The organism is Pseudonocardia sp. GCM10023141, from assembly GCF_042653605.1.
In genome coordinates this window covers 1-103131 of record NZ_JBHSIR010000072.1, presented here as the reverse complement: position 1 = coordinate 103131, position 103131 = coordinate 1, and the positions used below count along the sequence as shown (strand labels likewise).

The following is a 103131-nucleotide window of genomic DNA, read 5'->3' as shown; positions in this document are numbered from 1 at the left end:
TACCGCTCCGAACTCATCATCGCCGCGATCGTGTTATGGCTGCGCACCGGCTTACAGGACACGCCCTAGGCCGCGTTGACAAAGTCCTGATCGCGGCCTTCGCGCCCAGACCGCCCCTGGCGGCGTTGCCGCCCCGACCGGGTACGTCCAGTACAACGGCTCGGGGGCGGCGTCTTGCCAGCGACGATCTGGATCACGAAGGCCATCGACCATCCCTTTGTAAACACGACCTAGCACTCCTCCGGAGCGCGCGCGTAGCGGGAAGATGTGGCCGGGACGGCGGAGCTGCGCAGCGGTGGTATCCGGGTCGGCGAGTGCCCGGCAGGTGCGGGCGCGGGCGGAGGCCGCAACCCCTGTGCCGGTGTCGACGTGGTCGACCGAGACCGTGAAGGCTGTGCCGTGGGCGTCGCGGTTGTCGGCGACCATCGGCGGCAGACCGAGCAGGTCGGCACGCTCACCGGACATCGGGGCACACACGATGCCGGTGGTATGCGCCACCACGAACGCCATTTGTGTGGCTGTGACGGACTCCGCGGCGAGAACGAGGTCGCCCTCGTTCTCGCTGTTGTCGTCGACGATCACGACGACTATGCGACCGTCTGTCAGCGCTTCGATGGCGGCGTGCACGTTGTCCACGGGAGTCGTGCCTCGTGGCGCCGCGATGTGGGTGGGCATGAGAGCTCCTTTCGGGGAGGCGGAAGGCGACCGTCGCGGACCTGGGTGCTGGCCGTTCCTCGCCCGATGCGCCTAGCTGGTGGCCGGCTCAGACGTCGGCGAGGGTGCGGAACCTGCTGCTGTGAAAAGGCGCAGTCTCCGGTTGTGCCCGAAGAACATGGATACGGAATAGGGCGATCAAGTGGTCGCCTGCCGGGATCTCGCACTCCACCGTGCAGTCCATCCACAGGGTGGAACCGTTGACGTAGACGGCTTCGTCGGCGGTGGCGTCCCAGTCGACTCCGGAGAACCGGTCACTGTGCTTGGACGACAAGCTCCGGCAGGCCGCGTCGTGGCCCTCGGCCAGCTACGAGCAAACACCAGCCGCGAGTCAGGAGCACCGATCGTGATCACTCGCTCCGCACCCGCGGTGCTGGCCATCGCCGTGGCGAACAGGCCGAGCGGGCCGGCACCTTGGATCCTCACCTTCTCCCGGTTCTCGATCCTCCCGAGTCTCCCGAACGCCGTGACGACGGAGCGCGGATCTCCGCGGCCTGGGTGGCAATGGTGCGGCGGTCGATCATCGGGACCGAGGCGACGGCGCCCGGAGATCGCGACGACGAGCTGGATCAGGCCGGCCACGTCGGCCCACGACCGAGGTAGTGACGCCGTCGCTGTCACCGAGAAGGCACTGGCATTGCTGCACGGGGTGCGCGCCGACGTCGTGGTCGCGGTGGGCGGCGGATCGACGACCGGACTGGCCAAGGCGCTGGCCGTCCGCACCGGCGTCGACCAGGTCGTATTGCCGACCACCTACGCCGGATCCGAGGTGACCCCGGTACTCGGAGAGACAGTCGACGGCCGGAAGACGACACGCTCGGACCCGTCGATCCTGCCCGAAACGGTCCTCTACGACGTAGAGCTCTCCGGGAACTTCCGGTACTGATCTCGGTGACGAGCGCGGTGAATGCTCTCGCGCACGCAGTCGAGGCGCTCTACGGTCCGCAGACCAATCCCGTCGTCGACGGCTGGGCGAGCGACGCGATCAGGCACTTGGGACGCGGGATCCGCCGGGTCACCGGCGAGCCGGGCGATCTCGCCGTGCGCTCGGATCTGCTGCACGGCGCCTGGCTCGCCGGCACCTGTGTGGGCGCGGTCGGCATGGGCCTCCTGCATCACAAGCTCTGTCATGTGCTCGGCGGTTCGTTCGACCTCCCGCACGCGGCGACCCACGCCGTCGTGCGGGCGCACCTCATCGCCTACAACGCTCCGGCCGCTCTCCTTGCGATGGATCGGGTGGCCGCCGCACTCGGCGTGACGGACGCCGCCGCAGGGGTGTTCACGCTGGTGGCCGACACCGGCGTGCCGCATTCGCCGCGCGGGCTGGGGATGCGCGAGGAGGATCTCGAGGCGGCTGCCGCTCTCTCGTCGCGACGCCGTGCCCGAACCCCGAACGCTCGACCGAACGGCCGTTCTGGCGCTGCTCCACGACGCATGGTCCGGCGGTCCACCGACGGTCCAGCAATAGGGCGACGCATGTTCCTGACCGCCAGCTTCCGCCCGGCCTCGGGACCGTGGCAACGGCTACCGGATCACTCCGGCGGACCGCAGCTTCGCGATCTCCTCGGCGTCGCGGCCGAGCCCTTCGAGGACCTCGTCGGTGTGCTCGCCGAGCCGCGGGGCGGGGTCGTACCGGCCGGCGACGTACTCGCCGAAGTGGATCGGGAACCCCGGAACCCGCAGCGAACCCAGGTCGCGGTGCTCCGTGTCGACGATGTAGCCGTTGGCCAGAGCCTGTTCCTCGTCCAGCACGTCGAGGGTGTGATTGACGGGCGTGAACAGCAGGCCGTGGTCGGCGAAGATCCTCAGCCACTCGTTGCGGGGTCTCTTGAGGAGCTCCGCGTCGAGGACCTCGAACAGGCAGGCCAGGTTCTCGATCCGCGTCTCGCGCGTGGCGAACTCGGGAACCTCCAGCAGGTCCGGCCGCTCGATGGCATCGCAGAACTGATTCCAGAACTTGGTCTCGGGATGGTTCGTCCCCATGAGCCACTCGCCGTCGGCACACTCGTACGTCGTGCGCAGCGGCGGCTGGGTGGTCCGCACCCAGTTGTTGTCCAGCTCGAACCCGGCGATGCTCGCCGACAGCAGGTTCATGTGGGTCAGCCAGATCGCCGAGCCGTACAGCGACACGTGGACCTCCTGGCCGACACCGTCACGCTCCCTGCACAGCAGGGCGGTCGTAGCGGCGAAGGCCGCCGAGATCGCTGTGAGCTGATCCAGGATGATCCGCTGGGGCAACCGCGGCTCCTGGTCCTTGCCCGACAGGTAGAGCATGCCCGAGACGGCCTGGCCGAGCGGGTCGAAGCCACCGGACCCGGCCATGGGCCCGTTCGGGCCGAACCCCGACACGTTGAGGTAGACCACCCGCGCGTTGAGCGCCCTGATCGCGGCGTAGTCGATGTCCAGCTTCTTCTTGCTCGGCTCGCGGAGGTTGCTGCTGAACACGTCCGCCGCGCGCACCAGCTCCGCCAGGATCTGCCGGCCCTCGACGGTGGTGATGTCGAGGCACATGCCCCGCTTGTTGCGGTTCGAGAGCTCGTACAGAGCGGTCCAGTTGTCGAGATGCGGTCCCCCGTTATCGAACGCCCCGAAGTTGCCGTGATAGCGCTCCGGGTCCCCCTCCAGCGTCTCGACCTTGATCACCTCGGCGCCCAGGTCCGCCAGGATCGCCGCCGCGCCGGGTCCGGCGTGCCACACCCCCACCTCGACGATCCGGATGCCGTCCAGCGGCCGTCGGCCGGCCTCGTCCACGTTCACGACGTTGCTCCTCTCGGCGGGATCTACCCGGCGTCCGGGCGATCGACGACGGTGAACTGCGGAAGGCTCCAGCCCTCCTCCTGGTCGAGGAAGAAGACCTCAACCCTGTCGCCCACGCGCAGGTCAGCGGGGTCCCGGCCGACGATGTTGGACACGATGCGCACTCCCTCGTCGAGCTCAACCAGGCCGATCACGGCGGGCCCGGCGAAGCCCTGTACAGGCGGGTAGTGATGTACCGCGTAGCTGTAAACCGTGCCGCGGCCCGTCGACTCCAGGTGGTTGGTGTCGAAGCTGTGACAGGCCGGGCACGACGGGCCCGGTGGGTGGCGCAGCACCCCGCAGGCAGCGCACCGCTGGATGAGGAGCCGGTGCTCGTCGCAGCCCTTCCAGAAGAACGCGGTGTCCGGGCTCTGCCCGGGACGCAGGCGATCCCGGGTGGGGGCGTGGCCCCAGTCCGTGGTCATGATCCCGGCACCTCCGTGCTGGTGAGGACGAGGCCGCTGGTGGGGACGTGCGAGCCGGACGTCACCACGGCCACGCGGGTGTCCGCCACCTGGTTGACCGCCGTGCCGCGCAGCTGGCGGACCGCCTCGGCGATCCCGTTGAAACCGTGGATGTACGCCTCGCCGACTTGGCCGCCGTTGGTGTTGACGGGCAGAGACCCGCCGGGGTCCGTCTCGCCAGCGGCGACGAAGGCTGCCGCCTCGCCCGGCTTGCAGAAGCCCAGAGCCTCCAGCTGCATGAGCACGGCGAAGCTGAAGTGGTCGTAGATGATTCCCAGGTCGACGTCGGCGGGCTTCAGTCCCGACTGCGCCCAGAGCTGCTCCCCGACGATCGCCGTCTCCGGGGCGATCGTGAGGTCCGCGCGGTAGGGGGTCGCCATGCCCACCTGGTCGGCGCCGATGCCCTGCGCCGCGGCCGCGATGACGGCCGGGGGCCGGCGGAGGTCCTTGGCTCGCTCGGTCGAGGTCACCACCAGCGCGACCGCGCCGTCGCTCTCCTGGCAGCAGTCGAGGAGCCGCAGGGGATCGGTCACCAGGCGGGACGCCTGATGGTCCTCCAGCGTGATCGGGCGCTCGTGGAACCAGGCCTGCGGGTTCGTTGCCGCATACGCGCGGGACCCGACAGTGACGCGACCGAAGTCCTCGGAGGTGAGTCCGTACTCGACCATGTAGCGCCGGGCCACCAACGCCATCCAGCCCGCCGCTGTCGCGAGACCGTAGGGCAGCACCCACGACTGGTCGAGCTCGTGGGTCGTGGCCGGGCCACCGCCCCAGCCGGCACGCTTCGGCTGCCCGAACCGCTGCTGGGACCGTTCGTTCATCGCGCGGTAGCAGACCACGACCTCGGCCAGGCCGGTCGTCACGGCGGCGGCCGCCAAGGCGACCGTCGCGCAGCCTCCTCCGCCTCCTGCGGGCGTCAGCGGCATGAAGCTCAGCCGCGGGATGCCCAGGGTGCGGGCCACCGCGGTATGCGAGTTGTTGTCCATCGCGAACGTCGATAGGCCGTCGACCTCGTGCGGGGCGATCCCCGCGTCGTCCAGCGCCGCCGTGATCGCCTCGGCGGCCAGCCGGAGCTCGCTCCGGCCCGAGTCCTTGGAGAACTCCGTGGCTCCGATGCCGACTATCGCGGCCTCGTTGCTCAACGATCCCATGGTTGCGTGCGTCCTCTCGTGGTGGGGCGACGGTGGCTCAGCCCTGTGCCCGGAACTGCAGCAACGTCATCGTGGATCGGCCCACGGCCTCGTCGCGCTGGTTCACGAACGTGTCCCTCGCGGTGAGGAAGTGCCCCGGTCCGACGCGGGTTTGTTTGCCGCCGGAGCAGTTGACCAGTTCGTTGACGGAGGTGACCTGGTCGCCGGGACGCAGCGGGATGCCGAACTCGAGCAGCACCTCCTGGACCACGACGTCGGTCATGCCGGGCAGCAGCCGCAGCGAGGCGCGCTTGTGCGCCGGAACCGGCCACGGCGGCTGCTCGGGTAGGTGGACGTCGGGACGGTCGAGGTCGATCCCGACCTGGCTCCCGCGGTCCATGACCCAGACGATCAGGGAGGGCGGTGGCGCGATGATCCCGCCGGCGAGCGACGCGGCGGCGTAGCCCGGGTCGGTGTAGAGCGGGTTGGCGTCCCGCACCATCTCGGCGAAGTAGCCGATCTGCGCCTCACTCACGGGATAGGGGCCGGGCCGCAGCGACGTGACCCCGATCTGCTCGCGGGCCTCCTGCGGCATGGCGTCGGACAGGACGGTGGGCTCGGGCTCGCCGAGCGCACGGAAGCTCGCGTGCTCATCAGCCTCGGTCGGGAGCGCCAGCACCGTCCTGGACATGGCCGTGGCGCCCAGGCTGTTCGACGTCCGCAGCTCGAGTCGGACGAGCGCGTCGCCGTCGTCGGTGATCCACCGGTCGATGACAGTGCCGCTCACCACGGCCACGTCACCCGCGACCAGCTGGTTGGTCATCTTCAGCGACGCCGAACGGAACCGGGCGGTAGGGCCGGCCCAGTCGGTGGCGAAACGCCCGAATAGCCCCTGGTTGAACATGGTGTTGACGAACGCTCCACGCATCCCGATCGACTTCACGAACTCCTCGTCGTGGTGGTAGGGCATGAGGTCGCGGGTCCCCATGGCCGCCATCACGAGCGTCTTGAGCGTGATGGGGAACCGCAGGTCCGGCAGATCCTCGCCCACCTCGACGTCGCTCCACAGCCGGGCCGTCACCGCGGGCCGGCCCCGTCAGCCCTGTCGGCGAGGAGCTCCTGGAGGGCGTGGGTGTCGAGGTAGAACGCGTCCGCGCCGTCAACGAGACCGTCCCGCAACCGGTACAGCTCTAGGACCTTCGTGTTCAGGGAGCGACCGGACGATCGCGCCGTGAACGTGGCCTCCACCTCGACAAGCACGCCGTCGGCGCCCAGTGCGCTCGACCGGTTCCCAGTGACAGTGAGCGTGGCGCAGTCCGCGATCCGCGCCATCATCGCGGCGAACCCGTCGGCGCCCTTCCACTCCCCTGCCCAGGGCAGGGACGCGGCCTGTCGCCATACCGCGCCCGGGCTGGTCCGCTCGGCCAGCTCGGACCAGTTGCGGCTCCGGTAGCTGTCGTAGAACCCCTCGAGCACGCTCACGGCGCCGCGGCCGGTCACGACCGCACCGCCGCCGGACGCAGGTGCGGCAGCACCCGGTCGACGTACAGGCGCAGCCCGTCCCAGCCGATCTCCGGGTCGAGGCCCCCCATCATGGGGTGGAACTCCAGGACGTCGTTGTCGTCGAGCGACGACGCGTAGTCAATGGCCTCCACCGGATCCACGATCTTGTAGGTGCCCGATGCGCGCACCTCGGCGATCGAGGCCCGGGCCCGGTATGCCGAGATCCCGCGCCGGGACTTGCCGACCCACTGGGCGTAGGAGTTGGTCTCGTGCAGGGCGTGCGGCCCGATCTGTTCCCAGGCCTTCTCGACGTCCACGGCGATGTGCAGGAATCGCAGCCCGCCGACCGAGACCGGTCGAGCAGGCTCCGTCACGTCCTCACGACCGAGCCGGCGTCGCTCGAGCTCGTACGCCTCCGCGAGGGACTCGGTTGTCGGCTCGAAACCGTTCCCAAGGCGCGCCGCCCGACGGGCACCCGCGGCCGTGGTGCCCCCCAGCAGGATCTTCATCCCGGTCTGGGCCGGCCGGGGTGTCACCCGCGCCCGTCGTCCGTCGACCTCGAACGGCTCGCCGCTCCATGCCCGGCCGAGTACTTCGATCCCGGCCTCGAGGTCCTTGCCCCGGCGGTCGAGCTCCTTGCCGAACATCTCGAACTCGGGTGCGGAGTACCCGGCGCCCAGCACCACTTCCAGCCGTCCGCCGCAGATCAGGTCCGCCACCGCGACGTCCTCGGCGACCCGCAGGGGGTCGTGGAGCGGCAGCACCAGCACCGTGACGCGGACCTGGAGACGACGTGTCCGTGCTCCCACCGCGCCCGCCATGACCAGCGGCGAGGGCAGGTAGCCGTCTTCCGATCCGTGATGCTCGTTGAGCCGGACGTAGTTGAATCCGTGCACGTCGGCCCACTCGCAGATGTCGAGGGCCGCCCGGTACCGGTCGGCGTTGGATCCTTGTCCGGTCCACCGCATGTCGAAGCGCAGGCCTGTTCGAGGCACGTCGCGTCCCTTCGGGTCGTGCGCGCGGTGTCGCGTGCGCGGGAGTCGTGGGCGCCGGTCCGGGCCGGGGGCCCGGACTCGCCCGCCTACACCAGGCCGAGCTGTCTCGCCTTGATCTGGAGCGCCAGGATGCGGGAGTAGTACCGCACCATCTGGATGTTGCCGAGCATGATCCACAATCCCGGCACTGCGCTCGGCCGCCACACGGAGGTGAGCTCTCCCTCGTCGTCCAGCTCGTGGATCGACTCGATCCCGTCCGCCGCGGCACCGACCACATCCCGCACCGCATCCCGTATGGAGCCGTACCCGGTGGCGAACACGACCAGGTCGGCGGGGACCGTGTCGCCGTCGGCGAAAGTGAGGGAGTCGACGCCTGCGGACGCGATCGCTACGCCCTGCTTGACTCGGATCCTGCCGTCAGCGATCAGCCCCAGCGCCCCGACGTCGAGGTAGTAGCCGTTCACGCCGGTCAGGTAGCGGGCCATGATGCCGCCCCCGTACTCCACCTTGTAGTCCGTGCGCCCCAGGGCGTCGAGGAGCTCGGCATGGGCGTTGCGCCACGGCGTCTGGTCCGACGTCAGCTGGATGAGCAGGTTCCACGGCATGGAGTTCCATGCCATGTCCGCGTCAGCGAGGGGCGGGCCCGCCTCATCGAACTTGCCGACGTAGGCAAGGGCGGCGATGTCGCGGCTCACCGGCAGCGTGCCCGACCGCTGGACGAGCGTCACCTCGGCGCCCTGCTCGCACAGGTCCTGCGCGATGTCGTGGGCGCTGGTCCCGGCACCCACGACGACGGCCCGCTTGCCCTTCCACCCCTGACCGCCGGCGAACGTCGACGAGTGCGTGACGGTTCCGCCGAACCCGGCCATTCCCTCGATCTCCGGGATGTTCGGTGTCCCATTGAGACCGGTCGCGAGCACCACGTCTCGGGGAAACAGAACGCGCTCGACACCCCCGCGGATGGTCCGGACGGTCCACTCCCCCGCGGCAGAGCGGGAGATCTCCGTGTCAACGCATCCGGTCCACACGTTGAGGTCCAGGTTCTCGGCATAGGCCTCCAGCCAGGCCGCGAACTTGCTCCGTGGCATGAAGACGGGCCAGGTCTCGGGGTAGTCGAGGTAGGGAAGCCGGTTCGCCCAGATGGGATCATGCAGGGTGAGGCAGGGGTAGCGCTTGCGCCATCCGTCGCCGATGCGGTCGTGGGACTCGAGCACCAGGGTCGGCACGCCCAGCACCCTGAGCCGGGCAGCAACGGCCAACCCTGCCTGCCCCGCGCCGACGACGACGACCTCCGGGTCCGACTCGGCGAACTCGATCTCCGCGTCCCGGTGGGCGTCCCACCAGCACTCCCGGCCGTCCACGGCCACCGGTTCCAGCCCGCGGGGGCGGCGGGCGCCGACCTGCTCGTCGACCCCGCGAAGGCCGTCGACCTGGGTGAGCAGCGTCCACGCCTTCCACGTCCCGGAGCCGTCGTCGAGGAGCCGGACGAAGCCGCGCCCGTGGATCTCGGACGTACCGAAAGTGAAGAATCCGGCGACGACCGTCGTCCCGCTCTCGTCGGCGACGGTCACGTCGGACCCCGTGTCGACGGCGAACGCTGTCCAGCCGCTCGTATCGTGGGCGTCGAGGGCTGCCGCGACGGCGCCCCACCCGGCGAACGTCCGCACGTCCCAGCTCAGCGTCAGCATGTCCCGCCACCAGCCGGCCTCGACGAAGAGGGACTCCGCGGCGGTGGCTCCCGAGGCGCTCTCGGATACTCCGTCGGCAAAGCGCCGCAGCCAGCTTCCGAGCTCGGCACTCCCGTCCACAGACCGGTCCACCTCGACAGGCATCGTCGACGTCATCAGCAGCTCCTCCCACCCTTGGGCCAGCCCGGCGACTCGTCGGCACCGACGGCCCCGTGAGGGAAGCTATAACGAACTAGATTCGTACGCAATAGCCCTCGGCCCGCTCGCCCATTGGGGCACGGACACCGTCCTATGTAGCTTCCCGCCGTGGTGCAGGTCGCCCGCATCGGTACACCGGAACGAGAATCGGAGATCACCGTGGCCGATCCCCCACGAGTACGTGCTCGCCCTCAATCACATGCTCTTCTTGGACTGTCAGCCCGAGCAGGTGGCCACGATTGGTGTCGCGCGACATCAACGAGCACCTCCGCAGATTCCTGACCGGTCCCGACCTGACCTACCGACCCGGCGTGCTCGAGGAGCGCGAGATCGCGGAGCACGTGCGGGTGTACTTGATCCTTGGATCGATCCGTCCCGCCTGCCATCGGCACGCCGCGACCCTGCGGCAGGACGCCAACCTGGCCGGCCTGGACCGCAAGCTCACGGTGCGGGCGAGCGCCTGGGTGGATCCCTCCGGCTGGGTGATATCCGCTGGTCCTGGGAGCCGGTGGCTGATCAGCTCGAGGGCGGGGTCTTCGAACGGTGCGGACACTTCATCGTCGAGGAGCAGCCGGAGCTCGCCGCCGAGAGGATCGCCGAGTTCGTCGCCTCCTCGCAGGGGCGCACCGCCGCGGACCTGTCGGTCGGCCGGACACCACTCCGTAGCTCCCGGGTCACAACACCTCCTCTTCGCAGCGCGGACCCTCACGCGAGTAGGCGCCCCCGCCCCCGGCACGTCCCGCCCCGCCGACGCGGGGACGCATGATCACGTAGCGCTCGGGGGACGCGTCGGAGCCGTGGCCGGACCCAGCCCGCCGTACACTCACCGGCAGACTCGAGCGCAGGGTGGAACCGAGCCGCGACCCGGCACGCAGAGGCGAGAGCGAGACCGTGAATCCAGAGAGCCGCACCGACGCCCCGGCTGATGCAGGGGCCAGGCGGCGCGGCCGGAAGCGCGATGCCACGATCGACGGGCGGCTGATGCACGCCGCTCTCGCCTGCTACGCCCGCGACGGCTGGGCCGCCTTCAGCTTCGAGTCCGTCGCCCGGCAGGCGGAGGTCGGCAAGCCGGCCGTCTACCTGCGCTGGAGCTCGAAGGAGGAGCTGTTCGCCGCCTCCGTCGAGCAGCTAAGCCAGGAGTTCGTGGCGTCCGACCACGGCAGCTTCCGCGACGACCTCGACTTCTGGGCCCGGACGCTGTTCGCGTGGTGGGCGTCGGACGTCGGGGCGACCTACGCACGCCTGCAGGTCGAGGCACATTTCTACCCCGAGCTCGACGTCCTCTACCGGGAGCGCGTCGCCCGCCCCCTCTCCGGGGCGGCCCTGCGCATCGTGCGACGTGCGGTGGCACGCGGCGAGGTACCGGATTCGGTCAATGGGAGCCTGCTGCTCGAGGTCATCAACGGCGCCGTCTACACCCGCGCGATGTCCAATCCCGAACTCCTGCAGGACAGGGTCGCCCAGGAGGCGTTCATCCGTCCCCTTCTCGACCTCGTGGTCGCGGGCGCCGGCATGGACCTCACCGAAACCCACAAGGGTGCACCTCGCCGACGGCGGACCGCGCCCCGGAAGGCGAGCTCGCGGTAGCGACGGGTCGGGCAGTTCACCGGCGTCGTCCTCGCCGACCCGACATTGCGTACTTGATTAGTACGATATATGGTCCATCGAGCCTGATCGTCATGCCCGATCCCGCTCGACGATCGCCGCGCCGTGTGGTTCGCCGCCGGCGCCTGTGCCGGCGACCCGGCCGGATACGCCGCACCTCGGCCAGAAGAGGAGCCCATGACCCCGAGCCCCGACCCGACACCACGGGCCGCGCCACGAGCAGTGCTCGACGCCGTCGATGTCGCCAACGTGCCGACCCTCCTGATGGTGCTCGTGCAGCTGACCGGTGACCTGCGCTGGCTCGACGCGCCGTTCCGGCCCCGCCGGCCACCCGGGCTCAGCATCGACGACACCGGCGGGCTGCCCGACGAGGTGCAGCGGGAGGTGCGTGACGGGGCGAAGTCCGCCATCGCGGCGTGGTTCACCGGCACGCCGCCCGCACTCCCTGAGCCGTCCGCCGAGCTGATGACCCGGATGCTGAGCGTGTCCCTCGGCGAGGACGTGCCGCCCGAGTGCACTGCGCTGAGCGCGAGCATGCTGGTCGACGCCACCGCACAGTCCAGCGGCCCTGCCGCCCGACCATCGGCGTCACCACCTCCTGGCTTCCGGGCGATCGTCATCGGCGCGGGCGTGTCGGGGATCGCCGCGGGCGTGCAGCTGGACGCGCTCGGTGTCGACTACCGGATCTACGAACGCGACGCCGGGATCGGCGGCACCTGGCTGATCAACAGGTACCCGGGCTGCGGGGTGGACACCCCGAGCCACCTCTACTCCTACAGCTTCGCCCCCGCGGACTGGACGCGCTACTTCGCGCATCGCGACGAGGTCCTGGCGTACCTCGAGCACGTCGTCGACGACTTCGGCCTGCTCGACCGCATCTCCCTGCAGACCTCCGTGGAGCGCGCGGTCTGGGACGACACGTCGGGCACCTGGTCGCTCACGGTCCGCCATCCCGACGGCTCGACCACCGACGAGGTCTGCACGGTCCTCATCAGCGCCGTCGGAGCGTTCGGCACCCCGGTCGTCCCGGACATCCCGGGCCGCGACGGCTTCGAAGGCCGGATCGCGCACACGGCCCGCTGGCCCGAGGACATCGCGCTCGAGGGCAAGCGGGTTGCGGTGATCGGGAACGGCGCGAGCGCCATGCAGCTGGTGCCGGCGATCGCCGGCGTCGCCGCCCACGTGGACGTGTACCAGCGATCACCGCAGTGGACGACGCCGATCGAGCCCGGGTTCGCCGCCGAGGTCCCCGCGCCGGTTCGCCGGCTGCTGCAGACGGTTCCACTGTTCCGCGCCTGGCTGCGCATCCGCGAGGCCTGGATCTTCAACGACAAGGCGTATCCCACCCTGCAGATCGACCCGGCGTGGCCCGACTCCCGGCACTCACTCAATGCGGAGAGTGCGCGGATGCGCCGGTACCTGGAGCGCCACCTCCGCACCTCCCTCGGTGAGAGCGCGATGCTCGACCGCGTGGTCCCGGACTACCCGCCGTTCGGCAAGCGCATGCTGCTGGACCACGGCTGGTACTCGACGATCACCCGGGACGACGTGACGCTGCGGACCGACCCGATCGACCGCATCGACACCGACGCCGTGGTGACCGCGGACGGCTCCCATCCCGCCGACGTGATCGTCTTCGCCACCGGCTTCGACGTCGTGCGGTTCCTGGCCTCGGTGGAGATCGTCGGACGGTCCGGCACCTCACTGCGCGAGGCGTGGGACGACGACGACGCCCGCGCCTACCTGGGCACGTCGGTCAGCGGCTTCCCGAACCTCTTCGTCCTCTACGGCCCCAACACGCAGGCGGGCCACGGCGGCAGCCTGATGTTCGCCGTGGAGGCCCAGCTGACCTACGTCGTCGACCTGCTCCGGCAGATGTTCGAGGGGAACCTGCAGCGGGTCGAGGTCCGCAAGGACGTCTTCGACGAGTACAACGAACGCGTCGACGAGGCGCACGCGGGGATGGTCTGGGCGCACCCGGGGATGACCACGTACTACCGCAACGCCCGCGGGCGCGTGGTCGTGAACTCGCCGTGGCGCGTGGTCGACTTCTGGACGATGACCAGATCCGCCGACCTGGACGACTTCGAGACGGCGTGACGAGCGCACCGGAAGCGAGCCCCCCCCCCCCCCATGATCCGAGTGAAGGCTGCCTTCTTCAGCTTCACCGCACCCCCGCACGCCGGCCCGGACTACCTCCGGTGGCACCTGCTCGACCACCAGCCGGAGCAGTACCAGCTGCCCGGGATCCAGCTGGCGATGCGCTACATCGCCGACGGCGCCTACCCGGACGGCCGGCTCGTCACCGAGGGCCCGCTCGCGAGCGTCGGGGACGTGACCAACTACCTCGTCGGCGACCCGGTCCAGCAGACCCACGACGACTTCCTCGAGCTCGGCACCCGCCTGGCCGAGATGGGCCGGTACCCCCACCGTCTCGACCTGATCCAGCTGCGGATGCCCGCCCTCCTGTCGTGGCACGCGTCCCCGCAGGCGGTCGTCTCGGCCGAGGTCGTGCCGTGGCGGCCGCACCGCGGTGTCCTCGTCATCGTGGAGGAGCCGGTCGGCGACGAGGCGGAGGTCGCCTCGTGGTTGCAGTGGCTGCACCGTGAGCACCACCCGGCGCTGCTGGCCTGGCCGGGAACGGCGGGAGCGTGGTTGTACGGCTCGTCCGGGACCTGGGAGCAGAGCCCCCAGGTCAGCGGTGGTCCGCAGTACACGACGGTCGTGTACCTGGACGAGGACCCGCTGGCGACGACCGCGGCGTTGCGCCCGCTCGTCGAGCAGCGCTGGGCCTCGGGCGCGGTGCGACCGCTGTTCGCCGGGCCGCTCCGCACGATGATCGACTGGGAGTTCTGGCGCTGACCCGGCGCCCCTCCCCCGCTCCGACGCGACCGGGCGAACCGCCCGATGGAAGGACCACCCGCAATGGCCGACTTCACCAGCCTCCACGTCGACGTGGAGGGCGACCTCGTGACCGTGACCCTCGCCCGCCCACCGGTCAACGCGGTCGACATCGCCCTGTACCGCGAGATCCAGCAGGTCTTCCTGGGCATCGAGTCCCTCGCCCCGAAGGCGAAGGCCGCCATCCTCACCGGGGCCGGGAAGCACTTCTGCGGCGGCAACGAGCTCTCGGAGTTCCAGACCATGAACCCGGTGAACACCGGGGAGCGGATGTTCGAGGTGCGGTCGGCGTTCTTCGCCATCTCCGACTGCCCCATCCCGGTGGTCGCCGCGGTCGGGGGGTCCGCGGTGGGCACCGGGCTCGCGCTCGCCGCCTCGGCCGACGCGATCATCGCCGCCGAGGACGCGGTGTTCAGCCTCCCCGAGATCGGCGCGGGGGCGATGGGCGGGGCCCGCCACCTCGCCCGGCTCGTCCCCTTCCCCGTCGTGCGGAGCATGCACCTCACCGCCGACCGGGTCCCGGCGGCCGACCTCGCCCGGTACGGCGGCATCGCCCGCGTCGTGCCGCGGGAGGAGCTTATGGACGCCGCCCGCGAGTTCGCGGGCCGGATCACCCGGCACAGCCGGGTCGCCATCAAGCTCGCCAAGCGCAGCCTCAACCGGATCGAGTCGCTGCCGCTGAAGGAGGGCTACGAGTACGAGCAGTCGCTCACGGCGGAGCTCTCCGGCCATCCCGACTCGAAGGAGGCCGTCAACTCCTTCCTCGAGCGGCGTCCGCCGCGCTACGCGGACGTCTGAGCACAGTGGAGACTTCAGTGCAGAATCCGGCCCAGAACCCCGGCCCAGAATCCCGATCTCGGCGAGTACCGGGAGCGCGCCCGGGACTGGCTGCGCCGGGCCACCATCCCGACGGTGCCGCTGGACCTCGACGGCAGGTTCCGGGTGCTGCGTGAGTGGCAGCGCACGCTGCACGAGGCCGGCTGGGTCGGCATCACGTGGTCGCGCGACGCGGGCGGGCAGGCGCTCAGCCCCTGGCACCAGCTCGCGTTCTCCGAGGAGCTCACCCGCGCGGGAGCCCCGCAGCCGATCGGCCTGATCGGGCTCGACGTCGTGGGGCCCAGCATCGACAAGTTCGGCACCGACCACCAGCGCAGGACGCTCCTGCCCCGGCTGCTCTCCGGCGCGGACATCTGGTGCCAGGGCTTCTCCGAGCCGAACGCCGGCTCGGACCTGGCCGCCCTGTCCACCCGTGCGGTCCCGGACGGGGACGACTTCGTCGTCGACGGTCAGAAGGTGTGGACGAGCTGGGCGCCCTACGCCGAGTGGTGTGCGCTCCTGGTGCGCACCGGGGACGCCGCGTCCCGCCATCGCGGGATCAGCTATCTGCTCGTGGACATGAGCTCGCCGGGCATCAGCGTCCGCCCCCTGGTCCAGATGACCGGCGACACGGAGTTCGGCGAGGTCTTCTTCGACTCGGTGCGGGTGCCCCGCGCCAACCTCCTCGGCGAGGTCGACGGCGGGTGGCCGATCGCGCAGGACACGCTGAGCACCGAGCGCGGCTGGTACACCCTGCGCCGGCAGATCGAGTTCTCCGTGGGCGTCCAGGACGCCGCCGCCGAGCTGCGCGGGCACTACGAGCAGGCGGGTGCCGCCCCCTCGTCCCGGGTCGCGACCGGGCTGGGCCGGGCCGCCGTCGCCGCACGGGCCCTGGAGGCCCAGACGCGCCGGACGATCGACCGCCTCGTCACCTCCCCCGGGCCGAACCCGATGGACTCCGTGGACAAGCTGACCGTCAACGAGCTGGAGCAGCGCATCTTCGCCTCGCTGGTCGACCTCGTCGGCCCGGCGCGCACGACCACGGCGGCGATCCGCGGCCTCGAAACCTCCCGCTGGACCAAGGAGCACTACTACTCGCGAGCCGCCAGCATCTACGGCGGGACCTCGCAGATCCAGCGGACCATCATCGCCGAACGAATGCTGGGGCTCCCCCGTGACTGAGCACGAGACCACCGCCGTCGCGCTCGAGCTGCGCGACGCCGTCCGGCAGTTCCTCGACAAGCACGCGACCGACGACGACCAGGCGAGGCGCTTCGACTCGGCCGACCCTGCCGACTCCGCCGACCTCGTGCAGGGCCTGGCGGACCTGGGCGCGTTCGCGCTCTGCGCACCTGAGTCCGCCGACGGGCTGGGGCTCGGCCCCGCCGCCCTCGTGCCGCTCTTCACGCTGTTCGGCGAGCGGCTCGTGACCGGGCCGGTCCTCGAGCAGTGCCTGCTACCCGGGCTGTTGCTCGAGCAGCTCGCGGACGGACTCGACCCGCGTGCCGGCACGCTGCTGCGCGACGCCGTGGTGGGCGAGCGGCGCGTGGCCCTCGTCGACGGCGGGGCGTCGCTGGAGTGGCGTGATCTCTTGCAGGGCATCGAGATCGGCCCCTCCGGGATCGAGGGCACCGTCGGGATGGTGCGGTCCGCGGGCGAGGCCGACGTCCTCGTCCTCGTCGCGGAGGGCGCCGAGACCGCGGTCGCCCTGGTCGAGACGCCGACGCCGGGCCTGCGCGTGGACCCGATCGACATCCAGGCCAACGGCTCCCGCTTCGCCTCCGTGACCGTCGCCCCCGGCACCGCGCTCCTCCCGCTCGCGGAGGGCGAGGCCGCGCGGCGGCTGATCGCGCGGATCAGGGCGTGGACGCGGCTGCTGCTGGCCGCCGAGCTCGCGGGCCTCGCCCGGCGGGCGGTCGACGACTCGGTGGAGTACATCAAGGTGCGCAAGCAGTTCGGCAAGCCGGTGGGCACCTTCCAGGCCGTCAAGCACATCGCCGCGACCGCGACGGCTCGCACCGTTGTCGCCGAGAACGTGTGCCGGGCCGTCGCGGAGGACGCCGACGGGCTGTCCCTCGAGGAGTTCTCGGGCGCGGCGATGGCCGCGAAGGCGTACTGCTCGGAGTTCGGGCCCTCGGTCTGCGAGGACGCGATCCAGCTGCACGGCGGCATCGGGTTCACCAAGGAGCTGCGGCTGCACCGCTACTACATGCGGTCGCTCGCCCTGCGCAGCTGGTACGGGGACGAGACCGAGCTCTCCGAGGCACTCGGCCGGGCGCTCCTGGCCGCCGGAGAGGCCCACCCGTGAGTTACCGCCTGCACAACGGGGTGCGCTACGACATGCCGGTGGCGTTCGGCCCCTCGCCGGCCCGCGACGACGAGCTCGGCTACACCGTCCACGGCGCCGCCCTCGGCTTCGTGACCGAGCGCGAGGCGCTCGAACCGCTGGTCCCGCCGGGGCTCGAGGTCCCCGAGCGGCCGGTCGTGACGGTGTCCTTCCAGCAGTGCCGCAACATGACATGGATGGGCGGGCGCGGGTACAACCTGGTCTCCGTCTACGCGTCCGCGGTCTACCGCCGCGACGGGCACGCGGTCGCGGCCCCGCTCGGGCTGGTCATCTGGGAGTCCGACTGCGCGCCGATCATCGTCGGGCGCGAGTTCCTCGGCACCCCCAAGATCCACGGCCAGATCCCCGACGCGGACGTCTCCCGCGAGAGCTTCGGGTTCTCGTTGGCGGAGTACGGATCCCCGCTGCTGTCGGGCTCCTGCACGGCCATGGCACCGGCCTCCGAGCGCGCCTTCGAGCGGATCGCCGCCGCGGGCCGGGACATGGTGCGACTGCACTGGAAGTACATCCCCGGCGTCGGTGACGAGCCGGACGCCGACTACCCCGTCGCGATGCACGCCCGCACCGAGTACCAGCGCATCTGGACCGGCACCGGATCGCTCACCTTCGAGTCCCCCGACGAGATCGCCGCGCCGTACTCCTCGCGGGCCGCCCGCGCGCTCGGCCGGCTCCCCGTCGTCGAGACCCGACCGGCCGTGGCCCTGCACGCCACCGTCGACCTGCTGCGTAGCCGGACCACTCGCCTGGACCGGGACGACGCGGCACTCGCCGCACTCGCCGGGCCCGCCTGATGGCCACGACGACGACGCCGATCGACCGGCTCCGTGCCGCGCTGCTCCGCGGACGTCCCGGGCCCGGATCCCCACTGGCCGACCGCCGGGCGTCGCTGGAGGCGTCCGTCAGCGCGGAGCAGTCGGGTGTACGGATCGCCCCCGACCCCGACGGGGAGCGGGTCGTCCCCGACGAGCTCCGGACCGACCGGTTCGTCCTGCACGTGCACGGCGGCGGCTTCGTCATGGGCTCCCCGGCGACCGCACGGTCCATCACGGCCGGGCTGGCCCGGGCGTGCCACGCGGAGGTCCTGGCGGCCCGCTACCGACTCGCCCCCGAGCAACCCTTCCCCGCGGCGGTCGACGATCTCGTGGCGGTGTACCGGCGCGTCGTGTCGCGGTACCGACCGCACCGGCTCCTGGTCAGCGGCGACTCGGCCGGCGCCGGGCTCGTGCTGGCGACGCTCGCCGGGGCCCGGGACGCCGGTTTGCCGATGCCCGCGGGAGCGGTCCTGCTCTCCCCCTGGTCCGATCTCGGGTCGGTGGCCGGCTCGCCGCCGGCCGACTCCGACCTCGATCCGATGATCATGGCCTGGCAGCTGGCGGAGATGGTCGAGCTCTACCGGGCCGGCCGGCCGGCCGCCGAGGTCTCGCCCTCCGGACTCGACCTGCGCGGCCTGCCGCCGGTACTCGTGCAGTACGGCGACAGGGAGACACTCGCGCCCGACGCCGCGGCGCTGGCCGGCGCGCTGCGCGCACAGGGTGTCGAGGTTGCCGAGCGCAGATGGCCGGACGTCGTGCACGTCTGGCACGCCTTCACCCCCCGCCTCGAGGCCGCGACACTGGCGTTGGCCGAGGTGGGGGCATGGAGCGAGGACACGTGGAGCCGGTCCGGGAGTGGATCATGAATGCGGAGCCGTTGCCGACACCGTCGTCGAGGAGCACACGGAAATGACCTTCAGCCAGAGCGTCGCCCGTACGCCCGACAAGCCGGCGACGATCATCGGGGACACCGGCGAGCAGATCACCTACCGCGAGCTCGACGACGCGTCGATGCGCTTCGCGCAGGTGCTCCGCGCGGCGGGGTTGGGCGCGGGCGACACGGTCGCGGTCATGATGGAGACAGACCTGCGCTACCACCAGGTCGTCTGGGGGGTGCTGCGCAGCGGGATGTATCTCGTCCCGATCAACAAGTACTCCACGTACGACGAGCTGGCCTACCTACTCACCGACAGCGGGGCGCAGGGCCTGGTCGTCTCGTCCTCCATCGCCACCACGGTGGGGCTGGCGGAGGCGCCGCCGCCCCTGCGGCTGTTGCTGGCCGCGGGCGCACCGATGGAGGGCACAGCCGGTATCGACGACTTCGACGCCGCCCTCGCCGCCCAGCCCGCCCGCCCGGTCTCCGAGGACGAGCGCATGGGCGACTGGATGCTCTACTCGTCCGGCACCACCGGCCGCCCGCTCGGGATCCGCCGCCCCCTCCCGGACGCCCCCTTCGACTCCCCCCTCGCCGTGGACGCGTCCGCGCAGGCGATCTACGGCCTGGACCGGACCAGCGTCTTCCTCACCCCGGCGCCGCTCTACCACTCGGCGCCCCTCTGCTACACCAGCGCCACCCACTCGCTCGGTGGCACGGCCGTGCTGATGAGGAAGTTCGACGCGGAGCGCGCGCTCGCGCTCGTCGAGCAGCATGCGGTGACGACCGGCCAGTGGGTGCCGTCGATGTTCGTGCGCATGCTCAAGCTGCCCGAGGAGGTGCGGTCGAGGTACGACCTCTCCTCGCAGCGCACCGCGGTGCACGGCGCCGGGCCGGTCGCCACCAGCGTCAAGCGCGCCATGATCGACTGGTGGGGTCCGGTCCTCGTCGAGTACTACGGCGGCACCGAGTTCACCGGCCTGACGTGCTGCACGAGCGAGGAGTGGCTCGCCCACCCCGGCACCGTCGGCCGCTCGATCCTGGGCATTCCGCACATCTGCGACCCGGCCGACGGGCGCGAGCTGTCCCGCGGCGAGGCGGGCCTGATCTACTTCGAGCGCGACCACATGCCGTTCCGGTACCACAACAACCCGGAGCGCACGGAGGCGACGCGACACCCGGCGCATCCACTGTGGACGCAGAGCGGGGACATCGGCTACCTCGACGAGGACGGCTACGTCTACCTGCTCGACCGGCTCTCCTTCACCATCATCTCGGGCGGGGTGAACATCTACCCCCAGGAGATCGAGGACACGTTCATCCGGCATCCGGCCGTGGCGGACGTCGCGGTCTTCGGTGTGCCGGACGACGAGATGGGCGAACGCGTCCAGGCGGTGGTGCAGCCGGCGGGCGAGGCGGGCGAGGCGGACGAGGCCGCGTTGGCGCAGGAGCTCACGCGGTTCGCCCGCGAGACCCTGGCGGCGTACAAGGTCCCGCGCACCGTCGACTTCATGGACCAGCTGCCCCGGCAGGAGACCGGCAAGCTCTACAAGCGCGTCCTGCGGGATGCCTACCGCGAGCCGGAGACTCTCCCCTCGCTCGGCGTGCGCCGGCCCGCACGACCATGACCACGCGAACGGGCCCGGGGGATGGACACCCACCCCCCGGGCCCGTTCGCGACCAGGTCACACGGCGACGAACCGCCCACCGTCCTTTTTGGTCAGGCGTCCGACGACCGGCCCCGTGTAGTGCGAGCCGATCACTGTCACGTCCTTGTCGCCATAATCCTCCATGATCCACTCACGGGTGCGGATCGCCTCAGCGACGTCGTGGTCGGCCGCCTGGCCCCAGTCCCGCTCGGCCCACTGCACCGGATGGTGGCTGAGGTCTCCGGTCACGAGGGCACGCTCGCCCCCGGACTCGATCAGCACCGCCACGTGCCCGGTCGTGTGCCCAGGGGTGGAGAGCAGGCGGACCTCCGGGGTGAGCCGGTGGTCGACCGGGACCGCGTCCACCAGGCCCGCGTCGAGCACCGTGTCCAGCGCCTCTCGCCGACCGTGGGACGCGGTCTCCTCGGGATCGTGGGTCTGCCAGACCTCGAGGGCGGGCGCGCTGACGATGTAGCGCGCGTTCGGGAAGGTCGGAACCCACCGGTCGCCCTCGCGCATCGAGTGCCACCCGACGTGGTCCACATGCAGGTGCGTGCAGACGACGAGGTCCACGCCCTCCCGCTCGAAGCCCGCCGCAGCGATGTCGTCCAGGAACTTCGTACCGGGCACGGCTCCGATCGCGAAGTCCTCCGGGGGCTCGGGGCCGAAACAGGTATCCACCACGATCCTGGTACCCGCCGACTCCACCAGGAGCGACTGGATGTGCAGCAGCAGTTGCCCCTCGGCGTCGATGAAGTGCGGGAACAACCAGTCCTTGTGCGCCAGCACCTGCTCGACCGTGCGGCCGGGGAAGATGGCCTCGACGGGCATCGGGATGACGTTCTCCGTCACCTGGACCACCCGGACCTCACCGAACTTCCATTCGAGTCGCGACATTGCGTCCTCCTTCTCCTCACCGCCGCTCAGACGGCGCCGACCGTGCGCAGGTCATCGATCCGGGACGACTCGTATCCGAGGATCTCCCGGAGGACGTGGTCGGTGTCCTGCCCATAGCTCGGGCCGGACCTCCCGTAGGGCCCGCCCGCGTCGGCCGGCGTTGCGCCGAGCGCCACGGGCAGCTGCCGGATCGGCCAGGTGCCGATCGCGGACTGCGGCAGCTCCACCGTCCACTGCAGATGCCGCAGTTGCGGGTCGCTGTCATAGCGGTCCTCAACGGTCTGGCAGACCCCGGCGGGGACGCCCCGCTCCTGCAGGGCGTCCATCAACGCCCGCCCCTCCTGGTTCCGGACGGCAGCGGCGACCAGACCGTCGACCTCCTCGGCGGCAGCGAGCCGGCCGGCGAGGGTGGCGAAGCGCTCGTCCGCCAGGGCCGGCTCGCCGAGGACCTTTACCAGCCCGGCCCAGTGCTCCGGGGTGAACGCCGAGAGCGCGATCCAGCGGTCGGTGCCCCTGGTCCGGAAGACACCGTGGGGGGCGGCCGGCTTGTACGGCGAGGCGTTGCCGTAGCGCTGCCACCGCCGCCCGTTGACCGAATGGTCCAGGATCGCCGTGCCGGCCAGGTAGATGCCCATCTCGGTCTGTGAGGCGTCGATGTAGCACCCCTCCCCGGTCCGCCGCTGGCGGAAGATCCCGGAGAGGACGGCGTTGGCCATGTTGTACGCGCCGAACCAGTCCAGATAGGAGTACCCGATCCCGGCCGGGGGGAAGGGCTCCGGCAGACCGGACATCTCCGCGAGACCAGAGAACGCCTGAGCCGTGGGGCCGAAGGCGCGGGCCTGCCCATACGTGCCGTACTGGCCGAACCCGGACTGCTGCACGTAGACGATGCGGGGGTTGAGTTCCTTCAGTCGTGCGTAGCCGAAGCCCATCCGCTCCATCGTGCCGGGCGAGAAGCCCTCGACCAGGACGTCGGACGCCCGGACGAGGTCCTCGAGAACGGCGTGCGACCTCGGGTGCTTGAGGTCGAGGGACATCCCGAGCTTGCCCGAGTTGACCTCCATGAACATGCCGTTGCAGTCAGGTCCCGTCGGCTCGGGGATCGGGATCGCCTCGGTGGCGGCGTCGCGCTCCGCCCGGCCGCCGGGCGGAGCCATGCCCTGCCCGAACCGCACCGCGTCCCACCGGGACTCGTGCTCGACCTTAATCACCTCGGCGCCGAGCGCAGCGAGGAAGCGCCCGGAGCCCGCGCTCGCCAGCATCCAGCTGAGGTCCAGGACCCGGACCCCGGCCAGCGCGAACGGCGCGCCCGTGGCGCTGGTCGCGCGTGCGGTCGTGCGCGCCGGGCGCTCGACCGGTTCCGCCGCGGCGCGGGGCGCGGCCCACTCTGTCGCCACCTCGTCGGTGTGCTCGCCGATGCGCGGCGGCCTCGTCCCCACCACCCAGGGCACGTCCGGGCAGTACCACCTCGCGCCCACGTAGGCGTATGTCGCGTCGAGCTCCGGGTGCCGGACGTCGATGAAGGTGCCACGGGCACGCCAGTGCTCGTCGTCGGCGTTCTCCTCGGGCCGGCGGACGGGGGCCCATGGCAGCCCTTCGGCTTGGGCGTCCCGCCAGATGTCGGCGTCGTACAGCATCCTGCCGACGAAGGCGTCGAGCACCTGGTTGATCCGGGCGGCGTTGCGGGGGATGTAGCGGTAGTTCTCGTCCTGGAACTCGGGAGCGTCGAGGTCCGCCTGCATGCCGAACTTGCGCAGCACCCGCAGCTGTGCCTCCCAGTTCGCGGCGAAGCTCTTCAGATAGGTCCGGTAGGGCATCACATACCGGCCGTCCTTGGTGAGCGCCAAGGACGGCACCGAGGAGGCGGGCATGGAGTGCCGCCCGGTGAGCCTGTGGTGCTCCTGGCGCAGCATCACCCAGTCCGGGATGTCGGTCTCGGTGTTCGCGCTGACCGCCTGGTGCACGCTGACGTCGAGATGCTGGCCCGCTCCGGAGTCGAGGCGATGGGTCAGCGCGCCCAGGATCGCCATGACGGCCATCTCGCCGGCGATGTGGTACGACTGCCACATCTGCGGGGCGATCGGAGGGGTGTCGTACTCACCGGACGGCCCAGGGTCGTAGCCGCAGTTCATCACGACCCCGCCCAGGGCGAGGTGGACCAGGTCACCGCCCTCGTGGTCGGCCCACGGCCCGGTGTCCCCGAACGGGCTGATCCGGACGGTGACCAGCTCCGGCCGCGACGCACGCAGTCGGTCGGCCCCGAGTCCCCGCTCCTCCAGGTAGCCACGCCGGCGGGTGTCCACGACGACGTCCGCGACCTCGGCCAGCTCGCCGAAGCGCCGCCGGCCCTCGTCGGTGTCGAGGTCGAGCACGACGCTGCGCTTGCCGTGGTTGTAGTGCCAGAAGTGCAGGCTGCCCTCGACGTCCTCGACGTCGCCCCGGAAGGGCCCGTACCCACGGGTGACCTCACCACCGGGCGGTTCGACCTTGACCACGTCGGCACCGAGGCCGGCGAGCAGCTTGCCGCAGTACTCCCCCAGCTCGTCGGCGACCTCGAGAACCCGCAGCCCGCTGAGGAAGGAGTCTCCCGACGGTGCGGTCTCGGACAGTGTGGGCTCGGACAGTGCGGTCATCACCGCGTCCCTTCGTCGTTCACCAAGACCATGGCCTGGGAGTTGTAGAAGAACCCACCGATCGCGCACAGGGCGGTCCGTGCCCCCACCACCTGCCGCGGCCCGGCGGTCCCCCGCAGCTGGTGCACCGCGTCCCGGACGAAGCCCGCCCCCTGTGAACCCCCCTCGGAGAGCATCCCGCCCTGGCGGTTCACCGGGATCCGCCCGTCGATCAGCAACCGGCCCTGGTCGGGGACCCAGTGCTGGTCGAGGAAGCCCGACACCTCGCCGGGCCCGCACCAGCCGAGCTTCTGGAACCAGGACAGCGTGATGACCGTGAACCCGTCGTACACGTAGGCGAGGTCGACGTCGCCGAGCCCGCGCGCACTGCGCTTCCACAGCTGCTCGGACACGACGTCCTGCCCGTGCCGGGCCAGCGAAGGCAGCTGCTCCTCGTCCCCGGCGGTCTCCACCAGCCCCTGCACCGCGGCGTGGACCAGCACCGGCGGGTGCGGCATGTCCCGAGCGCGGTCCACCCGGGTCAAGACGAAGGCCTCCGCGCCGTCCACCGGCAGGTCCATGTCGTACATGCCCAGCGGCTCGCGGACGAGGCGGGCGTCGAGGTACTGCTCCATCGTCAACGGCACCCGCATCGCAGCGAGCGGGTTGTCAGCGGCGTTGGTGCGACTGTTGACCGCGATCCGGCCGAGCTGGGTGCGCTCGACGTGGTTCTCCTGCAGGAACCGGCCGGCCCACGCCGCGTACGCCACCGCGTTGCGGGGACGCTCGGGCGGCAGGTCGTCGTAGGCGCGCACCGCGCGCCGGAACGGATCCTCCGCCAGCGCCCGGGAGTTGAAGGGCGACCGGAAGTTGTAGTGGTACACCAGGACCGTGTCGCAGACGCCGGCATGGATGGCGTTCATCGCGTCGACGATCGGGCTGACCATCACCGGGGCGCCGTCGGCGAACCAGGTCACCCCGGGCAGGCGAAGCATCGCGACCATCTCCGCCGCCCCCGGCGGGCACAGCAGCCAGCTCCCCATGCCCGCCGAGGAGATGACGCCGTCGATGTCCTCCCGGGTCAGACCGGCGTCGGCGATCGCGGCCACCGCGGCCTCGGCGGCGAGCGCGCGGGCCGTCCGGCCGGTCCGCCGCGTGTAGCCGGTGGAACCCACCCCGGCCACCGCGACGACGTCCTGGATGTCGTTGTGCGTCAAGCGTTTCCCCCACTGGTCGTGCGGAAGGCCGGGAACGGTGCGCCCGCGCGGTCGATCCACACCAGCTCGACGGCCGAACCGATCACCACGGGGTCGGCGTCGCCGTCGACCACCGTGCTGGTGAACCGCAGGCCGGGCTGCTCCTCCAGCTCCACAGTGACGAGCGGGTAGGGATACTCGACCACGGGCGCGGGCGGACCCACGTGCAGCACCATCGACAGGTGGACGGTGCCCCGGCCGCTCAGCGGCGTGAACGTCAGGTCGTCCGACCAGCAGAAGGGGCACAGCGACCTGGGCGGGGTGTGCCAGCGGTTGCACCGCCTGCACCGGGGCAGCCGCAGCTCCCGGACCAGCCAGCCCTCGTAGAGGGCCACGCTGTCCTCGTCCATGGGGTGGTTGGGGTAGCGCTCCCAGGGTGGCGCATCGGTGGGTGCGGTCACACGGCCTCCTCGTGGGGCGCCGGGGTGGACGGGGTGCGGCGACGGCGGTCGAAGACGATGCCGATGACTCCGGAGATCACGAGCAGAACCGTGACGAGGATGAGCCCGATGCTCTCCGCGCCGGTCACGTCACGGAGCCAGCCGGTCAGGTACGGGCCCGCGAAACCGGCGGGGACGCCGATCGAGTTGACCAGCGCGATGGCGGTGGCCGAGCCCGGCCCGACGTAGAGGTTCGACACGAGGATCAGCGCGAGCGTGCCACCGGCGTAGATGCCGACGGCCATCAGGCAGATGAAGGCGATCAAGGTGTACGGGTCGCGGGCGAGCGTGGCACCGAGCCCGCCGACCAGGCCGAAGGCGCAGGCCGCGGCGATGTGGGCGCCGATGTGGCCGCGCCGGTCGGTGTGCCTGCCGAACCACAGCTGCGCGGCGCCACCGACGGCGAAGGGCACCGCGATCAGCAGCGCCCCCTGGATCTGCGTGAAGGACACGTTGAACTGGGCCTGGAAGCCGGAGACGATCGTGGGGAGGAAGAAGGTGAGCGTGTAGCCGCCGTAGACGAAGCTGAAGTTGCACAGGCCCAGGAGCCAAACCCGGCGATCCCGGAGCGCCTCCTTGACGCCGCCGGTGTTCACCTCGTGACCCTGTGTGTCCGCGAGCCGCGCGGCGATGTCGTCGCGCTCGGCGCGCGAGAGCCAGCGCGCCTTCTCCGGACCGTCGGCGAGGTAGAACCAGGTCACGACGCCGAGGATCACCGCGGGCACGCCGGTGACGAGGATCAGGAAGCGCCAGCCGCTCAGCCCGAACAGCTGGGCCGAGTTCCCGGCCGCGATCAGCCCGATCGCGAGCGGGGCACCGACGATGGACGCGGTGACCGGGGCGACGAGGAACCGGCTGAGCGCCCGGCCGCGGTAGGCACTGGAGAACCAGAGCGTCAGGTAGAGGATGACGCCCGGCGCGAACCCGCCCTCGGCGACGCCGAGGAGGAAGCGAAGCACGTACAGGATCTCGGCGTTGGGCGCGAACGCCATCGCCACCTGGACGACGCCCCAGCTGACGATGATCCGCGCCAGCCACCGACGGGCGCCGACCCGCTGCATGATGATGTTGCTGGGGATCTCCACCAGGAGGTAGCCGACGAAAAAGATCCCCGCCGCGAACCCGAACGCCGTCGACGTCAAGCCGAGCTCGGTGTTCATGCCCGCCGGCCCCGCGTACGACAGGGCGATCCGGTCCGTGTACGCCACGAAGAACAGCAGGAAGACGGAGGGGATGATCCTCAGCGCGACCCGACGATCGATCCGAGCGCTCTCCGCCGATCCTGCTCCCGGCGCGCTCACGGTCGCGCCCGGCGGAGGTGGGCCACGGGGACGGTTCGTCCGCAGACAGGTGTCATGGCGGGATTCCCTTCGGAACAACGGCGTTCGCTGCGGGTGTGATGCTGCGGGTGTGATACAGCGGGTGTGATACAGCCGTGCACCTCCGACAGAGGTGACGATCGGCGCGGCAGACGCGAGAGCAGGCCAGCGAGACCCTTTTGCTATCGCTGATAGGACAGTAGCATTCTCGCCAGGGCCGTCAAGCCCAGTTCCGAGAGCAGCCCGGCCGCGGTCCACCCGCGAGGTCCCGGACTCGGTCATCCACGATCGGGATCGCTCACGAGGGAACGAATGCCGGCGGCCAGGATCGCCAGGAAGTACTCGAAGCTCGTGTCCGGGTCCGCGACGTCCGAGATCGCGTCGTTGATCTCCTGATCGACGAACCCGTGGATGGAGGTGCGGAAGACCAGGTGGACGTGAACGACCTGAGCCTCCGTGAGCCCGTAAGTGCGGAGGACCCCTCGCACCGGCTCGGCGGCCGCCAGCCCCTGCTCCTGGAACTCGGGCGGCCAGGGTGCACGCTGCTGGAGCATGTAGAGCGCGGGGTGCTCCCGCACGTAACCCCGATAGGCCCGCGCCATCGCCACCAGCGCGACGTCGCCCGTCAGCCCTCGCACTGCCGCCCGGACCCGCCCACTGAGCTCAGCCACGCCCCTGATCGCAGCGAGGGAGCGGATCTCGTCAAGGCCGCTGACGTGACTGTAGAGCGTGGGCTGCGAGATCGAGAGCCGGCGAGCGATCTCGCGGGTGGTCAGGGAGTCCACCGACCCCTGAGCGAGGATCTCGACCGCCACGTCGACGATCCGCTCGACCGACACACCCTTGCGGCGAACCCGCCGAGCGGCCCCGCCCACGGCTTCCGCGATTGCGCCCTCCCCGGCCCCAGCACACTCCGACCGCCGGAGCGACGCCAGGTTACCGGCCCCGCCGGTACCGCGTCGCTTCCGACCTGAACGACCTATTACGTACCAGATTCGTCCGCTATTGTTCTGCCGTCGTCGGTCAGGGCGACGTGTCACGCAGATCGAGGGAGATCAGATGACGAGTCCAGAGGTGGCCGAGGAGATCGCCGGGAAGTGGGTGGAGCGTTTCGGGCATGCGGTCGCGGGGGCGACGGACCTGCTCGACACCCTCCTGCGACCCGACGGCTGGTGGCGAGATCTCCTCGCCTTCACCTGGGACATCCGGAGCTTCGTCGGTGTCGAGGCCGTCCGCACCGCCATGGAGGAACACGCAGCACAGACCCTGGCGACCGGACTCGACCTCTCCCCCGGATCGACCGTTCAAGTCGTCGCGGGAGATCCCGCGCAGATCCTCGCCTGGTTCGACTTCGACACCGCAGTGGGGTCGGGCCGCGGCTTCGTGCGCCTCTTGCCCGATGGCCCGGATGGCCCCTGGCGCGCCCTCGGAGTGCTCACGTCCCTGCAGGAGCTGCGTGGCCGGGAGGAGGCGGCGGGTTCGCGGAGGCCACTGGGCACCCAGCATCGCGAGGTCCCGGGCCGGGTCACCTGGGCGGAACAGCGCGGCGCGGAGGCCGATTTCGCCACGACCGACCCGGAGGTCGTCGTCGTCGGCGGCGGCCAGTGCGGGCTCGCCGTCGCGGCCCGGCTCGGCCGGCTCGGCGTGAGCACCCTGGTGGTCGAGCGCAATGCCCGCATCGGCGACAACTGGCGCTCCCGATACCCCAGTCTGACCCTGCACGACCCCGTCGGCATGGACCACCTTCCGTACCTACCCTTCCCGGAGAGCTGGCCGCAGTTCACCCCGAAGGACAAGTTCGCGGGATGGCTCGAGTTCTACGCGGAGGCTATGGAGCTCAACGTCTGGACCTCGTGCACTCTCACGCGCCTCGACCGGGACGAGACGGCCGGGACTTGGACGGTCACCGCGCTCCGCGCGGACGGCTCCGAGCGGGTCCTGCGGCCCCGACACGTGATCCTGGCCGGCGGGCTGAACGGGGCGCCCGCGATTCCCGCGCTCCCCGGCCGGGCGGAGTTCGCCGGCCAGGTCGTCCACTCGTCGGCGTTTGCAGGCGGCACGGAGTGGCGGGGACAGCGGGCCGTCGTGGTCGGGGCGGGCGTGAGCGGGCACGACGTCGCACAGAACCTGTACGAGCAGGGGGCCGACGTGACGCTCGTCCAGCGGTCCAGCACCTATGTCGTGCGATCGGACACCTGGTACTCGACCTTCCTGCCGTTCTACCTCGAGGACGGACCGTCGACCGCCGATGCCGATCTTCTGGCCTCCTCGGTGCCGTTCGGGGTCGCCCCGACCCTGGCCGTCGAACCGACCCGGCTCGCCGCGGAAGCAGACCGGGAGCTCCACGATGGACTCCGCCGCGCCGGCTTCGCTCTCGATTTCGGGCCGGACGGCCAGGGCCTCATGGCCAAGCACCTGCTGGGGATCGAGGGCTACTACATCGACGTCGGCGCGTCCGGGCTGATCGCCGCCGGCAAGATCGCCGTGCGGCAGGGGGCCGCGGTCGACCGATTCACCGCGGACGGGGTCGTCCTCGCGGACGGTATGACGCTGCCCGCCGACCTCGTCGTCCTGGCGACCGGGTACCACGGTGTCCTCGACTCGAGCCGGCAGCTTCTCGGGCCGATCGCCGACCGGTGCCTGCCGGTCTATGGCGTGGCTCCCGACGGGGAGATGAGCGGCGTATGGCGACACTCGGGGCAGGACGGCTTGTGGTTCATGGTCGGCCAGCTCCAGGCCGCCCGGATCTACTCGCACGTGCTGGCATTGCGCATTGCGGCGATCCAGGACGGGCTGATCGACGCCTCAAGCGGCTACCGGGGCGAGCCCGCAACGGAACGCGTCGCGGTGCAGGCCTGACGTTCCCGCCCCAGCCGCGATGAACGCGGCTGGGGCGGACCACCACCGGTCACCGGACCGCGGAGCGCACCAGCGGCAGGACGGCGCCGGCGAGCGCCTCGACCATCGCACGCCGCTCCTCTGGCGGGCAGGCCGGCTGCACGAGCACCCTGGTGGCCCCCGCCCCGGCGAACTCCACGAGTCGGGCGGCCACCTCCTGCGGCGTGCCGAGCGCCAGGTAGCGCTCCGCAAGCCCGGTGAAGTCCTGCCGGTACCCCTTGCTCACGGTCGCCGTCCCGACGCGCCGGGCCCGGTCGCCGTCCTCGTCCACACACGCCCACACGAAGAGGGCACCGGTCACGGAGGTATCGGGACGGCCGGCCGCGACCGCGTGCTCTCGGACCTCCGTGAGTGTCCTCCGCAGTGCCCCCGTATCGACCATGTACGGCATCCACACGTCGGCGTAACGACCCGCCCTGCGCATGGCGCCCGACTTGCGCCCACCGAGCCAGATCGGCGGCCCGCCAGGCTGCACCGGCGGCGGGTCGAGCTCGAGCCCGTCGACCGAGGCGAACTCGCCCGCGAACGTGGTTGGCCCACCGTCGAACAGGCTCCTGATCAGCCGCAGCCCCTCGTCGAGCCGGCGGAACCGGGACGCCGGATCGACGCCCGCGGCCGCGAACTCGGGCGGGAACTCCCCGCCAGCGCCGACCCCGAGCTCGAAGCGACCACCCGAGACGCGGTCCAGCGACGCGGACATCTTCGCGACCAGTGCAGCCGGGTAGAGCGGCAACAGCGCGACCGTGCTGACCAGGCGCACCCTCGATGTCACCGCCGCCGCGGCGGCCAGCTCGACGAACGGGTTCGGCGTCGGCGCCCCGAAGAACAGGTGTTCCCCGCAGCCCACGAGGTCGAACCCGAGCCGTTCGGCGGTGCGGGCCTCCTCGATCACGCGGTCGACGTCGGTCGCGGTGATCCCGATCTGCACGTGTCCTCCTCAGGCGTACCGGACCGGCCCCGTGGCACGGAGAACCACTCCCCGCACCGACTCCAATGCTCCGGCGACAGTTAGTTGCGTACCAGACTAGTACGATATACCGTCGCCTCGCTCGGACATCGGGACGGGAGCGTGCGACCCGTGTCCGGGCGCCGTCGCGCTCGCCCGTCGCCGCAACACCTGCCGTGCACCGTGATCGGAGCCGGCGTCGGCACGGACCACCCCTTTCATCGTCGCAAGGAGAGATCGTGACAGGACTAGCCGGCAAGGTCGCGTTCATCACCGGCGTCGCGAGGGGCCAGGGCCGCAGCCATGCCCTCCGCCTCGCCGAGGCCGGTGTCGACATCATCGGCGTCGACATCGCGGAGTCCATCGCCACCGTTCCCTATCCGCTGGCGACCAAGGACGACCTCGAGGAGACGGTTAGGGCGGTCGAGGCCGTGGGCGGCCAGATCCTGGCCCGTGCCGTCGACGTCCGCGACCTGGCGGGTCTGCAGACCGTGACCGACGACGGCGTCGCCCGCTTCGGTCGCCTCGACATCGTCATCGCCAACGCCGGCATCTCCGGCCCCGCAGCGACGCTGGAGATGTCCGAGCAGGTCTGGCAGGACATGATCGACGTCAACCTGACCGGGGTCTGGAAGACACTGCGGGCCGGTGTACCCCACATCGTGAAGGGTGGTCGGGGCGGCTCGGTCGTCCTCATCAGCTCGCTGGCAGCCGTGCGCGCGACCGAGAACACCGCGCACTACTCCGCCGCCAAGGCCGGGCTCGTCGGCCTGATGCGCGTGCTGGCCAAGGAGCTCGCGCCGCAAGGGATCCGGGTCAACACCGTCCACCCGACAACGGTCGCGACGGAAATGGTGCTCAACGACTCGGTCTACCGCCTCTTCCGGCCCGAACTCGAGAATCCCGGGCGAGCGGACTTCGAGGTGGCCGCCCGGACCATGAACCGCATGGACGTGCCCGCCATCGAGGTTGAGGACGTGACCGAGGTCGTCATGCTGCTCGTCTCCGACGGCGGGCGCTACATCACCGGCTCGACACAGCTTGTCGATGCCGGCGGTTCGCTCTAACCCGACCACAGAGGTCCCCACACTCAGCGCAGAGGAGCCGGTCCCGTCATGTCCACGACATACCCTCTCGTCTCGTCCTACGAAGTCGCCGTCCCCGAGAGCGACATCGCCGATCTCCGCGAGCGCCTCGCCCGGACGCGGTGGCCCGACCGGGAGACCGTCGACGACTGGTCACAGGGAATTCCGCTGGGCTACCTCCAGGAGGTCTGCGAGTACTGGAGGACGGAGTATGACTGGCGGCGGTTCGAGGCGCGGATCAACCGGTTCCCGCAGGGGCTAACCACCATCGACGGTGTGGACATCCACTTCGTCCACGCCCCGTCCCCGCACCCGGACGCCACACCACTGATCATCACGCACGGGTGGCCCGGCTCGGTCGCGGAGTACCTCGACGTCATCGAGCCGCTGCGGGACCCGACGAACCACGGCGGGGAGGCGTCGGACGCCTACCACGTCGTTGTGCCGTCCGTGCCCGGCTATGGGTTCGGCGGAAAGCCGACGCGGACCGGCTGGGGCGTCGACAAGATCGCCGAGACGTGGGTCGAGCTGATGGCGCGGCTCGGCTACGACAGGTTCCTCGCGCAGGGCGGCGACTGGGGCTCGCGCATCACGATGAGCTTGGGCATCCGGCACTCCCACGCGGTGCGAGGAATCCACCTGAATCTGGCGATCTGCGATCCGGCTGCGCTCCGGGCCCTCGGCGAGCCGACCGAACAGGAGCAGGCACAGCTCGGGCTCATCGACACGTACCAGAAGTGGGAGAGCGGGTATTCGGTCCAGCAGTCGACACGCCCTCAGACGCTCGGCTACGGGCTGACCGACTCCCCGGCCGGTCAGTGCGCCTGGATCCTCGAGAAGTTCCGGGTGTGGACCGACTGCGCGGGCCACCCGGAGAACGCCGTGAGCCGGGACCACCTCCTCGACAACATCAGCGTCTTCTGGTTCAACGCGTGCGCCACGTCCGCGGGCCGTCTGTACTGGGAGAGCTACGAGAGCGACTTCGGTGACTTCACACCGGTCGAGGTACCGACTGCTTACTCGGCGTTCCAGAAGGACGCGCTGGTCGCATCGCAGCGGTGGGCCCGGACCCGCTACCCGGACCTCAGGTACTTCACCGAGCCCTCGCCCGGCGGGCACTTCGCCGCGATGGAGCAGCCGGCGCTGTTCGTCGAGGAGGTCCGGGCCGGCCTACGTACGTTGACCGACGCGCCCGTTGCGGGACAACGCGGATGAGCGAGGTCGCCCACCGGGGTGGGACAGAGGTCCTCGGTCATCCCTTCGCCCTCACCAACCTCGTCTCCATCGAGACCTGGGAGCGGTTCTCCTTCTACGGGATGCAATCCCTCCTGACGATCTACCTCTACACGTCCGTCTCGGAGGGCGGCCTCGGCTACCCGACGTCCAGCGCGCTGAGCATCACCGGTGCCTACGTCGGGGCGGTCTACTTCTCGACGATCATCGGCGCCTGGCTCGCCGACCGGCTGCTCGGGTACGAGAAGGTCCTCTTCGGCAGCGCGGTCGTCGTGATGGTCGGGCATGCGGGGCTGGCCGTTCTGCCCGGACGAGCCGGTCTGCTCGTCGGCTGTGTCTGCGTCGCGCTGGGAGCGGGCGGGGTCAAGGCGACGTCGTCGGCCATCGTGGGCGAGCTGTACGCCGAGGACGACCCGCGCAAGGACGCGGGCTTCTCGATCTTCTACGCCGGGATCACGGTCGGGGCGGTCGTCGGCCCGATCGCCGTCGGCTGGCTGCAGTCCACGAAGGGGTTCCACTACGGCTTCGGCGCCGCCGCGGTCGGCATGGCCTTGGGGCTGGCCTACTACGTGGCGATGCGCCGGCGTATGCCCACGAGCGGTCCCCGCAACCCGCTGCCACCTTCCGGCCGCGCGCGGGCCGCGACGGTCTCGGCGGCGACCGTCGTCGTGGTGGTCGTCGTCGCCCTGACCGGCCTCGTCGATGGCGGCAACCTGTCGACGGTCCTCACGGTCCTGGGAGCGCTCGCCGCAGCCGGCTACTTCGCCATGATGCTCACGAGCAAGCGGGTGTCGCGCACCGAGCGGTCCCGAGTGATCGCGTTCATTCCGATCTGGTTCGCGTGCGCCGCAGCCTTCGCTCTCGCGGCCAACACCATCCTGGTCGTCTACGCGGATGTCCTCGCGCAACGCCGCGTCGGCGATTTCACGATGCCGACGCCCTGGGTCAAGTCCGCCCTCCCGTTGGCGGAAGTGGTGCTGTCGATCGCCTTCGCGGCACTCTGGTCGAGGAACAGGCTCACGATCCCCTCGGCGGTCAAGGCGCCGATCGGGTTCGCCGCGATCGCCCTGGCCCTGTTCAGCTTCCTCCCGTTCGTCGGCATGGCGCCAGGCACCGTTCCCCTCCTCTCCCTGCTCCCGTACGTCGTCGGGGCCGGTCTGGGGATCTTCCTGCTCTACCCCATGGGGCTCTCGACGGCGACCACCCTGGCTCCGGCCGCCTTCTCCGCGCAGATGGTGGCGGTGCTGTACCTCGCGGTCTCGGTCGGTAGCGCGCTCGGCGGCACCCTCGGCGCCAGCTTCTTCTCCGTCAACAACCGGGGCCCGTTCTTCACCGTCATGGGCTGCGTCGCGCTGGCACTCGCACTCGCGTACACCGCGCTCATCCCCGGCCTGCGCGCCCGGACGGGGGAACGGGCATGACCGCCATGCTCTCCTTCGAGCCCCCGTCGCCCGCGATCCTGCTACGGATGGCGGAGCTGGGCTGGAGCGGCCGTGGGCGCGGACCCGGACGAGCGGTTGGGGCGAGGTCGTCGCCGCCCACGTGACCCTCAAGGTGGGCGCCTCCGCAACCGAGGACGAGCTCCGCCGGCACGTCCGAGGGCGGCCGGCCCGCTTCAAGGCACCCAAGACCGTGGTCTTCGGCGACCTGCCCAAGACCTCCACCGAGAAGATCCAGGAGTTCGTGCTGCCCGACCGTGACCGGCTGGCACGGACCGACCAGTCACCTGACGCGACCCACGGGAAGGCACGACCCATTGAGCCTCAGCGGTGACTACGAGCCGAGCCCCCAACAGTTCGTGGAGGACCACGTCCGGCGGTACGAGGAGACGGGCGATCCGTACAGCGGCCCGTTCGACGGGCAGCCGTGCATCATCCTCACAACACGTGGCCGGAAGTCCGGCAAGCTGCGGAAGACCCCTCTGGTACGCATCGAGCGGGACGGCGACTACGCCGTGGTCGCCTCGACCGGGGGCGGCCCGAACCACCCGCAGTGGTACCTGAACCTGGTCGCCGATCCCGAGGTCCTCCTCCAGGACGGGCCGACGGTCATGGCGCTCCGCGCGCGGACCGCGACGCCGGAGGAGCGCGCCGGCTGGTGGCCGCTCGCGACCGCCGTCTGGCCGCAGTACGACGACTACGGCGAGCGGACCGACCGCTTGATCCCGCTGGTGCTGTTCGACCCCGGGAACCCAGAGCCATCGACCGTCACCGCCTCAGGGAGCGATCCGTCGCACTGAGCGGGCATTTTGAAACTGGTGCTACCAGTCTCCGGTGCGGGCGAGATGCCGGGACATCGTCATGATCATGGAAATGTGGACCATGACTTCGTGGTGTGTAGGGAGTGTCTCGTAGTCGCGGACGCAGCGGCGATGCTTGCTGATCCAGGCGAAGGTGCGTTCCACGACCCAGCGGCGGGGCAGCACGGCGAAGCCCTTGACGTCGTCGGTGCGTTTGACGACCTCGACGGTCAGGGCCAGCACCTTGCAGGCCCAGATGATCAGCCGACCCGCATAGCCGCCGTCGGCCCAGACGAGGCTGATCGTGGAGAACCGGGCACGCAGTTGGGTCAGCAGTCGGTGCGCGGCGTCGCGGTCTTGGATGCCGGCGACGGTGACCACGACCGCGAGCAGCAGCCCGTTGGTGTCCACAGCGATGTGGCGTTTGTGGCCGTTGACCTTCTTCCCGGCGTCATAGCCGCGGGTCGTGCGCGCCACGGTGTCCGCTGCGCGCACCGACTGGGAGTCGATGATCGCTGCGGTCGGCAGCGGGTCGCGTCCCTGATGCAGACCCACGAGATCGCGCAGGGCGTCGTGTATCTGCTGCCACACCCCGTGGCGTGCCCAGCTCCCGAACAGGCCGTACACGGTTTGCTGTGGCGGGAACTCGCGGGGCAGCACCGCCCAGGCGATACCGCCACGGACCAGGTAGAAGATCGCGTCCAGGATCAGGCGGCGCGGGTGCTTCTCCGGACGTCCGCCCCGGCCGGTGGTGTTGCCCGGCGGCGGCAGCAGCGGAGCAAGGATCACCCACTGGGCATCGGTGATCGACGAGGTCGGATACACCGAGCACGGCCTGGTGGGGACCCGATCGTGGGCCGGGCATGACAGGCAGGTGCAGACAAGCGAGGATGGCACACGAACTCCTGGTGGCCGGCTGGCGTAGACAACCGTCCGACTACCAGGAGTTCACTCATGCAGGGCCAGGCGCGCCCGGCCGACCCTCACGGCTGTGATCAACTCGAGTCCAAGATTCGAGTTCCAAGATGCCCTCTGCGACAGGTGTCGCCGACTCGGCAGATGTTTCGATGCCGAGCCCGAAGGTCGGGCTCGTCCTGCGTGCGATCGGGATCATCGTCGCGGCGGGTTCCACGACATCAATGGTCGCAAGGTCGACCCTCCTACCCCGGCCCACCGCGCACCGGCTCCTCTCCGATCTCGCCGAGCACGGCTTCGTCGCGCAACCCGACACCGGGCGCTAACACCTGGGCCCGAGCTGTTCCTGCTCGGCTCTGTGGCCGCAGCCCGCAACGTCCTCGCCGAACAAGCCGGGGAAATCGCCTACTACTCCCCGCTCCGGACGCGGGAGACCGTCTGCCTCGCGGAATGCGAAGGCAGCACACGCCCTCAGCAAACGCCGACGCTGACTAGCCCGGAGCTTTCATGCGAGAACGCCCGGCGGGGCGAAGATGTTCAGGGTCGGCTTGTCAGCGGCTGATCGTGAGTTTCTGATCAAGCTGACCACGACCGGTGTGCACTCGGCGCGGATGATCATGCGGGCGCGTGACGACGTCCGAAGAGCTGGGTCGCACGGTGCTGGATCTCGTCGAGCGGATCCTCGTCGACATGCCCACGGCCGACTTCGCCCGACCCGCGTGGACCGACCACGGCCAGATCGTCGTCGTCGAGGACCTCGACACCGCCTACCAGGTCGCCGACGACTACGCCTCGGAGCACGTGCAGGTCCTCACCGAGGAGCCGCGCCGCGCGCTGGAGGCGATGCGCAACTACGGAGCGCTGTTCCTGGGAGAGGGCACGTGCGTGCCGTATGGCGACAAGGTGATCGGCACCAACCCCACGCTGCCGACCAGAGGCGCCGCCCGCTACACGGGCGGGCTGTGGGTCGGCAAGTACCTCAAGACCGTCACCTACCAGGAGGTAACCGACCGCGCCACGAGCGCAGCACTGGGTGAGCTGTGCGGACGGGCGGCTCGCGTCGAGTTCTTCGAGGGGCACGCCCGCTCCGGTGATGTCCGGGCGCACAAGTATGCCGGGGTCGAGCTGCCCTGGGCACGCTCGGTCCGATGACGACCGCCGCCGCACATCCGTCGGTGATCGGGCGGACGGCGCTGGTCACCGGGGCCGGCAACGGCCTCGGTGCGGCCATCGCGGCCCGCCTCGTCTCGGCCGGCGCTCGCGTCGTGCTGGCCGGGCGCGACCGCACCAATCTGAGCACCACCGCGGCGCTGCTGGGCGACGCCGCACGCATCGAGACGGTGGACCTCTCCGCTGCCGACTCGGTCGAGGAGCTGCGCGCCGCACTCACCGACGAGGAAGTATCGATACTGGTCAACAACGCGGGTGTGCCCGGGCCCGTCGCTCCGCCCTGGGAGATCGAGCCCGCCGAGTGGGACGACGTGTTCGCCGTGAACGTTCGCGGGGTCTACCTCATCTGCCGTGCGTTCCTCCCGACGATGATCACCAGGGGGACGGCGACATCGTCGTCGTCGCCTCGGTGACAGGGAAGCGACCGCTCGCCAGACGGACTCCGTATGCGGCGTCGAGGACGGCGCTACATGGCCTCACCGCGACACTGGCGCACGAGGTCGGAACGCTCGGCGTCCGCGTCAACACGCTGTCGCCGGGTCCCGTCGCGGGCCCTCGGATGACACGCAACTTCACGCTCGAAGGAGCCCGGACCGGCGCAACCCCACAAGACGCCGAGCGCGAGTTCGTGTCCCGTACCACGATGGGCCGCATGACCGAGAGCGAGGTCGCCGAGGCCGTACTCGCCATGCTGGCGATGCGGGGCATGACAGGCGCCGACATCGACCTGTCGGGAGGCATGATCGCGCGGTGAGCCGACGGCAGCATCGAATCGAGCGGGACAGGTTCCAGCAGGGTGGTGCCGACCAGCTCGGAGCTCTCGCACCCCTGTTCGAGAGGTGCCGATCAGACTCGCCATGCCTGCGGTGCCGCCTACGCAGCGCGCAAGAAAGAACGATCGGTCTTGCAAAGTTGGCCCCTCGCGTGGCACAGTCGCTAGTAGAAAGACCGTTCATTCTCCCGGAGGTTCACATGTCTGCCCTCTACACCGCCGCCGCGCTCTCCACTGGCGACGGCCGCAACGGCCACGTCCGCACGTCCGACGGCACCATCGATCTCGACCTGGCCATCCCCAAGGAGATGGGCGGCGCCGGCGGGGCCACCAATCCCGAACAGCTCTTCGCCGCCGGCTACGCGGCCTGCTTCCACTCCGCCCTGAAGCTCGTCGCCGGCCAGCGGAAGGCGGCGATCACCGACTCGTCCGTGTCCGCCGAGGTCGGAATCGGCCCGAACGACGCCGGCGGCTTTGCGCTCAGCGTCGAGCTGGAGGTCGAGCTGTCGGGTGTCGACCACGCGACGGCAGAGTCCCTCGTCGAGGAAGCCCACCAGGTCTGCCCCTATTCCAACGCCACCCGCGGCAACATCCCCATCACCCTCACCACGACCGTCAGCTGAGCCGGGGCGGACCGCGCAGGAAGGCGCCCCGCTGGGTTCAGGAAAGCCACGTTGCTGCCCCCACAGGGCATGAACGTGGCTTTCCTGAACCCCCTGACCGCCCCGAAAGGCCCGGCCCGTGGGTATGGGACGCATGAGATCGACCTCATGGCACTCCTCGATGTCGACGTGCGCGAGTCCGGCACCCGTCACTCGGGCCGATGGCGCAGCGCGGGCAGGAGCACGTCGTCGATCAGCGTTGTCGCGGTGGCCCGGTCGAGCGTTCGGCCACCGATGACGAGCTCCCGGAAGGCGAACGACGGGATGATGCCGATGAGGACGTCGAGGGGTGCCGCCGGGTCGACCTCGCCACGCGCGATCCCACGCTCGATCACCGACCGCAGTGCCGCCACAGGTGGGTTGCCGATCGCGGCGTAGGCGGCGTCGCGCAGTTCAGTGTCCCGCGATGCCTCACTGAGCAGGTTCGCCAGCAACAGCGCGGCACGTTCGCCCCCGGACGTGTAGTGCTCGATCCAGGCGAGCAGGTCCGCGCGCAGGGCCCCGGTGTCGGGGACGGCGACATCGGCCTGCACCGAACGCACCGCCGCGACCACCAGCGCCGTCTTGCTCGGCCAGCGTCGATACACCGCCGCCTTCCCGGTTCCCGCCTGTCGCGCGACCTCCGCGACCGACGTGCCCGAGAGCCCGTGCCGGGCGATGAGATCCACGGTCGCGTCCAGGATGGCTTGCTCGAGGCCTGGGTCGCGCGGTCGGCCGGCCGGCGCGGCGGTGTCTGCAGTGTCGGGAAGCACGCCCCCACCTTACAGGACCCTGTGGTACCGTAATTTACGAGACCAATTGGTCTCGTAACGACCGGAGAGAAGAGGTAGGGTCATGTCGTCACAAACGCAGCAGCTCAACGGTGACCACTCACCCGGACGCGGGGCAACCTGGGTTGTCGCCACCGTGCTGGTGGTCGTCATCGCACTGGCAGTGGCCGCCAACACGGTCGTGGCCCTGATCGCCGAAGACCTCGGTGCGAGCTCCGACTTCGCGCCGTTGACCCTGCCGGTCTACGGCGCGTTCACCGCCGTCGGCGTCATCGCCGGCTGGCTGGGATGGCGGATCGTGCTGCGCCGAGCGGCCCGTCCACGAACGGTGTTGACAGTACTGGTTCCCGTGGTCACCGCACTGTCACTGGCACCCGACCTGCTCCTGCTCGCGCTGCGGTTCATCCCGGGAACGAACCCGGCCAGCGTCGTGGCGTTGATGGTGATGCACGTCGTGGTGGTGGCACTCGCCGTGCCCGGCTACCTGATCGCCACCCGCCGCCAGCAACTCCCCGTCCCCGCGCCCACGGCATCCGTGGCCGCGGTGGCCTGACCTGCCGCCGATAGTGCACTCCCATTCGCCTGATACGGAGGAAACGATGAACCCCGCGACCTTGACATTGAGCACCACGGCCGATTCGAAGTTCGTCGCCATGATCGAGCGCCTCGATCTGGGCGAATCCGCAGGAACCCTGCCCGGCGTCGGGCCGCGGCCACCCGGCACCGAGCCGCGCCGGACTTCCGAACAAGCCCACGTCCTGCCGGGCGTGATCGATCATGTCCACGGCTGGCGCACCGATGCGGGCTTCCGCGGCGCGGTCGTGCTCGCCAGCCGCGATCACAACCGGATCAGCGTCTACAGCCGCTTCGATGCGGGCACGGAGCTCGCCGGCCGGCCCGCCCCCCGCGTACTGGACGCCGTGGCAGCCCAGGGGATCCAGGCACAGACACTGGACTGGCGGTGCTACGACCTCGCATGGCGAGACGGCAATGAACCCTTCACCGTCGTGTCGTTCAGCCACACACCGCTGGTGCACTTCGGCCTGTTCACGGTGCTCGACGGCCAGGCCGACGCCCTGCTGGACAAGATCGAGGCCAGCGCACCCGCATCACTGGCGACCCCCGGCCTGCGCACCATCAACTTCCACCGCAGCCATGACAACGAACGTATGATCAACTTCGGTACCTGGTCCACGTTCAACCATTTTCAGACCCTGCTGGACCAGCCCGGGTTCGCGAACAACGAGAAATACTGGACCGGGCTCGCCACGTTCGAGAACGACTACTTCGACGTCGTCGACATCGTCGAGGACTCGGGTGCGGAGCAACGAAGGGCCTGAGACAGGCCACGGCACATGCGAGGTAGCGCCGCGACGAACAGGACATCGACATGTCGGTACTGGTAATCGGATCCGCAGGACTCATCGGTCACGCGGTGCGTACCCATCTGGAGGCCAGGGGTGCAGCGGTGGTCGCGCCGGACCGCGACGAGCTCTCCTTCGACGGCTTCGAACAGACGACGTGCGACGTGACCGACCTCGCGGCGCTGGAACGGATCATGTCCTCGCAGCCGGTGTCCGCCATCGTCCACTGTGGCGCAGCGTCAGGTCCGGTGGTCGAGCGCGACGACCCGCGACGCGTCATCGAGATCAACGTCGGCGGGACCGCGAACCGGCTGGAGATTGGCCGACGCCACCGGATACCCCGCTTCGGCTACTGCTCCTCGATCGCAGCGTACGGGACGACCCCGCCGGCACCAGTTCCGGAGACCGCACCGTTGCGCCCGCTGGACGGCTACGGCGCAACCAAGGCAGCCGGCGAGCACCTGGTCGCGGCCTACGCCGCAGCAGTACGTGCACGTCGACGACGCGGCCGCCGCAGCCGCCGCGCTGGACGCCGACGACGTGACCGGCCCTGCAACATCACCGGTGGAGCTGTCCACACCATCCAGGACGTCATCGACTCCGTGCGCCGCACCGACCAGCGCTGCCGGGCGAAACCCGCACCCCCCGACCCCGACGGTGCAGCCCGCTGGCCCGCTCGACTCGAGCTCACCGCTGCCCGAACACGCTCTCGGATGGAGGCCGAACAAGGACTTCGACGCCGCCGTAGCCGAGTACCGCCCGTGGCTGGAGCACCACGAAGAATGACTGTTCGCAGCGTGGATCAACGGTAGCGCTCGCCGAGCGCGGCCCATTCGTCCATCCCGACCGCTCGGAATACTCCGAGCGGGCCCTGGGCGATGCGTGGATCCTCCCCGCCCAACTCGACGAGCGCGCCGGCCATCGCCATGGTGGTGGGCTGGAGCAACGCCCCAGGTCGGCATCCGAAACGGGGGGTCCGCCCCGCGGGGACCACGTTGAACACCAGCGGGGCTTGGATCTCGGCGGCGATGCGTTCGATCTCCGCCACCGTAGGCCCGCATCGTCCGCACGACGTGCATCGGGTTGCCGTAGCCGGTGTCGGCGTCCGCAACGACGGGAGCCCGCTCGCCTCGACCACGAGCGCCGCACGGTCGGCCATCTCGGTCGCGGTGGCCAGCCCGATGTCCGGCAGTATCCGCGCGGAGTGGGGGTCGTCAGTGGCGCAGCTCGGCCAGCTGACCTCCTACTCCTTTCTCGGCATGTTCGCCGGGAGGATCATCGGCGGTCGTCTGGCTGACCGGCTGGGCCGCAGACGCGTCCTCGTCTGGGCCAGCGCGGTCTACTCGATCGCCTCGCTGTTGTCCGCGTTGGCCCCGAACCTGGCCGTGCTCGGAGTGCTGCGGGTCATCACCGGTGTCGGGATCCAAGCGGTGACCGGGGTGCTGATCGTCTACGTCGCCGAGATGTTCCCCGGGGCGAGCCGCGGCCGCAGCCAGGCGCTCATGCTGGGCATCGGCCTGCTCGGAGTTCCCCTGGTCGCGAGCGCAGCCCGGCTGATCGTGCCGCTTTCACCCGAGTCGTGGCGCTGGGTGTTCGTACTGGGCGCGATCGGCATCATCCCGGCTGTGTTGGCCCGGTTCCTGCTTCCGGAATCGGTGCGCTGGGCCGCGGTCAACGGCCGGGCCGACGAGGCCCGGGCCACGGTCGAGCGGATGGAGGCCCAGCTACCCGACCCGCTGCCCGAGATCGTCGAGACCACCGCGATCCACGAGTACAAGAAGGCGTCTGACCTGTTCGCGCCGGAGATCCGCAAGCGCACGATCGTTGTGACCCTGACCCTGATCTTCGGAACCCTGGGCGTCTTCGGTTTCACCGGCTGGGTGCCGACCTTGCCCGTCGAGCGTGGTTACTCCACTGTGGAGGCGCTGACCATCACGACGATCTTCTCCATCGGCCCGCCCCTGGGCGCACTGTTCGCGATGCTGCTCAGCGACCGCTTCCAGCGGCGCACCACGTCGTTGGTGCTCACCTCGACCGTCGCCGCGCTGATGCTGGTCTTCGCGTTCACCGGCTCCTACTGGATCCTGGTGATCAGCGGGTTCGCCGTGACCATGCTGCTGCAGACCAACACCGCCGTCGTCTACGCCTACCTGCCCGAGGTGTTCCCCACGGTCTTGCGTGGGCTCGGCTCCGGGTTCGCCAACGGCATCAGCCGCCTGTCCGGGTTCGGCAACGCGTTCCTCATCGCTGCCATCGCCGCTGCCGCGGGTTTCGGTGGGGTCTTCACCCTCACCGCCGCGTTCGTCCTGCTCTGCGGTCTGACCGTCGGCCTGTTCGGTGAGCGCACCCGCGGGCGCCGCTTGGAAGACATCGGGGAGAAGGTCCCCTGACCACCGCTGTCTCCCCCATCGCGATTCCACGTCCCAGCCGCCGCACACGTCAGCGGCCGTATGTCTCCAGCAGCCGCAGCCACACCTCGCTGACCGTGGGGAACGCCGGAACGGCATGCCACAGCCGGTCGATCGGAACCTCTCCAACGATCGCGATCGTCGCAGCATGCAGCATCTCCGCGACGTCCGGGCCGACCAGGGTGACTCCGACGATCACCTGGCGGTCCTCGTCGACGACCATGCGGGCGTGGCCGCTGTATCCCTCGGCGTGCAGGGCGGATCCGGCGGTGGCGGCCAGGTCGTAGTCGATGACCCGGGTTCGCAGGCCGGCAGCTTCGGCGGCGGCCGCGGTCAGACCCACTGACGCGATCTCCGGCTCGGTGAAGACCACCTGCGGCACCGCGCGCTCGTCGGCCGTCGATGCGTGCCGGCCCCACCGGCCGTCGTCGACCTGTTCGCCCCTCGCGCGCGCCACGATGACGTCACCCACCGCGCGGGCCTGGTACTTGCCCTGGTGGGTCAGCAGAACGCGCCGGTTGACGTCCCCGACAGCGTACAGCCGGCCATCACCGACCAGCGCACCGTCCACTCCGACCACACGCATCGTGTCGTCGACCGTGAGCCAGGCACCCGGCTTCAGGCCGATGGCGTCCAGGCCGATGTCCTCGGTGTTCGGCGTCCGGCCGATCGCGACGAGAAGTTCGTCCGCTTCGATCTGACCGCCGTCAACCAGGGTGACGCTGACGGTGCCGTCGGCGTTGCGGCGCACCGCTACGGCCTCGGCGCCGACGCGCACCGTCACACCCGCCTCCTGCAGAGCTTCAGTGACCCGCTCACCCACGAACGGCTCCTGGAGGTGCAGCACGCCGTCGCGGGCCAGCATCTCCACCGACGCGCCCAGACTTGCAAAAGCGGTCGCCATCTCCGATGCCACAACACCGCCACCGATGATGGCGAGCCGGCCCGGAACCTCCTTCGCCGCAACGGTTTCCCGACTGGTCCACGGTGCCGCCTCGCGGAGGCCCGTGATATCCGGGACCAGCGCACCGGTGCCGGTCGCGACGACGACGGCATGCCGAGCGGTCAGCGACGACGTGACGCCGTCCTCGGCGATCACCTCGACGACCTGGGCGGAGCTGATCCGCCCCTGCCCCCGGTACAGGGCGATACCCGCCTGCTCGAGCCAGGCGACCTGCCCGTCGTCCTTCCAGTACGAGGCGAAGGAGTCGCGACGACGGAGTACAGCCGCGACGTCCAGCTCGCCCGTCACCGCCTCACGCGAGCCGGGCAGTCGTTGCGCGGCTCGAAGTGCGGCGGCGCTGCGCAGCAGCGCCTTGGTCGGCATGCAAGCCCAGTAGGAGCACTCGCCGCCGACCAGTTCGCGCTCGACGATGGCGACGCTCAGGCCGCCCTGCACCACCCGGTCCGCGACGTTCTCACCCACCGGACCCGCACCGATGACGACGACGTCATATGTGTCAGTAACAACCATGTCAACGCTCCTTGACAGCGTGGCGCAACCGAAGCGCCGAGAGAAAGCGGAATCTGCACATCGCTGAACGCAACCCCGAGCAGAACGGGCCGGACGGCATTGCCGCCGAGGGCTCAGGCCACACCGGAACTCACGGGGGCCTTCGTCGTGACGGCTCCGAGCCGGACCGCCGAGACCAGGAAGAAGATGCCACCGAGTGCGGCGTAGCCCGCCACGGTGACGAGCGAGGCTCCCGGATTCGAAGCCATCAGGATGAATGACGATCCGGCACCCACGGACAGGGCACCACTGAGGATCATGGGCCACTGGCCGCCCATCTTCCGCCGGCCGATGCCGACGATGAGCTGGATGACGCCCGAGACGATGGCCCAGGCTCCCCACACCCGGAGAACCCCGGGGATTCCCGAGGTGCCGACGGCGACGGCGATGCCGACGGCCGCAAACGTGCTGACAGCGATGTTCACATACAGGCCCACGACGTTCTGGGACCGCTTGGAGGCGCGCGCGTCGATGATCGCTGCAGCCACGTCGAAGAGCGGGTACAGCACGAGCAACACGATGCTGATCGGTCCGAGCCTGGACGCGGTCACGCCCACCACGACGGCCCAGACGAGCGCGAACGCGGCACGGATGAAGTACAGCCGCCGCAAGGACGACGTGGCGGAACTGATGGCAGTCACAGGATTTCCTTCGTTTGAGGCGTGTTCAGGTCCGAACGCGAACGACCTGGCTCATCGCGGGCCATGACCGGCTGATGCCTTGGATCGAGAGCACGAAGCCGAAGTCGTGTACTGAACGTTCTATACAGAGGACGATAACCTTGACTCCCATCCGCGTCAAGACCGAACGTTCTATCTCACCCGTGAGGGCGGGACCACACCCCCGTGGACCAGCGGGCGACTCCGGATGACAGGCAGGGGTTCTCCTGCCGGATGCGTGAGTGCCCGCGGCCACCCGGGTGGGCCTCCCGCCCCGGGTGACAGCACGTCGCACACGAAGTCAGGCCTCGCACACCAGCGGCTCACACCGTCGACACCGTGCGAGGTCCGAGAACGTGTGCGACGTCCGATGGGAGCGTTCTAGGTCATGCTGACAAAGGGATGGTCGATGGCCTTCGTGATCCGGCTCGTCCCTGGCAAGGCGCCGCCCCGAGCCGTTGCACTTGGACGTACCCGGTCGGGGCGGCAACGCCGCCAGGGGCGATCTGGGCGCGAAGGCCGCGATCAGGACTTTGTCAACGCGGCCTAGCGGGAGTCGCCGCCTCACGTCCCCGCGTTGCCGCGGTGCTCCGCCAGGCCGCGGACCAGAGCGATGAACGAGCCAACCTCAGAGCTGTAGGCGATGCCGTCGAAGCTGTTCGCCACCGAAAGACCGTCAGTGAGAGCCCTTCCGAGGACTGCCAGCTCGGCAACAAGCGCAAGATCAGCTTCTGCGCCATCCGGCGCGAATACCGGAGTGAGCGCATTCACCCAGGACGCGTGGGCACGATCCCGGATACGACGCACCGTCACCTGAATCGAGTCGGCGTCCTTCTGCGGGCCGACAGCGATCCCGATGAGGAGCCGAAGGTAGTCCGGGCGCCCGTCCAGAGACCTGCACGCGGCCGAGAGCCACGCTTCGAGGCGCTCTATCGGCGCCAGATGGTCGAACGCCGACGGGTTGGGAAACAGGGCATGCAACTCCTCGTACGTGCACTCGAGCACGGAGGCGAGCACACCGAGCTTGTTGCCGAAGTGGTAGTAGATCGAGCTCGCCGGAAGACCGGACAGCGCACACAGTTCCGAGACGGCCATGCCGTCGAAGCCCTTTTCGCTGATGAGGGCTCGGGCCGCGTTCAAGATGGCATCTCGGCCGCTGACGGTCACAGCGGCCGGCTCGGAGCCCGAATCCCTCACCATGGCGCCATGATAGGTCCGCCCTGTCGTTGACACTTGACGGCGACCCAGGTGCCAGGCATCGCGCCTCGCGTTCACCGGCCCACTGCGGACGCGGTCGAACGCCCCCAAGGAACTAGCCCTGACCGTCCCCGTTTCTGTAGTGATCGATACATACAGGGACTGCCGGCGAATGACGAGCACGACCCAGGCTTGAGGCCCCGACGAAACCTACGGGGTCGGGCGAGGCGGAGGTACAGCTCCGCCACTGCCCCGATCACGTGGTCCGCCCCACTTCCGGCCGCATGGCGGCGGAAGTGGGGCGGTGTCTGGTCGGTCAGCCCAGCGGTCAGCCGGACGGGCGTCTCAAGCGGTCACGGCCTGCGCATGACGCGGGCCGACCAACGGTCCACCCTGCCGTGAACGGGGCCGGCCTGGCCGCGGGTCAGGACCGGTTCTCCGCAAATCGGAGATCGAGGAAGTTGACAGCGCCGGCGACACCGAACGTCTGCTCGGCGCCATGAGTCCGTCCGTCGTGCTCGACCGTGACAAGGTTCGCTCCGCGCGAACGATACTGCGCCGCCAACTGCCGTGCCGCCTCGACGGGGAGAAGTTCGTCGGCTGTGCCGTGGTACATGTAGGTGGGGGCGGACGGAGCGCCGTCGAGGCTGACCAGGCTGATGCTGTGGGCAAAGTCAGCGAAAGGACCCGAGGTCAGAGATCCAGGTGAGGCTTCGAACTGTTCAACTGTCGTATTGGGCGTCCCGACGGCAACGGCATCCCCGAGACAGCCGCGCGCAGCCACATCAGCCTGGGCCCGCGCGGATTCGCTCAGGTATTGATTGACGTTGGACTGCGGATACGTGTTGCGGATCGCGGCCAATCCGAATGTCATGAAGGCGGAGTAGGGCTTGCCGCTGACGGCCCGGATGGTAGCGTTCACATCGGCGGGCACGCCGCCGATGGCGATCCCCTTGATCGGGAGTTCGGGAGCGTAGCCTGCCTGCAGTTGTGCGGTCGCGGCGGTGGCGAAACCTCCGCCGGAATATCCCCACAAGCCGATCGGGGCATTCTTGTCGATGCCGGCGGGTGCGAAGGAGCTCGCAGCGCGAACCCCGTCGAGGACTCCGTGCGCCGCCGCGGCCGCGCCAAGGAACTCGGAGTGGGGTCCTTCGTAGTCCGGGACCATGACTGCCCAGCCGCGACGTACGGCTGCCGCGACCTGCTCACGATCAAAGGCAGCTTGGCCCAGAATCGCGTCGCGTGCCGTCGCGCCCGCGCGGAGCATGTAGGACGGTGCACACACGGTGGCCAGGCCGTCCTCGGGCTGCTGATACGACAGCAAGGGACGTGGTCCAGCGCCCGGCCAACGGTCCGTCGGGATCAGCAGGGTGCCGACCGTAGCGGTCGCCCGTCCGGCGTTGTCACGGGTCTTGTATAGCAGTTGCCAGACCTTCGCGGGCGCCGGTACCGCAAGCGCGCCGCCGGGCAGTTCTCGGGAGTTCAGCACCTTTCCGTCGGGTTCCTGCTCAACGGTCGGCGGTACGACGTAGAACGGATCATCGTCCGGACGCAGCAGGCCGGCCGGAGCAGCGGCAGCGGCAGCGGCAGCGGCAGCCGGAGCCGACGGGGTCGAACAGGCAGTGGCAACGACAGTGGTGGCAACCGCGGCGAGCACGGCCGATGACAGCCGCAGGGCAATGCGCAATTGAGTGGTCATGGGAAGTCCGATCCATTTCTTGCTTGCGAGTCAGAGGTAGGAGACGCCGGTCAAGGCTTCGGCTGCTGTCCACAACCGACGACCCACGGACGGATCGGCGGCATCGGCGCTGGGCTGGACCTCGGCGACGTGCCCTCTCGTTTCCCTCCGACCTGAGGGACCGAAGAACTGACCCCCTTGCACGCCGGGAGCGGTAGCGGCGTACAGCTGCGGCAGCACCCCTTGCTCGAGCGGCTGTGCACTGAGCGAATAGATCCGGGCGATGATCTGCCCGAGCCGCCCGCGGTGCTCCCAGGCACGTGCCGTGAGGTTCGTGGTGGTCACCCCGGGATGGGCGAGGACGCTCACGATCGGTGAATCGACGGCGCGCAACCGACGGTCGAGTTCGAGGCCGATGACGGTGCTCGCGAGTTTCGAGCGGCCGTACGCCCGGCTGGCGTCGAAATCCCGCTTCGACATGAGGTCGTCGAAATCGAGCCCGGTCTTCTTGTGGGTGACCGAACTCAGACTCACGACCCTGGCGGCGTCCGCCTTGCCCAACGTGTCCAGCAGGAGACCGGTGAGCGCGAAGTGGCCCAGCATGTTGGTACCGAGCTGCAGCTCGAACCCGTCGACGGTCGTCCGGGCCGGCCCGAGCAGGACCACGCCGGCATTGTTGATCAGCAGGTCGATTGCCGGGAAGTCGGTGACCAGCCCGCCCGCGAACGATCGGACCGACTGCAGGGAGGCCAGGTCCAGTTCACGCACCTCGAGATCGGCCGGCCCGACCGATTCCCGGATCACAGCAGCGGAGCGCTCGCCCGCAGCCACGTCACGCACGGCGAGCACGACCTTGGCGCCGTGCCGGGCGAGTTCGGTGGCGGTGGCGAGCCCGAGGCCCGAGTTCGCCCCCGTCACCACAGCCACCCGGCCGCCTTGATCGGTGATGTCGCCGGCTTTCCACGTTTTCATGACAATCCTCCTGGTGACTTCCTCGACGTGCTCCAACCTCGAGGATAATGAGCAATCGCGAAACTCCGTCGCAATCGCCTACCTGGGTATAGAAAACCCACCTTCGTGGAGCCGAAAAGGTCGACACAACCGGTTTCGCGGGCGCGACAAACCGACATCGATCACCAATGAGGATGCCGTTAAATTGCGGCGCCAAGTCCGCACAAATGACCTTGAGGATCACCGATCAGCGACACCCACTGTTCCCCTGAACGCGCAGAGTCACCTCGGACCTCGGCCATCGACCTCGCGCGCCATCGCATGGGACGGGCGCCCGTCACCGGCCTTCTGAGTTCGAGTGGCATGAAGCGATGCGAGGAGCTGGATGCGTTCAGCGTCCGCACTACCCGGTGCCGCGGTGTACACGAGGAGCATGGGCCCGGGGCCACCCGGCAGGGCGTAGGTGTCCCAGGTCAGCGTGATCTCGCCAACCTCCGGGTGCCGGAACGTCTTGGTTCCGTGGATCGACGAACGCACGTCATGGCGCGCCCAGAGCCGCCGGAACTCCGCGCTGCGGATGCTCAGTTCGCCCACGATCGCCGTGGCTCGTGGATGCATCGGATCATCGGCGACAGCGGCGCGCAACATGCCGATGTACTGCACCGCGAACCCCTCCCAGTTCGCACAGCGCAGCCGGGCCTCCGGATCCAGGAACAGTGCGAGGAGCAGGTTGCGCTGGGCGACGGGGATGTTGTTCGGGTCGCCGAGCAGAGCAGCGGCGAGCGGGTTCCAGGCGAGCACGTCGAGGTGCCGGCCGATGACCAGTGCCGGCGTCCCCATGGTCTGCAGCAGGTGCCGGGTGCTCGGCGGTACCCGTTCCGGGGCGCTGTGCCGGCGGCCGGCAGGTGACCGGCGGGCCGCGTGGGCAAGGGTGAACAGGTGCCCCCGCTCCTCCTCGTCCAGGTTCAAGGCGCCGGCGAGGGCGTCCAGGATGTCGTCCGACGGCCGCACGTCGCGGCCCTGCTCCATGCGCTGGTAGTAATCGGTACTCAGCCCGGCCAGCAAGGCGAGCTCTTCGCGGCGCAAGCCAGGCACCTTTCGCCGGCCTCCGGGCTCGAGCCCGACGTCCTGTGGGCGCAGCCGGCTCCGCCGGGAACGGAGGAAGTCTCCCAGCTCCCGGGCGTAGGGTCGTTCGTCGGGCATGCCGATGATCGTCGCACCGCGGGCAGGATCGAAGGTAGGACTCGTAGTCCCATGCAGGTCGCTATGCTGGGACAACAGCACCACACACCTCGGCCGGTGCCCGGTTCACCCCCCGCCGGGTGACCGCCGCGGAGCCCCAGCCGGTATGACCCCCCTCGCGCTCACCGGATGCGTCGACGGTCGGATCGGACGTGGGCCGGGGGTGAAAGCGGCCGAACCTGCCACGGAAGAACAGCAGCGGGTGACCGTGGCGGGCGTCGAGGTCGGTCACCCGCCCGATGACCACGTAGTGGTCACCGGCATCGTTGACGCTCTCGACGGTGCAGGAGAGGTGGGCGAGCGCGCCGTCGAGCTGCGGTCCCCCAGTACCTGGCGTCCACCCCACCCCGGCGAGCTTGTCAGCGGTCGCACGTCCGAACCGCTGGGCAAGATCGTGCTGCTCATCGGAGAGGACGCTCACCGACAGCCGGCCCACGGTCTTGATCTGCTCCCACGTCGTGGAACCCCGCCGAACCGAGATCGCGACGAGCGGCGGATCGAGCGACACGGAGAAGAACGACTGGCAGGTGAAACCGACGGGCCCCGACTCGGTGTCGGCCGCGATGATGACCGGACCGCTGGCGAACCGGCCGAGCACGTCGCGGTAGTCGTCCCCGCTGATCGCTGCTGGGCCCGGGGGCACCATCGAGGTTCGGTCGGGCACGAGAGTCATGACTCACCTCCGAATTCCTTGACCGGTTCCGACGCTGCGCCGCGGCCGGCGATGTGGCCGAACGTGAGCGCGACGCCGAGCGTGGCGCCCGCCGACCAGTACGCCTGCGCGGCAGGCGAGGCGATGCAGTTCCCCGCCCCGTACAGACCGCGGATCGGGTCGCCGCGCACACCGAGGACGCGGCCCTGCGCATCGATGCGCGGGCCGCCCTTGGTGTCGAGCATCCCGGGGCCCAGGACGATCGCGTGGTAGGGACCGGTGGCCGCGAACGGGTGCATGGTCGGGTTCGTCATGCTCTCGTGGCGCGGCGGCCCGTTCCACGCCTGTTGGATCGGCGACTCACCACGGCCGAAGTCGACGTCCACACCGGACGCGGCGAAGGTGTCGAAACGCGCGAGCGTCGCCCGCAACTGCTCGGCGAAACCGTCGTCGAGCCGGACGCCACCAGTGCGGTCGGCCAGCTCGGCCAGCCTGGCGTCCAGCGCGTCGGCGAGTTCCTCGAGGGTGTCACCGGAAAGCACGTATCCCACCGAGTCGCCGGGCAAGGGCACCGGCACCCGGTACGGAAAGTCGAAGTCGTTGTTGGCGACCGCGTTGTCGTAAACCTGGAACAGCAGCAGGTTCGCGTACTCGCGGTGCGTCGCGTCCCACCCGAAATGCACCTGCGACCGCTCGTTGTAGACCATCTTCTCGTTGACGACACGCTTGCCGAAGCGGTTGACCAGCACCATGCTGTCGCCGAAGGGCATGAACACGTCCCGCACGGTCGACGGGTGGGCGAACACCATCTCGAGCGGGGTCTGCGACCACCACGCGTTGCTCATGTTGCCCAGCTGCGCGCCGACCTCACCGGCGATCGTGACGAAGTCCCCGGTCGCCGACTCGGCCGCGCAACCACCGAAGACGGGACCGCGCAGGAACTGGCGTCGCATGTCCGGGTTGTGCGCGAACCCGCCGGACGCGAACACCACCGCCTTGCGCGCCCGCGCCAGCACGGTGCGGGTGCGGTGGTGCAACTCGAGTCCGACGACGGTCATGCCGGCCTCGCTGGAGTCGTCGGTGATCAGCCTGACGGCCTCGTGCTCGGTGCGGATGTCGATGTCCAGCAGCCGGGCCTGGCGCTCGAACTCTGCGATCATGAACTCGCCGCGGGTGCTGCCGTCAGCGATTCCACGGCCGGCGATGATCTCCTGTTGCGAGGTCCAGCCGTCCGGGAAGACGTGCCGACCGTGCGGGACGGTGTCCTCGGGCAGGTCGGCGCAGTAGTCCGGCATGGTCATGTCGAGGTTGGGTTTGAAGGCCCCGCAATCGGTCATCGCCTGCAGCGCCGGTCCCGCGTTGTCGAAGAAGGCGGCCAGCAGGTCGTACTCCAGCCGGGTCAGGCCAAGCCGTTCGTCGGCAGGTGCGTAGGACTGCGGGTAGGACAGCCGGGCCAGCAGTCGCAGCGCCTGATCCCGGTCGTCGACCAGGCCCCGATCGCGCAGCAGGTGGTTGTTCGGCAGCCAGAAGTACGCACCGGACTTCGCGGTGGTGCCGCCGAGGAAGGCGGCCTTCTCCACGATCAGGACCGAGGCACCCTCGTGCCGGGCGGCGAAGCCGGCGGCGAAGCCGGCGGCGCCTGAGCCGACCACCACGACGTCGGCCGCGAGATCCCAGATGTCGTCGTCCGTCATAGTGGTTCGCTAGCTCCGGGTCGTCGTGGCAAGAGGCTGCGGCTCGGTGACGCCGTCGAGGACGGGCGGCGCAGCGGGAACCGGACGGTGCCCCCACAGGCTCGGCGCGGTCACCTCGTGCACGGACCAGGTGCTCGAGTCGACCTGTTGGGCTCCGAATCCGATCTCGACGTTCGTGCCGTCCGGCGCGGCCACGTAGAACGAGGCCATGAGGTCGTTCGTGTGCCTGCCGAGCGTCTCGCGAATCGTCACGCCGTTGTCCTGACAACGGTCGATGGTGGACCCGACGTCGTCGAGGGTCGTCATCTCCACCATGAAGTGCCGCAGCTTGCCCGGGTCCTTGAACTCGACCAGCGCGACGCTGTGATGCCGTGGGTTGCATCCGTAGAACTGCACGGTGCGTGCCGGCACTCCGTTGGGGCTACCCAGCGTCGCGGTGTTGCGCAGCTGGAAGCCGAGGATGTCGCGGTAGAACGTGGCCGAGGCGGCCATGTCGGAGGTGGTCAGTACTACGTGTCCGAACCCGAGCGCGCCGGCGACGAAACCATCGACGTATGGGGTCACCAGCCGCGTGTGGTCGGTGATCGGCGTCGAGTAGAACTCGATGGCCACCCCGGCCGGGTCGGTGGTCCGGACGAACTCACCTACACGGCGTTCAGCACACTCGGTGTCCGTGCCGCAGGACCAGGCGATGTTGAAACGGTCGAGCATGACGGTGATCTCGTCGAGCTTCGAGGAGTCGTCGACGCGGAAGCCCAGTGCGTCGATGCCGGCATCGGCACGGGGCACGACCGCAAGCCGGTAAGGCTCGTCGTCCATGCGGAAATACTGGCTGCCGTCCACGTCGGTTCGAGCGTGCATCATGCCCAGCGTCTGCGTCGCGAATGTCGCCCAGGCCGCGACATCCGGGCTGCGCCAGCGCAAGTAACCGAGTGACCGTACAAGCACGGGAACCGCCCTTTCGCAGAGGAACTGCCGAGCACGTTAAGCCGGGCTCGGACGGGGGCCAACCGGCCCGTCCCACTGACTGGGTCGCGGCACGGGAAACCGATCGTTCAAGGTGAGCGCCGGCGCCACCGCGGTGGCGCCGGTGCGATTCAGGTGGACGACCCGGCCGGGCACGCGCCTGATGGTGGACTCCACGGCCTTTCTCGGCGTGATCATGGCCTGGGCGGCTACGTCCCGTTGGCCGGGACGACAACGGAAATGCGCCCCATCCGCGCCGGTTATGGTCCGGCCCCCCATGACCCCGGCATCCGCGCCGATGTCCGGATCGGCCGTGTCAAGAGCCGATCACGCGGGTGTGCTCGACACAAGGAGACCGATGATGACGACAAGAAGCCGACTCGTCGGCGCCGCGGTAGCAGCGGCGCTGGCGTTGGCGGGTGCAGCTCGAGCGCGCCCGGCGCCTCGGGCGAGATCGTGATCGGCGCGATCGGCAGCTACACCGGCCGCACGGCAGCGACGATCGGCCCTGCCCCTGACGGCATCCAGGCGTGGGCGCAGGCGGTCAACGACGCGGGCGGCATCAACGGCAAGAAGGTCAAGCTCCTGGTCGAGGACGACGCCGGCAACGCGACGTCCGCGCTGGCCAAGGTCAAGCAGCTGGTCGAGCGGGACCACGTCATCGCGATCGTGTCCGACAACAGCGTGTCGACCCCGGCATGGGCACAGTACGTCGAGCAGAAGCAGATCCCGGTGCTCGGCGGCTTCGCACTGACGCCACCGTTCTCCGAATCCGCGATGTTCTTCCCCACCGGCGCCAGCTACATCACGCAGACCTACGCCGAGATCGAGGTCGCGAAGTCCTTCGGCCCCAAGGTCGCGTCCTACGTCTGCGCCGAGAGCCCCAACTGCGCCGCACTGAGCGCATTGCAGAACAAGGTCGTGACCGACGCCGGCGTCGATCTGGTCATCAACCAGACCGCATCGTCCACGGCACCCAGCTATGTCCCGCAGTGCCAGGCGGCCAAGGACGCGGGTGCGAACGCGATGATCATCAAGGTACCGGTACGGGCGGTGGCCGAGCAGTGCCGAAAGCTCGGCATGCAGCTCGGCTTCGTCTCCGGCGGCGGTAACGTCACCGCCGACGTGCTGACGAGCGACGCGGCTCAAGGCCTGAAGAACGTCGATGACAGCTACCCACTGTTCATCGACGCGATCGCGGAGAAAACCGATTCCGGACGCGCCTTCCAGGCTTTCGTGGCGAAGTACGCGCCCACCGTCCGCGGCAAGGTCTCGCCCTTCTTCTCCGCCGCCTACATCCACGGAAAGCTGTTCGAAGCCGCGGTCGAGGCATCCCACTCCGACGAGGTCACGTCCGCGTCGATTCTCGAGGGCCGCTACGCCCTGCCACCCGATTTCACCCTCGACGGACTGACGGCACCGCTGAACTACCAGACGGGTCAGCCGACCGTCGTCAACTGCGCGTACGTCGACGAGATCAAGAACGGCGCGTGGGCACCGGGCGACCAGTTGCAGGTGTGCGCGCCGCAAGCGTTGGTGAACCGCCTGGCTCAGCAGAAATAGCCGGCCTGATGCTTTCCTACATCGTCGTCGGAATCGTGCTCGGCTCGATCTACAGCCTGGCCGGTGTCGGGCTCGTCCTGACCAACAAGACCTCCGGTGTGTTCAACTTCGCGCACGGCGCGCTCGCCACGGTTGCCGCGTTCGTCTTCTACACGCTCAACGTCATCCTCCATATCTCCTGGCCGCTGGCGGCCGCGGCAGCGATCCTCGTCGCCGGCCCGGCGATGGGCTACCTGCTCGAGGTGCTCACTCGCACGCTGCCGAGCTCACCGCTCGCCGTCCAGGTCACCACGACCGTGGGCGTCGTGCTCGTCGTCGATGCCGCCGTGACGCTGATCTTCGGAACGGAGCAGATCCGGACCGTCCCCCAGTTCCTGCCCGATAACGGCATCAACATCGGCTCGACCGTCGTCACGACCGCGCAGCTGATCGTCGTGGGAGTCGTGCTGCTGGCGAGCATCGGCCTGTTCCTGCTGTTCAACTTCACCCGGACCGGACTCGCCATGCGGGCGGTCGTCGACGATCCCGGGCTGCTCGACCTCGCGGGACGCAGCCCGGCTCGGGTCAGGCGGTGGGGCTGGAGCATCGGAGCGACCTTCGCCGCGGCGTCCGGTGTCGCGATCGCGCCGCTGGTCCAGCTGGACAGTACGACCCTCACGCTGCTCGTCGTCCAGGCCTTCGGAGCTGCCGCCGTCGGATCGTTCACCAGCCTGCCCCGCACCTATCTCGGCGGCCTGGTGATCGGTGTTGCTTCGGCGCTGTCGACGAAGTACTTCCCGGACGGGCTGCTCAGCGGCTTGCCCAGCGCGCTGCCGTTCATCACCTTGTTCCTCGTCCTGTTGCTCTCACCGAAGCGGGTGCTCGGCCACCGGGCGCTGCTCGCCCCGCCCCACGCACCGGCTTGGCGCGTGCCCGGCCCGGTCCAGACCGCCGGGGGTCTCGCGCTCATCGCGGCCGTCGCGCTGGCCCCGATCTACGCGGGTTTCCACCTGGGCGACTACACGTCGACCTTGGCCTATGTCGTGTTGTTCCTGTCGCTGGGGGTGCTGACACGGCTCTCCGGCCAGGTCTCGCTGGGGCACGTCACGTTCATGGCGATCGGGGCGTGCGCGTTCGCGCAACTCTCCGAGCACTTCGACCTGCCGTGGGGAGTCACGCTCGTGCTCGCCTCGGCGGTGGCGGTACCGGTCGGTGCGTTGCTCGCGATCCCGGCGATCCGGCTCTCGGGGCTCTACCTCGCGCTCGCGACTTTCGGCTTCGCCATCGTCGTGACCTATTTGTTCCGTTGCCCTTCCTGTTCGGCAACGCGGGCGCCACGATCCACCTGAACCGTCCGGGCGACGGCTGGCTGGCCACGGACGAGGGCTACTTCTACCTGGTGCTCGGACTCGTGGTGGTCGTGGCCCTGCTCGTCACCGTGGTCACCCGCAGCCGCCTCGGCCGGCTGCTCGGGGCGCTCAACGACAGCGCCCGCGGCCTGGAGTCGACCGGGGTCTCGGTGAACGTCGCCCGGGTGCTGGTGTTCTGCCTGTCGGCGTTCCTCGCCGCGTTCGCCGGCGTACTCGGCGGCGTGGGCCAGCAGGTCGTGACCGCGTCGTCGTACGGGCCGTTGCTGTCGCTCACCTTCTTCGTACTGGTCGTGATCAACCCGGGCGGGGCGCCGTGGTACGCGGTCCTCGCCGCCGCCGGCATCGGTCTCGTCCCCTCCTACCTGAGCGACCCGGACACCGCGAACTACCTCACGCTGTTGTTCGGTTTGGGAGCAGTGACCTACGCGTTCGCCGCTGCACACGGTGGACAGGCCGGCGCGCCGAAATGGGTGGCACGCATGCAGCACGCCCGCCGCAGCCCGATCGGCTCGGCGCCTCCGGCAGTGGCGGCGCGACCACCCTCCCCCAGGCGCCCCGGCATCCAGGGCAACGCCGCCCCGGTCGAGGTCATCGACGTGCGCGTCCGCTTCGGCGGCCTCAAGGCCGTCGAGGGCGTCTCGCTCAGCGTCCCGGCGAATCGCGTCACTGGGCTGATCGGACCCAACGGCGCCGGCAAGACGACGACCTTCAACGCATGCTGCGGGTTGGTCCGGCCGTCGTCGGGGCGGGTGCTGCTCGACGGCCGCGATCTCGGGCGCAGCGGCCTGGGCCCGCGGGCGCGCCGGGGACTCGGTCGTACATTCCAGCAGATGGCACTGTTCGAATCCCGGACGGTGCGCGAGAACGTCGCCCTCGGCGCCGAGGGAGCCATCGCGGGGAACAACCCGCTGCGTCACGTGTGGAGCGCGCAGTCCGACCAGGCCCACATCGCCGCCGCTGCCGCCGACGCGATCGAGCTGTGCGACCTCGGCGAGATCGCTGACAGCGTCGTCGGGTCACTGTCCACCGGTCAGCGCCGGTTGGTGGAACTGGCCCGCTGCCTGGCCGGACCGTTCCACGTACTGCTGCTCGACGAGCCGTCAGCCGGGTTGGACCGCGTCGAGTCAGGCCGTTTCGGCGACGTCATCGAACGGGTCGTCCGAGAGCGCGAGGTCGCGGTGCTACTGGTGGAGCACGACATCTCACTCGTCAGCCGGCTGTGCTCCTACCTCTATGTGCTCGACTTCGGCTGTCTGATCGCCGAGGGCCCACCGGCCGAGATCCTCGCCTCGTCCACCGTGCGGTCCGCGTATCTCGGCGACGCCGCCGTCGACGTCGCGACCACCGCCGGACCGGGCACCGCAGCTGCGCGGTACTCCGCCGACCCGGTCGCCGGGGGCGTGTCATGACCGCCGCCGCGAACGCGCTGGAGCTGCGCGAGCTGCGGGCCGGGTACGGCAAGGCCACGATGCTCCGGGATCTCACGGTCGAACTGCCGAACGGTTCGATCGGCGCGCTGCTCGGCCCGAACGGGGCCGGCAAGACGACGCTGATGCGCGTCGCCTCGGGGTTGCTGCGGCCCAGTGTCGGCAGCGTCATGCTTGCAGGCACCGAAGTCACCGGCGCCGCGCCGCACGAGCGGGCACGGCTCGGCCTGTGCATGGTGCCCGAGGGTCGAGGCGTACTTCGGCGGATCCGCCGACGCCTCGGCGGCTACCACGTTGTCGACACCGTCCCGGTGATCGGAACGACGCGGCCGGGCCCGTGTCCCGGCTCGACCATCCTGACCAAAGCACGTCGCGGAGGAGAACCAATGACTGAGCAGCACGTGGTCCTCGAACGGATCGCAGCGATCAAGGACACGCTGAGACGCCAAGCCGACGATGCCGAGCGCCTGCGCCGGCTGCCGGACGCGACGGCGAAGGACCTCATGGACACCGGTGTCATCCGGCTGCTGCAACCTCGTCGCTACGGCGGCTACGAGGCCGACCCGCAGGTGTTCTTCCAAGCAGTCATGGAGATCGCGTCCTGCTGTGGCGCCTCGGGATGGGTCAGCGGCATCGTCGGGGTGCATCCGTGGGAGCTCGGCCTGATGCCGGACAAGGCACAACAGGAGGTGTGGGGCGAAGACCCCGACACCTGGATCAGCTCGACCTACATGCCGGGCGGGCTCGCCCGACAGGTCGACAGCGGTTACGTACTGAACGGGCGGTGGCAGTTCTCCTCGGGCAGCGATCACTGCGACTGGATCTTCCTCGGTGCGTTCCTCGGTGACGCCGATGGCAAGCGCGTCGATCCCCCGGTGATCCTGCACATGCTGCTGCCGCGTACGGACTACCAGGTCGTCCAGGACACCTGGCACGTGGTCGGGCTGAGCGGCACCGGGAGCAACGACATCGTGGTGCAGGACGCGTTCGTCCCGGCGTACCGGGTGATGGACAGCGCGGACGTGGTCGACCCGAGTGGGCGCGAGCACCTTCCGCCCACGTTCCGGTTCCCGTTCTCGTCGGTGTTCCCCAACGCGATCACCGCCTCGATCATCGGCATCGCCGAGGGCGTGCTCGACTGTGTGCTGGCCCGCCAGCGCGAGCGTGCGCAGCCGCGCGGCGGCAAGCCCTACGCCGACGACCCGCACTCCAACGCCGCCATCGGGCACGCGTCGGCCGAGATCGCCGCCAGCCGAGCGCAGCTGTTCGCCAATCTCGCCGAGGTCGGCGCGCTCATCGCCGCCGGCCAGCAACTCCCGATGGAGCTGCGCGTCCGCTCACGTCGCGACCAGGTGCGCAGCAGCTGGCGCGCGGTCCAGGCGGTCGACGAGCTGTTCGCCCGCTCCGGAGCAGGTGCGCTGCGCACCGAGAACAACCCGCTGCAGCGCTTGTGGCGCGACGCGCACGCCGGCCTGGTCCACGCGATCAACGTGCCCGGCCCGACGATGGCCAGCTTCGCCAACCACGTCATGAACCGTCCCCTCGACGAGGCGCTGATCTGATGACTGCAGTTGAGCAGAGGCCGACGTTCGACCAGACCAGCCGCACGTCGGCGGCGGGACTGCACTTCCACGACTACGGATCCGGTCCGCCGCTGGTCCTGCTGCACGGGTCCGGCCCCGGCGTCAGCGGTTGGACGAACTTCGCCGACAACCTGACGATCTTCGGGCCGCGGTTCCGGTGCCTGGTCATCGACATGCCCGGCTACGGCGGCAGCTACATCCCCGACGAGCTCGACCGCCCCTACCCGGCGCTGGCCGCGCCCGCCGTCCTCGGACTGCTGGACGAGCTCGGTGTCCGGCAGGCGCACTTCCTGGGCAACTCGATGGGCGCCGGCGTCGCCGCACAGCTGGCCCTGTTCGCGCCCGAGCGGGTGGGGCGGCTGGTGCTCATGGGCCCCGGTGGTGTGGGGCTCAGCGTCTTCTCCCCCGCGCCGAGCGAGGGCATCAAGCGCCTGATGGACTTCAACGACAACCCCACCCGCGCCGCACTGATGGCGTGGCTCGAGACGATGGTGTTCGACCGCGCCATCCTCACCGACGAGCTCATCGAGCGGAGGTGGGAACAGTCGCAGCGGCCCGGCGCCATCGACTGGAGCAGACGGACATACGACGCCCTCTACCGCCGCAAGCCGGCGAACCCACCGACGCCGCTCTGGGCGCAGAGCAGCCGGATCACCGCACCAACGCTGATCACGTGGGGGCGCGATGACCGCGTCCTACCGTTGGACAACGCGATCCTGCCGACCCGGCTCATCCCCGACGCCGAGCTGCACGTCTTCGCCCGGTGCGGACACTGGGCCATGATCGAGCGCAAGGACGACTTCGAACGGGTGGTGCTGGAATTCCTCACTCGACCAGCAGCCGGCCCGGCTACGGCTCCGTACACGATCGGAGGTTGAGACCGGCATGTTGGCCGTGCGAGGGAAGTTCCGAGCGCGCATCGGGGAGCCCGGCATGGTCGTCGCGCCTGGTGCCGCGGACGTGCTCACCGCGAAGCTGATCGAACAGCTCGGCTTCGAGGCCGTGTATGTGGGTGGGTACGGCATCGCGTCAGTGGCCTACGGCCTGCCCGACACCGGCCTGGTGGCCATTCCCGAGCTCGTCGCGCACGCCGGGGCGATCGCCGACGCCGTCGACCTGCCGGTCATCGCTGATCTCGATGACGGGGGCGGCACGCCGCTGCTAATCCGCCGCCACGTCCGTCTGCTCGAAAGGGCCGGCGTCGCGGCCTTCCACCTCGAGGATCTCGATCTCGGCGGCGGAAAGCACCTCGGGACCGCTGAACGGCTGCGCCCGCTCCGAACCGCCGTCGCGAACATCGCGGCCGCCGTAGACGCCCGTTCCGACGACGACCTGCTGGTGATCGGCCGGACCGACGCGCTGTCGGCCGGGGGCACCCTCGACGAGGCGATCGACCGGCTCGGCGCGTACGCCGACGCCGGTGCCGACCTGGTGTTCGCGGCCAACCTGCACCCGTCCGACGTCGCGCGGGTCGCAACGGCGATCGACCGTCCGCTGCTGAACACCTTCATCCCCGATCACGCCGCACCGAACCAGCTCGACACCTCCGAACGCGACGGAGCGAAGATCGTGGTGCACTCCAGCAGCGCCTTCCGCGTCGCCTACGAGGCCATCCGCGGCATGTTGGTCGAGCTCAAGAATGAGCGCACGGACAGTTCGCTCGCGTCCTGGCAGGAGGTCCGCGCCAAGATCGACGAGACCGTCGATGCCCGAGCGTGGCGGCGGTACCTGCCGTGAAGGGGACGATGGCGGGGCAGATCCTTGCCCGGCACTGCGGCAGGGAGGTGGCGCCCGGTGCTGCCGTGCGGGTGCCGGTCGACGTCGTGTGCATGACCGACGGCACTCCCCTCGGCTTCCTCGCGGAGGGAGAGCACGCGGTCTGGGACCCGACCCGGATCATCATGACCTTCGACCACCTGGACCGCGTCCGCATGTCCGCGCTGCACCAGGAGAAGCGCGCGTTCGTCGACGCGCAGGGCATCCCGCCGGAGAACTTCTTCGGCATCGGTCGCCACGGCATCTCGCACCAGATCCCCGCCGAGCACGGCTGAGCGCTGCCGGGCGCCATCTTCGCCGGCGGCGACACGCAGGCCGCGACGATGGGCGCCATGAACTGTTTCGCGATCGCCACCAACGAGAGCACACACAACACGCTCGCCACCGGCGACGTCTGGTTGATCGTCCCGGAATGCGTGTCGGTGCGCCTCGAGGGGACGATGCCGCCAGGCTTCGTCGCCAAGGACGTCAGCGAGCACCTCCAGCAGGTGCTCGCCGGCGTCGCCGAGGGCACCATCGTCGAGTTCAGCGGCCCGGCCGTGGAGCACCTGTCGATCGACACCCGGCTCGGCATCGCGAATGTCGCCAACAACATCGGCGCCCTCACGATGATCTTCCCACCGGATCGCCTCCTTCTCGACCACGTCGCCGGTCGCGCGAAGTACAGCTACAACCCCGTCGCTGCAACTCCCGACGCCCACTACGCGGATCAGATCGTCGTCGATCTCGGCGACGTGCGACGCCAGGTGCGGGGGCCGGACAACACCGCGGCTGCCCGCCCGGTCGCCGAACTCGACGGGCTGGGGATCACCGCCGCGTACGTGGGATCGTGCTCCGCTGCTCGCATCGAAGATCTCGCGCTCGTCGCGCAGATCGTCACGGGTCGGACGGTGCATCCGTCCGTGCGCTTCGTGGTCACCCCGATCTCGTCGCTGGTGGCCGCAGAGGCGGCCCGGCGGGGTTACCTCGAGGCGATGCTAGCGGCGGGCGTCACCGTGACCGTTCCCGGGTGCGGGGCGTGCTTCGCGGGTAATCAGTCGCCGCTGCTGCTCGAGGCAGGCGAGCGGTGCATCACGACGTCGGTCGAGAACAACCGGGGACGCATGGGCAGCGACGCCGCCGACATCTACATCAGCGACCCGGCGGTGGTGGCGGCGTCGGCGATCGCCGGCAGGATCACCGACCCCGAGCCTTACCTGTGGAGGTCTGGCGATGCAGTCGCTTAGGGGCCGGGCTTGGAAGCTCGGCGACGGGTTCAGCTGCCACCAGATCGTGCCGAACCGGTTCGACTTCCGACGGACCGCGGACTGGGCGGCGGCCGAAGAACACCTGTTCGAGGAGTCCGGGGTGGGGTTCGCCGCCGACATTGGCGCCGATGACCTGCTGGTGGCCGGGACGTCCTTCGGACGCGGCCACGCGCACTACCACCTGCAGGCGATAAAGGCGCTGCAGCGACGCGGCGTCGCCGCGGTGTTCGCAGCCAGTTTCAACGCCACATTCCAGCGCACGGCGATCAACGAGGGCTTCCCGGCATGGACCTACGGTGCCGTTCTCGCCGAGCTCGTCGAGAACGGCGACGAGCTGCGGGTCGACCTGCGCACCGGCGCCGTCGAGAATCTCGGCACTGGCGAAGCACGGCAGTTGGCACCGGTCGCTGAGGTGGTTCTCGACATTCTCGAGGCCGGCGGGCTCGAGGCGTCGACGCTGGCCCGGCTTGCGAGTAGGAAGGGCTGAGGAATGCCCACCTGTAGGGAATGCTACATCCACGTGCGACACTGAGACCCTGTCCGCCGTTTTCTGGACGCGGACTTACGTCGGTCGGGGGTGGACGGCCGGCACCGGGAAGGAGCAGCAATGTTGCGCACCACGGACGGGACGCTCGCAGCTGGCCCCGACAACGATTCCCCGCAGGACGGCTCTGCTGTTGACTATTCCGGCGCGGACGACGTGCCCGGGGGCGATGGTGCGCACGACGAGACGTCGTTGGTCGGCAAAGCGTTCCTCATCCTCAACGCCGTCGCCGCGTCGCAGGCCGGAGCAACCATCAGCTACCTCAGTGCCAGCACGCGACTGCCGCGCTCAACGGTCCACCGGATCTCCTGCACGCTCGTGGACTGGGGGGCACTTGTTCGGACGAACTCCGGCCTGCAGCTCGGCATGCGTCTGTTCGAACTCGGTGGTCTGGTCCCGACTCAGACGCGGTTGCGGCGTGAGGCGACTCCGTACATGGCCGACCTGTACACCAGCACACGCCAGACGATCCACCTCGGGGTGCTCGACGGCACCGACGTCGTGTGCGCGGCGAAGCTCGCCGGCCATGAGCCGGCCACTTCGCCCTCGCAGGTCGGCGTACGCATCGCGGCTCATCAGTGCTCGCTCGGCAAGGCGATCCTCGCGTTCGCCCCTGAGCGCACCGTCGAGCGCGTGATCGCGACCGGCCTGCCCGCTGCCACCGGCAACACCATCACCTCGCCGGACCTGCTGCGCAGGCAACTGGTCGAGATCGCCAGGGTCGGAGTCGCCTTCGACCGTGAGGAAGGCACTGTCGGCGTGCGCTGTGTCGCCGCACCGGTGCTGGACGCCAACGGCGAGAGCATCGCGGCGATCTCGATCACCGCGCCGCGCGCGAAGTTCCACGCCCAGGAGTTCGCCGCAGCTGTGCGCGCCGCCGCGCTGGGCATCTCGCGGCACCACGGCTACCGGTGTGCGATCCCGCCGGCGAGCGTGACAGCGACGTCGCGGGTGTAGCTTGCGCGGCCGTACGAAGACGCCCCCGTCTTGGCGACGGGCCCAGTGGCTCAACGCCGCAGCCTTCCCTCCGGGTCCGCACTCGTGATCGTGGCCGTCACTCAGCGGGCCGCCCGGTGGCCCGCGGCCCGGACCTGGCTCAACGTCCGGGTGTGCGACAGCGCCTCAGGCGAGACGGGCAGGTGCAGCAGCGCTGGGCGACCCGCCGCAACGCTGCGTTCGAAGGCTCCCGGGAACTGCTCGGTGGTCTCCACCCGCTCCGCGTGAGCATCGAAGGCACTAGCGAGCGCGGCGAAGTCCGGGCTCTTCAGCTCCGTCCCGACGACCCGGCCAGGGTGGTGCAGTTCCTGGTGCATGCGGATCGTGCCGTACATCGCGTTGTCCACGACCACCACGATGATGTTCGCGCGGTACTGGGATGCGGTCGCGAGTTCCTGGCCGTGCATCAGGAAGTCACCGTCGCCTGCGACGCACACCACGGTCCGCTCCGGATGACGCAACTTGGCAGCGACTGCAGCGGGAAGTCCGTACCCCATCGAGCCGCTGAGCGGAGCCAACTGCGTTCCGGGCGCGCGATGAGAGTGGTAGCGGTGCACCCAGCCGGTGTAGTTGCCGGCGCCGTTGGTGACAACGGCGTCGGCGGGCAACTGCGCGGACAACCAGCGCACAACCTGTGCCAGATCGAGGCGTTCGGTGCTCGGCGGGGGCTGCTGCCAGCGCTCGAACGCCGCGCGGCCCTCGGCCCGCCACGTCGACCACGACACTGGCTGACGTGGCTCGGCGAGATGCAGCATGCTCGCGAACCCGACAGGTGACGCGTTGACAGCGAGCCATGGCGCGTAGACCTTGCCGAGTTCCTCTGCACCGGCGTGCACGTGCACCAGCCGCTGGCGCGGCACCGGAGCGTTCAGCAGGCGATACCCGTTCGTGCTGAGTTCGTCGAGCCGAGCGCCGGCGACGATCACGACATCGGCGGCCGCGACCCGCTCATGGAGCGCGGGGTCACCTCCGACCCCGAAGCTGCCGATATAGCAGGGATGGGCGTTGTCCAGGCGGTCCTGTTGGCGGAACGCGGCGGCGACCGGCAGGTCCCAGGACGTGACGAAACGCTCGAACGCCTTGACCGAGTCGAGGTCCCAGCGGGATCCGCCGACGATGACCAGTGGACGTTGCGCTTCAGAGAGCGCAGCACCGAGTGCGCGCATCTGCTCGGGCGACGGGTAAGTCTCGACAGGTGCCGCGACCGGCAGGCTCACGGGTGTGCCGACGATGTCGGTCAGCATGTCCTCGGGCAGGGCGAGCACGACGGGTCCCGGGCGCCCCGACTGCGCCACCGCGAAGGCGCGCGCCACGTACTCAGGCACCCGCGCCGCGGTGTCGACCTGGCCGACCCACTTCGCGATGGACGAGAACATGCGCCGGTAGTCGATCTCCTGGAACGCCTCCCGTTCGGTGTCCCAACGACCGACCTGACCGACGAAGAGGATCATCGGCGTCGAGTCCTGAGCCGCGACGTGTACACCGGCGCTGGCGTTGGTCGCGCCCGGCCCGCGGGTGACGAAGCAGATCCCCGGACGTCCGGTGAGCTTGCCGTCGGCTTCGGCCATCATCGCCGCGCCACCCTCCTGGCGGCAGGTGACGACCTGGATGGTGTCGCGAACGTCGTAGAGGGCGTCGAGCACAGCGAGGTAGCTCTCCCCCGGCACGCCGAAGACCCGGTCGATGCCATGTGCAACCAGTGCGTCGACGAGCAGCCGGCCACCGGTGGCGGGACGCTCGGTGCCCGTCATGATCCCACCGCCGCGAGGTCGGCGAGATCCAGAACGAGGCGGTACCGTACGTCCCCGCGTTCGAGCCGCTGCAACGCCGTCGTCACCTGCGCCGACGGTAAGACTTCGACGTCGGCGGCGATGCTCTCCTCGGCGCAGAAGTCGGGCATTTCCCGCACCCGGGCCGGGCTGCCCGTCCCCGAACCGGACACGCTGTGGCGCCCCACCCGCAGCGAACGCGTCTCGACCTCCACGACCGGGGTGATACCGAGCAGGCACATCGTGCCGTGCAGCCGCAGTGCCCGCAGGTACGGCGACAGGTCGTGCGCACCGGAAGCCGTGTCGAGGATGAAGTCGAAGCGTCGGGACTGCGCTGCGAGTGCGTCGGGATGGGAGGACACGACGACATCATCGGCACCAAGGGCCTTGATGTCAGCCACATGATCCGGCGTGATCGTGAACGCCACGACCTCGGCACCGAGTGCCTTTGCGAACTTCACGCCGAGGTGGCCGAGCCCGCCGATGCCGACCACCCCGACGGTCATCCCCGGCCCGATCTCCCAGTGCCGCGATGCCTCCCATGAGGTGGTCCCTACGCACATCAGTGGCGCAGCGGCCGCCGGATCGAGTGCATCAGGAAGGCGATGGACCCAGGCCTCTGTCGCGACATACTCGGTGCTCCACCCGCCTTGGGTGCGCCGCCCGTCGTACCGATCCACCCCGTTGTACGTGAGTGTGGGGCTACCGTCGGTGCAGTGGTTCTGGTACCCGGCGCGGCATTCGTCGCACACGGCGCAGGAATCGATGCAGTTGCTGATCGCTACCGAGTCTCCAACCTGGAATTTCGTGACGTCATCGCCGACGGCGCTGACCCGGCCGACCAACTCGTGGCCGGGCACGAGCGGCAGCGTTGGCTCGCGCACGCCCCGGACCGCTTCGACGTCGCTGTAGCAGACCCCGCAGTACGTGATCGCAACGGCGACGTCATGCGTGCGCAGGTCGCGACGCTCGAACGACCACGGCCGCACCATGCCCCCGACGGTGTGGATGGCGAGACCGACGGCGGGACGCGCCACGTCACGCCGGCCAGAGATGGGAAGACAACTGCACGATGCTCCTCATGGGTCAGCCGAGCACCGTCGAGCGAACCTCGGCCCGGATCTCGAACCACTCCGCGTCGGGGTAGTCCGCGCGTGCCAGCGGCCGGCGAATCTCGGCGAAGGTCGGCCCGACCCGGTCGGCGACCGACTGCAGGGCCTCGATGTCGAAACCGAAGATCTTCGCCGCGTTGCCGCCGAGCAGCTTCCGGACGTCCGTCTCGTCGACGTCGGCCAGGGTGAGGCGCATCGCTTCGCGCGAATAGGGCGAGGTCGCGTCGGTGTGCGGGTAGTCCGAGCCCCACATGATGTGGTCGACACCGAGGTTGGCGAAGTCCGGGACCTCGACAGGCCGCAGCGGGTGCGCGATGTAGCAGTTCCGCTTCCAGTACTCCCATGCCGTCATGCTGAGCGGCTCGTAGGCGCCGCGGAAGAACATGTCGGCCCACGGACGCTTCTTCGCCGAGGCGATCGTGTTGTCCAGCCGGTCGAGCGCCTGCGGGATCCAATTCACGCCCTGCTCGATGAAGGCGTACTTCAGATTCGGGTGCCGCTCGAAGACGCCGCCGAGGATCAGCGTCCACAGGCTGCGCTGCCCGAAGTAGCTCTGTTCGTAGGACGAGATGCCGGCGCTGGCGGGGTGGTCCGGATAGTCCGGGATGCCGGTGCCCTCGTGCTGGCACACCGGGAGGTCCAGCGCCGCGCAACGCTCCCACAACCGGTCCAGCCGCGAGTCGTACAGCGCCCCGGCCGGGTGATTCGGCGGGATGCCCGGCATGAGGACACCCGCTGCAACTCCGGTCCGGGCGGCCCATTCGACCTCGACGATGGCGTCGTCGACGTCGTTCGGAAAGATCTGGAACAGTGCCCGACGGCGTCCTGGAACGTTCTTGCAGAACTGTTCGGCCCACCGATTGTGAGCCCGCAGTCCGGCCATTCGCCGCTCATATTCCGGCCGCGTGGTGGGCAGGCTGACGATGTTCTGAATGGTGGGGAAGAACGGCGGGATCGTGTTCGGGATCAGCACCTCGGCGGCGATCCCGTCGGTTTCGAGGTGCTGGATCCGCAGGTCACTGTCCCAGTTCTTGAACTTGGTGTCGTTGACGAGGTCGTCCCAGGGCGATGCGTAGGCCACAGCCCATGCGTCGAACTGCTCGTGCCACTGCTTCGGCAGGTATTCCTTGTACGCGTGGAGTTCGGCGCCACCGTGAGTGTCGGCCGAGATGACGACGATCCGGTCGGACGAACTGTGCTGGTCGGCCATGGGCTGTTCAACCTCCACCTTGAGATTCCTGATGGCCAGAATATTTGCCGTCGTCCTCGGTTCACCTCGGCATCGTCCCGTTGAACGGGACGATGCCGACAGCATTCTCCCGGCGACCGGGCGATCCTCGATGTGCATCCCACCAGCCGGTACGCATCGGTCGTCGCCGGGCGATCCGTGTTGTTGAGTCCACCGAGACGCACTCTAGGAGGACTACGTGATCGAACCGCTGCTCGTCCGCGCCGATGCCCGCCCGCGGCCGGACTTTCTCATCGGCACCAAGGGTCTTCACATCGGCGGGTCCGAGGTCACGGCGCGCAGCGGAGACGCTTTCGTGACCATCGACCCGGTCACCGAACAGGCGCTGGCCACGGTCAGTTCGGCCGGGCCCGAGGACGTCGACGCCGCCGTCGACGCCGCGCGGCGCGCATTCGAGAACCCCGCATGGGCCGCCATCACGCCCTATCGGCGTACCCAGTTGCTCCTGCAGGTCGCGGACGTCATCGAGAACAACGCGGACGAGCTGGCCATTCTCGAGTCACTCGAGATGGGCAGCCCCCACACTCAGACCCGGTGGATGATCGATCACTGCGTCGAGGTGTTCCGCAACCATGCCGGTTGGCCGACGAAGATCTACGGCCAGACCGCGCCGTCAGCGAGCACGCAGCTCCAGTACACGCTGCGCCAGCCGCTCGGCGTCGTCGCAGCCATCGCCGGATGGAACGGTCCCCTGCTGCAGATGGCCTACAAGGTCGCCCCAGCGCTGGCGACCGGCAACACGATCGTGTGCAAGCCGTCGGAGCACAGCTCGTTGAGCACGCTGCGCTTCGCCGACCTGCTGCGCGGGACCGACCTGCCTGCGGGTGTCGTCAACGTCATCACCGGTGACGGCAAGATCGCCGGGGAACGTCTGATGTCTCATCACGGCGTGAACAAGGTCGCCTTCACTGGATCGACCGCGACCGGCAAGCACGTCCTCGCGCGTTCAGCCAGCAACCTGAAGCGGGTCACTCTGGAGCTCGGGGGCAAGACGCCCTACATCGTCTTCGCGGACGCCGACCTGGAGAAGGCTGCTGCGACCTGCGCGCTGGCCTTCTGCGCGGGCTCCGGCCAGGCGTGCGTCGCCGGGTCGCGGATCTTCGTCCATGAGTCGATCCGTGACCAGTTCCTCGAGATGTTGATCCAGGCGACCGAGCCTTTCAAGGCGGGCATCGGCGACCCGTTCCATCCCGGTACCCGGATGGGACCGCTCGCGTTCCGCGCGCATTTCGAGCGCGTGAGCGCCTACATCGACCTTGCATCCGAGGCCGGTGGAAAGCTCGTGACCGGCGCCGAGCCGATCGATGGCGGGGGCCTGTTCGTCGCGCCGACGCTGATCGAGGGCCTGGACAACACCTCCCGCATCGCGCAGGAGGAGATCTTCGGACCGGTCTCGGTCGTCATGTCGTTCCGAGACCTGGACGAAGTCGTCCGACTCGGCAATGACACTGTGTTCGGTCTGGCCGCTTCGGTGTGGACACGCGACATCAGCACGGCGCACCGCGCCGCCGCGCGCCTCGACGCGGGTTCGGTCTGGATCAACCGCGGCAGCCAGATGAGTGCCGGACCGCTGCCGTTCGGTGGACACAAGCAGTCCGGTATCGGGCGTGAGCACGGCACCGAGGTGCTCGACGCCTACACCGAGTCGAAGAGCGTCGTGGTCGAACTGTCGTGAACGGAGGGTGACACGGATGTCCCCGGTACAGTTCCGTCGTTACGAACTCAAACGGGATGCGATGGACGATTTCGTCGTCTGGTGGACACGCATCGTGCCCATTCGAGAACGGATCGGATTTACGCTGTTGTGCGCCTTCGCGCTGCGGGAGACGAACGAGTTCGTCTCGGCGTGGCACTACGACGGGGACATCGTCGAGTTGGAAAGCCGGTACTACGGCGATCCGCAGCGCCGACTGCTGGCCGCGGAATCCCGGGCCTGGGCCGTGGAACACGCCGTCCGCACAACCGGCCGACCGGCCGACAGCGCCGACGTCGCGGCGCTGGTCGGGAAGCATCCAGGCTTCACGTCCAAGACGCACATCACCACCGCCGAAATCGCACACCCCGGTCGGCTTGCATCGCACTGACCTCAGAGATCTGATCTCAATGACGAGAAGGTGGACATGACGGCCAGCAAAGACATCGTCAGCGCTCCCGCGAGATCCGAGAAGGATGCCCGTAGATCGGCGATCGCCGGGTTCATGGGAACCACTCTCGAATACTACGACTTCTTCATCTACGGTTCGGCCGCAGCGCTCGCACTGGGACCGGTATTCTTCCCGTCCGCTGACCCCGCGACGGGGGGAATCTCTGCATTGGCGACGTTCGGTGTGGCCTATATCGCGCGCCCTCTCGGTGGCCTCGTCTTCGGCCACTTCGGGGATCGGATCGGCCGCAAACGCACACTCGTCCTGACCTTGCTGTTCATGGGTATCAGCACCCTCTGCATCGGGCTGCTGCCGACTTACGAGGACGTCGGTGTGCTCGCACCGGCCCTGCTGGTGCTGCTGCGGCTGCTGCAGGGGCTGTCCGCCGGCGGTGAGGCGTCGGGATCGGCCACGTTGAGCACGGAACTCGCGCCCGCCGGGCGCCGCGGCTTCTTCGCCAGCTTCACCGTCGCGGGGGCCTCAGCCGGCGGCGGTCTGGCATCGCTGGTCTTCGTCCCCATCGCGGCGATGCCGCGAGAACAACTCCTGGCTTGGGGCTGGCGGATCCCGTTCCTCGTCAGCGTCGTCGTCCTCATCGTCGCGTTCTTCGTGCGCACGCGGATCGCGGAGTCTCCCGACTTCCAGAAGGCGAACAAGGCCGCGCACCACCCCCAGCTGCCCCTCGTGGAGCTGGTTCGGTGGCACCGGAAACCGCTCCTGCGGGTGATCGGCGGAATGTTCTACGCTGTATCGACTTCAATCTTCAGCGTGTTCTCGGTGGCGTACGTGTCGCAGAACAAGGGCCTGCCCATCTCGGTGACGACCATCCTCCTCGTGATCACGGTGTGCAAGGTGGTCCAGATCGGGACGTGCGTGTTCTTCGGCTGGCTCGCCGACCGGATCGGGCGCAAGCCCGTGTGGGCCCTGTGCGTCTACGGCTCGATCCCGGCGGGGTTCCTCTACTTCTGGGCCATCTCCGAAGGCAGTATCGTCCTGGTGATCCTCGGCGGGTTGCTCTTCTCTTGCCTCGCCAGCAACGGCATCTGGACCGCGGCGTTCGCGGAGATGTTCCCGGTCAGCGTTCGCTACTCCGGCCTTGCGGTCGGCTCTCAGATCGGCCTCACCCTCACCGGCTTCGCGCCGGCGATCGCCCTCGCGCTGATGACGCCAGGGAGCTACGGCTGGGTTCCGGTCATGGTGTTCGTCGGGATCTGCTCGATCATTTCCGGGTTGGTGGTCTCCTTCGGCCGGGAGACGGCGAACGTGGAGCTGGAGGAGATCGACGTAACGAGGGGCAGCCGCCCGGAACGCTAGGCGCTGGCCGGGACGCCCCTGAGTCGCAGGTCCTGCTGGGTAGCGTGCTCCAGCAGACCACAGGCGAGCGCACGTCCTTCAGCTACGGACAAGCCGGAAACCCGGCACAGCGGCTGTCCGACCCACAGCACCGAGCGGCCTGATCGCGGATGCGTGCGGATCAGGGGCCAACCGACGGGCGGGTAGATTCCGTGCGTCTCCGGCCGACAGCGGCGTGGTCAGGTTCAGGTCGAGAATCGCTGCCGCGAGGCTGTTGCCGATCGGGACCAGGCGCATCGTGATTCCTCTCGACGTATTCGGGAAGACCAGCGGGCAACGTAGGCGCTCGACGGCCTCCCGGTTCGCGACTCTGTGCCATGCATTCCCCACATCGATGCGCACAACGCAACCGCAGATCGGGACGCTCGTCGAGCGGTTCGTACCGGCTGTTGGGATGGTGCCGGCTCCGCCCCAATCCCTGCCCGACGATCGGCGAAGCCTTCAGGAAGGCGGGCCTGCGAAGGGGTTGGCCTCGGTGTGGTGGTGGCCCCAGACGTCGGAGGTCCCGAAGTCGTGCGGGACCCAGTCGTCGCCAACCTCGATGCCGCCGCACCCGATCTCCAGGTGGAAGCCGCTGGGGTTGCGCACGTAGAAGGAGATCGCCTTGTCGTTCATGTGGCGTCCGAGGCTGATCGAGATCGGCACGTCGTCGGCCAATGCGCGGTCGTAGGAGCGCCCGACGTCATCGATGGACTCGAGCTCGATCTCGAGATGATGGATCGACGGCACTTCTGCCCAGGCCAGCGCGATGCTGTGATGGGTCCGGTTGCAGCGGTAGAAGGACAGTCCGGGCGCGCGGTAGTCCGTCAACCGGAACTCGAGCACCGTCTCGTACAACTCGCGCAGCTCGGCCAACGCCGGTCCGGCCAGCACGAGGTGGCCAAGACCGGTGACGCCCCGCCCCCCGTCGGACGGGCGGGCCGGCGCGACCCGCACCTTGGCTTCGCCGACCGCCAGCTCCACGCGGTAGCCGAGCGGGTCGGTGAACCAGCGCAGGCGCGTGGCCCCACGCAGCTCCGCCTCCTCCGCGGTCGCCTCCTGGACTGCGTGGCCGGCTTCCTCCAGCCGCCGCGTCAGCCGGTCGAGCTCGGAGTTCGAGTCGACGATCCAGCCGATCTGCCGCGGGACGTCCTCGGCGGCGGGGTACAGGGCCAGCCGGTACTTGAACTCGTCCAGTTCGGCCAGCAGCACCTCCTGCGAGCCGCTCTTGTCCGCCGTGACACCGACACCCAGCGCGCGGCGCAGCAGCGCGGTCCAGGCGTCGATGTCGGTGACGTCCAGCCCGACGTATCCGAGTCTGCGGATTCCCACGTGCCCCTATCCCTTCGCCTGCGTCGCCGCGCCAGCGTCGGCGAGGAACTCGCGCACGATCCGGTTGAACTCCGGTGCCCGCTCGTACTGCACCCAGTGCCGGCAGTGGGGCAGGACCCGCAGCTCCGCGTCGGGGATGCCGTGCAGGATCGTCGGCGCCCAGGTCAGCGGCACGGTCTGGTCCTCGCGCCCCCACACCAGCAGGGTGCGCGCCGCGATGCGGGGCAGATCGGGCGTCATGTCACCGAAGTTCGGCGGGATCGGCAGCTCGGGATGCGCGCGCAAGCTCGCCTCGTAGCGCTCGTCGATCAGCGCCTCGGTCGCCAGCGATTCGTCGTACACCATGAGGCGCACGAACGCCGCCATCGCCTCGCGCGAGGGCTTCTCCGCGGCCATGTACGCGAAGAGATGCTGCAGCCCGACCGGCCACGGCGGCGCGTCAGCCGGAAGCACTCCCCCGGGCGCCATGAGGATCAGGCGGCCGACCCGTTCCGGCCTCGTCACCGCGATCCGCATCGCGACTCCGCCGCCGTAGGAGTTGCCGACCAGGTGCGCGCGGTCGATCCCGAGTGCCGTCATCGTCCGCGTCACCTGCTCCGCCGCGTGGTAGATCAGCGGTTCGTCCGTGGCAGGCCGCGGCGAGCTCCCCCAGCCGGGCAGGTCGACGATGATGTTGCGATGGTCGGCGAAGGCCGAGACCGTGGCGCCGAAGTTGCTCGCGCCCGTGGCCCCCGGCCCGGATCCGTGCAACCACACGATCGGATCGCCCGACCCAGACTCGGTGTAGGCGAGCGCGGCGTCCCCGACGCTCATGGTCTCTGTCACTGCGGCCACCACTTCCTGTATGTAACGATCACTATAGATGCCGAAAGAGGGTACGACCAGCGGCCACGGCCGGGCCCGCCGTTATCGCCGACCGTCGCGGCACGCTCGCGGCGCGCCGGAACAGGAGCGCCGTCCCCGACGCCTTCAGGCGGCCGTCCGGGCCGTCAGCCCTTGCCTGCTGCCCTGCTGGACCCTCAGCGGCTGGAGTCCGCCCAACTGCCGCCGGAATCCCGTCAGATCCGACGCGCCGTGGCCCGCTGCGCGGCGAGACCACGGATCAACGCCACGAATGGATCGACGTGCGAGCTGTAGCTCATCCCGTCGAAGCTGCTGGCCACGGCCAGCCCGTCCGTCACAGCCCGGCCGAGAACGGCCAGCTCGTCGACGAACGCCGCCTCCCCGTCCCCGAAGATCGGAGTGAGGGCATCGACCCACGAGGAATGCGCGTAGTCCCGGATCCGACGCACCGTGTCGCGAACCAGCTCGGCGTCCTTGTGCGGGCCGACGCTGATGGCCAGCAGCAGCTGCAGGTAGTCGGGGCGCTGATCCAGCGAGCGACAGGCCGCCGTGAACCACGCCTCGAACCGCTCCAGCGGATCACCCAGGTCGTAGGACGACGGCTCGGGGAACGCCGCGTGCAATTCGCCGAATGTGCGATCGAGCAACGCCGACAGCACGCCGAGCTTGTTCCCGAAGTGGTAGTAGATCGAGCTCGCCGGCAGCCCCGACCGCGCAGTCAGGTCCGAGATGACCATGCCGTCGTAGCCATTGCTCGCGATGAGCTCCCCGGCAGCGTCCAGGATGGCATCGCGGCTGCTCGGACCGGCCGCGGCCGACGTCGAGCGCTCTCGTTTGGACACGTACCGGATGATAGGTGCGCCTTTCGTCGAGGACAGGATCGGTCGTGCCGGCCGATGCCGGGCGGCTCATGCCCCGCTCCGGTAGTCGTCGTCGGGCAGAGGGTGCTCGACCGGGACGACACGGGAGTACACCGCGGTCAGGCAGCCCGGGCAGAAGAGCTGCCGGAATACCACCTCGGCGTCGACGTACACCGAGGGGTCGCGCCAGATGTGCGGCCCGGCCTCGGTGGGAAGTGCGTCGCGATGGGCCAGGGACGCGACGAAAGCGCCTCCGGCAAGCGGTCCGATCGCCGTACCGCACTGGGTGCACACGACGATGCCGCCACCCGGGTCGCCGATGACAGCCAGGTTGTCGTCGAGTCGCCGCGCTCCCGCCAGGTCGGGAGCGTCGATCGGAGCGGGATGCGCGTCGGGAAGCCCCGACTCCATCGCACGGCGGCGGCGAAGCGTCTCGCGAGTTTCCTCCGTCGCGGTGCTGTTCACCTCACCGTCCTGCACGATCACGCCGTAGACCGAGCGCGCCGCGGCTACCGAGACACGCACCTGCGCGACGTCCTCCCCCACGCTCTCGGCCGGTCGCAGCAGCGGGTCGCCGTAGCCGCCACCCGCCTGCCAGTGCAGGTACAAGGCGTCGCCGGCGCCCAGAGTCGACTCCCCCTCGCAGGGCAGCACCTCGATCTCGCCGCCCAGCTCGTCCAGCATCGCCGGTATCGCCGAGGCCCCGGCGAGCTGCGGCACATCGATACCACGCACGACCAGGTCCAGCTGGGAGTTGCCCGGATAGCCTCCGGCGAGCCCGACGTTCTGGTTGGCCACCTTGCCCGTGCCCGAGACCACCAGCGACATCGTCTCGGTCTGGTCCGGGTGCTGCACGTAGCAGACCGAACCGCTCATCCCGCCGCGCTGCCGGCCCGGCCCGCCGGAGTCGGTCTGCTCGCGTCGCCACAGCGCCACAAGCGGGTACAGGTACTCGGTCATCTCGACGTCGGGGGCCCGGGCCGAGGGGATGATCAACCGACCGCCGGTGTCGACGCCGTCGTGGTGCACCTGAGCGCCGTAGCCGCCGGCCATGACGTCGAAGATGGGTGTGATGAACCCCTTGCTGCCACCACCGCGGACGTCCACACCGGACACGACGCAGAGGTCGGTGGTGCCGTTGCAGATCGACTGGACGTCCACGCGGTGATCGGGTTCGGCGTCGAGCATCTTGGCCAGCACCTCGGCGACCAGGTTCCCCGAGCCCCAGGCCGGCCCGAAGGGTCCCTTCCCTACAGCGGCCGGGAACGACGCGTTGGTGATCGTGTCCTCGTCCGTGACGATCTCGAAGCAGCGCATCAGACCGCCCGCCGCCCAGGGGATGTCCCCCGCCAGCAGCGGCAGCATGGTGAACACGATCCCGGCCCGCAGCCCCGGATAGGGGCAGTTGATGATGCCGGTCTGCCCCGCCGTCCCACGGAAGTCGAAGACGAGCCGGTCGCCCTCCTTCGTCATCGCCACCTTGAGGGTGTGCAGGCCACGGTCCCCGGTGCCGGACTGCTCCTGGTAGCCGATTGCGGTCCATGTCCCGTCGGGCAGGGTCTCGAGCTTGGCGCGCAGCCGGCGCTCGGCGTCGTCCATCATCCGGCGCATCACGGACTTGACCGTGTCGGCGCCGTACTTGGCGATGAGCCGCAGGATCTGTTCGGCTGCGTTCTTGTTCGCGGCGACCTTGGCCCGCAGATCGAGGCCCACCATGTGCGGCAGCCGCGAGCGGCGCACCCAGGCGTCGGCGACGTCGCGCTGCAGGACTCCGCCACGGACGACCTTGATCGGCGGGGTGGGCAGCGCCTCGCCGAAGACGTCCCGTGCGGCGGGGTCGAAGGACCCGGGTCTCGGGCCGCCGAGGTCGACCTGATGGGCGATGGCTGTCGTCCAGCCGAAGAGTCGGCCCTCGTGGAAGATCGGCGCCAGGATCGCCGCGTCGTTCTGGTGCAGGCCGCCACCGATCCACGGGTCGTTGCAGAGGAACATGTCGCCCTCTTCGATGCCCGGGTTGTCGCTGCGGTTGCGCAGCGTCCAGATGATCGCGAGGTCCATCGAGCCGATCAGCCCGACGTTGAAGGTGCCGACCTGGACCTGCTCGCCGAGCTCGTCGCAGATGGAGAAGTTGAAGTCGTTGGACTCGGTGACGACGTGCGAGCCGGACATCCGGCGCAGCGTCTCGCCCATCTCCTGGGTGATCGCCCACAACCGGTGCCGGATGACCTCGTAGGTGAGGGCGTTGACGTCGTCGGCCTGCGTGGTGTGCAGGGCCAGCTCGGGCGAGATCTGAGCCAGGAGCTCAGCCCGCGGGAGGGGCCGGCTGGTGAACTCGTCCGCGCCCGGGATCTTCGATGTCATGGGAACCGTCCTCACAGGTAGCGGAGCACGAGGTTGCCGAGCCGGTCGACCCGGCCGGTGACGCCGGCCGGGACCACGACCACCGTGGTCGGCACGTCGACGATCGCCGGACCGACCAGCTCGTGGCCCGCGCGGAGCCGGGCGTAGTCGTACACGGGGGTGGGCACGAAGCCGAGCTGCGAGTCGAGGCAGACCGGCCGCTCCTCGAGCAGCGCCGCGGCCGGGTCGGGGCCGTCGGCCTCGGCGATCTCGGGCAGGACGACCGGGAAGCCGAGACCGGCCTTGGCCCGCATCCGGTAGGTGATCGCCTGGACCCCGGCCTCGCGGAACCCGGCCCCCGAGCCGTTGATCCGCTCGTACTGCTCCTCGAAGCGTGCGACGATCTCGTCGCCGGAGCGCTCGTCGAGCTCCGCGTCCGGTATCGCCACCGCGAGCTCGTTGACCTGCATGGAGTAGCGCAGGTCGATCTCGCGCTGCAGCGTCACGTCGTGGAACTTGACCTTCTGCCGGTCCAGCGCGCGCTGCAGATCCGCTTCCAGCCGGTCGAAGTGGGCTTCGAGCACGGTGTGGTCAACGGGGAACGCCGAGGGATCGGACAGCTCGGCGCTCAGCGCGACGTCGGAGGCCGCGAGCCCGTAGGCCGAGAACGCCGAGGCGACCGGGCCGAGCGGCACGACGACCTCGGCCACGCCCAGGTCCTGGCAGTAGCCGGCGCAGTGGGCGGGGCCGGCACCGCCGAAGGCGTAGACCACAAAATCGCGCGGGTCGTAGCCGGCCTGAACAACTGACCGTCGCAGCAGGTCGCCTGCCTGGGCGTTCTGCACCTCGTGGATCGCGATGGCGGCCTCGTCGACGGTGAGGCCGAGCGGCTCCGCGACGTGCACGCGGATCGCCTCGCGCGCCAGCTCCCGTCGCAGCGGCTTCCGACCGCCGAGCAGCCCGCGCTCGCTCAGGATGCCGAGGACCAGGTTGGCGTCGGTGTTGGTCGGACGGGTACCGCCGTTGCCGTAACAGGCCGGGCCCGGAACCGCCTCCGCACTCTGCGGCCCGAGCCGCAGGTTCCCGCCGGCGTCGACGCCGGCGAGCGCGCCGCCGCCCGAGCCGATCGTGTGCACGCGAATGGTGGCGGCGTTGATCGGGAACTGGTTGACGATGGACCCCGGCGCCATCACCGGCTCCCCGTCGACGATCAGGCCGGCCAGGAAGGTGGTGCCGCCGACGTCGGTGGTGATGACGTTGCGGTGCCCGAGCTGCGCAGCGAGGCGCTGACCGCCGATGACCCCGCCGGACAGCACGGACCCGACGGTGGTGATGGCGTGCTCGGGTGCCCGGTCGGCGGTGATCGTGCCGCCCTCGCTCTGCATGACCAGCAGCGGGCCCCGCAGTCCGCCCTCCTCCAGCTGCCGTTGCAGCGGCGTCAGGTAGGTCCGCAGCCGCGGCCCGATCTGGGCGTTCATGATCGTCGTGGACGTCCGGGAGAACTCCCGGATGCGCGGGCTGACCTCGCACGACAGCGTGACGTAGAGGTCCGGGGCGATCTCGTGGATCAGCTCGCGGACCCGCCGCTCGTGGTCACCGTTCTTGAACGACCACAGCAGACAGACGGCGATGGCCTCGACGCCCTGTTCCACGAGGGCGCGCGCGACGCGCCGCACCTCGTCCTCGACCAGCGGCACGAGTACCCGGCCGGTGTGGTCGATCCGCTCGGTGACCTCCAGCGCCCGGTTCTTGGGAATCAGGGGCGCGGGCTTGCGCTGCCTCAGGGTGTCCTGGATCTCGTGCGCGGACCGCCCGAGGGTGCGGCCCTCCGCGTTCATGATGTAGATCGAGTCGCGGTGGCCCTTGGTGGCGATCAGCCCGACGTCGGCCACCGTGCCCTGGACCAGCGCGTTGATCGACGCCGTCGTGCCGTGGGCGATGAAGTCGGTCTGCGCCAGCAGCTCGCCGACGCCGATCCCCAGTTCCGCGGCGAGCTCCTCGATCGCGCGCATGACGCCGACCTCGCGATGCGGCGGGGTCGTCGGTGTCTTGGCCGAGACGATCCGGCCGGCGCCGTCGGAGGCGACGGCGTCGGTGAAGGTGCCGCCGACGTCAATGCCCAGTGCGTATGGCATGTGCCTTCTCCTGGTTCTTACCGCTGGTGGGCGGCGGCGCGCCCGGTGACAGTCCGCAGCAGCTCGACGGGCCGGCCCGCGGCGTCGCCCATCCAGGCGACGTGCTGGTCCGGCCGCACGAGCAGCAGCGGGGTGGGATGGGAGCCGGGCAGGTCGACCACGACCAGCGGGACACCCAGCTCCTGCGCCGCGTCGACCCAGAGCTGCACGTCGGTGGTCTCGTCGGTCCGCAGGAGGGTGAAGTCCGGCCCGAGCACGTCGAGCACGGGGCGCCCGTCGTCCAGCCAGGCGTGCGGCAAGCGGAAGCCGACCTGCGCCCGATCCGGGTAGCCGCCCATGCTGATCGCCTCCTGGGCCTCGCCGCCCACCACCAGTGGTGAGCCCGCGTAGTGGTAGCCGAAGCTGAACCCGTCGGGCGAGTAGCGGTGCGGCTCGGTCACGGCGAGCCGCGCGGCGAGTGCGGCGCGGGCGCGCTCCCCCTCCGCGCCGGAGAGGTGGATGTCCGGTGAGGCCGCCACGAGTGAGGCGCGCGCCGCCGACGCCACGGCGCTCGCGAACTGCTCGCCGATCGGTTTGCGCTCGAGCTCGTAGGCGTCGAGCAGCTCAGGGGGTGCCCAGCCGTGGTGGACGGCAGCCAGCATCCAGCCCAGCGTGGCCGCGTCCTGGATACCGGTGTTCATGCCGAAGCCACCGACAGGAATCCAGATGTGGGCGGCGTCCCCGGAGAGGAACACCCGTCCCTCGCGGTAGCGCTGCGCGACGAGCTGGCGGCCGGTCCAGCGCACGGTCCCGAGCACCTCGTGCTCGACGGGACCGCCCACGGCCTCCCGAAGGAGCTGCTCCGGGTCCTCCCCCTCGGTGTCGTGGTCGGGGGGAAACGCCACGTGATTGAGCCACAGGTCGGCGCCGTCGATGGCGATGAGCGACGCGAGCCGGCGGCCGTAGGTCCAGTAGGTCCAGGCCCGGTCCCGGGCGGCGAGCCGGCCGAGATCCGGCGAGCGGACGAACGTCGACACGAAGTTCTGGAGGGCCTCCACACCCTGGTAGCGGATCCCCAGTTGGCGACGAACATCGCTGTGCGCGCCGTCGCAGCCGACCACGTAGTCGCAGCGCAGGACCCGCGTCGCGCCCTCGGACTCGACAACCGACTCGACCCGATCCTCGAACTGACGCAGCTCCACCAACCGGCTGCCGCGCTCCACCTCCAGACCAGGGATCCCCTGCGCGTACCGCTCGAGGATCGGCTCCAGGTAGATCTGCGAGATCCGATGCTGCGGCTCCGGTGTGGACCAGCCTTCACGGCCCTTGCCGGCCAGTATCTCGCCGGATGAGGGCTGGTCGAGCCGGAACAGTTCCTCGCCGCGCAGCGTCGTACGGTACTGGATCGATGTCGGGAAGTCCTCGGGAAGGCCGGCCCGACGGATCTCGTCGGCGACGCCGAGCCGTCGGAAGATCTCCATCGAGCGAGCAGAGGTGGTGTTGCACCGCGGGTTCACCGGCCGCTCGGTCGTCGCTTCGATGACGGTGCAGGCCACACCGCGGCGGGCGAGGTCGATGGCAAGGGTGAGGCCGGTTGGGCCGGCGCCGACGATCAGGATGCCGCTGTCCGTGTCGTTCATGCGTTCAGGAACTCCCTGACGAGGTTGCAGAACTCGTTCGGTCGGTCGACGTGTATCCAGTGACCAGCACCCGCCACGACTTCGAGGCAGCCGCACGCAAGAGCATCGACCAGACGGGCGGAGACGTCGATCGGGCTGATGCGGTCGTGTTGCCCGTGCAGGGCGAGTACCGGGGTGGATACGGCGGCCGGATCGACCGGCGGCTGGTCGTCCACATCGAACATGGACCGGAAGGCCTGCTCGGCGCCGGGACGCAGGGCCTGCTCCAGGCGAAGGTCCGCAAGATCGTCGAGGAGCTCCTCGTGGTCGCTCTCGTCGGCGACAAGGCGGGCGAGGGTGGCACGCATGGACTCCCTCGTGGGCTCGTCGTAGAAGGGCACCGCAGCGGGCGCGCGCCCGGTACCGGCGCCGCCCATGAGGACAGCCCGCTCGACCCGCTCGGGGGCGGTGGCCAGTAGGGCAAGTGCGGCGGCACCACCCGCCGCCGAGTTCCCGATCAGGTGGACGCGGGTCAGCTCCTGCTCGTCGAGCAGGTCCAGCACCTGGCGGGCGCGAGCCCGCGCCCAGGCCACCGGCCCGTGGAGATCCGCTGTGTCGGCAATCGGGATGCCGGCGATCGGGGTGCCGGCGATCTGGGTGCCGGCGATCTGGGTGCCGAAGCCCAGCAGATCGGGGGCGAGGCAGTGGAAGTGCTCCGCGAGCTGGGGTCGGACGCTCGCCCAGTTGCTCGCGGCGTCCACCCCCGGGCCGCCCCCGTGGAGGAGGACCACTGCGGGCCCGGTCGATGGCGTCACGGGAGCAGGGAGAGGAAGGTGGCGGCGTCGGTCACCCGTGAGGACGTCAGGCTCATGATCCGCAGGGCGGCCCGGTGCATCTCCGGGGCGGCCATCGACCCGAACCCCAGGTCGGGATAGTCGCAGGAGGCACAGGCGTCGGAAAGGACCACGGAGCGGAACCCGCACTCCAGCGCGCCGCGCGCAGTCCCGAGCACGCAGCACTCGGTCGTCATGCCGGTGAGGACGACGGTCTCGACGCCGAGCCCGCGCAGCACGATCTCCAGGTCGGTCGCGTAGAACGAGTTGTAGCGGTGTTTCTTGATCACCAGCTCACCGGGGTGCGGGGCCAGCGCGGGGTCGATCTCTGCACCGCGTTCGCCATCGACCAGTGCCTTCCCCTCCGCGACTGGCGGGTACAGATCGCGGTGGATCCCCATATCGGCACCACCGGGCCGGTGCACGTGAGCGGGGTAGATCACCGGCATAGCGTGGGACCGGGCCGCATCGAGGACCTTCTGGAGCGTGGGAAGGATCCGTCGGCCCTCGGGGAACTCGAGCGGCGCGCCCTCCTCCACGAAGTCGTTCTGCATGTCGATGACCAGCAGCGCGGTGCGCCGGGGATCGATCGCGGTCGCGTTCACGATGAACTCCTTCCGGGTGGTGGCTGAGCGTTCAGGCCTGGCTCGCGCTGCCCTCGGGCACGAGCGCGGTCGGCGCCTGCGGGAAGGACGGGTGTGCTCGCGCCGTCCAGAGGAGGCCGAACGTCGCCACCGCGCCGACGAGCGCCGGGATCGCGAAGATCAGGAACATCGACGCAGGCGTCCAGCCGGCCTGCAGCAGGAAACCCGCGAGCAGCGGTGAGAAGACCGCCCCGAGCCGGCTGACGGCGACCGCGATACCGAGCGCCGTCGCGCGGGACTCGGCCGGGTAGATGATCGGGACGATGACGTTGATGCCCGAGACCGTGCCGTTGAGCAGCAGACCGACGAGCACCCCCACGACGAGCGCCGTGGCCAGCGTCCCCAGTGAGACCGAGTACAGCACCAGCGCCAGTGCTCCCAGCGCGAAGTAGGTGGCGGTGAGCTTGCGGGGGTCGATCCGGGTGGCGAGCACGCCGAGCAGCGCGGCACCCAGCACCCCGCCGATGCTGAACAGCACCCCACCACTGATCCCCTGCTGGGCGGACAGACCTGCCTGCAGCAGCAGGGTGGGTGTCCACGAGCTGGCGAAGTAGAAGATGGTCTGGGCGGCGGTGAACGCGATCCAGACCAGGATGGTGCGCATCGCGTTGCGCCCCCGGAACAGTGACTCGAGCGCGACCTTCCGCGACGGCACCGACCTGGTGGGCAGCTCGTCGATCGGGGTCTGGCCGATCGAGCGGAGGATCTGGTTGAGCCGGGCGAGGCCGTCCCGGGGCCGGGCGGCGATCAGGTAGTCCATCGACTCGGGCAGCAACCGCAACCCGACCACGAACAGGATCGCCGTCACGACGCAGCCGAGCACGAACACCGACCTCCAGCCGAACGGACCGATCAGCAGGCTCGCTGCGATGCCGGCGATGATCGCGCCCAGCCCGTAGCCGCACGTGATCAAGGCGACGGACAGCCCGCGGCGCCGATGGTTCGAGTACTCCGAGGCCAGTACCGGCAGGCACGCCGCCATCAGACCCACGGCGATCCCCGTGACCACCCGGGTGGCCACGAGCTGGCCGAAGTTCTGCGAGAACGACGCGGCCAGCATGCCGAGCGACGCCAGCACGAGCCCGCCGAGCACGAGCTTGCGACGGCCGACCCGGTCGGCGAGCGGGGCCAGGAAGAGCGCCCCGAACGCCATGCCCGCCAGTCCACTGCTCAACAGAACCCCGACGAGCGTGGCCTGAAGGCCCCATTCCTTCGTGATCGTCGGACCGACGAAGGACGTCACCAGTAGGTCGAACCCGTCAACCAGGTTCATCACGAGACACAACACGACCGCACGGTTCTGCGCTCGACTCATGGGGGCGTTCTTGACCTGCTCGAGAATGCTCATAAGAACCTCGCTTCGTTGCGACGCAGCATTCGGGCTACAGACCGGCCCGGGGCGGTGACAGAGGTCGAGCGGCATGCGCTTCCCGCTCTGTATGTAACGCTCACTCTACAAGGCTTGCCGCGCGATGACCAGCCCCCCGCGGAACACCGCGGCGATACCGGCGCGAACGCGCCAGACCGGCCCAATACCGCCTCGAACACGCCCAGGCCGGAATCAGTTCGAACGACGACGGCGGCTTCGCCCCGGCATCACGCTCGGTGCCTCGCTCGACGTCGAACCGTCAGAGCCGGCCAAGTACCCGCACCCGTTGCCCGTCGAGGCCCCCCAACCGGGTTCCGACATGAGCGAACCGCCGCTCAACCCTTCGGGCCACCAGCCACGGATCGCGACCACAACAACCCCTCGACGCCGTCGAGGAACGTCGTGCACACCGCTTCCGAGTCCGACAGACAGCCGGCCACCATCGCACCGTCGCGCAACATCACGAAATGCCCCGCCGCAGGCCCGGCAGGGCCATCTCCCACCTGCCCGAACAGGTCGCTCACCGCCGCGGTGAACCACTCACGGTGCTCCCGCACCCGACTGCGCACCGGGCTCGCCGGATCGGGGTACTCGGCCGCGGCGTTGAGGAAGGCGCAACCACGGAAGCCCTCGCGACGGATGTCTGCGGCGATGTCGACCCCTATCGCACGGACGGCATCCGCAGCCGACGCCGCACCCGCCCGGGTACGCGCAAAGCGATCACGCAGAGCTCGGTCAGCCGCCTCCAGGTAGGAGACAACCAGGTCCTCCTTACCCGGGAAATGCCGGTAGAACGTCGCTCGGGTCGTGTTCGCCTCGGTGAGGATCCGGTCGACCCCGACCGAATGCAGTCCCTCGGCGTAGAAGACCCGACTAGCCGTGGCCAGCAGCCGCGACCGAGCCTCAGACGGCCGACCACTCACATCCCGTTCCATCCGCACAGATTACCAGAAAGAACGTTCAGTCTCGACATTCGCGAGCCCCACTCCTGCCAACGGTCACCGTCGGCAGCCGACCGCGCGACGGGCTATCGCTCCGGCTCGAGCAGACCCAGACGAATTCTCTGCAGCGGCGCGGTCGCCGGCCGCGATCTAGGCCAATTCGGGCGACATGGTGGAGATCGACGAATCGGCAGTGGGCCGAGTTGATCGCTACGCCGAGCGGGGTGGGCCAGCCGCGCAGCGCGTGGACGATCGTGCGCAGCGCCTCGACCGTGGTCACGGCTGCCTGCCAGCCGTAGGCCGTCACGCCCCGGCATACCAGCGCCGATGCCAGCGTGGGCGATCTCGCCGTCGATTTCCATGACACACCCTTCCAGGGTGAGGTCGAGCGCCGTGACATCTGCAGACCGCGAGCTGAGCCGGAATCCGAGCGTTGCGCCGTTGGCCGCGACTGCCCGCGCCGCTCCACCGCCGCCGCATGTCCGGCGGACGTGCAGGACGCCATGCACCCGATCGATCGCCGCGAGCGCTCCTGCCGCGCTCAATGCCGGACCTGCGACCCGCCGTCCCAGGACGAATCCCAGCTCAAGGCCCACAGTCACCGCTACCGGCGGCACCACCCGCGTCCTGGCCAGCATCGCGTCGGTGAGCCAGCTCGTCACGACGGTCTCGCCCACCGTCGTCGCCGCGATGCCGGTAGCGGTCTCGCCCCGCTCCATGCGCAGACAGAACGCCTCGTCCTGGATGCGGTACGCCGCGTCGAGATCGAGGTTCGGCCAGTCCACCCTTCCACTCAGCCGGCAACGTGCGTCTCGCGGACCGTGACAAGCAACGCGCAGTCAGGCGCCCCACCGCGTCAGATGCCGAACTGGTACCCGCCGCTGGCCTCGATGACCTGGCCGGTGATCCAGCGGCCGTCGCTCGACAGCAGCATCGCGATGACCGCAGCGATGTCGTCGGGTTCGCCGAGGCGGCCCAGCAGCGTCTTCTTCTCGATCTCCGGCACCAGGTGCGCGTACTTCCCGAAGGCGTTGTCCGCGATGAGTGTCCGGGTCGATCCGGGGGCGATCGCGTTGACGCGGATCCGGCGCTCGGCGAGCTCCACCGCCAGGTACTGGGTCAGGGTGACGATGGCGCCCTTGTTCGCCGCGTAGGCGGCGTAGCCGCCGCCACGCTCGATCGTGGTCACGCTGGCGCTGGCGACGTTGACGATGGCACCGCCATCCGCCAGCAGCGGCAGCAGCCGCTGGGTGAGGAAGAAGGTCCCGCGGAACAGGACGCGGACCAGCGTGTCGAACTGCTCCTCGGTGGTGTCGACGAACCGCGACCCGCCGCCCATCCCGGCGTTGTTCACCAGCGCGGTGAACGTGTCGGCCTGCCAGACCGCGGCGAGGGTCTCCTCGACCTGCGCGGCAAAGGCCGGGAACCGGGTGGCGTCCCCGAGGTCCAGCCGCAGCGGGACCGCGGTGCCGCCGCGCGCCTCGATGGTGGCAACCGTGTCCCGCGCGCCCTGGGCGTTGCCGTTGTAGGTCAGGATCACGCCCTCACCGCGCGCGGCGATCTCCAGTGCGGTCGCCTGGCCGATGCCCGAGCTGCCCCCGGTGACGATGGTGACACCCATGACTCTCCTCCTCACGACGCCGCGGTCGTTCCGCGGCGGTAGCAACGACGCTACGAGCGCACCGCACCCGCCCGGCAGTCCAAAGCTCCACACTTCCTGCACAATCCTCTCGACCACTCAGATCGACGGCGAGACGCCCGGGCCGGATGTTCTACTGGAGGCATGCAGCTGGAGGAGATCGGCCGAATCATCAGCGATCACGCCGATCAGCGCGAACTGCCCATTCCTGGTCTCGTCGTGCTGCGGGCCGATCGGCCCACCCCACCCGAGGTCACGATGAGCGGAACGATCCTGGGCTTCGTCGCGCAAGGGGTGAAACGGGTGTCGGTGGGCGACCGCACCCACGACTACACAGCCGGGCAGTACCTCGTGACCTCAGTGGACCTTCCGATCACCGGGTGCGTGCTGGAAGCCTCCCCGGCCAGTCCCTACCTGGGATTCGGGCTCGTCCTGGACCCCACGGTCGTCGCGGAGCTGCTGCTCATCGCGCCCGTCGGCACCCGCCCGCGCGCGCTCGCACCCGCACTGGCTGTCCGCAGTGCCTCGGCCGAGATGCGCGACGTGAGCGTGCGCCTGCTGCGCCTGCTCGACCGCCCCGAGGACCGCGCCGTGCTGGGCCCCTCCACCCTGCGCGAGCTCGTGTGGCGCTCGATGCAGGGTCCCGACGGTGACGTCGTGCGTCAGCTCGGACTCCAGCACGGGAATGCGCCCGACGTGCGCCGGGCAGTCCGCTGGCTGCGCCACAACTACGCCGAACCCGTGCGCGTCGAGGACCTCGCCCAGCTCGCCTCCATGAGCAGTTCGACCTTCCACAAGGCCTTCACGGCCGTCACCGCCATGAGCCCGATCCAGTTCCAGAAACGGATCCGCCTGCAGGAGGCCCGCCGACTCCTCGTCGCCGGGGAAACCGACGTCACGAGCGCCGCCCACACGGTCGGGTACGACAGCCCTTCGCAGTTCAGCCGCGAGTACCGGCGCCTCTACGGCGCACCCCCGGGGCGAGACACCCGAGGGCTCCGCACCGTTGGTGCACCGGACGTGGCCGCGGGCTGAGCAGCCCGAGAGGGCTGGGAAAGGCGGTCCCACAGTGTGGGGCCGGCCGACCGGCTGCGCAGGGTCGACTTCTGCACCCGACCCGTCGCCGGCGTCCGGGGCAGGCTCGGCACCGTCTCCAGGTAGCGCGGCGTCATGAACGCGGGCATGCGTGTGGCCAGCCAGTCGCCGAGCACACCGAGCTCGACGGGCTCACGCACCACCACGAGGACCTTGATCTCCTGCTCCCCGTCATCGGCGGCCACTCCGACGGCGGCGGCCTCGACCACCGATGGATGGTCCATCACGTAGGCCTCGACCTCGAACGACGAGATGTTCTCGCCCTTGCGGCGGATGCAGTCCTTGTACCGGTCGATGAAGTAGAAGTCCCCGTTGGCGTTGCGGCGCATCGCGTCACCGGTGTGGAACCAGCCGTTGCGCCAGGCCGCGGCGGTGGCGTCGCCGTCGTGGAAGTAGCCGGGGGTCAGTGTCCACGGCTCCGATGTCCGAACGAGCAGCTCTCCGACCTCGTCGGGGGCTACCTCGCGATCATGCTCGTCGACGACCCTCAGCTCGTACCCGCGCGGGTCGACGGCCTGCCGGCCGCAACAGGCCAGGTCCGTGCCGTCGATGTCGACTCGCGCGATCGCACCGCCGATCTCGGTGGAGCCGAACCCGGTGGTCACGGAGACGTCGAAGCGCTGCATGAACTCGGTGGTCTCGTGGATGACGGGTGCGGTCCAGATGTGTTGCAGCGGACCGTCTCGATCGTCGGGTCGCGGCGCGGCGGCGAGAAGGTACTTGATCGACGGCGGGAACAGCTGCGACACCCGGCAGTCGTAGGTGCGGATGTCCTCCCAGAAGGCACGCACACTGAAGCTCGCCCGGAGCACCAACGGCCGTCGTTCGACCAGCGCCTGGCCCAGCGCGCCCTTCCCGGACATGTGCGCGGGCGACAGGAACGAGTAGCGGCTGCCTCCCGGATCGATGCGCGCCGGGAGATGGCCGGGGGGCTGGTTCATCCAGCCCCAAGGAATGATCACGCCTTTCGGGGGACCCGTCGTACCCGATGTGTAGATGACGCACGCCGTGTCGTGCCGCTCCCCGACGCGCGTGGTGATCGGTAGCTCGTCGTGCGCGAACGCGGCAGCGCCCACAAGCCGGAACGGCCAGGGTCCTGGTGGTGGTTCCGCATCGAGCACCACGACCGTCGACAGCCGATCGATTCCGTCCGCGACCTCGGCGACCGCGTCGAGGTACTGCCGTTCCACGACAGCGAGCGACGCTCGGGAGTGACCGAGGAGGTGCGCCAGGGTTCTCCCCCGCAGCTGCGGATTGATCGGGACCTCGACGGCGCCGAGTGCGGCCAACCCGAGCCAGGCATGGTAGGCGGCGAAGGACGGCCCGAGCATCGTGGCAACGGTGTCATCGGCGCCGATGCCCGCCGCTGCGAAACGGCGCGCCCAGGCGTAGTTCGTGTCGACGAACTCGGCAGCGGTCAGCGACGCGCCCGTCTCGGCGGCCACGAGTGCCACCGTGCCCGGTGCCCGGTCGGCGAGATCGGCGAGCAGCCGCGGGACGGTGGCGAGACCGGGACCGGGGCGCATCATCCGGCCCTCTCCAGGTCCTGCGCGGCAGGGGTCGCCACGAGCCGTCGGGACGACCGGTGACCGATCCACCCGAGGACGCGGGCCATGGCGGCGTAGGTGAGCGCGTCGAGCGGCCACTGCGTGATCACCGTGCCCGCAGCGTTCTTCACGTAGCTGTCGGTCTCCAGCCAGGCCGTCCCGCGGATCTGTCGCTCGAGCCAGCGCACGTACCAGCGCAGCGCTGCGGGCCTCGCTTCGACCGCGGTGACGCCCGAACGGCGCATCCGGGTCAGTGCCCGGACCGCCCAGCGCGCCTGGGCGCGGTGGTTGAGGAAGATCTCACCACCGTGGGTGCTCGGCCCGTAGAGCATGAAGAAGTTCGGGAAGTCCGGCACCGTGATCCCCATCAGGGCGCGCGGCTCGTCCCCCCAGGTCTCCCCCAGCGTCCGTCCGCTGCGCCCGATGATCTTCGTGGTGGCGAGCAGCCGCTCGGTCCGGAAGCCGGTCGCCAGCACGATCGCGTCGACCGCTGTCTCCACACCGCGGGCGTCGACCACTCCGGTCCCGGTCAGCGCGGTGACGGCATGGGGCACGAGCTCGACGTTCTTGCGCAGCAGCGCCGGGTAGAAGTCCCCGTTGAGGACGAGCCGCTTGCCGGCGAACCCGTACCGCGGCGTCACGGCCTCAATGAGGTCGGGCCGGTCGGCGAACACCGCGGCGATGTAGCCCTCGGCCAGCTGCCGCGAGCGCTGGGACCAGCGGGTCCGGGGCTTGTACATCCGCCCGCGGAACTGGGCGCGGCTCACCTGCACGAGGTAGGAGATCCGCGTCCGGCGGCGCGCGAGCTCGCTCTCGGACCGGTGCCGGGCCCGGTCGGCGTCGCTGTAGTCGTGGTCCCCCTTCGGCAGCACCCACCCGGGCTCGCGCTGGTACACCGTCAGCCGACCGACGACAGGAGCCAGTGCGGCGACGACCTGGGTGGCGCTCGATCCGACACCGACGACGGCGACGTGCTTGCCGGTCAGGTCCAGACCATCCTCCCATCGGGCGGTGTGCAGCTTCGGACCCGTGAACCGCTCGAAGCCGGGCCAGCTCGGGTAGCGCGGGGTGTTGAGCAGGCCGACCGCGCTGATGACCGCCCGTGCGTGCAGGATCGCGCCGGTCGAGAGGACCACGCGATATCGCTGCCGGTCCTCCTCCCAGACGGCTTCGTCCACAGAGGTGCCGAGCTCGAGGTGCTCCCGCAGCCCCTGCTCGTCGACAACCTCCTCGATGTAGCGCTGGATCTCCGGTTGCCGGGCGTGCGAGCGGCTCCAGTCGAAGCGCTTGAACGACCAGGAGTAGAGGTGCGAGTGCACATCCACCTCGGCCCCCGGATAGCGGTTCTCCCACCAGGTGCCGCCGACGCCCGCGTTCTTCTCGATGATCCGGAAGCGAGTGAACCCCGCTCTCCGCAGCATCAGGCCCGCGGTGAGGCCGCCGAGGCCCGCGCCGATGACGACGGCGTCGAGGTCGACTTCGGGGTCGGCTTCGGGGTCGGCACTCGATCCTCGGGAGCTCTCCGGATCAGGCATCAGTATCGGCCTCCTGCCGCATCTGCACGCCGAAGGGGACGTCTTCGTCCGTCTCGACACCGACCACGACGCCGGCCATGACGAACGGCACGGTGGCCTCGTTGCGCCACGGATCCTGGAGGCGGCGATCGCCATCTTCGCCGAACGGGGCTACGCCGCCACATCGACCGCGCAGATCGCCGCAGCCGCCGGCGCCTCGAAGGAGACTCTGTACGCCTACTTCGGCGACAAGGCCGGACTGCTGCGCGCCGCCATGGTTTCACTGGTCACCGCTCCCGACCAGCCGCACACCGGGCCACCCGTGGACGCGACGACGTCCGCCGCGGAGTTCGAGGCCCTGCTGCTACAGCAGGCCGAGTCGTTGGTGAGCGATCTGATGCAGCCCTCCTACCTCGCTCTGGCGCGCATCGTCGTTGCGGAGACGCCTCGGGACCCCTCGCTCGCGGACCTGTTCAGGACAGCCGTCGCCGCCCGGGCCTTGGGGGCCATCAGCGCCGCCGTGCATGCCGGCGGGGAGCACTGCCTCGTCGATCGGGGGGTCGACATCGGTCGTGCCGCCCGGGCTCTCGTCGGACCGCTGCTCACCTACGTCCTGCTCGACGGTCTCCTCCGCGCCCCGGACGACATCCGCCGTCCCTCGCCGGACGCCGTCCGGGGACAAGTGATCCTTTTCTGCCGTTCCATCCGGCCGCGACACCCACAACCACGAGACCAGGAGACGTCATGATGGCCCGACCCGTCCCGAACACTCGGAACCACAACGAATCCGATACCCCGGACAGCTGGACCCGCGTCCGCCTGGTCGAGCCCTCCACCTCGGGCTTCGTACACGTCGGCGCGGGCTCCGGATCGTGGCGGCTCCCGTTGGTCCTGCCCAGCGGACGCCGCCGCACGATCGTCGCGCTCATGCGCGAGGCGGCAACGATCCTGCGGCACGACCCCCGCGTCCTGCGCGCCGACGTGTTCCACGCGATCCTTCGTCCCCCCGGTCGCTCCGACGGCGCCGGTCCCGACACCCCGGACGCGGACTTCGATGCCGTGCTCCTCGTCGAGACCACGACGGTCGCCGACGCTTCGGAACTTCGCGGCGGCGCCGTCATCGCCGGACTCCTGACAGACCTGCAGTCGACGGCGGCCAGCACCCTGGTCTTCGCCGGGTCAAACCCCCGGCGCATCGGGACGGTCGACCATGACCGTCAAGGTGTCCTCCTCTTCAACTACTTCTCCGCCGAGGACGTCACCTCCAACCTGTTCGCCTGGCAGTACACGGCAGGGTGGTTCCAGGACCAGACCGGACTGGACAACTCCACCGTCCTGCAGCCGGTCGAGCCAGGCGCAGTGCCGTACACCCTGGTGAACCACTGCCGCTGGGACCGCCTGCGCGACATCGTGCCCGCACTCGTGTTCAAGCGCAGCTTCCGCGCTTTCGTCCTGCGCGTCCTCAGCGAGAACCAGGTCGACCCGCGCCCGATCCTCTACAGGCTCGATCGCGGCTGATCCGCGGTACGGCGATCGGAGCCGCGAACGACACCGGCCTCACGACACGAGGTTGGCGAAGCCAGGCGGTAGCTCCGTCGCTGCGGGTCGGGAGCGGTCCCGGGCGTGGGTCGCGACCTCACCCAGGAGACGTCGGCGTGCCCGAAGTGATGGCGGTCGACGCCGACAGCGTCTGCAGCCGCATCCCGCGTCCAACAACGTCGGGGTGACGGCGTGGCACGTCGACCGCCGGCTCGACGAGAACGCCGGTTCCCCGGGACCGGTGCGCGACATGCGCCTCGCCATCAAGGACGAGTGACTCACCGTGCTGGCGTTACACCTTCGAACTGGCCGGCGCCGACAACGTCGCTCGTTCTGTGGTCGAACTCGACACTCTGCTCGTCGCCGCACACAACGGCTGGCCACCGGCCGCTCCGATCAGATCCGGTACGCGCGCAGCCACGAGCGCCATCGACGCGGCCCGCCGCCGGCGACATCCACCGCGGCCGCGGCTCAGAGGTCGAGTTGGCACTGTAGCGCCGGCGCGAGCATCGCGACCACCTCGTCGGAGCTCAACGCCGCGACCGGTGGCAGCACCAAGACGTAGCGGGTCAGCGCCACACCCAGAACATGGGCCGCCACCCGCCCGGCTCGCGCGGCGACGTCGCCTGCGCCGGACGTGCCCGACGGCGACAATCGGGCGACCAGTTCGACGACCTGCGCGGCGAAGACACCGCGGATCCGCTCCGCCGCGACGTCGTTCGTGGTCGCCGAGCGCAGCAGCACCACCAGCACCGGGCCTGTCCGCGGGCCCTCCCACAGGTCCACGAAGTGCCGAGCCAACACCTCGCCGCGGTGCGCCCGGTCGACCGGCCGCAGGTCCGGAAGCCGCAGGTCCACATCCACCACGGCCGAGAACAGGCCCTCCTTGCTGCCGAAGTACCGAATGACCATCGACGGGTCGATGCCGGCGACTCCGGCGACGAGCCGCACCGTGGTCCGCTCGTAGCCGCGCTCGGCGAACACCTGCAGACCAGCGGCCAGCACTGCTTCCCTGTTGGGCCGCGACCTCTCCGTGAACACCATGGTCGGAGCATATGCCAACAGTCGTTGGCAATCTGTCGGGATCGTGCGGTACTGTCATTGCCAACAACCGTTGGCGAACAGGAGTCCACGATCATGAAGTCAACCCTCCCCACCAGCGTCGACGTGCTCGTCGTCGGCGCCGGACCTGCCGGCCTCACTGCGTCGACCGTGCTGCACAGCCGAGGCGTCCACCACCTGACCGTGGACCGCGCACCGCTGGGCACCAACACCTCGCGCGCAGCCGTCGTGCACGCCCGCACGCTGGAGGTCCTCGACGACATCGGGATCGCCGACACCCTCGTCGAACGCGGCGTGGTCGTACCGACCTTCACCGTGCGCGACCACGACCGGGTGCTCGTCACGATCGGGTTCGACGATCTACCGACCCGCTTCCCCTACACCTTGATGGTCCCCCAGAACATCACCGAAGCCGTACTCGCCGACCACCTCCGCACCCAGGGCGGCTCGATCACACCCGGGTGGCGACTCGACCGGATCGACCTCGACACCGACCCCGGCCGTGTCCACGCCGACCTCGTCGACGAGGACGGGCGGCGAAGCACGATCGCCGCCCGCTACCTCATCGCCGCCGACGGGATGCACAGCACCGCACGCGAGCTCGTGGGCATCCCCTTCCAAGGCGCCGCCTACCCGCAGTCGTTCGTCCTCGCCGACGTCCGCATGGACTGGTCCCTGCCCGCCGACGAGGTCCAACTGTTCTTCTCCCCCGCAGGCCTGGTCGTCGTCGCACCGCTACCCGGCGGGCACCACCGCGTCGTCGCCACCGTCGACGACGCACCGGAACACCCCGACCTCGCCGACATCACCGACCTACTCAGCACCCGCGGACCCCGCTCGAACCCGACCCACGTGCACGAGGTTGCGTGGAGCTCACGGTTCCGCGTCCATCACCGCCTCGCCGCCACCTACCGCCACGGGCCCGTCCTCCTCGCCGGAGACGCCGCCCACGTCCACAGCCCAGCAGGCGGGCAGGGCATGAACATCGGCATCCAGGACGCCGCCCTTCTCGCCAACCTGATCGCCGACGTCACCACCGGCGACGCGCCCGACCAGTCACTCGACGCCTACGAGGAACGACGACGCCCCATCGCCCGCGGCGTCGTCCGGCTCACCGACCGCATGACCCGCGCCGCCACCCTCCACGGACCCGCCACCCGTGTCCGCAACCTCGCACTCCGCACCGCCGGCGCACTACCCCCCGTTCGACACGCACTCGCCATGAACCTCTCCGAACTCAACACCGGCGAGCGCCAGACCCACGCACCAGCAACGCGTCGATCCCCTCGTCGAGCGACCTCCGAGCCAGGCCAGCACCGCTGAGCGTCCTCTTCATAGCGGCCGCCCGTGCGGATCCGGTCGCCGCGGCAGACCCGCCGTCGCGGATCGGACATCTCCGTCCGTCTGATCCCCGCCGTCGGGCGCCTGCCGCACCGGACCTCGGCCGCACAGCAACTGGTAGCCGAACAGCATGCCGAACACGCCCAGCAGGATCGCCAGGCCTCCGCTCGGCTCCTCGTCGATCCTCCCCCCGACACCGACGATCGTGAACAGAAGACCGCCGAGCAGCAGCGACACCCCGACCGCGACGTGCTCCCGCCGCAACGGGCCGAACCGGGCCCAGGCGGTCGGCCCCACCCGCTGCGGCGGCACGTCGCCGGGCACCGGACCAGGGGCGTTCGTCACCGACGCTCCCCTCGCCGACCAGCCCGACGCGCCGATCGTGTCACCGGGCCCCGGGAGGGATCCCCGAAGTGACGCCGGCTGATCAGGGCGGCTACGACGCATATGGACTCCGTGGCGTCAACGGCACTTCACCCGATCGGGCAGTTCTCGACACTTTCATCTAGATGAATGGGGAGGTGCCCACATCAGCCCCCCAGCGCCGGCTCAGTATCGGAGCGACCTACAACCTGCGCGACATCGGTGACTACCCGGTCGCAGGCGGTCTGCGGACCGGATGGGGCCTGCTGTTCCGCTCCGACGCCACCCGCTTCACCGCCACCGCCGACCTCACGGCGCTGGGCCTGCAGACCGTGATCGATCTTCGCGACGCCGCGGAGGTGACCACCGTGCCGACCGGTCTGGACGCGCTCGTCCCGACCGTGCGGCGCCGCCCGCTCGATTCGCGCTCGCTGCTGTCGGCAGTGTCCGTCGACGCGCCCGACCCGCTCGGCGATCTCTACGCGACGTTGCTGCGGCAGCGGGGCCCGCAGCTCGCCGCGATCGTGGCCGATCTCGCCCGTCCGGGCGCTCTGCCCGCGCTCGTGCACTGCGCTGCGGGCAAGGACCGCACCGGCGTCGTGATCGCGCTCGTGCTCTCCGCGATCGGGGTGACCGATGATGTGGTCACCGCCGACTACGCGCTGACCTCGAACTACCTGACAGCGGGCTTCTTTGCCGCGCTGCCGGCCGAGTCCGGTGCTGTCGACCCGGTCAACGCGTCGCTGCACAACGCCCGCCCGGAGTCCATGGCAGCGATGTTGCACGTGCTCGCCGTCGAGTTCGGCGGCGCCCGCGCCTACCTCGCTCGTCACGGCGTGCCGGTCGAGGCGATCGACCACCTCCGCACCGCTCTCACCCAGTAGGAGCCCCGATGAAGATCGTGCAGATCTCCGACACCCACCTGACCGCCGCCGGCGGGCCCACCGAGGAGGGCTTTCGGCTCCTCGTCCGCCACCTCGACGAGGACGTTCGCCCCGACCTGGTCGTGCACTCGGGTGACATCCAGGTCCTCGATCCCGACGACACCGCCGATCGCGTCCGCTCGCGCGAGCTGCTCGATCTGATCAGCACGCCGCTGCTGGTCGTCCCGGGCAATCACGACGTCGGCATGCCCGGCCTGAACGCGTGGGCCGGTATCACTGTGACCGACGCGCGGGTGGCGGCGCACGTGGCCGTTTTCGGCCCCGACCACTGGCGGCACGAGACCGACGAGGCGGTGCTGATCGGGATCGACAGCGAGCTGCTCGGTTCCGGGCTGCAGCGCGAGGCCGACCAGTGGCGCTGGATCGAGGACACCGTCGCAGACCTGCCCGTCCGGAAGCCGGTCCTGTTGTTCCTGCACAAGCCGCTGTGGTCGGCTACCGACGAGCCCGTCGACCATCAGGTCGACGTCGGCCCCGTGGCACGGGACCGGCTGCTCGGCCTGCTCGAGCGGATCGACCTGCGATCCGTCGGCTGTGGCCACCTGCACCGCTACCGCCAGGTCCGACGGGACCGTGCGATCGAGGTCTGGGCGCCTGCCACCGCCTTCCTGGCCGCCGGCGAGGACAGCCTTCCCGACGGCCGCCAGGAACTGGGCTACGTCGAGTACACCGTCGAGGGCGGCGAGGTCACCGCCCAGTTCCGGCTCGTGCCCGGCATGCCGCAGATCACCACAGACGACGTGCCCTCGATCGCTCAGGCGATCGAGGCCATGACGGCGCTGCGCTAGTGGCCGCCATCGAGCTCGACGGCATCGTGCGCCGGTTCGGTGACACGACCGCGGTCGCCGACGTCTCGCTGGCCACGGAACGCAACGAGTTCCTCGTGCTCCTCGGCCCCAGCGGCTGCGGGAAGACCACTCTGCTGCGGATGATCGCCGGCTTGCTGCCGCCGTCGGACGGCCGCATCCTGGTCGACGGCCGCGACGTCACCCCCTTGCCGCCCCGGGAGCGCGACCTGGCCATGGTGTTCCAGAACTACGCGCTGTACCCACACCTGAGCGTCGAGCGAAACCTGGGGTTCGGGCTGAGCGTGCGCAGGACCGGTCGGGAGGAGATCCGCCGGCGCGTTGACGAGGTCGCAGAGCTGCTGGATCTGGGCCACCTGCTGCGCCGCAGGCCGAAGGAACTCTCCGGCGGGCAGCGACAGCGGGTCGCGCTGGGCCGCGCGATGGTGCGCGACCCGCGGGCCTTCCTGATGGACGAGCCGCTGTCCAACCTCGACACGAAACTGCGCGCCAGCACCCGTTCCCAGCTGATCTCGCTGCACCGCAAGCTGGACACGACCTTCGTCTACGTCACCCACGACCAGATCGACGCGATGACGATGGCAACGAAGGTCGCGGTGCTCAACCACGGCAGGATCGAACAGTTCGGCGCACCCGTGGAGATCTACGACGAGCCCGCATCGGCGTTCGTCGCCGGGTTCATGGGTGCCCCGCCCATGAACCTGCTGCCGGCCGAACTGAGCACCGACCACGACGACCGGCTCGTGGTGCGCGGTCCCGGCGTCGCCGTCTCGCTGCCGCACCGCGGCGGCACCGACCCGGGAGCACGCCTGGTGCTGCTGGGGGTGCGCCCCGAGCATCTCGTCCCGGTCCCCGCCGACCACACCGGGCCCGCTCTGCGTGGGCGGGTGGACATCGTGGAGAACCTCGGCAACGAAGAGATCGCCGAGTGCCAGATCGGGAACCAGCGGGTGAGCATTCGCGGCTCGCGGCCGATCGGCCTCGCCCCCGGCGACGCCACGACCCTGGCCGTACGGCCCGAGCACGTCCACCTCTTCGCCCGGCAGAGCGGCCGACGCCTCGTCTGGGAGCCCGAACAGGCCCCCGCTCTCGTTCCCTGAAAGGGACCGTCATGAAGTTCCCCCGCGCTCTGCCCGTACTGGCGCTCGCGCTCGCCGCCGCCCTCACCGGTTGCGCCAACGTCCCCACGACCACCGCCCAGACCTCCGAGTCGGCCACGGCGATCATCCCCGAGCTGGCACCGGACCAGCAGGTCTCGATCCGCTGGGAGAGCTACAACCTCGCCAGCGCCGGGATCTTCGGCGAGACCACGAAGAACCTGGTCGCCGAGTTCCGGAAGCAGCATCCCAACATCCACGTCGAGGCTGTGCCACCGCAGGGCGGCGTCGCCGAGATCGCGCAGAGCGTGCAGCGCCAAGTGATCGCCGGCAGCCCACCGGATGTCGGGCAGCTGACCTTCGCCGATCTCCGCTACACCGCCAGCGACCTGGGGGCGCAATCGCTCGACAAGCTCGTCGGCCGCGACGAGGTGCAGAAGCTGCTCACCGCGAGCCCGCACCCCTACGCGCCCCGGGCCGCCGTGCTCGGCGACGTCGACGGCACCACCTACGGCATCCCCTACGTCTTCTCGACGCCGATGCTGTTCATCAACGCCGACCTGTTCCGCAGAGCGGGCCTCGACCCCGCGCACCTGCCGAAGACCTGGGAAGAGGTTGCCACCGCCGCCGCAGCGATCGCGAAAGTTCCCGGCACCAGTGGCGGGGCCTACCTCAGCTGCTTGGACGGGCCGTCCGGCGGCGACTGGTGCCTCACCGGCATCGTCCGATCGGCGGGCGGGCGCCTGCTCTCCGCGGACGGGACGTCCCTCGCCTGGACCGACCCGAAGTCCGTCGAGGCGTTCACCGGCCTGCAGAAGATCGCCCAGGCCGGCCAGAACGCCCTGCCCAACCTCAGTGGCTCCGACGCGCAGGACGCCTTCCTGCGCGGCAACCTCGGCATGCTGCTGTCCACGGCAGCCCTGCAGAACGCGATCCTGACGTCGTCGGCGGGCAAGTGGCAGGCGACCGCTGCCCCGATGCCGAGCTTCGGCGCCACCCCGGCCGTGCCCACCAACTCCGGCTCTGCGCTGTTCATCCTCACGAAGGACCCGGCCAAGCAGCGCGCCGCGTGGGAGCTGATCAAGTTCCTGACCAGCGCACAGAGCGAGAGCACCATTACCTCGAAGATCGGGTACGTGCCCCTGCGAGCCTCGCTGATCGACGATCCCGCCTACCTCAAGTCCTTCGCCGACGCCCATCCGGACTTCGTCCGGCCCAACGTCGCGCAGCTCGACCGGCTCGAACCGTGGGTGTCCTACCCAGGACCGAACTATCAGCAGATCCGCACCTTGTTGAACAAGGCCACCGAGGAGATCGTGTTCCGCGGAGCCGACCCGCTCGCGACCCTGACCGCCGCGCAGACCAGCGCCCAGGCCCTCATGCCGACGTGACGACGGCGACGTGACAGACCTCCTCGACCGTCCGGCCCCGGTTCCCGGGCGCTTCGTGGAACCGGGTGTGCCGGTCCCGCGGAGCAGCCCGGGGCCGGTGGCCCGCTGGCCCCTGCTGCGCCGGCTCGCCGACGGCGCGACACCGTTCCTGTATCTGGTGCCCGCCCTGGCCGGGCTCCTGATCTGGGTGTACTCACCGCTGGTCCAGACCATCCAGCTGTCCTTCTACGACTGGAACCTGGTGCCCACCTCACCGGCCCACCCAGCGGGCTGGTCGAACTACGCGGAGGCGCTGAGCCTCCCCCAGCTCGGCCAGGCGACCGTGAACACGCTGTTCTACCTGCTCGGGCTGCTGCCGTTCACCATCGTGGTCCCGCTGCTCGTGGTGTTCGCCTCGCAGCAGGTTCATGGCCGGGCCAGGGCTTTCTACCGGACGGCGATCTTCGCGCCGTACCTGATCGCCCCGATCGTCACGGCCATCGTGTGGCGCTGGCTGCTCGACCCGGGCGGCGGGCTGGTCAACCAGGTGCTCGGCATGTTCGGCGTCGCCCCCATCTCGTTCCTGCGGGATCCGCAGTGGGCGATGTGGTCGATCGTGGTGATCGTCGGCTGGCAGCTGCTCGGATTCGCCGTACTCGTCGTCTCTGCGGGCGCATCCGGCATCTCGGAGGACTACGCCGCAGCGGCCCGCACCGACGGAGCCACCGAAGGCCAGATCACCCGGCGGATCACCCTGCCGTTGCTGTCCCCCACGCTGCTGTTCATGGCGACCCTGACCATCCTGTCGGCTGCCCAGCTGATGTTCCCGATGATCCAGACACTCACCCAGGGTGGCCCCGGCGACTCCACCACCAACCTCTACTACCTCCTCTACGACACCGCATTCGGCTCGTTCGACGTCGGCCTCGCGTCGGCCGCGAGCGTGCTGTTCTTCCTCGGCTTCGGAATGCTGGCGTGGGGCGCGGTGTGGCTGATGGACCGCTGGAGCTTCCATGACGACTGATCGACCGACCCGCCTGCTCGGGCACATCGGCCTCGGCGTGATCACCGTGTTCAGCCTGGCCCCGATCGTCTGGATGTACCTCACCGCCCTGCGCCCGCGCGACGATGCGTTGGACCAGTCGGTGCTTCCTACCGGGCTCAGCCTCGACAACCTGCGCGCAGCGGCGCAGCTGCTCCCGCTGGGCGGGTTGATCGGCAACACCGCGTTCATGGCCCTCGGGGTGGCGGTCTGCCAGCTGTTCACCGCGCTGCTCGCGGCCTACGCCTTCGGCTGTTGGCGCTTCCGCGGCGACCGGCTGCTGTTCCTGGTGTTCGTCGCCACCTGGCTGGTTCCGTTCCAGGTCACGATGCTGCCCAACTACGTGCTGCTGTCGAACCTCGGCTGGCTCAACACCCTGACCGGTGTGATCGTCCCGCAGGTCACCGCACCGTTCGCGGTGCTGCTGCTGCGGCAGCACATGCGGTCGTTCCCACGTGAGTTGCTCGACGCCGCCCGGATGGACGGCCGCTCACACTGGAACACCCTGTGGACGGTGGTGGTGCCATCGCTGCGGGGACCGCTCGCGGCACTGGCGATCCTGCTGTTCGTCACGGCCTGGAACGAGTACTTCTGGCCGCTGCTCGTGCTGACGGATCCGGCGTCGGTGGTGCAGATCGGGCTGCGCAGCCTGATCACCGAGGTGGGGACTGACTACGGTGCGATGATGGCCGCAGCCGGCGCCCTCTGCCTGCCCATTCTCGGGGTCTACCTGTTGCTGCAACGCCACGTCGTCAACGCTTTCGTCCGATCCGGTCTGCGGTGACCGCCGCACGCAACAGCCGCCGCGGCGGCCCACCGGTCTACCGTCAGGTGGAGAGCGAACTGCTCCGCCGGATCCGCGAGGGCGAGCTGGCCCCGGGCTCTCGCCTGCCCACCGAACCGGAGCTCGCCGCCGAGTGGGGAGTCAACCGGCTCACCATCCGCCAGGCGATCGGCGAACTCGCCCGTGCCGGGCACCTCACCGTCCGCCAGGGCGCCGGAACCTTCGTTGCCGTACCTCTGATGGTCATCCAGTTCGACCTACCCCGGATGCCGTCCACGGACGCCGACGCCGGGAGCACCGCATCCCTTGCCGAGTACGTCAACGAGGACCAGACCGAGACGCTCGTCCACCTCACCGACCGAGATAGCGACGTCGCCGCCGCCGAGGCGCTCGGTTCACCAGGCCCGTTCCTGCGGATCGACACCCTGGTACGGACCAGGGAGCAGCCCTTCCTCGTCGCGGGCTACTGGCTCGAAGCCGAACGGTTCCCCGGCTTCACAGGCTTCGCCACCGGCCACCGTTCCGAGCGGATCGCGCTCTTCCAGATCCTGCGGGACCACTACGACCTGCGGCTCCGCCACGACTGGCGCTCCCTCGCCGCCGGCGTAGCGAGCCGCGAGGACGCAACACTGCTCGACATCCACACCGGCAGCCCCGTGATGTACCGGGACGGCGTCAACGTCGACGACGAACTCCGACCCACCATGTACCTGCGCCGCCGCATCCGCGGGGACCGCATCCGCTTCACACTGCGCTACGACACCACGTAGGCCGCCGCACCACGCGCCACGACGTCGAGGTGGCGTCGACGAGCATGCACGCGCGGCCGGTCGTGTGGGCCGTCGTTGCCGCGGCCGCACAGGGTCTCCACGTCGAAGCTCACACCGACGCCGGCTCGTCGCTGACTCCAGGGGTGATTGACTGGTGCGATGCCCAGGGAATCCGCGTACGTGCGTGACCCTGAACGCCGCCAGCGGATCCTGGCCGCTGCCGGGGACCTCATCGCACAGAGCGGCTACCTCGGCGTGAGCATGGCCGACATCGGCACCGCGGCCGGGATTGTCGGCTCGGGCATCTACCGGCACTTCGATTCGAAGGCCGCGATACTGGTCGAGCTGTTCGACCAGGTCGTCGACCGGCTCGTCGCCGACGCCGAGGTGCTGTTGCACGAGCGCAGCACTCCGGAGGAGACGCTCGCTGCGCTGGTCCGTGGGCAGGTCCGCTTCGCGATGGACGAGCGGACGCTCTGCGAGATCTACGTGCGGGAGTCGCGGCACCTGCCCGACAACGATCAGCGTCGGCTGCGCTGGAAGCAGCGGCACTACGTCGACCTGTGGCAGGACCTGTTGCGCAGCGTCCATCCCGATCTCACCGCCCCCGAGACCGCGGTGCTGGTGCACGCGGCCATCGCGGCCGGGCAGGCAGTGCTGCGCTTCCGCAGCCCGCTCGACGAGCAGGAGCTGGCTCGGCTGCTGACCGAGGCAGCGTGCCGGGCCCTGCGGATCGACCCCTCCGCGGGGATCACCCGGCCGACAGTCGTCGTCGACACGGCGTAACCGTTCGGATCACGCTGTCACGGAGCTTTGAGCTCGGGGAACTGGTCGTCACGCCATTCGGTGATGCTCGGCCCGGACGCGGCTGTGTCCTCCTCGCGGCGGCGCAGATCGACCCGGCGGATCTTGCCGGAGATCGTCTTGGGCAGCTCGAAGAACTCCAGCCGACGCACCCGCTGGAACGGGGCAAGGTTCTCCCTGGCGTGCTTCAGGATCGCCAGTGCGGTCTCCCGGTCCGGTTCGTAGCCCGCCGCCAGCGCCACGTAGGCCTTCGGGACGGCCAGCCGCAGCTCGTCCGGGGCCGGCACGATCGCGGCCTCCGCGACGGCGGGGTGCTCGATCAGCACGCTCTCCAGCTCGAACGGGGAGATCTTGTAGTCGCTGGCCTTGAACACGTCGTCGGTGCGGCCGATGTAGAA

97 protein-coding genes and 4 pseudogenes are annotated in these 103131 nt (G+C 69.7%); 51 read left to right on the top strand and 50 right to left on the bottom strand.

Translation table 11 applies throughout. The features are described from left to right. Positions 1-51: 51 nt before the first annotated feature. On the bottom strand, positions 52-675 hold the full coding sequence (locus ACFPFQ_RS42200; RefSeq protein ID WP_379628890.1) for a 3,4-dihydroxy-2-butanone-4-phosphate synthase: 624 nt from the start codon (positions 673-675) through the stop codon (positions 52-54). Between the two features lie 88 nt (positions 676-763). After that, positions 764-1021 carry a flavin reductase family protein gene (locus tag ACFPFQ_RS42195; RefSeq protein WP_379628897.1) on the bottom strand — a complete coding sequence of 86 codons (258 nt, stop codon included), beginning with the start codon at positions 1019-1021 and terminating at the stop codon, positions 764-766. Between ACFPFQ_RS42195 and ACFPFQ_RS42190 the strand changes: the two genes are divergently transcribed. After that, positions 974-1600 (top strand): iron-containing alcohol dehydrogenase, encoded by a 627-nt coding sequence (locus ACFPFQ_RS42190; RefSeq protein ID WP_379628896.1) that lies wholly within the window; start codon positions 974-976, stop codon positions 1598-1600. The two genes, ACFPFQ_RS42195 and ACFPFQ_RS42190, sit on opposite strands and share 48 nt — an antisense overlap. A gap of 5 nt (positions 1601-1605) precedes the next feature. Beyond that, positions 1606-2058 (top strand): annotated as a pseudogene (locus ACFPFQ_RS42185) (iron-containing alcohol dehydrogenase); the annotation flags it as partial. 180 nt (positions 2059-2238) lie between these two features. Here ACFPFQ_RS42185 and ACFPFQ_RS42180 read toward each other — a convergent pair. The 7 genes from ACFPFQ_RS42180 to ACFPFQ_RS42150 form a co-directional block, all read right to left on the bottom strand. Continuing rightward, on the bottom strand, positions 2239-3471 hold the full coding sequence (locus tag ACFPFQ_RS42180; protein ID WP_379628889.1) for a CaiB/BaiF CoA transferase family protein: 1233 nt from the start codon (positions 3469-3471) through the stop codon (positions 2239-2241). 23 nt (positions 3472-3494) lie between these two features. Continuing rightward, positions 3495-3935: a Zn-ribbon domain-containing OB-fold protein gene (locus ACFPFQ_RS42175; protein WP_379628888.1), complete on the bottom strand. Its 441-nt coding sequence runs from the start codon at positions 3933-3935 to the stop codon at positions 3495-3497. Beyond that, positions 3932-5125, bottom strand: a complete 1194-nt coding sequence (locus tag ACFPFQ_RS42170) for a lipid-transfer protein (RefSeq protein WP_379628887.1) — start codon at positions 5123-5125, stop codon at positions 3932-3934. Before ACFPFQ_RS42170 ends, ACFPFQ_RS42175 begins: the two co-directional genes overlap by 4 nt. Before the next feature lie 37 nt (positions 5126-5162). After that, positions 5163-6185 carry an FAS1-like dehydratase domain-containing protein gene (locus ACFPFQ_RS42165; RefSeq protein WP_379628886.1) on the bottom strand — a complete coding sequence of 341 codons (1023 nt, stop codon included), beginning with the start codon at positions 6183-6185 and terminating at the stop codon, positions 5163-5165. Beyond that, positions 6182-6604: a nuclear transport factor 2 family protein gene (locus ACFPFQ_RS42160; protein ID WP_379628885.1), complete on the bottom strand. Its 423-nt coding sequence runs from the start codon at positions 6602-6604 to the stop codon at positions 6182-6184. Before ACFPFQ_RS42160 ends, ACFPFQ_RS42165 begins: the two co-directional genes overlap by 4 nt. Further along, the gene (locus tag ACFPFQ_RS42155) at positions 6601-7602 is read right to left on the bottom strand and encodes an LLM class flavin-dependent oxidoreductase (protein ID WP_379628884.1); all 1002 of its coding nucleotides are present in this window, start codon (positions 7600-7602) and stop codon (positions 6601-6603) included. Before ACFPFQ_RS42155 ends, ACFPFQ_RS42160 begins: the two co-directional genes overlap by 4 nt. A gap of 86 nt (positions 7603-7688) precedes the next feature. After that, entirely contained in the window at positions 7689-9446 is a 1758-nt protein-coding gene (locus ACFPFQ_RS42150) for a flavin-containing monooxygenase (RefSeq protein WP_379628883.1), read from the bottom strand. 1023 nt (positions 9447-10469) lie between these two features. Here ACFPFQ_RS42150 and ACFPFQ_RS42145 point away from each other — a divergent pair. The 9 genes from ACFPFQ_RS42145 to ACFPFQ_RS42105 all read left to right on the top strand — a co-directional run bounded on the left by ACFPFQ_RS42145 (position 10470) and on the right by ACFPFQ_RS42105 (position 20471). Then, entirely contained in the window at positions 10470-11075 is a 606-nt protein-coding gene (locus tag ACFPFQ_RS42145; protein ID WP_379628882.1) for a TetR/AcrR family transcriptional regulator, read from the top strand. Between the two features lie 195 nt (positions 11076-11270). Continuing rightward, complete coding sequence (locus ACFPFQ_RS42140; RefSeq protein ID WP_379628881.1) at positions 11271-13193, top strand: flavin-containing monooxygenase; 1923 nt, start codon at positions 11271-11273, stop codon at positions 13191-13193. Positions 13194-13226: 33 nt separating this feature from the next. Further along, positions 13227-13955, top strand: coding sequence for a hypothetical protein (locus ACFPFQ_RS42135; protein ID WP_379628880.1), 729 nt, complete (start codon positions 13227-13229; stop codon positions 13953-13955). A 63-nt stretch (positions 13956-14018) separates the two neighbouring features. Further along, positions 14019-14792: an enoyl-CoA hydratase-related protein gene (locus ACFPFQ_RS42130; RefSeq protein ID WP_379628879.1), complete on the top strand. Its 774-nt coding sequence runs from the start codon at positions 14019-14021 to the stop codon at positions 14790-14792. 24 nt (positions 14793-14816) lie between these two features. After that, entirely contained in the window at positions 14817-15992 is a 1176-nt protein-coding gene (locus ACFPFQ_RS42125) for an acyl-CoA dehydrogenase family protein (protein ID WP_379628895.1), read from the top strand. After that, positions 15985-17118, top strand: coding sequence for an acyl-CoA dehydrogenase family protein (locus ACFPFQ_RS42120; protein WP_379628878.1), 1134 nt, complete (start codon positions 15985-15987; stop codon positions 17116-17118). Before ACFPFQ_RS42125 ends, ACFPFQ_RS42120 begins: the two co-directional genes overlap by 8 nt. After that, positions 17115-17948, top strand: a complete 834-nt coding sequence (locus ACFPFQ_RS42115; RefSeq protein WP_379628877.1) for an acetoacetate decarboxylase family protein — start codon at positions 17115-17117, stop codon at positions 17946-17948. The genes ACFPFQ_RS42120 and ACFPFQ_RS42115 overlap by 4 nt, the downstream gene beginning before the upstream one ends. After that, positions 17948-18835 carry an alpha/beta hydrolase fold domain-containing protein gene (locus ACFPFQ_RS42110; protein ID WP_379628876.1) on the top strand — a complete coding sequence of 296 codons (888 nt, stop codon included), beginning with the start codon at positions 17948-17950 and terminating at the stop codon, positions 18833-18835. The genes ACFPFQ_RS42115 and ACFPFQ_RS42110 overlap by 1 nt, the downstream gene beginning before the upstream one ends. 43 nt (positions 18836-18878) lie before the next feature. Then, on the top strand, positions 18879-20471 hold the full coding sequence (locus ACFPFQ_RS42105) for an AMP-binding protein (RefSeq protein WP_379628875.1): 1593 nt from the start codon (positions 18879-18881) through the stop codon (positions 20469-20471). A 57-nt stretch (positions 20472-20528) separates the two neighbouring features. On the opposite strand, the gene ACFPFQ_RS42100 is transcribed toward ACFPFQ_RS42105, so the two are convergent. The 6 genes from ACFPFQ_RS42100 to ACFPFQ_RS42075 form a co-directional block, all read right to left on the bottom strand. Beyond that, on the bottom strand, positions 20529-21389 hold the full coding sequence (locus ACFPFQ_RS42100; RefSeq protein ID WP_379628874.1) for an MBL fold metallo-hydrolase: 861 nt from the start codon (positions 21387-21389) through the stop codon (positions 20529-20531). Positions 21390-21415: 26 nt separating this feature from the next. Beyond that, the gene (locus tag ACFPFQ_RS42095) at positions 21416-24022 is read right to left on the bottom strand and encodes a CaiB/BaiF CoA transferase family protein (protein ID WP_379628873.1); all 2607 of its coding nucleotides are present in this window, start codon (positions 24020-24022) and stop codon (positions 21416-21418) included. Beyond that, positions 24022-25218, bottom strand: coding sequence for a thiolase family protein (locus ACFPFQ_RS42090; protein WP_379628872.1), 1197 nt, complete (start codon positions 25216-25218; stop codon positions 24022-24024). The genes ACFPFQ_RS42095 and ACFPFQ_RS42090 overlap by 1 nt, the downstream gene beginning before the upstream one ends. Further along, complete coding sequence (locus ACFPFQ_RS42085; protein WP_379628871.1) at positions 25215-25658, bottom strand: Zn-ribbon domain-containing OB-fold protein; 444 nt, start codon at positions 25656-25658, stop codon at positions 25215-25217. The genes ACFPFQ_RS42090 and ACFPFQ_RS42085 overlap by 4 nt, the downstream gene beginning before the upstream one ends. Further along, a complete protein-coding gene (locus tag ACFPFQ_RS42080) occupies positions 25655-26998 on the bottom strand; it encodes an MFS transporter (protein WP_379628870.1) in 1344 nt (447 codons plus the stop codon). The genes ACFPFQ_RS42085 and ACFPFQ_RS42080 overlap by 4 nt, the downstream gene beginning before the upstream one ends. A gap of 296 nt (positions 26999-27294) precedes the next feature. Next, a complete protein-coding gene (locus ACFPFQ_RS42075) occupies positions 27295-27855 on the bottom strand; it encodes a TetR/AcrR family transcriptional regulator (RefSeq protein WP_379628869.1) in 561 nt (186 codons plus the stop codon). Positions 27856-28075: 220 nt separating this feature from the next. On the opposite strand from ACFPFQ_RS42075, the gene ACFPFQ_RS42070 reads away from it, so the two are divergent. Further along, positions 28076-29875 (top strand): flavin-containing monooxygenase, encoded by a 1800-nt coding sequence (locus tag ACFPFQ_RS42070; protein ID WP_379628868.1) that lies wholly within the window; start codon positions 28076-28078, stop codon positions 29873-29875. Between the two features lie 49 nt (positions 29876-29924). On the opposite strand, the gene ACFPFQ_RS42065 is transcribed toward ACFPFQ_RS42070, so the two are convergent. Continuing rightward, positions 29925-30842 (bottom strand): LLM class flavin-dependent oxidoreductase, encoded by a 918-nt coding sequence (locus ACFPFQ_RS42065; RefSeq protein ID WP_379628867.1) that lies wholly within the window; start codon positions 30840-30842, stop codon positions 29925-29927. 257 nt (positions 30843-31099) lie between these two features. Between ACFPFQ_RS42065 and ACFPFQ_RS42060 the strand changes: the two genes are divergently transcribed. From ACFPFQ_RS42060 to ACFPFQ_RS42040, 5 genes are all read left to right on the top strand, one after another. Next, positions 31100-31927 (top strand): mycofactocin-coupled SDR family oxidoreductase, encoded by an 828-nt coding sequence (locus ACFPFQ_RS42060; RefSeq protein WP_379628866.1) that lies wholly within the window; start codon positions 31100-31102, stop codon positions 31925-31927. A gap of 48 nt (positions 31928-31975) precedes the next feature. Continuing rightward, positions 31976-33160, top strand: a complete 1185-nt coding sequence (locus ACFPFQ_RS42055; protein ID WP_379628865.1) for an epoxide hydrolase family protein — start codon at positions 31976-31978, stop codon at positions 33158-33160. Continuing rightward, positions 33157-34599 (top strand): peptide MFS transporter, encoded by a 1443-nt coding sequence (locus tag ACFPFQ_RS42050; RefSeq protein ID WP_379628864.1) that lies wholly within the window; start codon positions 33157-33159, stop codon positions 34597-34599. Before ACFPFQ_RS42055 ends, ACFPFQ_RS42050 begins: the two co-directional genes overlap by 4 nt. Before the next feature lie 121 nt (positions 34600-34720). Further along, complete coding sequence (locus ACFPFQ_RS42045; protein WP_379628863.1) at positions 34721-34951, top strand: hypothetical protein; 231 nt, start codon at positions 34721-34723, stop codon at positions 34949-34951. Next, positions 34875-35417, top strand: coding sequence for a nitroreductase family deazaflavin-dependent oxidoreductase (locus ACFPFQ_RS42040; RefSeq protein ID WP_379628862.1), 543 nt, complete (start codon positions 34875-34877; stop codon positions 35415-35417). The genes ACFPFQ_RS42045 and ACFPFQ_RS42040 overlap by 77 nt, the downstream gene beginning before the upstream one ends. 21 nt (positions 35418-35438) lie before the next feature. On the opposite strand, the gene ACFPFQ_RS42035 is transcribed toward ACFPFQ_RS42040, so the two are convergent. Beyond that, positions 35439-36242, bottom strand: a complete 804-nt coding sequence (locus tag ACFPFQ_RS42035; RefSeq protein WP_379628861.1) for an IS5 family transposase — start codon at positions 36240-36242, stop codon at positions 35439-35441. 242 nt (positions 36243-36484) lie between these two features. Here ACFPFQ_RS42035 and ACFPFQ_RS42030 point away from each other — a divergent pair, with 242 nt between their 5' ends. The 4 genes and pseudogenes from ACFPFQ_RS42030 to ACFPFQ_RS42015 all read left to right on the top strand — a co-directional run bounded on the left by ACFPFQ_RS42030 (position 36485) and on the right by ACFPFQ_RS42015 (position 38897). Beyond that, positions 36485-36658, top strand: a complete 174-nt coding sequence (locus ACFPFQ_RS42030) for a helix-turn-helix domain-containing protein (RefSeq protein ID WP_379628860.1) — start codon at positions 36485-36487, stop codon at positions 36656-36658. Positions 36659-36959: 301 nt separating this feature from the next. Next, positions 36960-37484 (top strand): histidinol dehydrogenase, encoded by a 525-nt coding sequence (locus ACFPFQ_RS42025; RefSeq protein WP_379628859.1) that lies wholly within the window; start codon positions 36960-36962, stop codon positions 37482-37484. Further along, positions 37481-38256, top strand: a pseudogene (locus ACFPFQ_RS42020) (SDR family NAD(P)-dependent oxidoreductase). Before ACFPFQ_RS42025 ends, ACFPFQ_RS42020 begins: the two are co-directional and overlap by 4 nt. A gap of 218 nt (positions 38257-38474) precedes the next feature. Further along, positions 38475-38897, top strand: a complete 423-nt coding sequence (locus tag ACFPFQ_RS42015; protein ID WP_379628858.1) for an organic hydroperoxide resistance protein — start codon at positions 38475-38477, stop codon at positions 38895-38897. 188 nt (positions 38898-39085) lie between these two features. Here the strand turns inward: ACFPFQ_RS42015 and ACFPFQ_RS42010 are convergent, their stop codons facing one another. Then, the gene (locus ACFPFQ_RS42010; protein ID WP_379628857.1) at positions 39086-39688 is read right to left on the bottom strand and encodes a TetR/AcrR family transcriptional regulator; all 603 of its coding nucleotides are present in this window, start codon (positions 39686-39688) and stop codon (positions 39086-39088) included. Positions 39689-39770: 82 nt separating this feature from the next. Here ACFPFQ_RS42010 and ACFPFQ_RS42005 point away from each other — a divergent pair, with 82 nt between their 5' ends. Genes ACFPFQ_RS42005 through ACFPFQ_RS41995 form a run of 3 tightly spaced genes read left to right on the top strand, consistent with a single transcriptional unit; the run spans position 39771 to position 41882 of the window. Continuing rightward, positions 39771-40259 carry a DUF6069 family protein gene (locus tag ACFPFQ_RS42005; protein ID WP_379628856.1) on the top strand — a complete coding sequence of 163 codons (489 nt, stop codon included), beginning with the start codon at positions 39771-39773 and terminating at the stop codon, positions 40257-40259. A 13-nt stretch (positions 40260-40272) separates the two neighbouring features. Beyond that, positions 40273-41046 carry a hypothetical protein gene (locus ACFPFQ_RS42000; protein ID WP_379628855.1) on the top strand — a complete coding sequence of 258 codons (774 nt, stop codon included), beginning with the start codon at positions 40273-40275 and terminating at the stop codon, positions 41044-41046. A gap of 50 nt (positions 41047-41096) precedes the next feature. Next, a complete protein-coding gene (locus ACFPFQ_RS41995; protein ID WP_379628854.1) occupies positions 41097-41882 on the top strand; it encodes an NAD-dependent epimerase/dehydratase family protein in 786 nt (261 codons plus the stop codon). Here the strand turns inward: ACFPFQ_RS41995 and ACFPFQ_RS41990 are convergent. Then, positions 41873-42118 (bottom strand): hypothetical protein, encoded by a 246-nt coding sequence (locus tag ACFPFQ_RS41990; protein ID WP_379628853.1) that lies wholly within the window; start codon positions 42116-42118, stop codon positions 41873-41875. The genes ACFPFQ_RS41995 and ACFPFQ_RS41990 overlap by 10 nt on opposite strands. A 25-nt stretch (positions 42119-42143) precedes the next feature. Here ACFPFQ_RS41990 and ACFPFQ_RS41985 point away from each other — a divergent pair, with 25 nt between their 5' ends. After that, positions 42144-43460: an MFS transporter gene (locus ACFPFQ_RS41985; protein ID WP_379628852.1), complete on the top strand. Its 1317-nt coding sequence runs from the start codon at positions 42144-42146 to the stop codon at positions 43458-43460. Positions 43461-43509: 49 nt separating this feature from the next. Here the strand turns inward: ACFPFQ_RS41985 and ACFPFQ_RS41980 are convergent, their stop codons facing one another. From ACFPFQ_RS41980 to ACFPFQ_RS41940, 9 genes are all read right to left on the bottom strand, one after another. Then, positions 43510-44952 carry a dihydrolipoyl dehydrogenase family protein gene (locus ACFPFQ_RS41980; RefSeq protein ID WP_379628851.1) on the bottom strand — a complete coding sequence of 481 codons (1443 nt, stop codon included), beginning with the start codon at positions 44950-44952 and terminating at the stop codon, positions 43510-43512. Between the two features lie 113 nt (positions 44953-45065). Further along, on the bottom strand, positions 45066-45623 hold the full coding sequence (locus tag ACFPFQ_RS41975; RefSeq protein ID WP_379628894.1) for a hypothetical protein: 558 nt from the start codon (positions 45621-45623) through the stop codon (positions 45066-45068). Between the two features lie 591 nt (positions 45624-46214). Beyond that, the gene (locus ACFPFQ_RS41970; RefSeq protein ID WP_379628850.1) at positions 46215-46850 is read right to left on the bottom strand and encodes a TetR/AcrR family transcriptional regulator; all 636 of its coding nucleotides are present in this window, start codon (positions 46848-46850) and stop codon (positions 46215-46217) included. A gap of 421 nt (positions 46851-47271) precedes the next feature. Next, on the bottom strand, positions 47272-48546 hold the full coding sequence (locus ACFPFQ_RS41965) for a lipase family protein (RefSeq protein ID WP_379628849.1): 1275 nt from the start codon (positions 48544-48546) through the stop codon (positions 47272-47274). 30 nt (positions 48547-48576) lie between these two features. Further along, positions 48577-49533: an oxidoreductase gene (locus ACFPFQ_RS41960; RefSeq protein ID WP_379628848.1), complete on the bottom strand. Its 957-nt coding sequence runs from the start codon at positions 49531-49533 to the stop codon at positions 48577-48579. A gap of 225 nt (positions 49534-49758) precedes the next feature. Then, positions 49759-50760: a helix-turn-helix domain-containing protein gene (locus tag ACFPFQ_RS41955; RefSeq protein ID WP_379628847.1), complete on the bottom strand. Its 1002-nt coding sequence runs from the start codon at positions 50758-50760 to the stop codon at positions 49759-49761. Continuing rightward, positions 50741-51391 (bottom strand): flavin reductase family protein, encoded by a 651-nt coding sequence (locus ACFPFQ_RS41950; RefSeq protein WP_379628846.1) that lies wholly within the window; start codon positions 51389-51391, stop codon positions 50741-50743. Before ACFPFQ_RS41950 ends, ACFPFQ_RS41955 begins: the two co-directional genes overlap by 20 nt. Then, the gene (locus tag ACFPFQ_RS41945) at positions 51388-53064 is read right to left on the bottom strand and encodes an FAD-binding protein (protein WP_379628845.1); all 1677 of its coding nucleotides are present in this window, start codon (positions 53062-53064) and stop codon (positions 51388-51390) included. The genes ACFPFQ_RS41950 and ACFPFQ_RS41945 overlap by 4 nt, the downstream gene beginning before the upstream one ends. Positions 53065-53073: 9 nt before the next feature. Beyond that, on the bottom strand, positions 53074-54012 hold the full coding sequence (locus ACFPFQ_RS41940; protein WP_379628844.1) for a VOC family protein: 939 nt from the start codon (positions 54010-54012) through the stop codon (positions 53074-53076). 153 nt (positions 54013-54165) lie between these two features. Between ACFPFQ_RS41940 and ACFPFQ_RS41935 the strand changes: the two genes are divergently transcribed. The 10 genes from ACFPFQ_RS41935 to ACFPFQ_RS41890 all read left to right on the top strand — a co-directional run bounded on the left by ACFPFQ_RS41935 (position 54166) and on the right by ACFPFQ_RS41890 (position 64476). After that, positions 54166-55593: an ABC transporter substrate-binding protein gene (locus ACFPFQ_RS41935; protein ID WP_379628843.1), complete on the top strand. Its 1428-nt coding sequence runs from the start codon at positions 54166-54168 to the stop codon at positions 55591-55593. An 8-nt stretch (positions 55594-55601) separates the two neighbouring features. Continuing rightward, positions 55602-56921 carry an ABC transporter permease subunit gene (locus ACFPFQ_RS41930; protein ID WP_379628842.1) on the top strand — a complete coding sequence of 440 codons (1320 nt, stop codon included), beginning with the start codon at positions 55602-55604 and terminating at the stop codon, positions 56919-56921. After that, positions 56879-58351, top strand: coding sequence for an ATP-binding cassette domain-containing protein (locus ACFPFQ_RS41925; protein ID WP_379628841.1), 1473 nt, complete (start codon positions 56879-56881; stop codon positions 58349-58351). The genes ACFPFQ_RS41930 and ACFPFQ_RS41925 overlap by 43 nt, the downstream gene beginning before the upstream one ends. Then, positions 58348-59931 (top strand): ATP-binding cassette domain-containing protein, encoded by a 1584-nt coding sequence (locus ACFPFQ_RS41920; RefSeq protein WP_379628840.1) that lies wholly within the window; start codon positions 58348-58350, stop codon positions 59929-59931. Before ACFPFQ_RS41925 ends, ACFPFQ_RS41920 begins: the two co-directional genes overlap by 4 nt. After that, the gene (locus tag ACFPFQ_RS41915) at positions 59931-60830 is read left to right on the top strand and encodes an alpha/beta fold hydrolase (RefSeq protein ID WP_379628839.1); all 900 of its coding nucleotides are present in this window, start codon (positions 59931-59933) and stop codon (positions 60828-60830) included. The genes ACFPFQ_RS41920 and ACFPFQ_RS41915 overlap by 1 nt, the downstream gene beginning before the upstream one ends. Before the next feature lie 7 nt (positions 60831-60837). Next, positions 60838-61689, top strand: a complete 852-nt coding sequence (locus ACFPFQ_RS41910; RefSeq protein WP_379628838.1) for an isocitrate lyase/PEP mutase family protein — start codon at positions 60838-60840, stop codon at positions 61687-61689. 8 nt (positions 61690-61697) lie between these two features. Further along, the gene (locus ACFPFQ_RS41905; protein WP_379628837.1) at positions 61698-62003 is read left to right on the top strand and encodes a hypothetical protein; all 306 of its coding nucleotides are present in this window, start codon (positions 61698-61700) and stop codon (positions 62001-62003) included. 3 nt (positions 62004-62006) lie between these two features. Next, complete coding sequence (locus tag ACFPFQ_RS41900) at positions 62007-62954, top strand: aconitase family protein (RefSeq protein ID WP_379628893.1); 948 nt, start codon at positions 62007-62009, stop codon at positions 62952-62954. A gap of 46 nt (positions 62955-63000) precedes the next feature. Then, the gene (locus ACFPFQ_RS41895) at positions 63001-63462 is read left to right on the top strand and encodes a hypothetical protein (protein WP_379628836.1); all 462 of its coding nucleotides are present in this window, start codon (positions 63001-63003) and stop codon (positions 63460-63462) included. A gap of 120 nt (positions 63463-63582) precedes the next feature. Beyond that, positions 63583-64476 carry an IclR family transcriptional regulator gene (locus ACFPFQ_RS41890; RefSeq protein ID WP_379628835.1) on the top strand — a complete coding sequence of 298 codons (894 nt, stop codon included), beginning with the start codon at positions 63583-63585 and terminating at the stop codon, positions 64474-64476. Positions 64477-64577: 101 nt separating this feature from the next. Here the strand turns inward: ACFPFQ_RS41890 and ACFPFQ_RS41885 are convergent, their stop codons facing one another. From ACFPFQ_RS41885 to ACFPFQ_RS41875, 3 genes are all read right to left on the bottom strand, one after another. Next, positions 64578-66266: a thiamine pyrophosphate-binding protein gene (locus ACFPFQ_RS41885; RefSeq protein ID WP_379628834.1), complete on the bottom strand. Its 1689-nt coding sequence runs from the start codon at positions 66264-66266 to the stop codon at positions 64578-64580. Continuing rightward, positions 66263-67276, bottom strand: coding sequence for an NAD(P)-dependent alcohol dehydrogenase (locus ACFPFQ_RS41880; RefSeq protein ID WP_379628833.1), 1014 nt, complete (start codon positions 67274-67276; stop codon positions 66263-66265). The genes ACFPFQ_RS41885 and ACFPFQ_RS41880 overlap by 4 nt, the downstream gene beginning before the upstream one ends. A 94-nt stretch (positions 67277-67370) precedes the next feature. Beyond that, a complete protein-coding gene (locus ACFPFQ_RS41875) occupies positions 67371-68744 on the bottom strand; it encodes an amidohydrolase family protein (protein ID WP_379628832.1) in 1374 nt (457 codons plus the stop codon). Positions 68745-68823: 79 nt separating this feature from the next. Between ACFPFQ_RS41875 and ACFPFQ_RS41870 the strand changes: the two genes are divergently transcribed. From ACFPFQ_RS41870 to ACFPFQ_RS41860, 3 genes are read left to right on the top strand one after another with little or no spacing between them, the layout of a single operon-like run. Beyond that, complete coding sequence (locus tag ACFPFQ_RS41870; protein WP_379628831.1) at positions 68824-70320, top strand: aldehyde dehydrogenase family protein; 1497 nt, start codon at positions 68824-68826, stop codon at positions 70318-70320. A gap of 16 nt (positions 70321-70336) precedes the next feature. Continuing rightward, positions 70337-70729, top strand: a complete 393-nt coding sequence (locus tag ACFPFQ_RS41865; RefSeq protein ID WP_379628830.1) for a hypothetical protein — start codon at positions 70337-70339, stop codon at positions 70727-70729. Positions 70730-70765: 36 nt separating this feature from the next. Then, positions 70766-72103 carry an MFS transporter gene (locus ACFPFQ_RS41860; RefSeq protein ID WP_379628829.1) on the top strand — a complete coding sequence of 446 codons (1338 nt, stop codon included), beginning with the start codon at positions 70766-70768 and terminating at the stop codon, positions 72101-72103. Here ACFPFQ_RS41860 and ACFPFQ_RS41855 read toward each other — a convergent pair. The 13 genes and pseudogenes from ACFPFQ_RS41855 to ACFPFQ_RS41795 form a co-directional block, all read right to left on the bottom strand. Further along, a complete protein-coding gene (locus ACFPFQ_RS41855) occupies positions 72100-72291 on the bottom strand; it encodes a TauD/TfdA family dioxygenase (protein ID WP_379628892.1) in 192 nt (63 codons plus the stop codon). The two genes, ACFPFQ_RS41860 and ACFPFQ_RS41855, sit on opposite strands and share 4 nt — an antisense overlap. Before the next feature lie 292 nt (positions 72292-72583). Then, positions 72584-73453 (bottom strand): VOC family protein, encoded by an 870-nt coding sequence (locus ACFPFQ_RS41850; RefSeq protein WP_379628828.1) that lies wholly within the window; start codon positions 73451-73453, stop codon positions 72584-72586. 6 nt (positions 73454-73459) lie between these two features. Next, positions 73460-74278 carry an alpha/beta fold hydrolase gene (locus ACFPFQ_RS41845; protein ID WP_379628827.1) on the bottom strand — a complete coding sequence of 273 codons (819 nt, stop codon included), beginning with the start codon at positions 74276-74278 and terminating at the stop codon, positions 73460-73462. Positions 74279-74511: 233 nt separating this feature from the next. After that, positions 74512-75138, bottom strand: a complete 627-nt coding sequence (locus tag ACFPFQ_RS41840; protein ID WP_379628826.1) for a TetR/AcrR family transcriptional regulator — start codon at positions 75136-75138, stop codon at positions 74512-74514. 66 nt (positions 75139-75204) lie between these two features. After that, the gene (locus ACFPFQ_RS41835; RefSeq protein WP_379628825.1) at positions 75205-77517 is read right to left on the bottom strand and encodes a hydantoinase B/oxoprolinase family protein; all 2313 of its coding nucleotides are present in this window, start codon (positions 77515-77517) and stop codon (positions 75205-75207) included. Positions 77518-77528: 11 nt separating this feature from the next. Next, positions 77529-79631, bottom strand: a complete 2103-nt coding sequence (locus tag ACFPFQ_RS41830) for a hydantoinase/oxoprolinase family protein (protein WP_379628824.1) — start codon at positions 79629-79631, stop codon at positions 77529-77531. A gap of 17 nt (positions 79632-79648) precedes the next feature. After that, positions 79649-81250, bottom strand: coding sequence for an FAD-dependent monooxygenase (locus ACFPFQ_RS41825; RefSeq protein WP_379628823.1), 1602 nt, complete (start codon positions 81248-81250; stop codon positions 79649-79651). Continuing rightward, on the bottom strand, positions 81247-82044 hold the full coding sequence (locus ACFPFQ_RS41820; RefSeq protein ID WP_379628822.1) for an alpha/beta fold hydrolase: 798 nt from the start codon (positions 82042-82044) through the stop codon (positions 81247-81249). Before ACFPFQ_RS41820 ends, ACFPFQ_RS41825 begins: the two co-directional genes overlap by 4 nt. After that, a complete protein-coding gene (locus tag ACFPFQ_RS41815; RefSeq protein ID WP_379628821.1) occupies positions 82041-82667 on the bottom strand; it encodes a cysteine hydrolase family protein in 627 nt (208 codons plus the stop codon). The genes ACFPFQ_RS41820 and ACFPFQ_RS41815 overlap by 4 nt, the downstream gene beginning before the upstream one ends. 31 nt (positions 82668-82698) lie before the next feature. After that, entirely contained in the window at positions 82699-84021 is a 1323-nt protein-coding gene (locus ACFPFQ_RS41810) for an MFS transporter (protein ID WP_379628820.1), read from the bottom strand. 389 nt (positions 84022-84410) lie between these two features. Further along, complete coding sequence (locus tag ACFPFQ_RS41805) at positions 84411-85010, bottom strand: TetR/AcrR family transcriptional regulator (protein ID WP_379628819.1); 600 nt, start codon at positions 85008-85010, stop codon at positions 84411-84413. A 190-nt stretch (positions 85011-85200) separates the two neighbouring features. Continuing rightward, positions 85201-85320 (bottom strand): annotated as a pseudogene (locus ACFPFQ_RS41800) (FMN reductase); the annotation flags it as partial. A gap of 552 nt (positions 85321-85872) precedes the next feature. Continuing rightward, positions 85873-86637 carry an SDR family NAD(P)-dependent oxidoreductase gene (locus tag ACFPFQ_RS41795; RefSeq protein ID WP_379628818.1) on the bottom strand — a complete coding sequence of 255 codons (765 nt, stop codon included), beginning with the start codon at positions 86635-86637 and terminating at the stop codon, positions 85873-85875. A gap of 162 nt (positions 86638-86799) precedes the next feature. Between ACFPFQ_RS41795 and ACFPFQ_RS41790 the strand changes: the two genes are divergently transcribed. Further along, positions 86800-87690: an AraC family transcriptional regulator gene (locus ACFPFQ_RS41790; RefSeq protein ID WP_379628817.1), complete on the top strand. Its 891-nt coding sequence runs from the start codon at positions 86800-86802 to the stop codon at positions 87688-87690. Here ACFPFQ_RS41790 and ACFPFQ_RS41785 read toward each other — a convergent pair. Together ACFPFQ_RS41785 and ACFPFQ_RS41780 are read right to left on the bottom strand one after the other, a co-directional pair. After that, complete coding sequence (locus ACFPFQ_RS41785) at positions 87618-89279, bottom strand: AMP-binding protein (RefSeq protein ID WP_379628816.1); 1662 nt, start codon at positions 89277-89279, stop codon at positions 87618-87620. The genes ACFPFQ_RS41790 and ACFPFQ_RS41785 overlap by 73 nt on opposite strands. Beyond that, positions 89276-90832 carry a flavin-containing monooxygenase gene (locus ACFPFQ_RS41780; RefSeq protein WP_379628815.1) on the bottom strand — a complete coding sequence of 519 codons (1557 nt, stop codon included), beginning with the start codon at positions 90830-90832 and terminating at the stop codon, positions 89276-89278. The genes ACFPFQ_RS41785 and ACFPFQ_RS41780 overlap by 4 nt, the downstream gene beginning before the upstream one ends. 112 nt (positions 90833-90944) lie before the next feature. On the opposite strand from ACFPFQ_RS41780, the pseudogene ACFPFQ_RS41775 reads away from it, so the two are divergent. The 3 genes and pseudogenes from ACFPFQ_RS41775 to ACFPFQ_RS41765 all read left to right on the top strand — a co-directional run. Beyond that, positions 90945-91073, top strand: a pseudogene (locus tag ACFPFQ_RS41775) (TetR family transcriptional regulator); the annotation flags it as partial. A 12-nt stretch (positions 91074-91085) separates the two neighbouring features. Next, positions 91086-91559, top strand: a complete 474-nt coding sequence (locus ACFPFQ_RS41770; protein WP_379628891.1) for a TetR/AcrR family transcriptional regulator C-terminal domain-containing protein — start codon at positions 91086-91088, stop codon at positions 91557-91559. Then, positions 91556-92329, top strand: coding sequence for a hypothetical protein (locus tag ACFPFQ_RS41765; RefSeq protein ID WP_379628814.1), 774 nt, complete (start codon positions 91556-91558; stop codon positions 92327-92329). The genes ACFPFQ_RS41770 and ACFPFQ_RS41765 overlap by 4 nt, the downstream gene beginning before the upstream one ends. Before the next feature lie 492 nt (positions 92330-92821). Here ACFPFQ_RS41765 and ACFPFQ_RS41760 read toward each other — a convergent pair whose 3' ends face one another. Next, positions 92822-93394: a TetR/AcrR family transcriptional regulator gene (locus ACFPFQ_RS41760; RefSeq protein WP_379628813.1), complete on the bottom strand. Its 573-nt coding sequence runs from the start codon at positions 93392-93394 to the stop codon at positions 92822-92824. Positions 93395-93487: 93 nt separating this feature from the next. Between ACFPFQ_RS41760 and ACFPFQ_RS41755 the strand changes: the two genes are divergently transcribed. Continuing rightward, positions 93488-94735: an FAD-dependent oxidoreductase gene (locus ACFPFQ_RS41755; protein ID WP_379628812.1), complete on the top strand. Its 1248-nt coding sequence runs from the start codon at positions 93488-93490 to the stop codon at positions 94733-94735. A gap of 9 nt (positions 94736-94744) precedes the next feature. Here the strand turns inward: ACFPFQ_RS41755 and ACFPFQ_RS41750 are convergent, their stop codons facing one another. After that, positions 94745-95098: a hypothetical protein gene (locus tag ACFPFQ_RS41750; protein ID WP_379628811.1), complete on the bottom strand. Its 354-nt coding sequence runs from the start codon at positions 95096-95098 to the stop codon at positions 94745-94747. Between the two features lie 176 nt (positions 95099-95274). Here ACFPFQ_RS41750 and ACFPFQ_RS41745 point away from each other — a divergent pair, with 176 nt between their 5' ends. From ACFPFQ_RS41745 to ACFPFQ_RS41715, 7 genes are read left to right on the top strand one after another with little or no spacing between them, the layout of a single operon-like run. Further along, the gene (locus tag ACFPFQ_RS41745) at positions 95275-96000 is read left to right on the top strand and encodes a tyrosine-protein phosphatase (protein ID WP_379628810.1); all 726 of its coding nucleotides are present in this window, start codon (positions 95275-95277) and stop codon (positions 95998-96000) included. 8 nt (positions 96001-96008) lie between these two features. After that, positions 96009-96848, top strand: coding sequence for a metallophosphoesterase family protein (locus tag ACFPFQ_RS41740; protein ID WP_379628809.1), 840 nt, complete (start codon positions 96009-96011; stop codon positions 96846-96848). Further along, positions 96848-97966, top strand: a complete 1119-nt coding sequence (locus ACFPFQ_RS41735; protein ID WP_379628808.1) for an ABC transporter ATP-binding protein — start codon at positions 96848-96850, stop codon at positions 97964-97966. Before ACFPFQ_RS41740 ends, ACFPFQ_RS41735 begins: the two co-directional genes overlap by 1 nt. 11 nt (positions 97967-97977) lie before the next feature. Beyond that, positions 97978-99354, top strand: coding sequence for an ABC transporter substrate-binding protein (locus ACFPFQ_RS41730; protein ID WP_379628807.1), 1377 nt, complete (start codon positions 97978-97980; stop codon positions 99352-99354). 10 nt (positions 99355-99364) lie between these two features. Further along, complete coding sequence (locus ACFPFQ_RS41725; protein ID WP_379628806.1) at positions 99365-100357, top strand: carbohydrate ABC transporter permease; 993 nt, start codon at positions 99365-99367, stop codon at positions 100355-100357. Then, a complete protein-coding gene (locus ACFPFQ_RS41720) occupies positions 100347-101159 on the top strand; it encodes a carbohydrate ABC transporter permease (RefSeq protein ID WP_379628805.1) in 813 nt (270 codons plus the stop codon). Before ACFPFQ_RS41725 ends, ACFPFQ_RS41720 begins: the two co-directional genes overlap by 11 nt. Further along, positions 101156-101929, top strand: coding sequence for a GntR family transcriptional regulator (locus ACFPFQ_RS41715; protein ID WP_379628804.1), 774 nt, complete (start codon positions 101156-101158; stop codon positions 101927-101929). The genes ACFPFQ_RS41720 and ACFPFQ_RS41715 overlap by 4 nt, the downstream gene beginning before the upstream one ends. Here ACFPFQ_RS41715 and ACFPFQ_RS41710 read toward each other — a convergent pair. After that, positions 101914-102042, bottom strand: a complete 129-nt coding sequence (locus ACFPFQ_RS41710) for a hypothetical protein (RefSeq protein ID WP_379628803.1) — start codon at positions 102040-102042, stop codon at positions 101914-101916. The two genes, ACFPFQ_RS41715 and ACFPFQ_RS41710, sit on opposite strands and share 16 nt — an antisense overlap. Before the next feature lie 46 nt (positions 102043-102088). Between ACFPFQ_RS41710 and ACFPFQ_RS41705 the strand changes: the two genes are divergently transcribed. After that, positions 102089-102715, top strand: a complete 627-nt coding sequence (locus ACFPFQ_RS41705; RefSeq protein ID WP_379628802.1) for a TetR/AcrR family transcriptional regulator — start codon at positions 102089-102091, stop codon at positions 102713-102715. A 17-nt stretch (positions 102716-102732) separates the two neighbouring features. Here ACFPFQ_RS41705 and ACFPFQ_RS41700 read toward each other — a convergent pair. After that, on the bottom strand, positions 102733-103131 hold a 399-nt coding region (locus ACFPFQ_RS41700), incomplete at its 5' end, for an AMP-binding enzyme (protein WP_417715050.1).

Coding starts and splice junctions, on each gene's coding strand:
- ACFPFQ_RS41825 (WP_379628823.1), bottom strand. CDS start 81,250: ATGAACGACACGGACAGCGGCATCCTGATCGTCGGCGCCGGCCCAACC.
- ACFPFQ_RS42095 (WP_379628873.1), bottom strand. CDS start 24,022: ATGACCGCACTGTCCGAGCCCACACTGTCCGAGACCGCACCGTCGGGA.
- ACFPFQ_RS41830 (WP_379628824.1), bottom strand. CDS start 79,631: ATGCCATACGCACTGGGCATTGACGTCGGCGGCACCTTCACCGACGCC.
- ACFPFQ_RS42145 (WP_379628882.1), top strand. CDS start 10,470: ATGCACGCCGCTCTCGCCTGCTACGCCCGCGACGGCTGGGCCGCCTTC.
- ACFPFQ_RS41780 (WP_379628815.1), bottom strand. CDS start 90,832: ATGCCTGATCCGGAGAGCTCCCGAGGATCGAGTGCCGACCCCGAAGCC.
- ACFPFQ_RS42150 (WP_379628883.1), bottom strand. CDS start 9,446: ATGACGTCGACGATGCCTGTCGAGGTGGACCGGTCTGTGGACGGGAGT.
- ACFPFQ_RS41915 (WP_379628839.1), top strand. CDS start 59,931: ATGACTGCAGTTGAGCAGAGGCCGACGTTCGACCAGACCAGCCGCACG.
- ACFPFQ_RS41905 (WP_379628837.1), top strand. CDS start 61,698: ATGGCGGGGCAGATCCTTGCCCGGCACTGCGGCAGGGAGGTGGCGCCC.
- ACFPFQ_RS41970 (WP_379628850.1), bottom strand. CDS start 46,850: ATGGTGAGGGATTCGGGCTCCGAGCCGGCCGCTGTGACCGTCAGCGGC.
- ACFPFQ_RS41760 (WP_379628813.1), bottom strand. CDS start 93,394: ATGGTGTTCACGGAGAGGTCGCGGCCCAACAGGGAAGCAGTGCTGGCC.
- ACFPFQ_RS41860 (WP_379628829.1), top strand. CDS start 70,766: ATGACGGCCAGCAAAGACATCGTCAGCGCTCCCGCGAGATCCGAGAAG.
- ACFPFQ_RS41705 (WP_379628802.1), top strand. CDS start 102,089: ATGCCCAGGGAATCCGCGTACGTGCGTGACCCTGAACGCCGCCAGCGG.
- ACFPFQ_RS41720 (WP_379628805.1), top strand. CDS start 100,347: ATGACGACTGATCGACCGACCCGCCTGCTCGGGCACATCGGCCTCGGC.
- ACFPFQ_RS41740 (WP_379628809.1), top strand. CDS start 96,009: ATGAAGATCGTGCAGATCTCCGACACCCACCTGACCGCCGCCGGCGGG.
- ACFPFQ_RS41890 (WP_379628835.1), top strand. CDS start 63,583: ATGTTGCGCACCACGGACGGGACGCTCGCAGCTGGCCCCGACAACGAT.
- ACFPFQ_RS42110 (WP_379628876.1), top strand. CDS start 17,948: ATGGCCACGACGACGACGCCGATCGACCGGCTCCGTGCCGCGCTGCTC.
- ACFPFQ_RS42005 (WP_379628856.1), top strand. CDS start 39,771: ATGTCGTCACAAACGCAGCAGCTCAACGGTGACCACTCACCCGGACGC.
- ACFPFQ_RS41885 (WP_379628834.1), bottom strand. CDS start 66,266: ATGACGGGCACCGAGCGTCCCGCCACCGGTGGCCGGCTGCTCGTCGAC.
- ACFPFQ_RS42140 (WP_379628881.1), top strand. CDS start 11,271: ATGACCCCGAGCCCCGACCCGACACCACGGGCCGCGCCACGAGCAGTG.
- ACFPFQ_RS41875 (WP_379628832.1), bottom strand. CDS start 68,744: ATGCACATCGAGGATCGCCCGGTCGCCGGGAGAATGCTGTCGGCATCG.
- ACFPFQ_RS41865 (WP_379628830.1), top strand. CDS start 70,337: ATGTCCCCGGTACAGTTCCGTCGTTACGAACTCAAACGGGATGCGATG.
- ACFPFQ_RS41805 (WP_379628819.1), bottom strand. CDS start 85,010: ATGGAACGGGATGTGAGTGGTCGGCCGTCTGAGGCTCGGTCGCGGCTG.
- ACFPFQ_RS41980 (WP_379628851.1), bottom strand. CDS start 44,952: ATGGTTGTTACTGACACATATGACGTCGTCGTCATCGGTGCGGGTCCG.
- ACFPFQ_RS42050 (WP_379628864.1), top strand. CDS start 33,157: ATGAGCGAGGTCGCCCACCGGGGTGGGACAGAGGTCCTCGGTCATCCC.
- ACFPFQ_RS41930 (WP_379628842.1), top strand. CDS start 55,602: ATGCTTTCCTACATCGTCGTCGGAATCGTGCTCGGCTCGATCTACAGC.
- ACFPFQ_RS41965 (WP_379628849.1), bottom strand. CDS start 48,546: ATGACCACTCAATTGCGCATTGCCCTGCGGCTGTCATCGGCCGTGCTC.
- ACFPFQ_RS41995 (WP_379628854.1), top strand. CDS start 41,097: ATGTCGGTACTGGTAATCGGATCCGCAGGACTCATCGGTCACGCGGTG.
- ACFPFQ_RS42170 (WP_379628887.1), bottom strand. CDS start 5,125: ATGGGATCGTTGAGCAACGAGGCCGCGATAGTCGGCATCGGAGCCACG.
- ACFPFQ_RS41945 (WP_379628845.1), bottom strand. CDS start 53,064: ATGACGGACGACGACATCTGGGATCTCGCGGCCGACGTCGTGGTGGTC.
- ACFPFQ_RS41765 (WP_379628814.1), top strand. CDS start 91,556: ATGATGGCCCGACCCGTCCCGAACACTCGGAACCACAACGAATCCGAT.
- ACFPFQ_RS41880 (WP_379628833.1), bottom strand. CDS start 67,276: ATGGTGCGGCCGTGGTCGTTCGAGCGTCGCGACCTGCGCACGCATGAC.
- ACFPFQ_RS42175 (WP_379628888.1), bottom strand. CDS start 3,935: ATGACCACGGACTGGGGCCACGCCCCCACCCGGGATCGCCTGCGTCCC.
- ACFPFQ_RS42200 (WP_379628890.1), bottom strand. CDS start 675: ATGCCCACCCACATCGCGGCGCCACGAGGCACGACTCCCGTGGACAAC.
- ACFPFQ_RS42105 (WP_379628875.1), top strand. CDS start 18,879: ATGACCTTCAGCCAGAGCGTCGCCCGTACGCCCGACAAGCCGGCGACG.
- ACFPFQ_RS41790 (WP_379628817.1), top strand. CDS start 86,800: ATGCAGCTGGAGGAGATCGGCCGAATCATCAGCGATCACGCCGATCAG.
- ACFPFQ_RS42135 (WP_379628880.1), top strand. CDS start 13,227: ATGATCCGAGTGAAGGCTGCCTTCTTCAGCTTCACCGCACCCCCGCAC.
- ACFPFQ_RS41785 (WP_379628816.1), bottom strand. CDS start 89,279: ATGATGCGCCCCGGTCCCGGTCTCGCCACCGTCCCGCGGCTGCTCGCC.
- ACFPFQ_RS42070 (WP_379628868.1), top strand. CDS start 28,076: ATGACGAGTCCAGAGGTGGCCGAGGAGATCGCCGGGAAGTGGGTGGAG.
- ACFPFQ_RS42055 (WP_379628865.1), top strand. CDS start 31,976: ATGTCCACGACATACCCTCTCGTCTCGTCCTACGAAGTCGCCGTCCCC.
- ACFPFQ_RS42030 (WP_379628860.1), top strand. CDS start 36,485: ATGCCGAGCCCGAAGGTCGGGCTCGTCCTGCGTGCGATCGGGATCATC.
- ACFPFQ_RS41810 (WP_379628820.1), bottom strand. CDS start 84,021: ATGAGTCGAGCGCAGAACCGTGCGGTCGTGTTGTGTCTCGTGATGAAC.
- ACFPFQ_RS41835 (WP_379628825.1), bottom strand. CDS start 77,517: ATGACATCGAAGATCCCGGGCGCGGACGAGTTCACCAGCCGGCCCCTC.
- ACFPFQ_RS41755 (WP_379628812.1), top strand. CDS start 93,488: ATGAAGTCAACCCTCCCCACCAGCGTCGACGTGCTCGTCGTCGGCGCC.
- ACFPFQ_RS41770 (WP_379628891.1), top strand. CDS start 91,086: ATGGTTTCACTGGTCACCGCTCCCGACCAGCCGCACACCGGGCCACCC.
- ACFPFQ_RS42130 (WP_379628879.1), top strand. CDS start 14,019: ATGGCCGACTTCACCAGCCTCCACGTCGACGTGGAGGGCGACCTCGTG.
- ACFPFQ_RS42015 (WP_379628858.1), top strand. CDS start 38,475: ATGTCTGCCCTCTACACCGCCGCCGCGCTCTCCACTGGCGACGGCCGC.
- ACFPFQ_RS41950 (WP_379628846.1), bottom strand. CDS start 51,391: ATGACTCTCGTGCCCGACCGAACCTCGATGGTGCCCCCGGGCCCAGCA.
- ACFPFQ_RS41910 (WP_379628838.1), top strand. CDS start 60,838: ATGTTGGCCGTGCGAGGGAAGTTCCGAGCGCGCATCGGGGAGCCCGGC.
- ACFPFQ_RS41795 (WP_379628818.1), bottom strand. CDS start 86,637: ATGGGTGTCACCATCGTCACCGGGGGCAGCTCGGGCATCGGCCAGGCG.
- ACFPFQ_RS41920 (WP_379628840.1), top strand. CDS start 58,348: ATGACCGCCGCCGCGAACGCGCTGGAGCTGCGCGAGCTGCGGGCCGGG.
- ACFPFQ_RS41730 (WP_379628807.1), top strand. CDS start 97,978: ATGAAGTTCCCCCGCGCTCTGCCCGTACTGGCGCTCGCGCTCGCCGCC.
- ACFPFQ_RS42100 (WP_379628874.1), bottom strand. CDS start 21,389: ATGTCGCGACTCGAATGGAAGTTCGGTGAGGTCCGGGTGGTCCAGGTG.